The following is a 110,787-nucleotide window of genomic DNA, read 5'->3' as shown; positions in this document are numbered from 1 at the left end:
CGGGGCGACGTACACGGCGCGCGGCAGCGGCGGCGCGAGATACAGGACCTTCGGCGGCGGCGGGGCAACGTAGACGATGCGCGGTGCAGGGGCGACCACGACGGCCTTCGGCGGCGCAACATGCACGACTTTCGGCGGCGGGGGCGTGACGACGACGGCAGCCGGCGCGGGCGGCGGTGCCGCGACGACGACAGCGGCCGGCGCAGGTGCGGGTGCGGCAACGGCGACCGTGGCGTTGGCCGCTGGAGCCGTCACGACCACGGCGGCCGGCGGGGGTGGCACGACCGGCACCACCGGCACGGGTACAGGCACGGGAACCGGCACCGTCCCGCCGGCCACGACCACCGCGCCGCCTGCCGCCGTGCTGCCGTGAATCACCGTCGAGCCGCCGGTCGAGACCGTGCCGCCGTGTACGACCGTCGAGCCGCCCGACGTCGTCACGACGCCCGGCGCCACGCGCGTCGCGCTGCCGGAATGCGTGACGCTGCCGCCATCCGTGCCGGTCACGGTGCCCGAGCGCGAGCAGGTCGAGCCCGCGCAATTCGTCGATGCGGTGTGGCTGGCCGTGTTGCCGCCCGAGCCGGTGATCGTGCCGCTCGACGAGTATTGCCCCGGGCCGTTGCGCGTCACGCTGCCCGACGTCGACGCGCTGCGGCCGTCCGAGCCCGTCAGCGAACCGGTATGCGAGCAGGTGCCGCCCGCGCAGCTCGTGTCGCCGCTGTGCTCGACCGAGCGCCCGTTCGGGCCGACGGCCGTGCCGCTGTTCGAGAACTGGCCCGGCGCGGTGCGCGTGACGGTGCCGGTATTGGTTGCGATGCCGCCGCCGGGGCCGATCACGCCGCCCGCATGCGAGCAGCTGCCGCCGCCGCACGAGCCGGCGTGCGCGCCGCTGAAGGTGCCGTGCGGCGTGTAGGCGGTGCCGTGGCCGGACCAGCCGGCGAAGGCCGGTGCGGTGGCGAGCGTGGCGAGTGCGGCGGCGGTGACGAGGAAGCGGGTTTTCATCGGGTGTCCTTGCGGTTCGTTGCGGTGCACGCAGTGGCGTGGCGACGGGACGAACTTTAGGACGGCGACGCGTGTTCGTCGCGTCATGAAAGATGTCGCGGTGTTACACGTGACGTGCCGTATTTCGGTACGACGAATGCGGGCGCCGGCCGCGCCGGTCGCGGGCATGCGTTGCCGGGAAAGGCTGAGCGCGACGAGAAGAGGGCGTGAAGCAATCCCGGTCGGCGTATGTCGTGCGTGGCCCGAGCAGGTGTCGCGGTGACATGCGGCGACACATTTGCCGACCGATTCAGGCAGGCGCTGCGTCGTGACACGCTTCGCGACACACCTATTGCTATGGACAGCACGCGATGCCCGGGGCCGGAACCCGCTGCGACAGGGCTGTAGCCGACGCGGCATGCTGTCCGGTGAAGGGCGAATGGACGAACGCCCGATCGTCAACGGCAATATCCCCGGGTCGCTCAGCCGTGCCGTTTCGTCGTTTCGTCGATACCTGTCCCGCACACCACCGACCGGCTTCACCACGACATACGGCGACACAGTTTCCGTCGCCCATGCACGCGCCGGGCAACCCGCGACCCGACCGCCAATCCCCACGCACGCGCGGTCACGGCTCATCGAGCGAGCGCATTGCTGCGCGACATACGGCGACATATTTCCCGCGTGGTCTTTCCGTTCCGCGCCCACTACAGTGCGTTCCATTCGACGCGACGGCAGCACGTGCTGCCCATGACGCGTCCGACTCAACCGAAGGAAAGACCCATCATGCTCACCACCACCGGCAAGCTCGCGTACTACGTCACACTTCTCATCGTCGCCGTCTCGCTCGTCGAGGCGGCCGTGCTCACCTGGCGCCGCAGCCGTCAGCCCGAACCGTTCGACTGGAACGAGGTCTGGCTGTCGCTGGCCGATCTCGCGGGCCGCAAGCTGCTCGCGCTGGTGCCGCTGTCGCTCGCCACACCCCTGTTCGATTTCGCGTGGGCGCATCGGCTCTTCACGATCCCGGTCCACAGCGTCGCGCTCGGGCTGCTCGTGTTCGTCGGCCAGGAGTTCTGCTACTACTGGTATCACCGCGCGTCGCATCGTGTGCGTTTCTTCTGGTCGACGCATGCGGTGCATCATTCGCCGAATCAGTTGACGCTGTCGTCCGCATTTCGCCTCGGCTGGACCGGCAAGATCGCCGGCGCCGCGATGTTCTTCACGCCGCTCGTGTGGCTCGGCGTGCGTCCTGAAGCCGTGCTCGCGATCCTGTCGTTCAACCTGATGTACCAGTTCTGGCTGCACAACACGTGGATGCCGAAGCTCGGCTGGCTCGAATACGTGTTCAATACACCGTCCGCGCATCGCGTGCACCATGCGTCGAATCTCGACTACCTCGATGCGAACTACGGCGGCGTGCTGATCGTGTTCGACCGGCTGTTCGGCACCTATGTCGCCGAGCGTGCCGACGAACCGTGCCGCTACGGCCTCGTCACGCCGACGCGCTCGCGCAATCCGTTCGTCGTCGAACTCGAGCACTGGGCGAGCCTCGCCCGCGACGTCGCGACGGCCCGCGACGTATGGACCGCGATCCGTTTCGTGATGCTGCCGCCGGGCTGGCGGCCGGGCAACCTGGGCGAAACGACGGAGGAACTGCGCCGCCGCAGCCTCGTCGCCGTGCGCACGGATGCGTGAACGGCGCTACGCTGTCGGAACTTCGTCAAACCACTCTCGATCCAGGAGAACTCATCGATGGAACACGACCTGAAAGGCAAGGCAGTCGCGATCACCGGCGGATTCGGCCATCTGGGCGTCGCAACGGCCGCGTGGCTCGGCGAGCGCGGCGCACGCGTCGCGCTGATCGGCCGCGGCGCGGCCCCCGATGCCCAGGCGCTGCCCGGCGTACCGGCCGAAGCATTGCGCATCGGCGGCATCGATCTCGTCGATCCGCACGCTGCGGCGCGGGCGCTCGAATCGGTCAACCGCGAATTCGGCCGGGTCGACGCACTGCTGAACATCGCCGGCGCATTCGTGTGGCAGACGATTGCCGACGGCGATGCCGCCACGTGGGACCGCATGTACGATCTGAACGTGAAGACGGCGCTGAACGCGTCGAAGGCCGCGCTGCCGTATTTGCTGGCGAGCCCGGCCGGCCGCGTCGTCAACATCGGCGCGGGCGCGGCGTTCAAGGCGGGCGCGGGCATGGGTGCCTATGCGGCCGCGAAGGCCGGCGTCGCGCGACTCACCGAGGCGCTGGCAGCCGAACTGCTCGATCGCGGCGTGACCGTGAACGCGGTCCTGCCGAGCATCATCGATACGCCGCCGAACCGCGCGGACATGCCCGACGCGGATTTCACGCGCTGGGTGAGGCCCGAGCAGATCGCCGCGACGATCGGGTTCCTGCTGTCGGCGGATGCGCAGGCGATCACCGGTGCATCGATTCCGGTGAGCGGCCGCGTGGCGTAGCGCGCCGGGAAGGGGTTCGCGCGGCGGCCGTGCGTACAATGTCGCACGCGGATTGCGCGACCCGAACCCGAGAACATGAATCAGCCCACTATCCTGATCGTTGAAGATGAACAGGCGATCGCGGACACGATCGTCTATGCCCTCGGCACCGACGGCATGCAGACCGTCCACTGCACGCTCGGGCAGGCGGCGCTCGACCGCCTGCGCGATACGCGCTTCGATCTGATCGTGCTCGACGTCGGCCTGCCGGACCTCAGCGGTTTCGAAGTGTGCCGGCGGCTACGCACCTTCACCGATATTCCGGTGATCTTCCTGACCGCGCGGCACGACGAGATCGACCGGATCGTCGGGCTCGAGATCGGCGCCGACGATTACGTGGTCAAGCCGTTTTCGCCGCGCGAGCTGGCGGCGCGGGTGCGCGTGATCCTGCGCCGCTTCTACCGGACGGTGGCGCCGGAACCGGCACCCGCACCCGCACCCGCACCCGCACCCGCACCCGCAGCGACGCCGGCCGCCGCGCCGGGTTTCACGCTCGACACCGACGGCGCGCGCGTATCGTGGCTCGGCCACGCGCTGGACCTCACGCGCTACGAATTCGGCCTGCTGGCGCTGCTGGTGCAGCATCCGGGGCGCATCTATTCGCGCGAGCAGTTGATGGACCTCGTCTGGCACGAGGCGCTCGATTCGGCCGACCGCACGGTCGACACGCACATCAAGACGCTGCGCGCCAAGCTGCGCGCGATCGATTCCGAGCGCGACCCGATCCGCACGCATCGCGGGATGGGTTATTCGCTGCAACCGTAACGACCGGCACCGCCCATGCATATCGGCCTGCGCATCTTCTTCGGATTTTTCCTGATCGTCGGCCTGGCCGCGCTGATCACGCTGCGCGTGTTCGTGCAGGAGGTGAAGCCCGGCGTGCGCGAAGCGATGGAGGACACGCTCGTCGACACCGCGCAGGTGCTGGCGACGCTGGCCGCCGACGACATGGCGAACGGGCATATCGCCGACGGTGCGTTCGCGCGGCAGCTCGGGACACTGCACGAGCGCCCGGTCAGCGCGAACGTGTGGGGCATCCAGAAGAACGCGATCGGCTATCGCCTCTACATCACCGACGCGCACGGCATCGTGCGCTACGACTCGTCCGGCAGCGCGCTCGGGCAGGACTATTCGCGCTGGAACGACGTGTACCGCACGCTGCGCGGCGAATACGGCGCGCGCAGCACGCGCAGCGATCCGAACGACGACAGCAGCACCGTGATGCACGTCGCGGCGCCGATCCGGCGCGGCAACGAGATCATCGGCGTGCTGACGATCGCGAAGCCGAACCAGACGGTCGCGCCGTTCATCGCGCGCAGCCAGCGCAAGATCATGCTGTACGGTGCGTTGCTGATGGGCGGCGCGATCCTGATCGGCGTGGCGTGCACGTGGTGGCTGGTGCTCGGGCTGCGGCGCCTGCAGCGCTATGCGCGCGCGATCGCGGCCGGCGAGCGCGCGACGATGCCGCTGCAGGGCGCGAACGAGCTGGCGGAGCTCGGGCGCGCGGTGGAAAGCATGCATCAGCGGCTGGAGGACCGGCAGTACGTCGAAACCTATATCCACACGCTCACGCATGAGATGAAGAGCCCGCTGGCTGCGATCAGCGGCGCGGCCGAACTGCTGCAGGAAGACATGCCGGTTGCGAACCGCCGGCGCTTCACCGAGAACATCCGCCGCCAGGCCGGCCGCCTCGAACAGATGATCCGCAAGCTGCTCGCGCTGGCCGAAGTCGAGCAGAAGCAGCGCCTGTCGGTGCACGAGCCGGTCGCGCTGCGGCGGGTGCTCGAACAGCTGATCGACGATATCGAGCCGCGCGCGCGGCAGCGTGGCGTGAACCTGCGGATCGACGCGAACGATGCGGCGGAACCGGCGGTCGTCGAAGGCGATCCGTTCTTGCTGCGCCAGGCGCTCGGCAACCTGCTCGACAATGCGCTGGATTTCGCGCCGCGGGGCAGCACGATCCGGATCGCGCTCGAACGGCAGCCGGCGGGCAGGGCGCACGTCGCGATCGTGCGCGTCGACGACGACGGCCCCGGCGTGCCCGACTACGCGCTGGCGCGCGTGTTCGAGCGCTTCTATTCGCTGCCGCGCCCGGACGGGCAGGATCGCAGCACGGGCCTCGGGCTGTGTTTCGTCCGCGAAGTCGCGATGCTGCACCGCGGCCAGGTCGCGCTGGCCAACCGCGCCGAAGGCGGCGCGTGCGCGACGCTCACGCTGCCGTCGGCCGGCTGAGCGCGCTTCACGTTCGCCACACATTCGCTTCACACCGGCCTCAATCGCCCTTCACCGGGCCCGCTCATGCTGACCGTATCTTCCACTCCGGTACGTGTCAGCAATGAATCGAGTCCTGTTGTTCAAGTCCGTGATCACCGCGTTTCTCGCGCTGGCGATCCTGATCCCGCTGCAGATGGTCCAGAGCATCGTGCGGGAACGCGCCGACTATCGGCAGAGTGCGCTGCAGAGCATCTGGGCGAGCTACGCGGGGCCGCAGACGGTGACCGGGCCGGTGCTCGTCGTGCATTACACGGAAGTCACGCGCGTGCGCGACGACTCGCCGGCCGGCGGCAAGACGAAGACGAGCCTGCGAAGCGAGACGAAGCGCCTGCTCGTGTTTCCGAAGACACTGAACGTCGACGGCACGTTGTCGGTCAGCGTGCGCTATCGCGGCATCCACAAGGCGCTGGTGTACGGGCTCGACAGCCGGATGACGGGCACGCTGCCGCTGCCCGACCTGAAGAAGCTGCCGCAGGCCGACGGTCACGTGAGCTTCAAGATCGACAGCGCGTACGTCACGCTCGGCATCGGCGATCTTCGCGGGCTGAAGGCGCAACCCGACCTGCGCATCGGCGGCAAGCCGCTCGACGTGGAGCAGGGCACGCGGCTGGACAGCCTGCGCCAGGGCGTGCATGCGAATGTCGATCTCGCGGCATTGATGGACGCAAACGCAGGGGCGGCGGTCGTGCCGTTCAGCGTCGGCCTGCCGCTGGCGGGGGCGGAATCGGTTGCGTTCGCGCCGGTGGGCGACCAGAACGACTTTTCGCTGAAATCGACGTGGCCGCATCCGAGCTTCGGCGGCGAGTTCCTGCCGGCCGAGCGCACGATCGATGCGCGCGGCTTCGTCAGCAACTGGCACGTGACGTCGTTCAACACGAAGGCGCGCGAGCAGGTCGCGGCCGGCAACGGTGAAGGGGCGATCGAGATGGCGTCGGTGTCGGTGATCGAACCCGTGAACGTCTATCTGCAGGCCGAACGCGCGACGAAATACGGTGCGCTGTTCGTGATGCTCACGTTCGCGAGCTTCTTCATGTACGAACTCGTGAAGCGGCTGCGCATTCACCCGATCCAGTACACGCTGGTCGGCCTGTCGCTCGCGCTGTTCTTCCTGCTGCTGCTGAGCCTGTCCGAGCACATCGCGTTCGGCTATGCGTATCTCGCGGCGAGCGGCGCATGCATCGGGCTGCTCGGCTTCTACCTGTCGTTCGTGCTGCACAGCGTGAAGCGCGGCGCGACGTTCACGGTGCTGCTCGCGATGCTGTATGCGGCGCTCTACGGGCTGTTGCTGTCCGAGGACAATGCGCTGATGCTCGGTTCGCTGCTGCTGTTCGCGATCCTCGCCGGCATCATGACGCTGACGCGCCGCGTCGACTGGTATTCGCTCGGCGCCGCGTGGCAGCCGCTGTCTGACAAGCCGGGGGCGGTGAAACCGGGGGCGCCGGCGAAGTAACTGCGCGGGTGGCGAGCAAGCGCGCCGGCCGGGAATGCTTCGGCCGGCGCGCGTTTTTGCGCGGGGCGGCCAGGATTCATGTGCGCGCTGCCGGCCGGCGAAAGCGCGCGAGCGGAATTTCGGCGACGGCCGTGATCTCGATCAGCAGGTCGGGATGGTAGAGACGCTCGACCTGGACGGTCGTCGTCACCGGATAGGGTTCGGCGAAGTAAGCCTTGCGGATGTCGCCGGCCTGCATGAATGCGTCGATGTCGGTGGCGTAGTGGGCGAGCGAGATCACGTCCTGCATCTGCCCGCCCATCGCGGCCAGTACGTCGCGGATATTGTCGAGCGTCTGGCGTACCTGGGTGCGCATGTCGCGCTGGCCGACAACCTGCCCGTCGCGGTCGAGCGCGACTTGCCCCTTCAGATGCACGATCCTTCCGTCGCCCTGGATCACGGCCATCGAGAACGCGCCGAACGGCGCCCAGACTTCCGGTGGATTCACGGCTTCGGCCATCGCGCAGCTCCGGTGGGGCGGGAACGGGGCGGGCGCAACGGAGCGCTGCGTTCGCCATCGCGACATTATGGAGGGTTCATCGTCGACCCGGCCGGCCTGCTGAAAGCGGCGATGGCCCGGATCGCCCTATACTGACCATTCCACATCACCGGACCACGCCGTGCCGAACCAAGTTTCCGGGGATCCGTCCGTCGACGATCCCCGTCCGACCCCACCTGAACAACCCGAACTGGAAGACTGCTGCAACAGCGGCTGTTCGCCGTGCGTTTTCGATCTCTACGACGAAGCACTCGCGCGCTATCGCGTCGAGCTGGCCGAATGGGAGGCGCGGCAAGCAGAGCGCAAGCAGCCCCATTGAACCGGGTGCCGGCGCGTGCCTGCGCCGTTGACGATTCGGCTTCTGCCGACGCTGCCATCCCTGTCCGGCTACGCGCCTGCGTGCAGCCGCCGGTGCAGCGGCCCGAGCGCCGTCGACAGTGCGATGCACGCCACCAACACGACCGTCAGCGTGAACATCGACGTCCTGAACCCCTGCACGTAGTCGAGCGCGGCCGGATGCACGCCGAGCCGCGCGAAGAACACGCCGCCGATCGTCGCGGCGCCGACGGCCGCGCCGATCTGCAGCATCGCGCTGACCATTCCTGACGCGACGCCCGCGCGGGCCGCATCGACTTCCGCGAGCACGATGCGCACGACCGACGGCAATACGAGTCCTTGACCGATCCCGATCGCCGCGATGCCCGCATAAAAACCGGGCCCCGGCGCGCCTGCGCGGGCGAGCGCGGCGGTGGCCGTGACGCCGGCCGCGAGCATCACGAAGCCGAGCGTCAGCACGCGATACCCGCCGAACCGGGCGACCAGGCGCGGCATCAGCAGCGGGCTCGCGAGGAAGCCGAGCCCGAGCGGCAGGATCGCGAACCCGGACGCGAGCGGCGACCAGTTCAGGCAGCCCTGCAGATAGATCCCGTAGCTCAGGAAGAATGCGCTCAGCATGTAGAACAGGAATGCGAGCACGAGCCCGAGCGCGACGACCGGGTTGCGGAACAGGCGCACGTCGAGCAGCGGATCGCGGCCACCGGCGAGCCGGCGCGATTCGACCGCCAGCAGCGCGCCGAGCATCGGCAGCGCGCCGACGAGGCACGCGATCATCCACAGCGGCCAGCCGGCCTCGCGGCCGTGCGTGAGCGGATACACGAGCATCAGCAGGAACAGCGACATCAGCACCGTGCCCGGCACGTCGATGCGCTGGCCGCGCGGCGGCCGGTTTTCCGGGATGAAGCGCCAGCTGCCGATCAGCGCCAGGATGCCGATCGGCAGATTGACGAGGAAGATCGCGCGCCAGCCGAGCCCGAACGGATGCAGGCTGATCAGCGCGCCGCCGCCGAGCTGGCCGATCACGGCCGCGAGGCCGAACGCGAATCCGTAGAAGCCCATCACGCGCACCTGTTCCTGCGGGCTGAACACGCTGCGGATCGTCGCGAGCACCTGCGGCGCGAGGATCGCGGCGAACAGGCCCTGCAGCACCCGGCCGCCGACCAGCACCGTGCCGTTGCCGGCCAGCCCGCACAGCGTCGACGCGAGCACGAAGCCGGCCATGCCGAGCATGAACATGCGCTTGCGGCCGTACAGGTCGCCGAGGCGGCCGCCCGTGATCTGCACGACCGCGCTCGCGCACGCATACGCCGACACGACGAGCTGCAATTCGGCCGGGCGCGCGCCGATGCCGTCGCGGATGGCCGGCAGCGCAAGATTCACGATGAAGTAGTCGAGCGGCGGCAGAATGGCGCCGACCAGCAGGACCACGAGCGCCCAGCCGTGATGGCTGCGCGGCGTCGCCGCGGCAGCCGCGCCGGCCGGCGCGCAGGGGGCAAGAGTGGGGTTCGTCATGGAAGCAGGATCCGAAAAATGAGGGCCGCATGCGCGATCGACGCACGCAGGCCGTTGACTCCGTATTCTGGCGATGGCCCATGATTCGGAAAAGCGGGAAAGAGTGGTAGCATCCATCGGGTTATTCGATGGATGGAGCATGACCATGCGCGGTTTCGACCTGGACCAGTTGCGTACTTTCGCGGCAGTCGCGGACGCCGGCAGCCTGACGGCCGCTGCGCCGCTGCTGCATCTGTCGCAATCGACGGTCAGCGAGCAGGTGCGCAAGCTCGAAGCGCGGGCCGGGGTGCCGCTGTTCGTGCGCAGCAAGCGCGGCGTCGAGCCGACGCCGGCCGGCACGCGGCTGCTGCAGCATGCGCGGCGTATCGTGGCGCTGAACGAGGCCGCGTTCGACGAACTGCGCGGGCAGGCGATCCAGGGCGAACTGCGCGTCGCGATCACCGACTACTTCCGCACGAATGAGGTGGCAGGCATGCTGGCGCGGCTGCGGGAGTGCTACCCCCAGCTGAGCCTGCACGTGAGCGCGATGAAGAGCGTGGAGATCGAGGCGGCGCATGCGCGGGGGCAGATCGATCTCGGCGTCGTGATGAACATGTCGAGCGGGCCGTTCCGGCCGGCGTCAGCCGATACGCGCTGGGTGCTGCGGCGCGAACCGCTGTCGTGGGTCGCGTCGCCCGCGCTCGCCGAGCAGTTGCCCGAGCCGCTGCCGCTCGTGCTGCTGCCGGACGACTGCATGATGCATCAGGTCGCCGTGCGCGCGCTCGACGAGCAGCACACGCCGTACGCGCTCGTGCACAGTGCGTCGGGCGTCGCGGGGCTGCAGTCGATGGTCGCGGCGGGGCTCGGGGTCGGCTGTCTGTGCGCATCGGCGATCGGCGACGGCCTGATGCGGCTCGGCACGAAATACCGGTTGCCGCCGTTGCCCGACGCGGTGTTTTCGCTGACGCCGCCGATGCCGGGCGAACGCGAGACCGTCACCCAGGCGCGCGAGGTGCTGTCGCGCCAATTGCTGATGTAAAACCAGGCCGCGCGACACGCGGCGGCGCGTATCCGAGCGGCGCGCCAGGGGAAGACAGGCATGAACGACGAACTGAAAAACCAGATGGCCGCCAGGCTGCAGGACGCGCTGGAACGCGTGGTCGACGAGCGTTCGCTGATCCAGTTCCTGCGCGTGCTCGGCCACGACTGGCACAAGGAGCGGCAGCTCGAGGCCGATGCGCCGCCGTCGCCGTACGCCCGTGCCGCGCTTGGCTGGGAAAACCGTTCGATCGGCGAGTACCTGGAAGCCATGGTCGAGTGGGCCGAGGCGTCGGAGGAGGGGCTGCGCTTCTACGACGTGCCCGACAATCCCTGGCGACGCATCGCGGACATCCTGTTCTCCGGGAAAATCTACGAATAGCGCGGCGCGCGCTTGCTACTCGATGGCTTCGCCATCGGCATACGCGCGCAACCCGGTCGCCAGTGCGTCGAACACGGCCCGGCAGCGCGGGCTTGCCCGCAGGTCCTCGTGCATCACGACCCAGGTTTCCAGCCGCATCGAAGGCCCGTCCGGCAGCACGCGCACGAGCCGCGTGTCGCGTTTCGCGAGCGCCGACTGGCAGAAGCCGATCCCGTAGCCCGCGCGGATCATTGCGAGCTGCGCGAGGTTGCTGTCGGTGCGAAGCGCGAACGACTCGCGCTTCCAGAGCGGCATCCCGCGCCCCGCCGAGCGGATGAACGGCGTGACCGTATCGAAACCGATCAGCGCATGATGCGCGAGTGCGTCGACCGTCACGGGCGCGCCGTGGTGCGCCAGGTAATCGTCGCGCGCATACAGTCCGACCTCGATTTCGCCGACGCGCCGCGCGACGAGCGCGTCCTGCGCGGGCGGCGCCATCCGGACCGCGATGTCGGCCTCGCGCTTCAGCACGTCCTGGATGCGGTCGGTCGGCACCAGTTCGATGACGAGCCCCGGATGGTCGCGCCGCAATTGCGCGAGCATCGGCGGCAGCACCTCGACGGCAATGACGTCGCTGGCCGAGATCCGCACGATGCCGCGCACGCCCGCGCCGTGGCTCGCCGCCGCGCGCTCGAACGCGGCCGCCGCGCTGCGCAGCGCTTCCGCATGACCGCGCAGCGCAAGCGCGGCCTCGGTCGGCAGCAGGCCCGACGGCGAGCGCGTGAACAGCGTCTGGCCGAACGCGGCTTCGAGCGCGGCGACGTGGCGGCCGGCCGTCGGCTGCGTAATGCCGAGCGCGCGCGCCGCGCCGGACAGCGAGCCTTCCGTCAGCACCGCGAGGAAGGTGCGGTAGCGTTCCCAGTTCAGATCGATGGTCATACATAAATGTATAGCCGATGTGCTGAGCTAGGCAATTCCTTGTTATGAGCCGGCGCGCCAGAATGCGTCTCACGATGGTTCATTCAAGGAGAGCGGCAATGACGACGGACGCAGGCGGGACGCAACGGCAGGCACTCGTGCTCGGCGCGAGCGGCGGAATTGGCGGGGAAGTCGCGCGGCAGTTGCGCGATGCAGGCTGGCAGGTGCGGGCGCTCAAGCGCGGGCTCGATGCCGAGATCGTGGAGCGCGACGGCATTGCGTGGCTCCGCGGCGACGCGCTGGATCGCGATGCGGTGGTCCGCGCCGCGCGCGGCTGCAGCGTGATCGTGCATGCGGTGAACCCGCCCGGATACCGGAACTGGGCCGAGCAGGTGCTGCCGATGGTCGACAACTCGATCGCGGCGGCCCGGGCCGCACAGGCGACCATCGTGCTGCCCGGTACGATCTACAACTTCGGCGCCGACGCGTTTCCGGTGCTGCGGGAAGATGCGCCGCAGCATCCGTCGACCCGCAAGGGCGCGATTCGCGTCGAAATGGAGCGGCGGCTGCAGGACGCCAGCGAGCACGGCGTGCGGGCGATCGTCGTGCGAGCCGGCGATTTCTTCGGGCCGCACCTGGGCAACAGCTGGTTCTCGCAGGGGCTGATCAAGCCCGGGCGGCCCGTCGCGGCGATCAGCGTGCCGAGCCGCGGCATCGGCCATCAATGGTCGTACGTGCCGGACGTGGCCCGCACGATGCTCGAGTTGATCGAGCGGCGCGAGACGCTGGAGCCGTTCGCGCGTTTTCACCTGGGCGGGCACTGGGACGAGGACGGCACGCAGATGGCGCTGGCCGTGCAACGGGTCGCGCAACGGCACGGGATGCGGCCGGCGCTGCGCAATTTCCCGTGGTGGATCGTCTGGGCGGCCGCGCCGTTCGTGACGACGCTGCGCGAGTTGCTCGAGATGCGTTACCTGTGGCGCGAACCGATCCGGATGGACAACGCGCGCGTCACCGCAGTGCTTGGCCGCGAGCCGGTGACGCCGCTCGATACGGCGGTGGAGGCGACGCTGGCCGGGCTCGGGTGTCTCAAGTGAGCCCGTGCCCGTGCCACGGTCATGGCCGGGCACGGGCACGGGCACGGGCAAGCATCCTCGCGCAGTGAAGAACCCGCGGGACAACAATTCTCCACATACCCGGGCGCGTCCGATGAGCATCATGTCGGTCAATACCGACAATGCGAAAACGGGGGCGCGATGTTGTATTTCGGACGGAAAGTGTGGGTTGCAGCGGCCATTATTTCCACATTGAGCGGTTGCACCGACCTGGCCGGCGTTCTGTATTGCGACAACTCACAGTTCAATTTTCCTGACTACCACTGTTTTCAACCCTATCGGTAGGCACAGGCGCGGCGACTGAAACCCTCCGCGCCTGCGTGCCGTGCGGTTTTTCGCTGCCCGTCACGCCACGACTGGCAACACCTCGACCGCATACCGGTGCCGCAGGCTGCGCCCGAGCACCGGATCGTGCAGTTCCATCTCGAACGCATCGCCGTCACCCATGGCCGCGATCGCGCCGTGCACGGCGACCGTACCGCCATACATCGCGCAGCGCGCCGGCATCGTGCGGCGGTCGTCAAAACGCTGCCACAGCACGTCCGGTGCGAGCAGCCCACTCACCGCACCGTGCTGGTACGCGATCCGTTCGCCGTTGCGTGCAATCAGCCACGACCGCATCTCGATCGCGTCCCAGTGATCGGCGACGTCCGCATAACGCCATGCGTCGCGTCCGAGTGGTTTCGCACAGACCTGCTTCGATACCGCGACGCCGTACGCCTCGACTTCGCGATCCGTATGATCGGAGCCGACCGTGACCAGCGTGCCGGCCGGGCTGTCGACCAGCACGCATTCGATCTCGCCGCCCGAGCGCGCACCGAGCGCGCCGATCGACGGCGCCTGCGTGAGCAGGGCGGGCGCCACGCGGTAGAAGCACGGCGTGGTCGACGGCGGCGCGACGCCGAGTGCCGCGAGTTCGTCGATATGCGCCTGGATCGCGGCCGGGTCGCGGCCGGCCCAGCCGGCAATCACGACGCGCTCGATGTCGACGTCGGCGGCGGCCGGCGCGCCTTGCAGGGGAATCACGTTGAACGACAGGGTTGGCATGCGGATATCCGTTTGAAGTGCGAAGGAATGAACCGGCTGGCGGAGACGCTCAATCCTCGAGCGGCCGGTGTGCGGTCTCGCGCGCGGCGAGCAGCGCGATCGACGTGACGACGAGCGCGGCGGTGACGTACAGCGACACCGCCGTCGTCGTGCCCGTCTGCCGGAACAGCGCGGCGATCACGAGCGGCGCGAAGCCGCCGCCGACGATGCCCGCGAGCGTGTACGCGAGCGACGAGCCGGCATAGCGCACGCGGGTCGGGAACTGTTCGGTCACGAACGCGCCCTGCGGGCCGTACATCACCGCGTGGATCACGAGGCCGATCGCCACGGCCGCGACGATCGCGGCGGGGCGCGCCGAATCGAGCATCGCGAAGAACGCGAACGCCCACACGATGCCGGCCATTGCGCCGGCGAGATACACGGGCCGGCGGCCGAAGCGGTCCGACAGCGCGCCGAAGAACGGCACGGCGAGCGCATTGCAGGCCGTGCCGATCATCACGGCCGTCAGTGCGACGGGGCGCGACAGGTGCAGCACGGTCGTCACGTAGGTCAGCGTGAACACGACGATCAGCGCATACAGCACGTCCGAGCCGATCCGCGAGCCGCCCGCGATGAGCAGGCGCTTCCAGTGATACTTCAGCACATCGGCGACGGGTACTTCGGCGGTCGCGTGCGATTCGGCAAGCTGCTCGAACTGCGGCGTTTCGTCGACGCCGCGCCGCAGCCAGAAGCCGAACACGACGAGCAGCGCGCTGGCCGCGAACGGCACGCGCCAGCCCCACGACAGGAAGTTGTCGGACGTGGTCGACAGCGTCACGAGCGCGATGCAGCCGGTGCCGAGCAGCGTGCCGAACGACGGGCCGATCTGCGTCCACGACGCGGACAGCCCGCGCCGCTTCTGGTCGCCGTGTTCGACCGACAGCAGCACCGCGCCGGCCCATTCTCCGCCGAGCGCGACGCCTTGCACGAAACGCAGCGCGACGAGCAGGATCGGGCTCAGGATGCCGGCCTGCGCATAGGTCGGCAGCGCACCCATCAGCGCGGTCGTCACGCCCATCAGCACGAGCGTGAGCATCAGCACCGCGCGGCGGCCGATGCGGTCGCCGAGGTTGCCGAACACGAAACCGCCGAGCGGGCGCGACACGTAGCCGACTGCATAGGTCGAGAACGCGAGGATCGTGCCGGCCAGCGGATCGACCGACGGGAAGAACAGGTGGTTGAAAACGAGCGCGGCGAGTGTGTTGTAGATCGTGAAGTCGTACCACTCGAGCGACGTGCCGATCATGCTCGCGGTCGCGAGTCGGCTAGTGCGGACGCGGCGTGGCGCGTGGGCGGCGGGCTGGGCGAGAGTGCTCATGGTATCGGGCAGGTCGTGACGGATGACGGGGGGAAATCGCGGGGCCGGCGTGTCGGCCGCGTGTGAATGCGGCACGGCGGGCGCCGGCGTTCGGCGCTCGACGTTCAAGCAGGCAATGCGGCAGCGGTAGCCGGGTCGGCCTGGGGGGCGCGGTGCGCAACCTGCAGCGGCGCGGCGGCGCGCCACAGCAGGTCGAACGTGCGGACGTCGTCATGCCCGGCGAGCGCGATGGCCACGCGGCGCGTGGCCGCTGCGTCGCTGCCTTCGATCAGCACGAGCGCATCGGCGGCGGGGCGGGCGGCCGCATCGGCGCCGATCGGCGCGGACAGGTCAGGCGCGGTGCGGAACAGCCGCGCGGCGTGGATGCCCGGTTCGCGCAGGGCGTCGTCGAGGTGCCGGCGCAGGTGCGGCACGTCGATGCGGTCCGGCGGCAGCACGAACAGCGCGAGATGCGCGCCTTCGCCGTCGCCGGCCTCGATCGTCAGCTCGCCGACGCGCCGCTGCGTGCCCGTCATGCGTTCGAAGTTCGCGAGCGACCATGCGGTCTGCTGCGTGAACGCGCGCCGGTACGCATCGCCGTGGAACACGTCGAGCGCATCCGTCACGTACAGCGCGAGGTACTTGCGCGGGCCGCCGTCGGTCGCGCGAAAGCGCCGCGCATGCGTGAAGCCGGGAATCGCGACACGCTCCTGCATGTGTTCGCGGTCGTACCACGCGTTGAAATCGGCTTCGTGCGCGGGGTCGATATCCGTCCAGACGCAAAGCTGGCCGTGCGGAAGGGAAAGGCGGGTCATCGCGGGGTCCTCGTGACGGGGTGTGTCAGGAACCGCAGTGTCCCGAAGACGGGCCGCACCCGTCCAACAAGAAAACAAATTCGCGGTGAACAGGTTTTCTTATGAGCGGCGCGAGCGGCGTTTCGCGGCGGGAGGGGCGGGCGGCGCGGCTTGCTTCGTGCGTGTCGTTTTCGCCGGCGCATTCGTCTTCGTTCTGGCCGCCTTGCGTGTGGGCGTTGTGTCGATGCGTTCGGGCGCAGCCGGCTTCGCATGGCTGGCCGCGGCGGCCATTGCGCGCGCGACTTCGCTCGCGAGTTCGGCGATGCGCGCCGCTACGGGCAGCCCCTGGCTGCGGTACGTTGCGACGAGCGGCAGCGCGGGGAATTCGGGCTCGACGTCGAGCAGTTCGAGCGCGCCTTCGTGCAGCTCGCGCCCGATGATCGCGGGCGGCAGCGCGGCCACGCCGAAGCCGTCGGCGACGAGGCGGATCATCGCGGCGACCGACGTGATGCAGTTGATGCTGGCCGGCCGCTCGACGGCCGCGAACAGGCGTTCGATCGTCGCGTGCGGACCCGAGTGGCGCGAGAAGCTGATGATCGGAAACTCGGCCAGGCGCGCGACGTCGAGCGGCTGGCCGCCGAGCCCGAGGCGCGGGCTCGCGGCCCAGCGCACCGCGAATTCGCACAGCGGCAGGTTCGTGAAGTCGGGGCCCGGCACCGGGTCGGTCTGCATGATCAGGTCGACGCCGTCGGTGCTGAGCAGGCGGATCAGATGCAGCGTCGTGTCGCTCGTGATCTCGACGTCGAGGCGCGGATAGCGCTCGCGCAGTTGCGCCATCAACGCCGGAAACCAGCTGTGCACGATCGATTCGATCACGCCGATCCGGATCAGGCCCGCGTCGCTCGCCGCGTCGATGTCGCGGCGCATTTCGCCGTCGAGCCGCACGATCCGCTCTGCATACGCGAGCATGCGCCGGCCCGCGGGCGTCAGGGTGGCCGAGCGCGTGTTGCGGTCGAACAGGCGTACGTCGAACGCCTCCTCGAGCGACGCGATGCGGCTCGACACGGCGGCCTGTGTCGTGTGCAGCTTTTCGGCCGTGAGCCGGAAGTTTTCCAGCTTCGCGAGCCAGACGAAGGTTTCAAGAAACCGGATGTTCATCGAAGTCCGAACTGTGAGGCGGCGCCGGGAGGGCGGCGGGATCGGTCGATGGTAGCGGATTTCCGGGGCGGCAAACGAGCGGGCGGCGCGGCGCGTGTGTCGTGGCGGGTACGGGTACCTGTACTGGTACCGGCGGCCCGGTGCCGGCACGCTGCCCGCCACGACGTGCCACGCGGGCGGCGTGCCCGCTTGCGTCAAAGCGGGTCGAACGCGAGCGTCGGCACGTCGACGACCATTGCGCCACCGTCGGCGACGAGCGTTGCTCCCGTGACGAACGACGCGTCCGGCGACGCAAGGAACGCGCAGACGGCCGCGATTTCGTCCGGTTCGGCCGCGCGCCGCAGCGGCACGTCGGCGCTGACGCGTGCGTACGCGCCGTCGAGCGAATCGCCGTGCGCGGCCATCAGCGGTTCCATTTCCGCGTCGGCCATCGGTGTGCGGACCCAGCCCGGGCACACGGCGTTCGCGCGCACGCCGTGCGGGCCGTAGTCGCGTGCCAGCGACCGCGCGAGCCCGAGCAGCGCGTGCTTGCCGACCGTGTAGCCGCACACGCCGGGCCCGGCCGCGAGCGCCGCGATCGACGCGACCAGCACGATGTTGCCGCGCTGCGCGATCAGGTCGGGCAGGCACGCACGCGCGCTGACGAACGCCGTGTCGAGGTTCGCGTGCATCGCGTTTCGCCACTGCGTGTCGTCGGTTTCGTCCGCGCGGCCGATGCCGTGGCCGCCCGCACACGCGACGAGCGCGTCGACGCGGCCGAAGCGTTCGGCGATGCGCGGCAGGAAGCCGGCCCAGTCGGCCGTGCTCGCGGCGTCGCCTGCGAGCGCGAGGCCGCCCGTCTCGGCGGCCAGTGCGTCGAGCGGCGCCTGACGGCGCCCGATCAGCACGACGCGGTCGCCCCGGCGGGCGAAGCGGCGCGCGCATGCGGCGCCGATGCCGGTGCCCGCGCCGGTGATCGCGATCGTGCGGGGTTGCGGGTGCGTCATGTCGTTCTCCGGTAAGGGGTGGGTTCCGGTCACTTTAGGCGGCGCCGGCGTACGCCGGTATCCGCCGAAAGGATGAACGAGGGTCGTCCGGACGGCCGTGGCCCATTTTGCAAAGGCTGACGATGTGCGGCGCCGAATCGCTCTATCCTCCACATTTTTGCGATAAGTCGCGAAAGCCCGGCAAAATAGCGCGGGCGTGCGCGCGCATCGACGCACGGCGCGTCGGCCGGCCGATTCCGTCGTGCGAGCGGAGCGGCAGGCCGGCAGGATCGGCGCGAGCATGCGCCCGAGGCGCAGGTATCGCGTCCGCCGATGGAGCGCGCCGCCGCGGCGTATCGCCCGGTTGTGCGCTGGCGCGACCGGACCATCGACAAGAACAGGGAGGGCCCGGCAATGAGGCTGGACGACGAAAGAGAAAGCATGAACGTCGAGGATCGCCGCGGCGCCGGCGGCTTCGGCGGCGGGCGCGGCGCGACGATCGGCATCGGCACGATCGTGGTCGCGCTGGCCGCGTCGTATTTCTTCGGGATCGACCCGCGCGTGGTGCTCGAAGGCGCGTCGGCGCTGCAGGGTCGCCAGCAGCAGGCGCAGCCGGCGCCGGCGCAGCGCCAGGGCGCGCCGGCGAACGATCCGGGCGCGGTGTTCACGCGCAAGGTGCTCGGCAATATCGAGCGCACGTGGACGGGCGTGTTCAATACGCAGCTGCATGCGCAGTACGAGCCGCCGAAGCTCGTGATGTTCACGAACTCGACGCCGACCGCCTGCGGCACGGGCCAGACGGCGATGGGGCCGTTCTACTGTCCGGCCGACCGCAAGGTCTATATCGATCTCGGTTTCTACGACGAATTGCGCAAGCGTTTCGGCGCGGGCGGCGATTTCGCGCAGGCCTACGTGATCGCGCACGAAGTCGGCCATCACGTGCAGAACCTGCTCGGCATTTCCGACAAGGTCGACGCCGCGCGGCGGCGGTCGAGCCAGGCGCGCTCGAACGCGCTGTCGGTGCGGATGGAACTGCAGGCCGACTGTTTCGCGGGCGTGTGGGCAAACAACGCGCAGCACGCGAACCAGCGGCTGATGGAACCGGGCGATTTCGAGCAGGGCTTGAAGGCGGCGGCCGCGATCGGCGACGATCGCCTGCAGCAGCAGGGGCAGGGCTACGTCGTACCGGAGAGCTTCACGCACGGCACCAGCGATCAGCGCGTGTACTGGCTGCGGCGCGGGATGGAGTCGGGCGAGCTGAGCGCCTGCGACACGTTCGCCGCGAACGCACGCTGAAACAGGGCGCGCGCCCCGTCTCGCGCGCCCGCATCGTCCCGGCTGGACCCGTCATCCCGGCCGAACCGGGACGATTTGCCGATTTGTGCTCACCGGCGCGTTTCGGCGCCGGTAGGCTGGCCCGAACCTCGCAAATCGATCCGTTCGCCCGCCAGCCGACTCCATCATGCCGACCCCCTCCGTTCCCGCCGACCAGGACGCCGCCGACTGGCAGCGCGCGCTGCGCGCCTGCGTGGCGGCGTTCGACGCGTTTGCGAGCCCGTCCGCGATCGTGTTCTACCGGCTCGACCAGAGCGGCGAACCGGCCGATTTCGAGCTGTTCGGGATGCCGGAATCGATGCACCGCACCTATGTTGCGCGCTACCGGATGCTCGATCCGCTGCACCCGTCGCGCTGCGCGGCAGGCGAATGCGCGGTCGTCACGCTCGCGTCCCAATTGCCTGACGAAAGACGCGACGCGTCCGCGTACTGGACCCGTTTCCTGCGGCGGCACGACGTGGCCGACGTCGTCGAAATCTGGCTGCGCGACGCGGGCCGCACGATCGGCGCGTTCTCGCTGCTGCGTTTCGGGACGGGGGACGCGGACGGCAACCGCACGGCGGGCCGGTTCGCGCCCGGCGAAATCGATGCACTCGCGCGGCTGCAGCCGGTGGCCGAAGCCGCATTGAGCCCGCTGCTGCGCGCGCGGCGCGGGATCCACCGGATCGGCTGCGAAGAGCGTTTGACCTATCGCGAGGAGCAGATCGCCCGCCTCGTGCGCGACGGCCGCTCGAACAAGGAGATCGCACGCGATCTCGCGCTCGGGCAACCGACGATCAAGACCCACCTGATGCGCATGTACCGCAAGCTCGGCGTGTCGAACCGCACCGAACTGGTCGGGGCGTTGTTCCTTTGATCCGACGGATCGTCGCGACGGTCGGCCGGACCGCCCGATGGAATTCGACCGCGACCTCGGCGCAAGCTGCTGCCGGTTCACCTCGGGAGGCGCCAGGGAAAACGAGCGGGCCGGGAATGCGGGGGCGCATGTCCGTCAGCGGCTGGCCGCGCCGTTCCCGTCGTCGCTCTGCCCGCCGGCCTGCGAGATCGTGAAGTACCATGCGCGATTGTCGTTTCGATAACAATCAAAGGGCCGGGAACATGGACGTCGCGATCATTGCCGTTTCGCTCGTGGTCATCGCGTTGAGCATTGCGCTGCCGATTTTCATCGTCAGAACCGTGCGAAGCGGGACGTACGATTCGCTGTACTTCCTGATCCCGCTGACGCTCGGCATTTACTGGCTGGATTACCAGGCATACGACTTCCTTGCGTCGATGGCGCACGGTTTCAGAAACTAGCCATTTAACGACCGGACTGACAGTCCGGTATCTGAGCAGCGGTTGTCCGTGCCGATATCGGGCCGGTTTCCGGCCGCGTCCCGCGGGGTTCGAACCCGCCACGATCCCTCACGCGCTGCCAATTTGCGCTCACCGGGCGTGATCCCTCGTCGATACAGTGGTCCGACGCCCGCGTGCCTGACCGGCACGCGGTCCAGCCACGACAATCCTCGAGACGCCCATGAGCAACACGAACTTCGTCGCCGTCAGCGACACCGTGCGCACCTTCGTTGCGCGCGATTTCGGCCTCTTTATCGACGGTGACATGCAGCCCGCGCACGCGGCTGCGCGGCTCGACGTGTACGACCCCGCCACGGGCGAGCGGCTTGCAACGGTCGCGGATGCCGACGCACACGACGTCGACCGTGCGGTCGCCAGCGCGAAGCACGCATTCGACACGCGCGTCTGGAGCGGGCTGCGCCCGGCCGACCGCGAACGCATCCTGCTGAAACTCGCCGACCTGATCGAAGGCGACGCCGAAACGCTCGCGCAGCTCGAAACGCTGAACCAGGGCAAGTCGATCCACGTGTCGCGCGCGATCGAAGTCGGCGCGAGCGTCGAATACGTGCGCTACATGGCCGGCTGGGCGACCAAGATCACCGGCCAGACGCTCGACGTGTCGATCCCGTTCCCGCCCGGCGCGCGCTATACGGCCTATACCCGCAAGGAGCCCGTCGGCGTGGTCGCGGCGATCGTGCCGTGGAATTTCCCGCTGATGATCGCGGTGTGGAAGCTGATTCCCGCGCTCGCGGCCGGCTGCACGATCGTGCTGAAGCCGTCGCCGGAAACGCCGCTCACCGCGCTGCGCCTCGCCGAGCTTGCCCGCGAAGCCGGCGTGCCGCCGGGCGTGTTCAACGTCGTCACGGGCGGCCGCGTCTGCGGCTCGGCGCTCGCGAGCCACCCGTCGATCGCGAAGATCTCGTTCACGGGCTCGACCGCGACCGGCAAGCTGGTCGGCGCGGCGGCCGTGCAGAACATGACGCGCTTTTCGCTCGAGCTGGGCGGCAAGAACCCGATCGTGATGCTCGACGACGTCGACGTCGCGCAGGCGCTCGACGGCGTCGCGGCCGGCGCGTTCTTCAACCAGGGGCAGGTGTGCGCGGCCGCGTCGCGCATCTATGTGCACCGCAGCAAGTTCGCGCAGCTCGCCGACGGCCTCGCGGGCGTCGCGCAGTCGATGAAGCTCGGCGCAGGCCTCGACACGACCGCGCAGATCAACCCGCTCGTGTCCGCACACCATCGCGACAAGGTCGTCCAGCACATCGAAGGCGCGCGCCGCGCGGGCCTCACGTTCCTCGCGGGCGGCACGCCGGCCGACGATCTGCCCGGCTACTACGTGAAGCCGGCCGTGATCGCCGATCCGCATCCGGACAGCGCGATCGTGCGCGACGAGGTGTTCGGCCCGGTGATCGTCGTCGTGCCGTTCGACGACGCGGCCGACGCGGTGCGCCTCGCGAACGCGTCGCCGTATGGCCTCGCCGCGAGCATCTGGAGCAACGACCTGAAGCGCGTGATGAACCTCGTGCCGCAGATCGAGGCCGGCACCGTGTGGGTGAACTGCCATATCCCGCTCGATCCGTCGATGCCGTTCGGCGGCTACAAGCAATCGGGCATTGGCCGCGAATTCGGCCAGTACGCGATCGAAGGCTTCACCGAAACCAAATCCGTCTGCATCGCGCACTGACGCGCGGCGCGACCTCGAACCCGAACCCGAACCACCCAGTTCAAACGATCCGACAGTGGAGACTGCAATGAGCTACAACGAAGCGAAATTCTGGCATCCGATGGTGCACCCGAACGAGATGAAGCAGCGCAAGCCGATCCGCATCGTGCGCGGCGACGGCTGCTACGTGTTCGACGAAGAGGGGCGCAAGCTCGTCGACGGCGTCGCGGGCCTGTGGAACGTGAACGTCGGGCACAACCGCCAGGAAGTGAAGGACGCGATCGTGCGCCAGCTCGACGAGCTCGAATACTTCCAGCTGTTCGACGGCATTTCGCATCCGCGCGCGGAAGAACTGTCGAAGAAGGTGATCGACATGCTCGAACCGGAAGGGATGCGCCGCGTGCTGTACAGCTCGGGCGGTTCCGACTCGATCGAGACCGCACTGAAGATCGCGCGCCAGTACTGGAAGGTGCGCGGCCAGGCCGACCGCACGAAGTTCATCTCGCTGAAGCAGGGCTACCACGGCACGCACTTCGGAGGCGCGTCGGTCAACGGCAACACGGTGTTCCGCCGCAACTACGAACCGAACCTGCCGGGCTGCTTCCACGTCGAGACGCCGTGGCTGTACCGCAACCCGTTTACGCAGGATCCCGAAGAGCTCGGCCGGATCTGCGCGGAAATGCTCGAGCGCGAGATCCAGTTCCAAAGCCCCGACACGGTCGCCGCATTCATCGCGGAACCGATCCAGGGCGCGGGCGGCGTGATCGTGCCGCCGGCCAACTACTGGCCGCTCGTGCGCGAGGTGTGCGATCGCTACGGCGTGCTGCTGATCGCCGACGAAGTCGTGACGGGTTTCGGCCGCAGCGGCAGCATGTTCGGCAGCCGCGGCTGGGGCGTGCGCCCGGACATCATGTGTCTCGCGAAGGGCATCTCGTCGGGCTACGTACCGCTCGGCGCGACGGTCGTGAACGCGCGGATCGAGGATGCGTTCGCCGCGAACGCCGATTTCGGCGGTGCGATCATGCACGGCTACACGTACGCGGGCCACCCGGTTGCATGCGCGGCCGCGATCGCGAGCCTCGACATCGTCGTGAAGGAAGACCTGCCCGCGAATGCCGCGAAGCAGGGCGCGTATCTGCTCGAAGCGCTCAAGCCGTTCGCGGAACGCTTCGCGGCGGTCGGCGAAGTGCGCGGCAAGGGGCTGATGCTCGCGCTCGACCTCGTCGCGAACAAGGCTACGCGCGAGCCGATCGACCCGCTGTCCGGCTATGCGAACGCGGTCGCGGAAGTCGCGCGCGAGAACGGCGTGCTGGTGCGCCCGGTCGGCACGAAGATCATCCTGTCGCCGCCGCTCGTGATCCAGCGCGAGCAACTCGACCGGATCGTCGACGCGCTCGCGGCAGGCTTCGAGGCCGTGCCGTTCGCGTAACGGCGGCGCGGTGCAGTCGCATGACGGCAGGCCGGTGGCGGAAGGCGGGAGCGCCGCCGCGGGTTTGCCGATTTGCGCTATGACCGGATTATTTTGCCTGCGTATTTTTTCGACATCGGATCACGATGTGATCGACAGGGGTCCGGGGAACGAAGCGCTGAAGCGCCACCCCGGGCCGACCGCAAGGCAAACGTGGCCCCAGCCGCCGACGAAGCGCGGGTTCAGGCCAGTCACGGAAGGAGACAAAGATGTCGGGATGGTCAGGAGTTACCGGCGCCGCGGGCGACACGTCCGCCGGATCGCCGGCCGAAGCGGGCGGCGGCACGGCGCTGAAGGCGGGTGCGGTCGGCTTTCCGACCGCGCTGGCGAGCGCCGTCGGCCTCATCATGGCAAGCCCGGTGATCCTCACCGCGACGTCGGGCTTCGGGATGGGCGGCTGGGCGTTCGCGGTCGCGATGATCATCGCGTTCGTGATGATGCAGGCGCAGGCCACCACGTTCTCCGAAGCCGCCGCGATGCTGCCGACGGCCGGCTCGGTCTACGATTACCTGTCGTGCGGGCTGGGCCGTTTCTGGGCGATCACCGGCACGATCTCCGCGTATTTCCTCGTGCACGTGTTCGCCGGCACGGCGGAGACGATCCTGAGCGGCATCATGGCGCTCGTCAACTTCGAATCGCTGAACGCCGCGTTCGAGAAGCACAACAGCTCGTGGCTCGTCGGCGTCGGCCTCGTGGTCACGTTCGCGATCACCAACATCATCGGCATCAAGGTGTTCAGCAAGCTGGAGATCGTGCTGACGGCCGGCATGTGGCTGTCGCTGATGATCTTCGGGATCCTCGGGCTCGCGGCCGCGCCGGCCGTGCATCTCGACGGCTGGTTCGGCGGCTCGGAAGTCGGCACGTCGGTGCCGGCCGTGCTGTCGCTCGTCGGGATGGCGATGTTCATGTTCGTCGGCTGCGAGTTCGTCACGCCGCTCGCGCCGGAGATGAAGTCGCCGGGCCGCACGATTCCGCGGGCGATGGCGCTCGGCCTCGTCGGCGTCGCGATCTGCATGTTCCTGTACGGCGCGGCGATCCGCCGCCAGGTCGCGAACGTGCCGGTGAGCCCCGACGGCCTCACGCACCTGCTCGACACGCCGGGCGCGATTCCCGCGTTCGCGCTGCAGGTGCTTGGGCCCTTCGGGCGCATCTGGTTCGGCATCGCGTTCCTGTGCGCGGGCGCCGCGACGATCAACACGCTGATGGCTGGGCTGCCGCGCATCCTGTACGGGATGGCGATCGACGGCGCGCTGCCGCGCTGCTTCGCGTACCTGCATCCGCGCTTCAAGACGCCGGTGGTCGGGATCGTCGCGGCGGCGATCGTGCCGATCTTCCACGCGTGGCTGATCAACGGCAATCTCGACAGCATCCTGCACCTCGTGCTCGCCGCGACCTGCGCGTGGGGCACCGCGTACCTGCTCGTCACCGCGTCGGTCGTGATGCTGCGCATCCGCCGCCCGGATTTGCCGCGTCCGTACCGTTCGCCGCTGTTCCCGCTGCCGCAGATCGTGTCGAGCGTGGGCATCGTGCTCGCGATCTGGTACATCACGCCGCCCGGCATGAACGCGCGCGACATCTACGTGCCGTTCGGCGCGATGCTCGGGCTCACCGCGCTGTACGCGCTGTTCTGGACGCTCGTCGTGCAGCGCCGGCATCCGTTCAAGCCGGTGCCGGTCGAGGAAGTGCTGCGCAACGAGCACGTCGCGTCGTGAAGGCCGCGCTTGCCCGGTGGCGCGCGGCGCCCGATGCGCCGCCGCCCGGCCATCGGCCCGGCGCGATCGCCGCGCGCGTGCTGGCCGACCTGCAGGCCGCGCGCGATGCCGGCGGTGTCGGCGCCACCGCGCGGCTGCCGAACGGCGTGCGCGTGAGCGTCGACGAGCGCGTCGAGCGCCAGTTCCTGATGCATACGGTCAGCGTGCGGGTGGCGGCGACCGCGAACGGCCCGGCCGCGCAGGGCAGCGCCCGCGTGCGGCAGACCGGCTGGCTGCGCCGCACGGGGATCGATGCGGTACGCGCCTCGGGATGCGACCCCGTATTCAATGACACCATGGCCGCGCTGATCGCCGAACCGTCGCTGGTCGACGCGCTGCGGCCGCTGCACCTGACCGACTGCACGATCGACACGCGCGACGGCCGCTGGACGCTTGCGATCGTGCCGTTCGGTGGCAGCGAGGTCGTGAACCGGATGCCGTCGTTTCGCCGCTATGTCCGGCTGACCGGCGAGCAGGCCGCTGCGCTGTCGGCGGCCTTTCTTGCATTCGAAACCGCACTGCGCAGGATTTTGCGAGGGTAAGCTGTGGCGTTGCGTGCCGTGTGAACCCGGCGGCCGCATCCAGGAATCAGGGTTTTACCGGAGATGCCGATGCTGTTCCAGTCACGCTCACACGAAGACGTGCACGATCACGGGCTCGCGATCGCGGGCTGGCATCAGGTCTACCGCCAGATGACGCCGGGCCGCTTCAAGGGCACCGTCACGCAGGTGCTGTACGACGATTTTCACTTCTTCCGCGAAACGACCAACCGGCGCGTCGCGCAAACCGGGCTCGCGCCGGCCGGGCGCACGTCGCTCGCGGTGCCGCTGTCCGTTCCGCTCGCGGGCACGTTCCAGGGGCAGCCGATCGACGGCTATGCGCTGCTCGCGCTGCGCGCCGGCGAGGATTTCGAATTCCACACGCCGGAAGGGATGGGGCTCGTCGGGATCAGCGCGGCGTCCGACATGGTCGACGAGCTGTGCGAGGCCGAATTCGGCGCGTCCGGCGCGCGCAAGCTGCGGCACGTGACGCGGCTGTCCGACGAACAGGGCGTCGCGCTCGGCGTGCGGCTGTCGGCGCTGATCGACGACGCGCAGCGCAACCCGGGCCACCTCGAATACGCGGCGACCCGCAAGATGTTCCGCGACGCAATGCTCGGCATGTTCCTCGACGCGCTCGAACAGGGCATCGGCGTCGAGCGCCGCGACATCACGCACGCTACCTACAGCGATATCGTGAGCCGTTGCGAGAAGCATCTGCGCGACCGGCCCGAGGAGCCCGTCACCGTGCTCGAACTGTGCCGCGCGCTGCGTTGCAGCCGCCGCACGCTGCAAACGAGTTTTCAACGCGTGGCCGACGTCACCCCCGTGGGCTACCTGCGCACGATCCGGCTGAACGCGGTGCGCCGGATGCTGCGCACGACGTCGGTGCAGCAGCTCGGCGTCGGCGAGGCCGCCGCGAGCTGGGGGTTCACGCATCTCGGCTATTTCGCACGCGAGTATCGCGACCTGTTCGGCGAACTGCCTTCCCAGACGACACGTCCCGAATGACGCGCACCACCCGCGACGGCGCCGTCGGGCATCGTCGCGGGCAGCGCAACCCACTGTTTGCCGATTTGCGATAGAGGTCCTGAATTTTCGCTGGATAGAGTCCCGTCACCCATATCGACAACACCATCGGTTTGCACTGCGAATCGATGACAACAGAGGGCGGGACATGAAGATCGGACGACGACTGGCCGCAGCCGCGGCGACGCTGGGTTGCATGCACGCACACGCGCAGACCTCGGGGAGCGTGACGCTGTACGGCACCGTGGACACCGGCATCATCTACTCGACGAACCAGCAGTTCACACGCGCCGACGGCAGCACGGGCGGCGGCCATGCGTGGCAGATGGGCGGCGGCAACCTCGTGCCGTCGCGCTTCGGCTTCCAGGGTGCGGAGCCGCTCGGCGGCGGGCTCGATGCGGTGTTCACGCTCGAGCAGCAGTTCCTGTCTGCGAGCGGGCAGGCGCTGCAGGGCGGCACCGCATTCAGCCGGCAGGCGTGGGTCGGGCTGCGTCGGGACGGGATCGGCACGCTCGGCCTCGGCCGCCAATACGACTCGTACACCGACATGCTCGGCGCATACGTATCGAGCAACAACTGGGCGACGCCGTACGGCTCGCATCTCGGCGACGTCGACAACCTGAACGCCGCATTCAACTTCAACAACGCGGTGAAGTTCACCAGCGCCGATTTCAACGGCCTCACGTTCGGCGGCACCTTCAGCTTCGGCGGGCAGGCCGGCGACTTTTCCGCGAAGCGCGGCTATGCGGTGGCCGCGACGTACACGCGCGCGCCGGTGGCGTTCTCGGTCGGCTACCTCGACCTGCACCAGCCGCTCGACGCGGCGCTCGGCGGCGCGAGCGGCTATATCGGCGACTTCGCGTGCAGCAATCCGGGTGCGATGTACTGCCTGCTGCAGGACGCCGGCTCGATGCGCGCGTTCGGCGCGGGCGGTTCGGTCACGCTCGGCGCGGCGACGGTCGCGCTGACCTACACGCATACGCGCCTCGGCGACAGCCGCTATTTCTCGACCACCGCGCAACCGCGCACGCAGGCGTTCACGTTCGACATCGGCGAGCTGAACGTCACGTACATGTTCACGCCCGCGCTGCAGGGCGGCGTCGCGTACATCTTCAACGCCGCGCATACCGACGGACGCGGCACGACGCGGTTCCACCAGGTCAACGTCGGCACGAACTACAGCCTGTCGAAGCGCACGGCGCTGTATGCGGTCGCGATCGGCCAGATCGCGAGCGGCACGGGGCTCGGCACCGGCGCGGACGGCAACGCGGTGAACTACGCGCAAATTCCGGTGCTCGCGAACAGCAACTCGAGCCGTCAGCTGGCGGTGATGGCCGGGATCCGCGTGAACTTCTGACCGGGCCGGGGGCAGCCGTGGCCAGGCGGGGCGGGGCAGTCGGGCAGTTTGGCTGTCTCTCCCGCCGCGTGCCATAAATTCTTAACGATCGGCGTGAACAATGGCGTACGCTTCAGGCAGCCAGCCGCATCACCTGCGTTGCACACGTGTGCAACGCCTGGCCGTCCCGCCACCACGTCGAACGAGAGAGACCTCATGACCCTGCTGACCCGCCTGCGCGCGCTGTCCGCCGCCTTTGCGCTGTCCTTCGCCGCCATGCACGCCGTTGCCGCGGATCTCGTCATCGCAGGCCGCGACGACATCTACGGCAAGGGGCTGGCCGACGCCGTCGCCGGCTTCAACAAACTGCACCCGGGCACCGAGATCGAGCTGCTCAAGCTACCGAACGCGAACCTGTACCAGAAGCTCAAGCTGTCGATGCGCGAAGGCACCGGGGCATACGACCTCGTGATGATGGACGACACGTGGGCGCCCGAATTCATCGGCAACGGCTGGCTGAAGCCGCTGCCGGCGTCGCTCGCGGACGCCGACCTCGTGCCGTCCGCCGTCGCGCTCGGCCGCAACGCCACCGGTGCGCTGTACGCGCTGCCGATCGTCGGCAACGTCGAGATGTTCGCGTACCGCAAGGACCTGCTTGCGAAGTACAAGCTGCAGCCGCCGCGCAACTGGGACGACGTGCTGAAGATCGCGCAGACCGTCGGCGGCGCGGACAAGAGCGTGTCGGGCGTCGTGTTTCGCGGCACGAAGGGCAACCCGGTCGTGACGGGCTTCCTGCCGATCCTGTGGGCGTATGGCGGCGACGTGTTCGACCATGCCGGCAACGTGACGATCGATTCGCGCGAAGCGCAGGCCGCGCTGAAGACGTTCCTTGCGCTGAAGGCGTTCGCGCCGAAGGACGTCGACGTGTACGGCGCGGCGGAAGTGCGCGATGCGCTGCAGCGCGGCACGGCCGCGCAGTCGATCGAGGTGTGGCCGGCATGGGTGCCGGCGCTCGACGATCCGAAGCAGTCGCGCGTGGTCGGGCAGATTGCGCTGCAGCCGCCGCCCGGGCAGACCGCCGGCCCGGCGCCGATGCTCGGCATCTGGCAGATGGGCATTCCGAAGGATGCGCCGCACGCGAAGCTCGCGCAGGACTTCCTCGCTTACCTGACCGCACGCGATACGCAGACGCGCCTCGCCGGCATCGGCATTCCGCCGACCCGCCGCAGCGTGTTCAACGATCCGGCGCTGGTGCGCCAGTACCGCTGGTATCCCGATCAGCTGAAGGCGCTCGAAGCCGGCCGGGCGCGCCCGCGTGTGAAGGATTGGCAGCAGGTCGAGAGCATTCTCGGCGACCAGCTGCAGCTTGCGCTGACCGGGCAGGCCGCCCCCGACGCCGCGCTGCGCCAGGCGCAGCAGAAGATCGCACAGGCGATGGCCGCGGCCGGCAAGTGACCGCGCGCGTCAACCCGTCGATCGGAGATCGCGCATGAAAGCCTTCGGCCGCAGCCTGCCGTTCGTCGCGCTGCTCGGGCCCGCGCTGCTGGTGCTCGTCGCGCTCGCGCTGTATCCGGTCGCGCAGGTGCTGATCGATTCGTTCTGCCAGGTCGACTACTCGGCCGGCCGCCGCGCGTTCACGGGGCTCGCGAACTATCGCGCGGTACTCGGCGACGACGCGTTCACGGCCGGCTTCGGCAATACGCTGCGGTTCACGATCGTCGCGTCGCTCGCCGAAGTCGCGCTGGGCTTCGGCCTCGCGCTGCTGTTCGTGCGCGCGTTTCCGGGGCGGCGCATCGCGCTGCCGCTCGCGATCCTGCCGATGATGCTGTCGACACTCGTGTGCTCGGCGATCTGGCGCAACTGGCTGAACTTCGACGGTTTCCTGAACACGCTGCTCGCCGTGTTCGGCATCGAAGGCGTGCGCTGGCTGTCCGATCCGCATCTCGCGCTGTGGTCGCTCGCGCTCGTCGACATCTGGCAGTGGACGCCGATGGCGTTCCTGATCGTGCTGGCCGGGCTGCAGTCGATTCCGCAGGAGCTGTACGAAGCCGCGCGCACCGACGGCGCGAGCGAGTGGCAGTGCCTGCGCGACATCACGCTGCCGCTCGCGGCGCCGCAGATCGGCCTCGCGCTGCTGCTGCGTTCGATCGATACGTTCAAGCTGTTCGACAAGGTCTATGCGCTGACGGGCGGTGGCCCCGGCAACGCGACGCAGACGCTGTCGACCTATATCTACGACACGGGCTTCCGCTTCTTCAACGTCGGGCCGGCGAGCGCCGCGTCGGTGCTGATGCTCGCGGCGTCCGCGGTGCTGGTCTCGGGGTACGTATGGCAGACGGTTCGCAAGCGGCGCGCGTGACGGCGCATCCCGCAGGCATCACGGGCGCGCGAATGGGCGCCGCATTCGGTCGCGCGATGCCGTGGGCATTGCGCATCGCCGCGCTCGCGCTGTTGTTGCTGCCATGCCTGTGGATGGCCGGCGCGGCCTTCATGCCGACGCTCGAACGCCTCGATCATCCGTTGCGGATCTGGCCGGCCGCGCCGACGCTCGAGCATTTCGCGTCGGTGTGGTCCAACGGCATCGGCGCGCCGCTGTTCAATTCGCTGCTGGTTGGTTTCGGCACGACGTTGCTCGCGCTGGCGCTCGCGTTTCCGGCCGCGTACGCGCTCGTGCGGCTGCGGTTTCCGGCGCGGCTCGACTTGCTGTTCCTCGTGCTCGTGCTGGCGTTGAAGCTGATGCCGCCGATCACGATCGCGGTGCCGCTGTTCGCGCTCGCGAAGCGGCTGCATCTGCTCGATTCGACGCTTGGCCTGATGCTCGCTTATCAGATCTATGCGCTCCCGATGGCGATCTGGATGCTGCTCGCGTTCGTACGCGACGTGCCGATCGAGTATGAGGAGGCGGCTTGCATCGACGGTGCGGGGCTCGCGCGACGGCTCGTGCAGATCGTGCTGCCGCTGTGCGCGCCGGGGCTGATCGCGACGGCGATCTTCGTGTTCATCGCCGCGTGGAACGAGTTCCTGATCGCGCTGCTGTTCGTGTCGACGCCGAGCCGTTTCACGTTGCCGCTCGCGATTGCCGGCTACGTGACGGAGAACGGCATCGACTGGGGCGACCTGATGAGCGCGGGGCTGATGGCGTCGCTGCCCACGCTGGCCGTGGCCGGCTATGTGCAGCGCTACCTGTTGCGCGGGTTCGCGGGCGGGCTGAAGTGACGCGCGGCCGTGCCGCGCCCGATTTCACGCCGTCACGCGCAGCTGTCCCGCACCACCTGCGCGACCGGCACGACGCGCGTGCGCGACGGGCCGTCGAACGTCTGAATGCGATCGGCGAGCAGGTCGATCGCCGCGTGCGCGAGGCCGCGCGTGTCCTGCCGCAGCGTCGTCAGCCGGTAGGCGTCGTATTCGGCGGCGGGAATGTCGTCGAAGCCGATCACGCGCAGGTCGTCCGGTACGCGCAACCCGAATTCGCGGCGTGCGACGTCGATCACGCCGAGCGCGAGCAGGTCGGACGAGCAGAACACGCCGTCGGGCCGTTCGCCGCCTGCGAACAGTTGCCGCGCCGCGTCGATCCCGCTGGCATGGGTATCGGACGGCGTGTCGAGCACGTGCGCGAGCGTCGCGTCGAACGCATCGCCTTGCCCGATCGCGTGCTCGAACGCCGCGGCGCGCGACTGCGCGCTGTAGCTGGCGCCGCGCGGCCCGACGAACGCGAGCCGGCGCGCGCCGGCCCGCACGAGCCGCTGCGCCGCATGGGCAGCGCCCGCCGCGTTGTCGCTGACGACGACATCCGCGCCCGGCAGGTTCGCCTCGCGGTTGATCATCACGACCGGAATCCGGTGTTCGAGATACTGCTGCGCGACCGACAGCGGCGGCGACGCGGACGTCATCACGAGGCCCGCGATCCGGTAGCTGAGCAGTTGTTCGAGCGATTGCCGGACCTGGCGCGGATCTTCCGCATTGGTCACGAGTGGCGTGAGCGCGCGTTGCCCGAGCGCGGCCATCAGGTCCGACAGCAACCGCGCGCGGAACGGATTCTCGAACCCGGCCGTGACGACGCCGATCATGCTGCTGCGCTGCGTGATCATGTCGCGCGCGATCAGGTTGACCTGGTAGCCGAGCGCACGCGCGGCGACCATCACGCGTTCACGCGTCTGCGGTGCGATGCTCGCCGTCGGCGAAAAGGCGCGCGATACCGCGGAGCGCGAGACACCCGCGCGCGCCGCGACGTCCGATGCCGTCACCCACGGTTTTCTTTCCTTGTCATTCATCGATTCATGATCCCTTCGAGCCACGAAACGTGCATGCCGCTCGCCGACTGGATGTCGGCGCTCGACGATGCACGGCTGCTGCATACGCTGACCCTACCGGGCAGCCATGACACTTGTGCGTATACGGTCGACGACGGGCTCGTGCGTACGCAGCGCGCGCCGCTCGACGCGCAGCTCGCGCACGGCGTGCGGCTGCTCGACATCCGCTGCCGGCACGTGCGCGATGCATTCGACATCCATCACGGCGGCATCGCGCTCGGCATGACGTTCGACGACGTGCTGGCAACCTGTACGCGCTTTCTCGATGCGCATCCGCGCGAATGCATCGTGATGTCGGTGAAGGACGAGTGGCCGGCGCAGGCGTGTACGCGCAGTTTCGATGCGACGTTCGACGCGCATCGTGCGCGGCATCCGCGGTTGCGCTGGCATGCGGGCGGCACGCTGCCCGCGCTCGGCGACGTGCGCGGCGCGATCGTGCTGCTGCGGCGCTTTCGCAGCGGCCGGCCGCTCGGCATCGACCTGACCGCGTGGCCCGACAACGCGACGTTTTCGATCGACCACCCCGACGGCGCGTTCGTGATCCAGGACGAATATCGTGTGCCGGTGGCTGCGTCGATCGCGTGGAAGTGGCGCGCGATCGATACGCTGCTGACGCACCTGCCGTTGCCGGACAGCGGCAGGTGGGCGATCAGTTTTTGCAGCGGGACGGGGATGGGCGCGAATCCGTCGGTGGTTGCGCATGGCGACGGCAAGGTGCAGGGCATTCACGCGCGGCTGACTGAACGACTGCGCGAGCAGCGCGGCCCGCATGGCGCGATGCTGCTCGATTTCTGCGACGACGACGACTGGGCACTGGTGCGTGCGCTGATCGCGTGCAACGACCCGGTGCCGGAACCGGGCGTCTGGCGCAAGGCGTTTCGCTGTTAGTCAGCGCAGGTTCGCGTTGAAGAATGCGAGTGCTTTTGCGTCGAGCGTCCTGTGGAAGGCGACGCGATCGAACGGCTTCGCATCGACGCAGACCCGCGACGCAATGCGTGTCAATGCGTCGGAACACGGCGCGATGAACGCGAAATGCGCGCTGTTCGGGACGGTGTGGAATTCAGGCCGCTGCGGCAACAGGCCGGCCAGCGCGGGGACGGATGCCGGCTCGACGCCGTCGCCGCCGAACTCGGATGCCCAGAGCTGGATCGGCGCATGGACGTCTTTCAGCGTGGCGGCGGTCGGGAATTCATCGAACGGATCGGCGAGCACGTAGGCCTTGATGCGCGGATCGTGCGTCAGCGGCGTCTTCGGCACATCGCCGTCGCGGATCTGCTTGCAGATTGGCCAGGTCGGGTCCGGGCAGGCCACCGACGCGTGCACGAAATCCGGATTGGCGCCGGCCAGCACGAGGCCGGTAAAGCCGCCGCGCGAGAAACCGAAGAAGCCGATGCGTGCCGGATCGATTCGGGCGGCATCCGGCGCGTTGCCGAGCATGTAGTCGACCAGGCGCTTGATGTCGGCCGGGCGTTCGACGAATTCCTGCAGGTCGGCGGCGCGGCTCATGTCGGAGAACGTGTCGCCGGGATGGTTGATCGCCGCGACGACATAGCCTGCGTCGGCGAGCGCTTCGGCGAGGTCGTGATGGCCGAGGAGCGAGCCGCCGTGGCCGTGGGAGATCACGACGAGCGGCAGCTTGTCGCCGACGGTCGGGCAGTCGCGTGACCCGTTCAGCACGAACGGGCCGATCGAGAGGGGTTGTGGCGCCGCAGCACAGGGCGTCCACACGCCCACGCGCATCTCCGGGCCGGCCGCGTCGGCCGGGATGGTGACGAACTTGACGCCGGCCGCATGCGCGATCGTTGCGGACAGGCAGAGCAGGACAGCCGACAGCCAGGTTTTCATGTCGATCCCCGGGGCAAGGGCACGGCGGACTGCCGTCGCAATTCGCCGTATCGTGACGAAAATCGGTGGCTGTGTACAGTGTTGCTGAGCGACTAGCAGATCCGTTCGCAACGCTTCGAAACGAATCGCCACGCATGCTGGCGTGCTTGCGTCGGGGCGGCGAACGGTTGTGGTGGCAGGGGGGCGAAGCTCTGAAGGGAGGTCTTGCCCCGGCTGGATGAATCCGCCGGGATCGTCCGCGTGTCGCGTCATGACTAGAATCACCACGCTTTCGGGGGGATTTTGAATGACGCAATGCAAGAATTTCTATCGGGCATTCCGTGACAACATGGATGCACTCGGTTTGCCTGCGCCGGCAAGCCTGTTCGCTGTGCAGCAAACGGCAGTTGGCACGCTCGCGACCATTCTTGGCGCACTCAAGACGCTGGGTCCGACTGCCACGGTCGGCGAGCTGATCGGCGCAACCACCGGGCTGGAACTGCTGGCAGCCGTGTCCGCGCTCGGGGCGAGTTTTTACGTCGGTGCGGTCATCGGTAGTCTGATCGTTGCGGCAGATGCATCGCTGGTGTGTGATAAGCACGGCATGGCTGCTGTCGATGGCATTCGCATCTGGGCGGGCCGTCGCGGCCTTGCGGTTCCGCAAGATGTCTATCGCATGATCGAACGGTATCCGGAGGTGCTTCGACCCATGCCAAACAGTGTGACGTACGTGATCCGCGCACGTGCGATCGGGAGGGGGGCAGCGTGAGCAGATTGCGAGACAGAACCGGTCTGATCGCCGCGGCTGTTGTCGTTGCGGCTATGGCGTGGGCATTGCTGCACTACTCAGGAGACTGGTTTTTCCCCGTTGCGACGCTTGTCGCACTGGTCGCATTGCTCGCAGACAATCAACGGTTGAAGAAGCGCCTGCGTGACTTGGGGGAAGACCCACGCTCGCGAGAGTGACGTTTCTCTCACGCCAGCCATTGCCGGATTCCACGGCTATGCCGCGATAACGCATCAGCGCGTCGCGATCGCTACTGCCGCGCCGGCCATCGCTGCCGCGCTCGTACGATTCGCAATCCGTTTCGCGCGTGCCGACGTCAGGAACGCACGGGCACGCGACGCAAGCAGCGACCAGAAGCAGTCGCACAGGATCAACACCGCAAGCATCGTGCCGACCAGTTCCGCCCACGCCACGATACCGACGTGCGTGAGGTCGACGATGGTCGGCAGCAGCGCGAGATAGAACACCATGATCTTCGGATTGCCGAGCGTAACCAGCATGCCCGCGACGAACATGCGCCACGGCGACTGGCCGCGCGGCAGGTTGTCCGCGCCCGTATCGGTCGGCGCGGCCCACATCTTCCACGCAAGGAACAGCAGATAGGCGACGCCGAGCAGCTTCAGCACGATCAGGCCCGCCGCGAACGTGCGCGCGAACGCGGACAACCCCGCGACCGCCAGCGTGAGCCACATCGCTTCGCCGAGCCACATCGCCGCGAGGAACGGCAGGACGTCGCGCACGCCGTTCGTCAGCACGCGTGCGACGAGCGCGGCGACGCTCGGGCCTGGCGTGCCGGCGGTGACGAGCAGGGCGAAGGCGAAGACGGCGAGTGCGGACAACGTCATGGCGAGCCTCGGGGACGGGACGTCCGAAACGTATGAAGTCTGGATTATAGTGACGGCCGTTCCAGACTGCCTGCCTGAATTGCCGTCATGACTGCATCGATCCTGATTCGCCCTGCCACGCAGGAAGACGCGGCCGCGATGGCCGCTGTGGAAGTTGCCGCCGCGCAGCGGTTTCGCGCGATCGGCATGACCGACATCGCCGACGGCGAGCCGACCGATGCGGCTGCGGTGCTCGTGCGCATCGACGATGGCCGCGCGTATGTCGCGGTCGATCCGCAGGGCACGTGCGTCGGGTTCGCGTTCTACCGGCTGCTCGATGCCCAGCGGTTGTATCTGGAGGAGCTGGATGTCGCGCCGTCGCATGCCGGACAGCGGATCGGCGCGCGCCTGATCGAGCAGGTGATGGCGCGCGCGGCGCAGGAGCACGTCGGGCAGGTCGTGCTGTCGACGTTCCGAGACGCGCCGTGGAATGCGCCGTACTACGCGCGCCTTGGTTTCAGCATCGTCGACGACGCGTCGCTCGACGACACACTGCGCGCGATCCGCGCGCACCACGTCGCACTCGGCCTCGACGAAACGCAGCGCGTGTTCATGCGCGCGGACGTGCGCGCCTGAACACGTGCTGCCCGGTCGTCAGGCCGCGTCGCTCAGCGCCGGATAGTCGGTGTAACCCGTTTCGCCTTCCGCATAGAACGTCTCCGGCACCGGCTGGTTGAGCGGTGCGCCGATTTCGAGGCGGCGCGGCAGGTCCGGGTTCGCGATGAACAGCTTGCCCCACGCGATCGCGTCGGCGCTGCCGTTCTCGAGCGCGGCCTGCGCGGTGTCGAGCGTGAACTGTTCGTTCGCGATCAGCGGGCCGCCGAACGCTTCTTTCAGGCGCGGGCTCAACTGGTCGCCCGAATACGATTCGCGCGTGAAGATGAACGCGATCTTGCGGCGGCCGAGTTCGCGTGCGACATAGCCGAACGTCGCTGCCGGATCGGAATCGCCCATCGTGTGTGCGTCGCCGCGCGGCGCGAGATGCACGCCGACACGGCCGGCGCCCCACACGTCGATCGCTGCGTCGACGACTTCGAGCAGCAGGCGTGCGCGGTTCTCGATCGGGCCGCCGTACGCATCGGTGCGGCGGTTGGTGCTGTCCTGCAGGAACTGGTCGAGCAGGTAGCCGTTCGCGCCGTGAATTTCGACGCCGTCGAAGCCCGCTGCCTTCGCGTTTTCCGCACCCTTGCGGTAGGCGGCGACGATGCCCGGAATTTCGTCGAGTTCGAGTGCACGCGGCGTCACGTACGGGCGCTGCGGACGCACGAGGCTCACATGGCCGCCCGGGGCGATCGCGCTCGGCGCGACCGGCAGGTCGCCGTTCAGGAAGACGGGATCGGAGACCCGGCCGACGTGCCAGAGCTGCAGCACGATGCGGCCGCCGGCTGCATGCACGGCCTGCGTTACTTGCTTCCAGCCTTCGACCTGCTCGTCGGACCAGATGCCCGGCGTGTCGGCATAGCCGACGCCTTGCGGGGTGACCGACGTCGCTTCGGTAATGATCAGGCCGGCCGATGCACGCTCGGTGTAGTAGCGCGCCATCAGCGCGTTCGGCACGCGCGCCGTGCCCGCACGGGAGCGGGTGAGCGGCGCCATCACGATGCGGTTCGGCAGGGTCAGGTCGCCGAGGGTAACGGGATCGAACAGCGTGGGCATGGCAGATAACCTCTTCACGAAAGGTGGGGAAGCCGTCGCGTCATGTGCGATGGCGCCCCGCATGGCCGGTTCGGCCGTTGGCTAGAGTTCGCGGCGCAGGGCGTCGTGAAATGCGTCGATGACGGCCTCGTTGCGCTGAAAAAACGCCCATTGGCCGATCCGCGTCGACGTCACGAGCCCCGCGCGCTGCAACGTGGCGAGGTGCGCGGAGACGGTCGACTGCGACAACCCGCAGCGCGCGTCGATCTGGCCCGCGCAGACGCCGTGTTCGTACGGCAGCGTCTGTTGCGGGAAGTGCTCGCCGGGCGTTTTCAGCCAGACGAGGATTTCCCGGCGCACGGGGTTCGAGAGCGCTTTCAGGATTGCATCGATGTCGAGTTCGGTCGGCATGGAAGAGCTTGGCGTTTCGGTCGGGCAAACAGGTATCGTCGATGGGCGAATCTTATATCGTAATTTGACGATATGCGCGAAGGCACTGTTGGCTATGGGGTTGATAGGGTGTCGATAGGGACGACGGGCCGCACTTTCGCGCTTGAGCGATGCGTGGGTGCGCGAAGGGCCGTTGACGGGTGGATGCCCGGCCAGCGGGCGCCGCGGGCGCGCGTCACCGCGTGAATCGGCAAGTCGGCCGCGTCGGGTTTGCGCACTGGCGTGGCGTTGGACTTGCAACCAGGTTTCAAAGGGCTGCATCGGGATACGCGGGAGAACGCCCCGTATCCGGCCCGGATTGCGCACCGATCGATCGGCGGTTGTCGGTATTCCGGACGGTATCCGGATCGGCGCGAGGCGCGTGGTACGGCACGTGTCGGCTGCCGTGGAGCCATGAGGAAAATTGATCGAATCAAGCAAAAAACATCAATTTTCACCAGGAATTGTTCTACCCACAATGGCTCACTCGTCGGCAAGGCGAGTGCAAGCGATACCTGACGGGCAACGGCATTCATTCAATACCGTCGCCATTCGTATCGTCCGATTATATCGGAGTAGAAAGCAAATTGTCATCGGATTGCGATGCAGGAGAAAGAATTCACGGAGCCCGTATGCCGCGGCGCAGTGCTTTCGTCGGCACGGATTCGCGACTGCGTGAGCAGCGACGAATCGTACGGAGCGCGCCGATCGCCGACCGGCTTCTTTCAATTTGCCGTCAACGTTCACGCCGATCCATTACCTTCAAGGAAAACAGCAATGCGCTTCTGTCCTCTTCGCCCAAAGGTCGCGGGCGTTGCTCTGGTTGCAATTGCGGGGCTTCTTCCGTGCTGCTCGCTGCCGGCGATCGCGGCGGCTCCCGAACTCAATGTCTATAACTGGTCGGACTACATCGCCAGGGACACGATCCCGAACTTCGAAAAGGCGTCCGGCATTCACGTGCGGTACGACAACTACGACAGTGACGACACGCTTCAGGCAAAGCTCCTGGCCGGGAGTTCCGGCTATGACATCGTGGTGCCGTCGTCGTTGTACATGGCGAGGCAAATCCAGGCCGGCATGCTTCAGAAGCTCGACAAGTCGAAGATTCCGAACCTGAAGCATCTCGACCCGGTGCTGATGAAGATGATCGCGGATGTCGATCCGGGCGCGCAATACGGCGTGCCCTGGGCGTTCGGCACGGACGGCATCGGCTACAACGTCCAGGAAGTGAAGAAAGCGCTGGGGGACAACGCGCCGGTCGACAGCTGGGCACTGGTGTACGACGTGGAGAACGTGTCGAAGCTGAAGCAGTGCGGCGTCTCGTTCCTGGATCAGGCCGCCGATGCGTTCGCGACCGCGTTGCAGTACCTGCACAAGGACCCGAACAGTTCGAATCCCGCGGACTATCAGGCCGCGTTCGATTTGATGAAGAAGGTGCGTCCGTACATCACGCAGTTCAACTCGTCGGGCTACATCAACGATCTCGCCAACAACGATGTCTGCGTCGCAATTGGCTGGTCGGGCGACGTCGGCATTGCGCGGCGGCGCGCCGCAGACGCGAAACGATCCTACGAGATCCGCTTTTCGAACGTCAAGGAAGGCGGCCTGCTGTGGTTCGACATGATGGCGATTCCGAAGGACGCGCAGCATCCCGAGGCGGCCATGAAGTGGATCGACTATATCGAGGACCCGAAGGTCAATGCGGCGATTACCAACGAAGTGTTCTATCCGACCGCGAACCGTGCCGCTCGACCACTCGTCAACCCCGTCGTATCGCAGGATCCGAGCGTTTATCCCCCCGATGACGTGCTGCGGAAAATGACGCTGATGAAACCGCTGCCGATCGAGATCGTCCGTCTCGAGAACCGCCTCTGGGCACAGCTGAAGGCAGGGCGCTGATGGCGTCGAACAGCGCAGCGCCGGCAAGCGCCGCGTGCCGCGCGGACTGAAACCGCCGTCATGCCAGGTTGCCTGCACCGATAGCGAGCAGGCGCATTCCCCCGAACACCGTACTCCTTGTGAGCTGCCTCGTGCGCCTCGCACGGGAGCGTTCGTGCGTGCGCCTGCCGCCCGCCGGTGTGCGACAGCCCGGCCAAGGCGGCAATCGCTGCAATAGAAAAACATGGAGACTTCGTATGAGAAGAAAGCTGATTGGTTTGCTGGTGGCGGGCTGTCTGCCCGGTGTTGCCGTGGCCGACACCATGGCCGACCGGATCCGGGTATTGCAGGCGCAACTCGACGTACTGAAGAAGGAGATGGCCGGATTGCAGGCGCGTCCGTCGGACCGGCCGGCAATCGCCGCACCTGTACCGGTCGATCCGTCGTCGCCTGACTATGGCAGCGCGCAGGCGTCGCTCACCAACGACGACGTCACGGCCATGAAGCAACAGCTTGCCACTCAGCAACTCAAGGTGAACTCGCTCGAGGACGCAGCGAACACCGGCCCGATTGCCGGTCTCTCCGTGACGGGCTACATCGACCCGACTTATGTGTACAACCGCGCGCAGGGCGGTTCGTCGTTCCTGTTCGCGAATCACGAAAATACCGGCGGTTACTTCAACAGCACGTTCGGCGACCTGTACCTGGACATCAAGAAAACCTTCGGTGTCGGGCCGATGGCGCCGTCGGCCGAAATCACGCTGATGCCCAACCGGGGCAACGGCATCACGCTGATGCAGAACGAGCGTGGCCAGATCGGCAACAACATCCTGAATACGGCGGTCGTCACCGTTCCGCTCACGGGTACGACGACATTCGTTGCAGGCCTGATGTCCAGCTTCGGCGGCTACGAGGTCCAGCAGTCGAATCAGATGCTTACGCTGACTCACAACCTGCTGTACGACTTTTCCGACCCGGGCAGCTATGTCGGCCTCGGGGCGAACTATACGAAGGGCAAGTGGACGTGGAAGTTCCTGCTCGGTAACGAACAGTACCGGACCAATGGCGCCATTACGCAGACGGGAACCAACGCGCTGGGCGATCCGGTCACGATCAGCAACAAGGTGCCGACTTTCACGGCACGCGCGGACTATGCGTGGTCCAGTGCGCTCGATATCGGGGCGTCGTTCAACATCGGGCGGCAGACGTTGCCGAGCGCAGTCAATCCCGCGACCGGTGCAATGAGCTATGGCATCGGCGGTCAGGCGCCCAATGGCTTCGGCGCATTCTTCTTCTCGGAAGCCGACCTGACTTATCAGCTCGCAGACGTTCAGTACAACGCAGAAATCGACTACGGTCAGCAGCAGAACGCGGCGTTCAACGGCGGCCAGGCGCAATGGTATGGCATTTCGCTGCTCGCGCACCGGAAGTTCAGCTTGCCGGGCGTCGGCAGGATGGGCGTGACGCTCCGCTACGACTTCCTCGCCGACAGCAAGAACGGCGGCGGTGGCGGCGGCATCGCGCTGAATGGTCAGGGGCGCGACCCGTACAACGGCTTCGGCATCGGCGCGGACTGCTTCGCCAATTCGCAGGCAAGTGGTGGCACGGGTCTTCAGTGCAAGGGTTCGAACCGTCAGGACGTCGCGCTCGACCTGCTGTTTTTCCCGACCGCCCAGATCACGGTGAAGGTCGAGTACCGGCACGACTGGGCCAACAACAAGGTGTTCCTGAGAAACGACGGCTCGTACGGCAAAAGCAACGACTTGCTTGCGACGCAGTTCATCTACTCGTTCTAGCGCCGGACAGCGCGCTGTCGTACCGGTCGGCAACGGTGCGTTGTCGTCCGGCCCCATCCAGTTGGCTCATTGGCTCATGGAGATGCAATGAAAGACAAATTCACCCGACCGTCATGCCCGGAAACCGATCGCTCGGCACTCACGCGTCGCGACTTCATCAGGGGATCGGCGGCCCTCCTCGGTGCATCCTGGATCGGCGCGTTGGCGGGGTGTAGCGGCGACGATGCGTCGGCAGGTCCCGCGGCCATTCGCGCGTCGTCGCGTCAGGCGGCAAACCCGGCGGCATACCTGATGCCGGGCGAGGATGCGCCGCACGCGGCGACGTACATGGCGTTCGCGTCGGGTTCGGAAGGCATCTGGACGCCGCTGACCGCGCAGAGCACGGATGCGGGTATCGACCGGGTTCGTGCCGACCTGATGGATGTCGCGAAGGCGATCGGCACCTACGAACCGGTCAACATGCTGGTGTTGCCGGTCGACCTGAGCGCCGCGCAGGCGTTGCTGGCGACGGCAAGCGACGCGAACCCCGCGATCCACGCGAATTACCTGGCACGCGGCGCAGGCGCGGGCGGCGTCAACCTGATCGCGCGGGCCGACGGCTTCGACGATCTGTGGACGCGCGACACCGGCTGTGTCTTCGTAAAGGATACGGCCAATGGCAATGCGCTGTGCGCGGTGAACTTCAACTTCAACGGCTGGGGTAATGCGAACACGGACGGCTTGAACCTCAATGCGGGCATGACGGTGCCGCCTGCCGTTGCGGCGGGCAGCAACAAGTCCAAGGCGGGCAAATTCTTCCAGCCGTTCGCCAACGATCGTGCGCTGGCGGGATGGATGGCGCAGGCGAACAACGCGACGCTGATACAAAGTACGTTGACGCTCGAAGGCGGGGCGATCGAATTCGACGGGGAGGCGACGGCGATCCTGACGGAATCGGCGGTGCTGCACGTCAGCCGCAATCCGCAACTGTTCAATATTCCGGGGGGTGTCGTTGCCAACGCGACACTGCTGCCGACGGCCAAGGACACGGTGCTGGCGGAACTGCAGCGTACGCTCGGCGTACAGAAGATCATCTGGATTCCGGGAACGGCGATCTTTCCGCAAGGTTGCGGCGCCGGTGGGCAAGGTGGCGCCGCGACGCCGGCGAGCGAGACCGACATCACGAACGGGCACGTCGATTTCTACGCCAAGTTTCTATCGCCCGGTGTCGTCGCATACTGCTACGACGCGTCGAATTCGATGGGAGAACGGGCGCTGAGCGAGGCCAACTGGCGGCGCCTGAACAATCAGACCGACGCAAGCGGAAGGACGCTGCAGTTGATCGAGCTGACGACGCCGGCAAACTATGGAACGTCGAATGGCATGACGCTGACCAATCGCCAGATGACCAATTTCGCGGCCGGCTACATCAATTTCTATACATGCAATGGCGCGATCATCATGCCGAAATTCAACGATGCTTCTGCCGACTCCGCTGCGCTGACGGCGATCCAGCCGTATGCGGGTTCGCGGGATATCGTTCAGGTGGATATTCTGGGCATTGCGTCGGGGGGAGGCGGCGTGCATTGCGCGACGCGTGAACTTCCTGCGTAGATCGGGCGTCCTGCAACCGCACAAGGCCGCCCGGAACGGTCCGTGCCGGGCGGCCGAACACGTCAGCCAGGCAGTGCCTTCCCCACGATCTCGTATCGCCCTTGCGTCGCATCGACATGCGCGAGCGTATCGAGCACGCGTATCACGGGCGGGTGACCGTACACCCGCTCGACCATCGCCTTGTATTCGTCGCCGTGCCAGTGCGCGGCGGCTTCGCGCGTGCGCCACACGTACACACCACCGCCTTCGTGCGTGGCCGCGTCGTAGAAGTACCACTTGTGCAGCAGGTCCGGGTTCTGCGCCCACTTTGCCGCGGTACTTTCATAGCGCGCTTCCAGCGTCGTGACATCGACATCGGGTTGCAGCTTGAAGAAGACGATTTCGGTTATCACGGTCAATCCTCCACGAGAAAATCGCGGAAACGCAACACACGCGCCGTCGCTCAAGAGGGGATCGGTGCCGCATGCGCTTCAAGCGCCTGTGTGACAGCGTAGGCGCCGTGCTTTAAAAAGTAAAGCAAAGGCGACGCACCATTCAGGCAATTGACTCTGCCCGTCGATTGCTTTAAAAAGTAAAGCATGACCACACCCAAAATCGGACAACGCGTTCGCGGATCGACGACAGGGCGGCCCATCATGGTCGTGCTGGATCTGCTCGGGCGCCGTACCGCGCTGCGCATCCTGTGGGAACTGCGGGGCGCGCCGCTCACGTTTCGCGCGTTGCAGGAAGCCTGCGAAACGAACGCACGCCTGCTCAACACGCGGCTGGCCGAGCTCAAGGCGTCCGGCCTCGTCGAGCATGGGGAGGGCGGCTATTGCATGACCGCCGAAGGCCGGCGGCTCGAAGCGGCGTTGCAGCCGTTGCTGGGGTGGGCAAGACAGTGGGCGAAGCGCGACCCGGAAGGGCTCGACGCGGCCGATCGCGAGCAATCCGGTCAAGCGCGCTGATCGATCCGCGCCGGGGTACGCGTCGCAACATCGTTTCGGGTCAAGCGTCAAGCGTCGGGCGCGATCCATTTTCTGTTTGCGGAGTCATTTCATGTCTGTTCGGGCCGTGATCTTCGATTTCGATCTGACGCTGGCGGATTCGTCCGCCGCGATCATCGAATGCACGGAATACGCATTGCATCGGCTGGGCGCCGCCGGCGCGACGCCCGCGCAGATCGGCGCCGTGATCGGGCTGACCCTGCCGCAGATGTTCCATTCGTTGACGGGCGAAGCCGAGCCGGCGCGGGCCGACGCATTCGCGCGGCACTTCGTCGCGCGCGCCGACGAGATCATGGTGGCCGGCACGCGCATCTATCCCGAGGTGCCGCCGCTGCTCGCGCAGTTGCGTGAGCAGGGGCTCGCGGTCGCGATCGTGTCGTCCAAGTTTCGTTACCGGATCGAGGCGATTCTCGAACGCAACGGCCTGCAATCGCTGGTCGACGTGCTGATCGGCGGCGAAGACGTGCAGCGTCACAAGCCTGATCCCGAAGGGCTCGTGCAGGCACTCGCGCGGCTTGACCTGCCGGCCCGCGCGGCGATCTACGTCGGCGACCACGCCGTGGACGCGCAGGCGGCCGAGCGCGCCGGCGTGCCGTTCGTCGGCGCGGTGAGCGGCATGACGACGTTCGATGCATGGGCGCGCGCGGGCAAGCAGGCCGTGCGCACGCATATCGGCGAGCTGGCCGCGCTCGTGCAGCGGATGCAGCGCGAGCCGGGCCGGGCGTCGGGCCCGCACGACGCCTGACGCCGGATTCGGGAGCCGCACGATGCCGCGCCACGTGAACCATCTGCGCTGGAAGATCGTCGCGTTTCTGGTCGCGCCGCTGACCTTCGTGATGACGCTCGATCGCGCGGCGATGGCCGTGGCCGCGCCGACGATCCAGGGAGAGCTCGGCCTGTCGATCGTCGAGATGTCGATGATCCTGACGATCTACTTCTGGGCCTATGCGATCGGCCAGCTTCCGGCCGGACGCGCGGCCGAACGCTTCGGGTCGCGCCGCGTGCTGTTCGGCACGAGCACGCTGTGGTCGCTGATGATGATCGTCACGCCGTTCGGCGGTTCGTTCACCTGGCTGTTCGGTTGCCGGCTGGTGCTCGGCGGCGCGCAGTCGGCCGACTGGTCGAGCAGCGTCGTCGCGCTCAAGCGCTGGTTTCCGGCCGGCGAGCGCGCGAAAGGCAACGCGGTGCTGCTCGCGGGCCTGTATCTGGGCCCGATCGTGTCGGCGCCGCTCACGGCCTGGACGATCGTCCATTTCGGCTGGCATGCCGTCTTCCACGGATTCGGCGCGCTCGGCCTGCTGCTCGGCGCAATCTGGTGGTTCGGCTACCGCGATGCGCCGGCGTCGCATCCGCTCATCACGCAGGCCGAAGCCGACTACATCGCGGCCGGCCAGCCGCCCGGCCACACGGTCGTGTCGGGTTCGCTGATGCGTTGCCTGCGGTTGGGGCGCTTCTGGATCTTCGGCATTCAGTATTTCCTGCTCGTGCTGATCCAGAGCTTCTACACGACATGGCTGCCGACCTACCTGATGCGCGCGCGCGGACTGTCGCTGAAGGCGATGGGGCTGTACGCGTCGCTGCCGTGGGTTGCCGTGTTCGCGGCGGTGTTCGTCGCGGGCGCCGTCAGCGACCGGCTGCTGAGGAAAACGGGCTCGATCTACTGGGCGCGCACGCCGGTCGCGATCGCGGGATTCGTCGTGAGCGCGCTGGCGCTGGTCGCCGCGTCGCGCGCGGAGGCGATGGCCGCGGTCATCGCGCTGCTGTGCGTGTCGTTTGCGGCCGTCGGGTTCGTGCAGGTCGTCGTATGGTCGGCCGCGCAGGATCTCGGGCGGCCGTTCGCCGGCGTGATGTCGGGCTGGACCAACGTGTGGGGCGCACTGTCGAACGTCGCGGGCCCGATGACGCTCGCGCTCGTCGTCAAGGTCACCGGCAGCTGGGGCAGCGGAATGTTCGTGATCGGTGCGGCGGCGGCTTGCGGCGCGGTGCTGTGGCTGTTCGTGCATCCCGAGCGCCCGTTGCTTGCCGTGGCGGCGGGCGGCTTGCCGCCGGCGGCAGAGGGCCGGAACACGCCGCGCGGCGGCGCGCGCGAAGTTCGGGCCGACGCCGGCCGGGTTTCCGAGCCGGCCGACTGAGCCGTATTGCGCAACGGGCCGGCAGCGCGCGACGGATTCTGCGACCATCGCCGTTAAAGTCATATCCGAAACCCGATCCGCCGCCATGTCCCTCATTTCCGTTGCCTTTGCAAGCATCCGGCCCGCGCGTGCGCAGTCGGCCGCCCGGACGCTGTCATTCGCGTTTCCGCTCTCGGTAGCCTGTGCCGTCATCGGCCTGTCGGGCAGTGTGAGTCCGGCCGAAGCCGCTACGCCCACGCAGCGCGAACGTCTCGAAGCACCGGTCAAGGCCGTCGCCGACCAGCGCGTGGCCGTCGAGACGCCGCAGGGCAGCGCGGCGCTGCCGGTCTACGCCGACCATCCACTCGACCACGCCGCGCCCGACGTCACGCGCGTGTTCATCGTGATTCACGGCACGCTCCGCAACGCCGACGCTTACTATGCGTCGGGGCGCAAGGTCGTCGAGCAGGCCGGTGCGTCCGGCAACGGCACGATGGTCGTCGCGCCGCAGTTCCTGACGCGCGCCGATACGCGCGCGTTCTCGTTGCCCGCATCGACGCTGGCGTGGACGCAGGAAGGATGGAAGGGCGGCGAACCCGCGCGCCAGCCCGGCCCGATCAGCTCGTTCGCGGCGCTCGACGCGTTGCTCGCGCATTTCGCCGACCGCAGCCTGTACCCGTCCCTGACAACGGTCGTCGTGATCGGCCACTCCGCCGGCGCGCAGTTGCTGCAGCGTTATGCCGTGGCCGGGCGCGAAGGGGACGCGCTGGCGCATACCGGCATCGCCGTGCGCTACGTGGTCGCGAACCCGTCGAGCTATCTGTATTTCGACGATGAACGGCCGAATGCCGACGCGATCGCGGGCGGCACCTGCCCGCGCGCGACGCAATGGAAATACGGGCTGAAGTCGGCGCCGCCTTACGTTGCGTCACAGGACGCGCGCGAGCTCGAAACGCGTTACGTTGCGCGCCGTGTCGTGTACCTGCTCGGGCAGGTCGATACGAATCCGTATACGCATTTCATCGACCGTTCGTGCGCGGCGATGGCGCAGGGCCCGTACCGGCTCGCGCGCGGGCTCGCGTATTTCGATTACCTGAAGAAGCGTCACCCGGACGATCTCGCGCAGCAGGTCGTCGAAGTGCCGGGCGTCGGGCACGACGGTCTCGGCATGTTCACGTCCGCTTGCGGGCTGGCCGTGCTGTTCGGGCAGGCATTGCCGCAATCGTGCCCGGTCGTCGCCGGTACGGCGCCGGACATGCGTGCGGCAGGACAATGAGCGTGCATGCGCGGTCCGCGCACGGCCAAAGGCGATCGATCAGAAAAATGCAGGAATCGGCAAGATAAATTCATTTCCCTGCGCGGCGTTCGCGGTTCAGGATGACGGCATCCCCGGGAGCGCCCCCATGAACATCACGATCCTCGACGATTATTTCGACACGCTGCGTACGCTGCCGAGCTTCAGCAAGCTGGACGGGCAGGCGGTCACGATCTGGAACGACCATGTGCAGGACGTCGACGCCCTGGCCGAACGCCTGCGCGATACCGAGGTGCTGGTGCTGATTCGCGAGCGCACGCAGATTCGCGCGCCGCTCATCGCCCGGCTGCCGAAGCTGCGGCTGATCAGCCAGCGCAGCGTCTATCCGCATATCGACATCGATGCGTGCACCGCGCAGGGCGTGATCGTGTCGTCGAACCAGCACGCGGGCACGCCGTCCTATGCGGCCGCCGAACTCACATGGGGCCTCGTGCTGGCCGCGATGCGGCAGATTCCGCAGCAGATGCGCGCGTTGCAGGCCGGCAACTGGCAGACCGGCGTCGGACGGACGCTGCGCGGGCGCACGCTGGGCATATACGGCTACGGCCGGATCGGCGCGGAGGTCGCGCGATACGGCGCCGCGTTCGGGATGAACGTGCTGGTCTGGGCGCGCGAAGCGTCGCTGCAGCGTGCGCGCGACGACGGCTGGCACACGGCGCCGGACAAGCACACCTTCTTCGAAACCTGCGACGTGCTTTCGCTGCACATGCGGCTCGTGCCGGCCACGCGCGGCATCGTGACGGCCGGGGATCTGGCGCGGATGAAACCCGGTGCGCTGCTGGTGAACACGAGCCGGGCGGGCCTCGTCGTACCGGGTGCGCTCGAAGCGGCGTTGCAGGCCGGCCGGCCCGGAATGGCGGCGGTAGATGTGTACGAGACGGAACCGCTGCGCGATCCACGGCATCCGTTGCTGCGTTTGCCCAATGTGGTGTGCACGCCGCATATCGGCTACGTGACCGAAGACGAATTCGAAACGCAGTTCTCGGATGTGTTCGACCAGATCGTGTCCTATGCGGCCGGACAGCCGATTCACGTGGTCAACCCGGACGTGCTCGCGCGTGAAGCGGGATCGATCGAGCCGTTGATTGTCGACCTGCTCGAATGGATTGGGCCCGGCGCGCGGCCGTACAACGAGGTGATCGATGCGTGGCGCACGTCGTGCCCACGCCTGCCGGTGTGGGAAGAGGCCTGCGCGCGCGGTTACGTGGTGCGCCACCACGCGCCAGGCGGCGTGGCCGAGGTCGAAGTGAGCGAAGCCGGCCGCGCGCATCTCCGGGCCGCGCGCGCCTGACCGTGCGGGGCAGTCGGCGCGCGGCCGCGCCACCCGCGCGTCATGCCGTTTTTTCAGCGACCGGTGCGGCGTCCGGATCGAACACCGTCAAGCCTTCCGTCGGGTCCATCGGCAAGTCCCACGGATGCGCGGCGATCGCCCGTTTCGTCGCGTCATAGCCGGCCTGCCGGCGGGCCGCGATGCCGGCCGGCGTGAAATCGATGTCCTTCAGCTGATTGTCGCCGTCGAGCCGCGGCGCGGCGAGCTTGACCAGGTGCATCGTCGTCTCGCATCCCCACGCGGCGAGCCGGCGTACGGCCGGCGACGCGCGGTCGGCTTCCGGCACGTGCCGCGCCAGTTCGCGGATCACGTGGCGCAGCCGGTGAATCTGCTGCTGGCGCGCGATGTGGCTGTCGGTGCGGCTCGCGTACTGGATGTCCTTCTGCCGTTCCGACACTTGCCAGATGCTCTCGGGCTCCGGGCCGGCCGGATTCCACATCTGCACCGAAAAGATGATCGAGCTGCGGCGCGGGTTGTCGTCGAGCACGACCTCGACCGGCGTATTCGAATACACGCCGCCGTCCCAGTACGGCGCGCCGTCGATCCGTATCGCCGGGAATGCGGGCGGCAGCGCGCCCGAGCTCATGACGTGCTCGATCCCGAGCCGCGTGTCGCGCGAATCGAAATAGCGCATGGTGCCCGTGCATGCATTGACCGCGCTGACGGTCAGGCGCGGATGGCCCGCGTTCAGCAGCTCGGGATCGATCAGCGACGCGAGCGTGTCGCGCAGCGGCGCGATCCGGTAATACGACGCGCGATCGACGCCGAGGCGCGCCATCGGCCCGAGCCACGACGCCGGATTGGGCTGGAAGAAGCCCGCGATGCCGCCGCCGATGATCATCAGCTCGGCCAGCGTCCGGTCCCAGCCCGGCAGCAGCGGCGGGACGTCGAAGCGGGTCCGTTCGGTCACGCGATGCCAGAACGCCGACAGTTTCTCGTAGCGCCGTTCCGGCGGATTCCCGGCGATCAGCGCCGCGTTGATCGCGCCGATCGACGTGCCGACCACCCAGTCGGGCCGGATCCCGGCTTCGTCCATCGCCTGGAAGACGCCGAGCTGGAACGCGCCCAGTGCGCCGCCGCCCTGGAGCACGAGCACGACTTGCCCGGGGAGGTCCATTCGTGCCGGCTGGCTCGCGGTCATGGCTTGCCTCGCTGCGTGTGACGGTGGGTCGGATCCGAACAGTTCGATTCAGTTTAGGCGATCGACGGCGCGGGGCGGCCTGCTGCGCAACAGTGGCTTGCGTTTGCTTTGCCGTTCGCTTCCGACCCTTTGACACGGCCGGCGTCACGCATCTGGATAAGGCGTGCCGTCCTTGTGCAGGAACCGGCCGTCGCGGCTCGGGCTCATCATGTCGATGTCCGGGCAGGTGATCACGTCGTCCGGTGAACGCGAACCCACTTCGAGATAGACGGCGACGGCGTCCGACCGGTTGACCAGGTGATGGCCGTTGCCCGAGTTTTTCGGAAACGCCGCGCAGTCGCCTGCGCGCAGCACGGTCTCGCCGCCGTCCTCGATCATCACGAGCTCGCCTTCGAGCACGTAGACGAATTCGTCTTCGTCGGCATGCCAGTGGCGCTGGGCCGACCAGCCGCCGGGCGGCACGCGCATCAGGTTGACGCCGAAATCGCGCAGCCCGCCGGCGTCGCCGAGACGCTGGCGGATGCGCTGCGCGCACGGCGCGTCGAACGGCCGCGGATAGCCGCTGCCGCGGCGTTCGGGCACGGTGCTGAGGTCGATCCTGGGCATGGGCGGCTCCGTCTGCCACGCGGGCGAATGGGACGGCGGTCATTGTAGGCGGATGCCGCCCGCCGTTCGCCCACGCGTTACGTGGCGGGCCGCGTCATTCGACGGTGATCGTCTCCTTCATGTACGGGTGAATTCCGCAGAACACCTTGTAGACACCCGGCTTGTCGAAGCGGAACGAGTACGTCTCATCCTGGTCGAGTGCCTTCGAGTGAAAGATGCCGGCATCGTTGACGACGGTGTGCGGTTCCGCGTCGAGGTTCTTCCACGTGATCGTCGTGCCGGCCTTGATGGTGGTCGACATCGGCGAAAACATGAAATTGCGGATCGTCACTTGCGCGCCGTCCGGGCCCTGTGCGAACGCGGCGAGCGGCGTGGCGGCGGCAGCCGCGCACAGGATCAGCGCCGCGACGATTCCGGGTTGCTTGAAGCGGATCATGTCGGTCTCCTCATGTTTGTCAGGCGAGCGTCGCGTCGTGCAGCGACGACGCGACCGGACGGCCCGCGAATTCGACGGTCGTCACGCCGAGCATCGCGGGCAGCCGGTCGTGCGGCACCGTGAGCGGCACGGGGCCCGGGCCGTTGCCGGCCGTCGGCTGCGGGAACGCGGTGGAGCGCGCGGTGTGGAACGTCACGTTGCCCTCGACCTTCGACACGATCTGGTGGATGTGCCCGTTCAGCACGGTGACCGAGCCGAAGCGGCGCAGCAGCGCCATGGTCTGCGGCGCGTCGCCGGTGCCCCAGCCCCACGGTTCGTAGATGGTCCACATCGGCATGTGCGAGAACACGACGATCGGCGTGCTCGACGAGCGGCCCTTCAGATCCTGTTCGAGCCACGCGAGCTGTTCGTCGCCGAAGCTGCCGAGCCCGTTCGGCTTGAAATGCATCACGTTGACGAGCGCGATGAAATGCACGCCCGCGTGATCGAAGCTGTAATAGCCGCGGTTGTCCGAGGCCTTGCCGAACCGGCCAAAATATTCGGCGCCCGAACCGTCGGTGACGTCGTGCTCGCCGGGCACCGTGTGCAGTTCCGGCACGCGCAGCGCGGATAGCAATTGCGACGCGTGGTCGAATTCCTCGGGCTTGGACAGGTGCGTGATGTCGCCCGTATGGATGGCCAGCGCGGGCAGCGCGGGCATCCCGTTGACGAGGTCGATCGTCTGCTTCAGCGTGGCCGATACGTCGGGATTCGCGTCCTTGTTGAAGCCGATGTGCGTGTCGCTGATCTGCACGAACAGCGGCTTGCCCGCGGGGGGCGCGTCGCCGGTCTGCGCGAGCGCGAGGTCGAACGGCGTCAGGATGCCGCCCGACAGCGTGAACAGCGTGCCGAGCCCGCCGAAGGCCAGGCATTGCAAGGCCTTGCGGCGCGACGGGCGGGTAGGGGTCGATGAAGACATGGGAGCCTCGCATTCGTATGACGAAACCGGACGGCCGGATCGTCCTGGAATAAGCCGGCGCCTTCGCATGCCATACCGCCGAAGCGGCGGATTTATTCCCGCGCGTTACGCGTTACGCGGTCGAACACCCGTGTCGGCGGCTTCCGGGGCAATGCGGGATGCGAGCGGGATGCGCTGTCAATGTCCTGTAAGTGACACGTCACATTTGCGTCACGACCGCCCGATAGCCTGCCACTCCGAATCACCTCTCCGGAGCCCCTTCATGCCGAATCCCGCGGCAACGGAAACCAGCGGTGCGGCCAGTCATCGCACGCGCACCGTCAGCCTCGCGCTGTTCTTTCTGATCATTGCCTGCGGCATCGTCTATGTCGGCATTCATCTCGGTGCCGATCTCGGCCCCGTCAAGGAAAGCTCGGCCCTCCCGTTTCTGCTGCTGATCGTCGCGCTGCTGATCGCGCTCGGCTTCGAATTCGTGAACGGCTTTCACGACACCGCGAACGCGGTCGCGACCGTCATCTATACGCATTCGCTCGACCCGCACCTCGCGGTCGTCTGGTCGGGCCTCTGGAACCTGTTCGGCGTACTCGTGTCGAGCGGCGCCGTCGCGTTCGGCATCCTGCAGTTGCTGCCGGTCGAGCTGATCCTGCAGGTCGGCAGCGGCTCGGGCTTCGCGATGGTGTTCGCGCTGCTGATCGCGGCCGTCACGTGGAACCTCGCGACCTGGTATTTCGGCCTGCCGTCGTCGAGCTCGCACACGCTCGTCGGCTCGATCATCGGCGTCGGCCTGATGAACCAGATCGTCAGCGGCCCGTCGGGCACGAGCGGCGTCGACTGGAACCAGGCGCTCGGCGTCGGCAAGGCGCTGCTGTTCTCGCCGCTGATCGGCTTCGTGCTGTCCGCGCTCGTCTTGCTGTTGCTGAAGGCGCTCGTGCGCGTGCCGGCGCTGTACCAGGAGCCGAAGGGCAACCAGCCGCCGCCGTTCTGGATTCGCCTGCTGCTGATCCTGACCTGCACGGGCGTGTCGTTCGCGCACGGCTCGAACGACGGTCAGAAGGGCATGGGCCTGATCATGCTGATCCTGATCGGCGTGATGCCGACCGCCTACGCGCTGAACAAGGCCGTGACGCCGGACCAGACGAGCACGTTCGTCGCGGTTGCGCGCCACGCATCGACGACGCTGGTCAAGTACGCGGACCCAGCCGTGCAGTCCGCCCACCCGCGTGCCGATGTCGAGGCGTACGTGCGCACGCACAAGCTGACGCCCGCGACGATTCCCGCGCTCGGCAAGCTCACCGACACGATCGCCGACCAGGTCGCGCAAGCAGGCGGCATTTCGAGCGTGCCGCAGAACCTCGTCGACAACGTGCGCAACAACATGTACGTCGCGTCCGAGGCGATCCGCCTGATGGAGAAAGCGAAGGCGCCGGCGTTCCCGGTCGAGGACGCGAGCGCGCTCGAAGCGTTCCGGCAGCAGATGGACCGCGCAACGAAATTCATCCCGACGTGGGTGAAGGTCGCGGTCGCGATTGCGCTCGGCCTCGGCACGATGGTCGGCTGGAAGCGGATCGTCGTGACGGTCGGCGAGAAGATCGGCAAGTCGCATCTCACGTACGGGCAGGGCGCATCGGCCGAAGCCGTCGCGATGCTGACGATCGGGATGGCCGACGCGTACGGGCTGCCGGTATCGACGACGCACGTGCTCGCATCGGGCGTGGCCGGCACGATGACGGCGAGCGGCGCGGGCCTGCGCTGGGATACGGTACGCAACCTCGTGCTCGCGTGGGTGCTCACGCTGCCCGCATCGATCGCGCTGTCGGCTACGTTGTACTGGGTGCTGCACAGGCTGTTCTGATTCGCGCCGGGGTGCGACGCCCGGCCGCGAGACAAGCGGTCGGCCCCATCGATTTTCAATTCAACACAAGACGCTACCGATGGATATCAGTTTCGATCCGAACCGCACCGCGAACGCCTCGGCGTGGCGCGTGCTGCCCAACCGCTGGGATGCCGTCGCGTTTCCGCTGATCATCTGCCTGCTTGCAATGGCGATCGTCGGCTTTCACCAGACGATGGCGCCGATCGGCGTGCTGCAGACGCAGAAGATCTCGCTCGATCCGTCGAACCTGCCCGAATACGCGTTGCGCACCACGCTGCGGATGCTCGCCGCGATGGTCGCGTCGCTCGCGTTCACGCTCGTCTACGGCACGCTCGCGGCCAAGAGCCGCCGCGCGGGCATGGTGCTGATCCCGATCCTCGACATCCTGCAGTCGGTGCCGGTGCTCGGCTACATCTCGTTTACCGTCACGTTCTTTCTCGCGCTGTTCCCGGGCCGCGTGCTCGGTGCGGAGCTGGCGGCGATCTTCGCGATCTTCACGAGCCAGGCGTGGAACATGACGTTCAGCTTCTACCAGTCGCTGCGCACGGTGCCGCGCGACCTGAGCGAAGTGTCGCGTGGCTTTCACCTGACGCCGTGGCAGCGCTTCTGGAAGCTCGAAGTGCCGTTTTCGATGCCGGGCCTGATCTGGAACATGATGATGTCGATGTCGGGCGGCTGGTTCTTCGTCGTCGCGTCGGAGGCGATCACCGTCGGCAACCAGACCATCACGCTGCCGGGCATCGGCGCGTATCTCGCGCAGGCGATCTCGGACAAGAACCTCGGCGCGGTCGGCTGGGTGATCGTCGCGATGTCGGTCGTGATCCTGGCGTACGACCAGTTCCTGTTCCGCCCGCTCGTCGCATGGGCCGACAAGTTCCGGATGGAAAACACCGCGTCGGGCGATGCGCCGCAATCCTGGCTGCTCGACATGATGCGCCGCACGCACCTGATTCATCAGCTGCTCGTGCCGGCGGGCTGGCTGCTGTCGCAGGCCGCGCGGATTCCGCTGCGCCTGCCGGCGCTGAAGGGCACGCGCTCGCGCGGCGCGACGTCACGCCGTTCGTCGCGCGTCGGCGACATCGTGTGGGGCGCATTCGTGATCCTGCTGACGGTGTACGTCGTGTGGCGCGTCGTCAGCTTCGTCGCGACCGGCGTGACGATGGGCGAGGTCGGCCACGTGCTCGTGCTCGGGCTCATCACGCTGCTGCGCGTGCTGGTGCTGATCGCGATCGCGTCCGTGATCTGGGTGCCGCTCGGCGTGCTGATCGGGTTGCGCCCGAAGCTGGCCGAGAAGGTCCAGCCGCTCGCGCAGTTCCTCGCCGCGTTCCCCGCGAACCTGCTGTTCCCGGTGTTCGTGATCGTGATCGTCCACTTCCACCTGAACGCCGACATCTGGCTGTCGCCGCTGATCGTGCTCGGCACGCAGTGGTACATCCTGTTCAACGTGATCGCGGGTGCGATGTCCTATCCGAACGACTACAAGGAAGCCACGAAGAATTTCCGGATTCGCGGCTGGCAGTGGTGGCGGCAGGCGATCCTGCCCGGCATCTTCCCGTACTACGTGACGGGCGCCATTACCGCATCGGGCGGCGCGTGGAACGCGAGCATCGTGTCCGAGTTCGTGCAGTGGGGCGACACGAAGGTCGTCGCGCACGGCCTCGGCGCGTACATCGCACAGACGACCGCCGCCGGCGATTTCCCGAAGATCATCCTGGGCATCGCCGTGATGTCCCTGTTCGTCACCCTGTTCAACCGTCTGCTGTGGCGTCCGATGTACGCCTATGCGGAATCCCGGCTCCGGCTCGATTGAGAGTAAGCGCGATGCAAAATTCGACCGTTATCAACGCCCCCGTCAAGACGTCCCAGCCGCTGCAGCCGCCGCGCCTCGGCGAAGAAATCCTGCGCGTCGAGCACGTGAACCGCGGCTTCAACAAGTCGCAGGGCGAACTGCTCGTGCTCGACGACGCGAACCTGTCGCTGCGCGAGGGCGAAATCGTCGGGCTGCTCGGCCGTTCCGGCTCGGGCAAGTCGACGCTGCTGCGAATCATCGCCGGGCTGATCGAACCGACCGGCGGCGAAGTGACCTACCTCGGCAAGCCGCTGAACGGCCCGGCCGACGGCGTCGCGATGGTGTTCCAGACCTTCGCGCTGTTCCCGTGGCTCACGGTGCTGCAGAACGTGGAAGCCGGCCTCGAAGCGCTCGGCGTCGGCGCGCGCGAGCGGCGCGAACGCGCGCTGGCCGCGATCGACCTGATCGGTCTCGACGGCTTCGAGAACGCGTACCCGCGCGAGCTGTCGGGCGGCATGCGCCAGCGCGTGGGCTTTGCGCGTGCGCTCGTCGTCGATCCGACGATCCTGCTGATGGACGAGCCGTTCTCGGCGCTCGACGTGCTGACGGCCGAGACGCTGCGTACCGACCTGCTCGACCTGTGGACACAGGGCCGCATGCCGATCAAGTCGGTGCTGATCGTCACGCACAACATCGAGGAAGCCGTGTTCATGTGCGACCGGATCCTCGTGCTGTCGTCGAACCCGGGCCGCGTGATCGCCGAGATCAAGGTGCCGTTCAAGCATCCGCGCAACCGGCTCGACACCGATTTCCGCAAGCTCGTCGACGACATCTACGCGAAGATGACGGCCCGCCAGACCAACGAGGCGACGAAGAAGGGGCTCGAACTCGGCAGCTGGATGCCGCGCGTGTCGACCAACCTGATGGCGGGCCTGATCGAGACGCTCGCGATGGCGCCGTATCACGGCCGCGCGGACATGCCGGAAATCGCGCGCACGCTGCATCTGGAGGTCGACGAACTGTTCCCGATCGCCGAAGTGCTGCAGTACCTCGGCTTCGCGGACGTGCGCGAAGGCGACGTGTTCCTGACGCCGCCGGCCCGCGTGTTCGCGGAATTCGGCACGCAGGAGCGCAAGCTGATGTTCGCCGATCATCTGCTGAAGCACGTGCCGCTCGCTGCGCGGATCCGGAAGGTGCTCAACGAGCGCCCGGGCCACCGCGCGCCGCGCGTGCGCTTCGAGCAGGAGCTGGAGGATTTCCTGTCGGACGAAGCGGCCGAGGAAACGCTCGACGCGGTGATCGACTGGGGCCGTTACGGCGAAGTCTTCTCGTACAACGACAAGACGGAAGTGTTCAGTCTCGAGGATGTCGAGAGCTGACGCCTGCGCCTGGATGGCGAGCGATCGTCATTCGGGCAAGTCCCGCTGATTCGTGTCCTGCTCGATCCCGCCCGTATTGAGCTGCTCGATCTTCTCCATCCGCTGCCGCGCGAGTTCCGGCAGCCGGTTCGTCACGCCGATCACCAGCGCTTCGGCAAGCGCCAGCGCCGGCACGTTGGTCTGCAGCATCGCGAACGGGCGCCCCTGGATCCGCAGCACGATTTCCGCAAACGCGCCGATCGGCGATCGCCATTCGTCGGTGATCAGCAGGATCCGCGTGCCGAGCCGGTGCGCGGCCTGCGCGAAGCGGATGCTGTCCTTCTGGTAGCGGCGAAAGTCGAAGATCACCAGCACGTCGCCGCGCCCCATGTCGGCCAGTGCGACCGACGCGAGATTCACGTTCGGCTCGACGGAGTGGACATGCGGCCGCGCATAGGCCAGCGTGAAAGAAAACAGCGACGCGAGCGGCGCGGTGTAGCGTCCGCCGCCGCAGAAGACGCGCACGTCCGGATCGGCCAGCAGCGCCACCGCCGCGTCGAACGCGGCCGCGTCGAGCCCTTCGATCGTGGTCGCGAGCGACTCGGACAGCCGCTGGAAAATCGCCGCATGGCTGTCGCGCATGCCCGTTTCCGAGTGGAACGCATCCATCCGCGCGAGCGGCGAATTCATCGCCGTGTCGATCTCGTCGTGCAGCGCCTGCTGGAACGACGAGTAGTTCGGAAAACCGATCCGGACGACGAAGCGGAACACGGTCGGGTCGCTGACTTCCGCCTGCTTCGCAAACTGCGCGATGGGCCCCAGCCCGAGACTGGGATAGCGATCCAGCAACGCCTGCGCAACCTTCTGTTCCGACGGCGTGAAGCTATCCATCTGGGATAACAGCAACGCCCTGATGCTCGTCCCCATCGGGCACTCCAGCTCTCTTATCTGTATGACAAACGGCAGACCCAGGTCTGCCTGCGACTCCACGCATGTTAGCCGATCGACGGGCGGCGGGCCGCGTACGTCCCGATATTAGAGGGCCGCATCGCACGGCCAATCGGCTCACTCATGAATGTAATGAAACAAACATTCGAGCAGAACCGCTTTTACGTGCATTCGTTTTATGTTCAGTAATAACCCTAGGTTTTGATGCAAAAAAGCGAGTGCTATGATCGCGGCCTCGTCGAGATGTATTGTTTATTACATTTCTGGTTGGTGGCGCCGCCATGCCGTCGTGCAGCGGCGCATCCCGGCACGGCCCGGTTTATTTGTCTGGAGGATTCCGTCATGAGGCGGCTCGTAGTACTCACCCTGTTGTCGGCCATGAGCGTGTGCGCGTTCGCCGCATCGGACCCGGCGGTCGAGGCGAAGAACGGCATGGTCGTGTCGTCGCAGCACTTCGCGTCGCAGATCGGCGTCGACATCCTGAAGGAAGGCGGCAACGCAGTGGACGCGGCGGTGGCGGTCGGCTATGCGCAGGCCGTGACCAATTCGTGCTGCGGCAACATCGGCGGCGGCGGGTTCATGACCCTCCACCTGGCCGACGGCCGCGACCGCTTCATCAATTTCCGCGAGACTGCGCCGGCCGCGGCTTCCGCGAACATGTACCTCGATGCGGCAGGCAACGTCATCCCGGACCAGAGCCTGTACGGTTATCGCGCGGTCGGCGTGCCGGGCACGGTGGCCGGCCTCGATCTCGCGCAACGCAAGTACGGGAAGCTGACCCGCAAGCAGGTGATGGCGCCGGCGATCCGGCTCGCGCGCGACGGCTTCGTGCTGACGCGCGGCGATACGGACATCCTCGACACCACGGTCGAACGCTTCAAGAAGGATCCGGAAGCCGCGCGCATCTTCCTGCGCCCGGACGGCACGGCGTTGCAGCCGGGCGACCGCCTGGTGCAGAAGGACCTGGCGCGCACGCTCGAGCGCATCGCGGAGCAGGGGCCCGACGCGTTCTATCACGGCGAGATCCCGAAGATCGTCGAAGCAGCGGCCAAGCGCGGCGGCGGCGTGATCACGGCGGCCGATTTCGCGTCCTACCGCGCGCAGGACATGGCACCGCTGACGTGCACGTATCGCGGCTACGAGTTCGTGTCGGCGCCGCCGCCGAGCTCGGGCGGCGTGACGATGTGCGAGACGCTGAACATCCTCGAAGGGTATGACCTGCGCAAGCTCGGCTACCACTCGGCCGCTTCGGTTCACTACATGACCGAAGCGATGCGTCACGCGTATGAAGACCGCAACACGCTGCTGGGCGATCCGAACTTCATCGACAACCCGGTCGCGAAGCTGACGAGCAAGGAATACGCGGCGCAGATCCGCAAGAGCATCCATGCCGATACGGCGACGCCGTCGGTCGACGTGCAGCCCGGTGTCGGCGTGCACGAGAAACCGGAAACGACGCATTACTCGATCATCGACCACGACGGCAACGCGGTGTCGACGACCTATACGGTCAACGGCCGCTTCGGCGCCGTGGTCATCGCGCCGGGCACGGGCTTCTTCCTGAACGACGAGATGGACGACTTCACCGTGAAGGTCGGCGCGCAGAACATGTTCGGCCTCGTGCAGGGCACGCGCAACTCGATCGCGCCGGGCAAGCGTCCGCTGTCGTCGATGGCACCGACCATCGTGAAGAAGGACGGCAAGGTGTTCATGGTGGTCGGTTCGCCGGGCGGCTCGCGCATCATCACGATCACGCTGCAGACCGTGCTGAACGTGATCGACTACGGGATGACGCCGCAGGACGCGGTCGCCGCGCCGCGTATCCATCACCAGTGGCTGCCTGACGAGGTCTATTACGAAACCTACGGCCTGTCGCCCGACACGCTCGCGATCCTGCGCAACATGGGCTACAAGATGGTCGAGCAGACGCCGTGGGGCGCCGCCGAGCTGATCATGGTCGGCCTGCCGGGCACCGAAGCGGCGAGCCGCCAGAGTTCCGGCAACGATTCGTCGGTGTCCGGCAACGTGCGTGCCGGCTTCATCTACGGCTACAACGACCCGCGCCGTCCGGCCGGCTCGGCGATCGGCTACTGACCGGATCGTTTCATGCCGAACCGCTGCCGCCGGCGTTCGCCTTCCCGCGAATGCCGCTGCGGCGGCAGCGCGTCCGTTCGCGGACATCCGCAAGCCTGACCGGCTTGCCACGCGCGTGCCGCGGCACGGCACGGGGCGCGCGCCTCTCACCCGTCAACCCCTTCACCGTGCGGCGAATCCCGTTATGAACAAACGAATGTCTGCGGCAGGCTGGATCCTGCTCGCGATGGCGGCCGGCATCCTCATCGGCTACCTGATCTTCACGCAGTTCCCGGACAAGCAGTCGGCCGCGGAAATCGCCGGCTACATCTCGCTCGTGTCCGACGTGTTCCTGCGGCTGATCAAGATGGTGATCGGCCCGCTGGTGTTCTCGACACTCGTCGTCGGCATTGCGCACATGGGTGATGCGTCGTCGGTCGGGCGCGTGTTCGTGAAGGCGCTCGGCTGGTTCGTTACCGCATCGCTGATCTCGCTGCTGCTCGGGCTGCTGATGGCGAATGTGCTGCGACCGGGCGAGAATCTCGGCCTGCCGTTGCCGGACATCGGCGCGTCCGCGCATCTCGCGACATCCAAGTTCACGCTGAAGGATTTCGTCGGCCACATGGTGCCGAAATCGTTCGCCGAGGCGATGACGAACAACGAGATCCTGCAGATCGTCGTGTTCTCGATGTTCTTCGGCGTCGCGCTGTCGGCGCTCGGCGAGCGCGGCAAGATCCTCGTGGCCGCGATCGACCAGCTCGCGCACGTGATGCTGAAGATCACCGGTTACGTGATGAAGCTCGCACCGCTCGCGGTGATGGCTGCGATGGCGTCGACCGTCGCGATCAACGGGTTGTCGATCCTGCTGAAGTTCGCGGTGTTCATGGGCGACTTCTACGTGAGCCTCGTGCTGCTGTGGGCCACGCTCGTCGCCGCCGGGTTGCTGTTCCTCGGCCGCCGCGTGTTCAAGCTGCTGGTGCTGATCAAGGAAGCGTTCATGCTGTCGTTCGCGACCGCGAGCTCGGAAGCCGCGTACCCGAAGATCCTCGATGCACTCGACCGTTTCGGCGTGCGCCGCAAGATTTCGAGCTTCGTGATGCCGATGGGTTATTCGTTCAACCTCGACGGCTCGATGATGTACTGCACGTTCGCGTCGCTGTTCATCGCGCAGGCCTACAACATCCACCTGTCGCTCGGCACGCAGGTCACGATGCTGCTGATCCTGATGCTGACGTCGAAGGGGATGGCCGGCGTGCCGCGCGCATCGCTCGTCGTGATCGCCGCGACGCTGCACCAGTTCAACATCCCGGAGGCCGGGCTGCTGCTGATCCTCGGTGTCGACACGTTCCTCGACATGGGCCGCTCGGCCACGAACGCGGTCGGCAATTCGATTGCCAGCGCGGTGGTCGCGAAGTGGGAAGGCGAGCTGATGTCGGAGTCCGAAGCGCAGGCGCATGCCGCGCATCTCGACGCCGAACTCGAACGGCAGAACAGCGATCCGGCCTATGGCGCCGGTCAGGCAACGTCGACCTGACGTCAGGCCGCCAGGGCCTCGTCGATGCACGCCGCGAGCACCATCGCGGCGGCGTTGCCCGGTGTCGAGCCGAGCAGCTGCGGCGCATAGACGCTGTCGCCGGCCTCGATCGATCGCCCCGACAGCGCGCACACGCCGCGTTTGCGCGTCGTGAACAGCCGCCACTTCTGGTAGCCGTAATGCCCGGTGCACGCGTCGCGCCACGAAATCATCACGGTGTCGGCCGTGGGCCGCTCGAGCACGCTGATGGTCGGCTTGCTCGTCGGGTCCCACGACGGCAGCCGGTCGCGGGTGATGGTGCGCCGCCGCGGGAGGCCCCACGAGACGGACGGCATGTCGAAACTGCCGATCGCGGCGACGGTCATGAGCCAGGGCGCTGCAGGGTTGTTCATGTTTCTTTTCCTCGAAACGTAACGCGGTGCCGCCACGCGCGGCATCACGACAGGCGGATGCGCGGCTGCACCCAGCCGTTGATCCGCTCGGCGATCCACAGCAGGGTCGCCTTGGAAAAACCGTGCAGCGCCTGCTGGTGCCGCCGGTAGAGCATCAGGTGGCTGAACTGCGCGAAACGCCCCTGGATGAAGCCACCGCGGAAGAACCCGAACTGCCCGAGCGTGCCGAACGCGTCGTAATCGCTGATCGACACGAGCGCGCCGAAATCGTGGAACGCGAACGGCGGGATCGGCGTACCGTCGAGCCACGCGGGCAGGTGCTTCGCGAGATGCTCGGCCTGCTGCGTCGCGACCTGCGCGGTGGGCGGCAACGGCCGTTCCTGGCCGTCGGGCAGCAGGCTCGCGCAATCGCCGATCGCGAATATGTGTTCGTCGCCCGTTGCCTGCAGCGTGGGCCCGACGACGACCTGGTTCGCGCGGTTCGTGTCGAGCCCGCCAAGCGCCTGCATGAAATCGGGCGCCTTCACGCCGGCCGCCCAGACCATCAGGTCCGCTGCGGCGAACGAACCGTCGCCATAGTGGAAGCCGTTCGCATCGGCCGACGTCACGCGCGTCGACGTCAGCACGTGAAAACCGATCTGTTCGAGCCGCCGCTGCGCGGATGCCGAAATTCTTGGCGGAAACGCGGCGAGGATGCGCGGGCCGCTTTCGAGCAGCGTGAGCTGCAGCCGCTCGCGCACCGTCTCGTCGCCATAGGCCTGCGCGACTTCCAGCAGGCGGCTCAGCTCCGCCGCAAGCTCCACGCCCGTCGCGCCCGCACCGACGATTGCGACGCGGAACGGCTCGTCGCGCGCGATGCTGCGGAACACGCGCATCCGCAACGCTTCGTTGAAGGTCTCGGCTTGCTGCTGGCTGTCGATGAAGTAGCAGTGCTCCCGCACGCCCGGCACGCCGAAATCGTTGGCCTGGCTGCCGAGCGCGAGGATCAGCACGTCGTATTCGAGTTCACGCGCGTCGATCACCACGTCGCCGGCCTGCGAGCGGATCTCGCCGAGCTGCACGCGGCGGCGCGCGCGATCGAGCCCCTTCAGTTCGCCCGGCTGGTACGTGTAGCCGTGGTCGCGGGCATGGGCGAGGAAGATCACCTGCTGCTGCTGGACGTCGCGCGTACCGGCCGCGATCGTGTGCAGCATCGGCTTCCAGATATGGGTCGGACTGCGGTCGACGATGGTGACCTGCGCACGCCCGGACCGGCCGAGACGCTCGCCCAGGCGGGTCGCGAGCTGCAACCCGGCGATCCCGCCGCCGACGATGACGATGCGTGTAGGGGTAGTCATGGATAAATCATCACGTGATGAATAAGGTATGATCGTAGCGCTTCCCGGCTCCGCGTGTCAACGGAGTAGGGCAGGCCATCCAATTCCGGGGAAATGAAACCGGGGCCCGAACACGGGCAATCGAACCATTCAAGGGGAGCAGGAAAACGTGGCTGAAGTCACTGAGCGCGTGCCGTCGAAGCGGCGTACGCGCGGGCGGCCGCTGGCGGAGGCGTCCGTCGGTCCGGACGTGATATTGCGGGCCGCGCGCCGAACCTTTGCGAAGCGTGGCTACGATGCGACGAGCGTGCGCGAAGTCGCGCGCGAACTGGGCATCGACGCGGCATTGATCGCCCATCATTTCGGTACGAAGGAAACGTTGTGGCTGGCTGTCGTCGAGCAGATCGTCGAGCTGGCCGAACCGTTGTTCGATGCGCTGCGTGCACTGCGCACGTCATCGCTGCTGCATCGCGACCGCGTGCGGCGCGCGCTCGAGCTGTGCGTCGATCACGAGTTTGCGGAGCCGGACATCGGCATGTTCTTCTCGACGGCGGCGACCGAGGAGGGCGGCCGGCTCGACCGGCTGCAGGAGCGGATCGTGCGCCCGTATCACGATGCGATGTTTCCGCTGCTGGCGGACGCGGTCGAGGCCGGCGCGATCCGCCCGGTCGATCCGAACGTGCTGTTCTTCATGATCGCGAGCGCGGTCGGCACGACGGTGTCGTACAGCCACATGATGCTGGAGTTCACGTCGCTGCCGACGCGGCCGGATGCATTCCGGGAAGCCGTGCTCGCGGTCGCGTTCAACCTCATCGGCGACTGAGCGCCGCGCGCGCGATGCGCGCGGTCACGTCGCCGCAACCAGCCCCAGTTCGCGCACCGCGTTTCGCGCGGTCTCGCGCAGCGCATCGACGAGCGGCGACGGCGTGCGATACGCGATCGCCAGCTCGTACGCAAGCGGGCTGCCCGCATCCTTCAGTTCGCAGAACGTAATGCCTTGCGGCTGCATCGGCACGAACAGGCGCGGCATCAGCGCGACGCCGATGCCGCCTGCGACGAGCCCGGCCGTCGTTTGCATCTGGCGCGGCTGCTGCACCACCCGCGGCGCGAACCCGGCCTGTGCGCAGGCCGTCGCGATCAGCGCATGCATGCCGGGTCCGTGGTGCGCGGCAAACATGACCCACGGCTCGTCCGCCAGCTCGGCGAGCGCGATGCGCTTGCGGCGCGCGAGCCGGTGGCCGGCGGGCAGCGCGGCCACCATCCGGTCGCGCAGCAGCGGCTCGACGCGCACGTCGCCGGCATCGGCCACCGGCAGGACGACGAGGCCGACGTCCGTGCGGTCCTGACGCAGCGCGAGCACCTGTTCGGCGGTCGTGCCTTCTTCCAGCTGGAAATCGACGCCCGGATGCCGTTCCTGGAAGGCGCGCAGGATCAGCGGCAGCAGCGCGTTGACCGTACTGTCGACGAAGCGCAGCCGCAGCGTGCCGCCGAGACCGGCGCCCGCGCGGCGGGCCACCGCCACCGCGCGTTCGGCCTGTTCGAGTGCGCGCCGCGCTTCGAGCAGGAACGCTTCGCCGGCCGGCGTGAGCCGCGAGCCGCGGTTGTCGCGTTCGAGCAGCGCGACGCCCAGTGCGTCTTCGAGCTTGCGGATCGCGGCGCTCAACGGCGGCTGTGCCATGTGCAGCCGCTCGGCCGCACGCCGGAAGCTGAGCGTCTCGGCAACGGCGATGAATTGCCTGAACTGGCGCAGATCGATCATGCGATACCTTCCATGTATCAGTGGATCACTGAATTCGTATTTTACCTATCACCCGGCGCTGCCCAGAATGTCCTTGTCATCCATCGTCGATAGTCAGGAGGGCAGGTCATGACGGGCAGCGAACAGCAACGTACGGCGATCGTCACGGGCGGGTCGGGCGGGATCGGCTTCGCGATCGCGAGCAGGCTGGTGCAGGACGGGTATCGGGTCGCGATCGTCGGGCGCGACGTGGCGCGGCTGGAGGCGGCCGTCGCGCGGCTCGGCCGTGCGGCAATCGGGCAGGCCGGTGATTTGAGCGTGAGGCGCGACGCGCAAGCGGCGGTGGCCGCCATCGTCGCGCGCTGGCCGCGCATCGACGTGCTCGTCAACAACGCGGGGCTGACCGGCCGCGTCGGCGCGGATACGGAGGCGGGCGAAGCGGAGGCCGTGTGGGACGCGGTGCTCGACGCGAACCTGAAAAGCCTGTTCCTGACGACGATGGCCGTCCTGCCGCACCTGGCCGACCACGCCGCGCGGATCGTCAACATCGGTTCGATCGCGGCGCGCGCGGGCAGCCTGTTGCCGGGCGGCCTCGCGTATGCGGCCGCGAAGGCCGGCGTCGAAGGGTTCACCGCTGCGCTCGCGCGCGAGCTCGGGCCGCGCGGCGCGACGGTCAATACGGTCGCGCCCGGCTATATCGCCGATACGCGTTTCTTCGGCGACGGTGGCGTTGCACCGGCCATCGCGGCGACGATCCGCGAGCAGACGCCGGTTGGCCGCGCCGGGCAGCCGGACGACATCGCCGATGCGGTCGCGTGGCTCGCCGGGCCGCGCGCGTCGTTCGTCACGGGCGCGACGATCGCGGCAAACGGCGGCTGGCGCGTCGGGTAACGTACCGCGCGCGAGCGGCGGGCGCGGGTGCGTCCGTCATTCGGGATCCGCCGGCGGTTTGTCGCCGAGCCAGCGCCGCGCGCCGGGCCCGTTGCGGCCCGCGCGGTCTTCCGGATTGGTCAGCTTGCAGCGCTTCAGCGACAGGCAGCCGCAGCCGATGCATTCGTCGAGGTTGATGTAGAGCCGCTGCAGTTCCTCGATCCGGTTCGCGACGCGCTGCTTCCAGCCGCGCGACAGCCGCTGCCAGTCCTTGTTGCTCGGCGCGGTGTCCTCGGGGAGGCTGACGAGCTGTTCGGCGATTTCGTCGAGCGAATAGCCGATCTTCTGCGCGAACACGATGAACGCGATCAGCCGCAGCACCGCACGCGAATAGTGACGATGGCTCGAGCCGTTCCGGTGCGACTTGATGAGCCCGCGCGTCTCGTAGAACCGCAGCGTCGACGCCGGCACGCCGCTGCGCGCGGCCACTTCGCGGATCGACATCAGCGGCCATTTCGGTTCTTCCGGGGTACCCATGACGTTCTCCGGGAAAAGCTTGACTTGAAGTTAACTTCAACTTTTATGCTACGCGGCAGTTTAACCCGTCGCGAGGCATCATGCTCTCCTTATCCCTACGCAGGACGTCGCCTTTGGGCGCCGCCTGCGCACTGTTGCTGGCGTTGTCGGGCTGTCACGACGGCAAAGACACGTCGTCGGCCCATCCCCTTCCCGAAGTCGGTGTCGCGACTGTCGCGCCGCGCACGGTCCGCCTCGCGGACGCGTTCAACGGGCGTGTCGAAGCGGTCGACGCGGTCGAATTGCGGCCGCGCGTCAGCGGCTATCTGCAGCGTGTCGCCTACAAGGAGGGGGATCTCGTCGCGCAGGGCGCGCTGCTGTTCGAGATCGACCCGCGTCCATACCGGATCGCGCTCGACCGCGCCAACGCGCAGCAGCAGCGCGCCCGCGCGGCCGCGAGCCTTGCCCAGGTGCAGCTCAAGCGCGTGCAGACGCTGATCGATGCGCATGCGACGTCGCAGGAAGAACTCGACAATGCGCGCGCGACCGCCGAACAGGCGCGTGCGGATCTGCAGGCGGCCGATGCGGCCGTCGCCGATGCGAAGCTCAATCTCGGCTTCACCGAAGTGCGCGCGCCGATCGCGGGCCGCGTCGGCCGCGCGGTCGCGACCGTCGGCAACCTCGCGCGCGCGGACGACACGCTGCTGACGACCGTCGTGTCGCAGGATCCGGTCTACGTGTACTTCGACTGCGACGAACAGAGCTACCTGCGCTACAACGCGCGCCGTGCCGATCCGAAGCATCGCGCGATCGGCGCCGATCCGGTGCGTGTGGGCCTCGCGAACGAAACGGGCTTCCCGCATGCGGGCACCGTCGATTTCCTCGACAACCGGCTCGACCCGCAAACCGGGACGATCCGCGCGCGCGTGCGGCTGCCCAATGCGGACCATACGTTCACGCCGGGCCTGTATGCACGCGTGCAACTCGTCAGCGGCCGCGACCAGGACGCGCTGCTCGTCGACGACAAGGCCGTGCTCACCGACCAGGACCGCAAGTACGTGTACGTGATCGGCCCCGGCGACAAGGCATTGCGCCGCGACGTGACGATCGGCCGCGAGCTGGAGGGCGAGCGGATCGTCGAGAAGGGGCTGCAGGCGGGCGATCGCGTGGTCGTCGACGGCGTGCAGCGGATCTACTATCCGGGTGCGCAGGTGAAGCCGAAGGCGCTGCCCGCGCGCGCCGATGCGGGCGGCGGCAACGGCACGCAGGCCGTGGCCGATGCCGGCGCGCCTGCCGCGCAATGACGGGAGAACGGTAATGGATTTCTCCCGATTCTTCATCGACCGGCCGATCTTTGCGGTCGTGCTGTCGATCGTCATCTTCGCGATCGGCCTGATCTCGATTCCGATGCTGCCGGCCGGCGAATACCCGGAAGTCGTGCCGCCGAGCGTGGTCGTGCGGGCGACGTACCCAGGCGCGAACCCGAAGGAAATCGCCGAATCGGTCGCCGAACCGCTGGAAGAGGCGATCAACGGCGTCGAAGGCATCATGTACATGAAGTCGGTCGCCGGGTCGGACGGCAGCCTGCAGGTCGTCGTCACGTTCCTGCAGGGTGTCGATCCCGACACGGCCGCCGTGCGCGTGCAGAACCGCGTGAGCCAGGCGCTGTCGCGCCTGCCCGACGAGGTGCGCCAGTACGGCGTGACCACGCAGAAGCAGTCGCCGACGCCGCTGATGTACGTGAGCCTCTATTCGCCGGACAACAGCCGCGATTCGCTGTACCTGCGCAACTACCTGACGCTGCACGTGAAGGACGAGCTGTCGCGGCTCACCGGCATCGGCGACGTCGGCGTGTACGGCTCCGGCGACTATGCGATGCGGCTGTGGCTCGACCCGAACCGGCTGGCGTCGCGCGGGCTGACCGCGAGCGACGTGATCGCGGCCGTGCGCGAGCAGAACGTGCAGGTGTCGGCGGGCCAGCTTGGTGCGGAACCGTCGCCGAAGAAAAACGACTTCCTCGTGTCGATCAACGTGCGCGGCCGCCTGCGCACGGTGCAGGAGTTCAGCGACATCGTGTTGCGCAACGGCGACGACGGCCAGGTCGTGAAGCTGTCCGACGTCGCGCGCATCGAGCTCGGCGCGGGCGACTACACGCTGCGCTCGTACTTCAACGACAAGCATTCGGCCGTGGTCGGCATCTTCCTGTCGCCGGGTGCGAACGCGCTCGATGTCGCGAAGGCCGTGTATGCGAAGCTCGACGAGCTGTCGAAGCGGTTCCCGCCCGGCGTCGCGTACCGCCCCGTGTGGGACCCGACGGTGTTCGTGCGCGAGTCGATCCGCGCGGTGCAGCACACGCTGATCGAGGCCGTCGTGCTGGTCGTGCTCGTCGTGATCCTGTTCCTGCAGACGTGGCGCGCATCGATCATTCCGCTGGTCGCCGTGCCGGTGTCGGTCGTCGGTACGTTCGCGTGGCTCTACCTGCTCGGCTATTCGATCAACACGCTGACGCTGTTCGGGCTCGTGCTCGCGATCGGGATCGTCGTCGACGATGCGATCGTCGTCGTCGAGAACGTCGAGCGCAACATCGCGCAGGGGCTGAGCCCACGCGATGCCGCGCACCAGGCGATGCGCGAGGTGTCGGGGCCGATCGTCGCGATCGCGCTCGTGCTGTGTGCGGTGTTCGTGCCGATGGCGTTCATGTCGGGCGTCACGGGCCAGTTCTACAAGCAGTTCGCGGTGACGATCGCGATCTCGACGGTGATTTCCGCGATCAATTCGCTGACGTTGTCGCCGGCGCTCGCCGCGAAGCTGCTGCGTCCGCACGGCGCCCCGAAGGATGCGTTGACGCGCGGGCTCGACCGCGCATTCGGCTGGCTGTTTCATCCGTTCAACCGCTTCTTCGAGCGTAGCTCCGACCGCTATCACGGCGTCGTGGGTCGCACGCTGAAGCGGCGCGGCGTGGTGTTCGCGGTCTATGCGACGCTGCTCGCGGCGACCGCGCTGCTGTTGAACGCGGTGCCGGGCGGCTTCATCCCCGTGCAGGACAAGCTGTACCTGTTCGCGGGCGCGAAGCTGCCGGAAGGCGCGTCGCTCGCGCGCACCAGCGCGGTGACCGAGCAGATGACGAAGATCGCGCTCGGCACCGACGGGGTCGAGATGGTGCCGGCATTCGCGGGGCTGAATGCGCTGCAGGGCGTGAATACGCCGAACATCACGAACTCGTACGTGATCCTGAAGCCGTTCGACCAGCGCCACCGCAGCGCCGCGCAGATCAACGCGGACCTGAACGCACGCTTCGCGGCGATCAATGGCGGCATTACCTATGCGCTGATGCCGCCGCCGATCCAGGGCCTCGGCAACGGTTCCGGTTACTCGCTGTACCTGGAGGATCGCGGCGGGCTCGGCTACGGCGAACTGCAAAAGGCGCTCACGACATTCCAGGCCGCCGTCGCGAAGACGCCGGGGATGAGCTATCCGGTCAGCTCGTACCAGGCGAACATCCCGCAACTCGAGGTGAAGGTCGACCGGCTGAAGGCGAAGGCGCAGGGCGTCGCGTTGACCGACCTGTTCAATACGCTGCAGGTGTATCTCGGCTCGATGTACGTGAACGACTTCAACGTGTTCGGCCGCGTGTATCGCGTGATGGCGCAGGCCGATGCCGGCCACCGGCAGACGGCCGCCGACATCGCGAACCTGCGCACGCGTAATGCCAGGGGCGAGATGGTGCCGATCGGCTCGATGGTGACGGTGGGGCCCGCGTACGGTCCCGATCCGGTCGTGCGCTACAACGGCTATCCGGCCGCCGACCTGATCGGTGACGCCGATCCGAAGGTGATGTCGTCGTCGCAGGCGATCGCGAAGCTCCAGCAGATCGCGAAGGAGGTGCTGCCCCCGGGCATCACGCTCGAATGGACCGACCTCAGCTACCAGCAGGTCACGCAGAGCAACGCGGCGATCGTGGTATTCCCGCTCGCCGTGATGCTCGTGTTCCTCGTGCTCGCATCGCTGTACGAGAGCTGGACGCTGCCGCTCGCGGTGATCCTGATCGTGCCCGTGTGCATGTGCGCGGCGCTATTCGGCGTATGGCTGTCCGGCGGTGACAACAACGTGTTCGTGCAGGTCGGCCTGGTCGTGTTGATGGGGCTCGCGTGCAAGAACGCGATCCTGATCGTCGAGTTCGCGCGCGAGCTCGAAATCCAGGGCAAGGGCGTGATCGAGGCGGCACTCGAAGCGTGCAAGCTGCGGCTGCGCCCGATCGTGATGACGTCGGTCGCGTTCATCGCGGGCTCGGTGCCGCTCCTGATCGGCAGCGGCGCGGGCAGCGAAGTGCGTGCGGCCACCGGCATCACCGTGTTCGCGGGGATGCTGGGCGTCACGGTGTTCGGGCTGTTCCTGACGCCCGTGTTCTACGTGGCGATCCGCAAGCTCGCGGGCGGCACGCCGGCCGTCTGGAGCGAACAGCACGGCACCCTCGAAGGAGAAAACCGATGAGCGCCGCTTTCCGTCTTTCCGCGCTCGCGATGTCGGTGACGCTCGCCGCGTGCGCGGTCGGCCCCGATTTCAAGCGGCCCGATACGGCCACGGCCGCGCGGTTCGCGCGTGACGGCCATCCGGCGCCGCAGCGCGACGCGTCGCCGGCCGAGATGCCGCCCGATGCGTCGGCCGCCGCCGATGCCACGTTCTGGCGCGGCTTCGGCGATCCGGCGCTGACGCAGCTGATCGACGCGGCGCTGGCGGCCAACCAGGACCTGCAGGTCGCGGTATCGCGTTACGACGCGTCGAACGCGTTGCTGTCGCAGGCAACCTTCGACCGCTATCCGACCATCACCGCGAGCGGCCAGATCGGCCATCAGCTGATGAGCAAGGACCAGGCGTTCGGCGCGCCGCGCAGCCAGCGCAATACGCCGACGTCGAACGTCGGGATCAATGCCGCCTGGGAACTCGACCTGTTCGGCCGCGTGCGGCGCTCGATCGAGTCGCAGCGTGCGGAAACAGCGGCCAGCGCGGCCGACGTGCGCGCGGTGCGCGTTGCGATCGCGGGCGAGGTGGCGAGCACGTACGTCGATCTGCGCGGCTCGCAGGAACGGCTGCGGATCGCGCGCGAGAACGCCGACAACCAGAAGCAGACACTCGCGCTGATCAATGCACGCGTCGGCGCGGGAAGAGGGTCCGAACTCGACGCGGCGCGTGCGCGTGCGCAGTACGAATCGACGACGTCGCGGATCGCCGTGTACGAAGCCGCGATCGGCGTCGACGAGCATCGGCTCGCGGTGCTGACCGGCCAGACGCCGGATGCGCTGATTGGCCGCTTCGATCTGCCGAAAGCCGGCGCGTCGCCCGGCACATCGGCGCCGCTGCCGGCGCTGGACGCCGACATCGATCCCGGCACGCCGGGCGACCTGCTGCGCCGGCGTCCCGATGTCGCGGCGGCCGAGGCGCGGCTGCACGCGGCGACCGCGCGCGTCGGCGTCGCGACGGCCGACCTGTTCCCGCGCTTCACGCTGTCGGGGCTGCTCGGCAGTGCGACGAGCAGTTACGGGTTCTTCCGCGCGGGCAGCGATACGAACCTGATCGCGCTCGGCATCGACTGGTCGTTCCTCGACGTCGGCCGCGTGCGTGCGCGGATCGCCGCGAGCGACGCGGAAGCGGCCGGCCAGCTCGCGCAGTACCGGCAGACCGTGCTCGGCGCGCTGGAGGAAACCGAGAACGCGCTGCTGCGTGCCGCCCGCACGCGTGACGAGACCGCGCACCTCGTGCGGGCGGCGGACGACAGCGCGCGCGCCGCACAGCTCGCGCAGACACGCTTCTCGGCCGGTGCGATCGACTACTACGAAGTGCTCGATGCGCAACGGACGCTGCTGCAGGCGCAGGATGCGGCGGCCGACGGGCGGATGCGCAGCGCGGCCTCGACGGTCGCGCTGTACAAGGCGCTCGCAGGCGGCTGGCCGTCGGGTACCGGGCAAGGCGCACAAGCCCCGCTTGCGCAGTCGAAGCCGTAGCGCGAGCAGCGGCGCGCGGCAGGCCGGCAGGACGGTGTCTGTCGCGCGCTGCAGGGTCACACGATCGCCGGGTCGACCTTGTCTACGTCGATGCCGTAGCGCCGGATGGCCTCGCCGACGCGTGCGCGCTCGATCACGCCATCGTCGGCGAGCGCTTTCAACGCCGCGATCGCGATGAAGTGGCGGTCGACCTCGAAGAACGTGCGTAGCGCCTCGCGCGTATCCGAGCGGCCGAAGCCGTCGGTGCCGAGCGACACGAAGCGCCGGCCGTCGACGAACGCGCGGATCTGGTCGCCGACGATCTTCATGTAGTCGGTCGCGACGACGACAGGCCCCGTGCGGCCATCGACGCATTGCTGCACATACGGCACACGCGGCGCCTGATCGGGATGCAGCAGGTTCCAGCGCTCCGCGGCCAGCCCGTCGCGGCGCAGCTCGGTCAAGCTCGTCGCGCTCCAGACGTCGCTCGACACGCCGAAGTCCTGCGCGAGCAGGTCGCTGGCGGCGATCACTTCGCGCAGGATCGCGCCGCTGCCCATCAGCTGCACGTGCGGTGCATCGGCGGTGCGCGGTGCGCTTTCGCGCAACAGGTAGAGCCCCTTCAGGATGCCGGCCTCCGCGTGATCGGGCAGCGCCGGATGCGGGTAGTTCTCGTTGAGCAGCGTGATGTAGTAGTAGACGTCCTCCTGTTCCGCGAACATCCGCCGCAGCCCGTCGCGCACGATCACCGCGAGTTCGTATGCATAGGTCGGGTCGTACGACACGCAGTTCGGAATCACCGACGACAGCACCTGGCTATGCCCGTCGTTGTGCTGCAGCCCTTCGCCCATCAGCGTCGTGCGGCCCGACGTCGCGCCGAGCAGGAAGCCGCGCGTGCGGGCGTCGCCGGCCGCCCAGGCAAGATCGCCGACGCGCTGCAGCCCGAACATCGAATAGAAGATGTAGAACGGGATCGCCGGCAGCCCGTGGTTGCTGTACGCGGTGCCGGCCGCGATCCACGACGCGATCGCGCCCGACTCGTTGATCCCTTCCTGGAGGATCTGCCCGTCCTTCGCTTCCTTGTAGTAGCTGAGCTGGCCTGCGTCCTGCGGCGTATAGAGCTGGCCGAGATGCGAGTGGATGCCGATCTGGCGGAACAGGCCCTCCATCCCGAACGTACGCGATTCGTCCGGCACGATCGGCACGACGAGCTTGCCGAGCTGCGGATCCTTCAGCAGCGTGCCGAGGATGCGCACGAACGCCATCGTCGTCGACAGCCCGCGCTCGCCGGTGTCCTTCAATTGCGCGTCGAACGCGGCGAGCGGTGGCACCGGCAGCGGCTGCACGGCGCTGAAGCGGGCCGGCACGTGGCCGCCGAGCGCCGCGCGGCGCGCCGCGAAATAGCGTGCTTCCGCGCTGCCCGGTTCCGGCTTCAGGTAGGGCAGTTCGTCAAGCTGCGCGTCGCTGACCGGCAGCGCGAAGCGATCGCGGAACGCGCGCACCGCATCGGCGCTCATCTTCTTCAACTGGTGGTTCACGTTCTGGCCTTCGCCGGCTTCGCCCATCCCGAAGCCCTTGACGGTCTTTGCGAGCACGACGGTCGGCCGGCCGTCCGCGCGCATCGCCTGCGCATAGGCCGCGTGGACCTTCTCCGGATCGTGACCGCCGCGCGCCAGTTTCCAGATGTCGTTGTCGGACAGGTCGGCGACGAGCTCGAGCAGTTCCGGATACTTGCCGAAGAAGTGCTCGCGCACGTACGCGCCGCTTTGCGACTTGAAGGTCTGGTAGTCGCCGTCGACGCACTCCATCATGCGCTGGCGCAGCAGGCCGGTCGTGTCGCGTTCGAGCAGGCGATCCCAGCCGCCGCCCCAGATCACCTTGACGACGTTCCAGCCGGCCGCGCGGAACGTGCCTTCGAGTTCCTGGATGACCTTGCCGTTGCCGCGCACGGGGCCGTCGAGACGCTGCAGGTTGCAGTTGACGACGAAGATCAGGTTGTCGAGCCGTTCGCGCCCGGCGAGCGAGATGGCCGCGAGCGATTCGGGCTGGTCCATTTCGCCGTCGCCGAGAAACGCCCACACCTTGCGGCCCTGATGCGCTTTCAGCCCGCGGTACTCGAGGTAGCGCATGAAGCGCGCCTGATACGCGGCCGTGAGCGGGCCGAGCCCCATCGACACGGTCGGGAATTGCCAGAACTCCGGCATCAGGCGCGGATGCGGATACGACGACAGCCCGTCGCGCCCTGCTTCACGGCCGGTTTCCCGGCGGAAATTGTCGAGCTGCGCATCCGTGATGCGGCCTTCCAGATACGCGCGGCCGTAGATGCCGGGCGCCGAATGCCCCTGGATGTAGACCATGTCGCCGTCGAACGTATCGGTGCGGCCGCGAAAGAAGTGGTCGAAGCCGACGTCGTACAGCACCGCGGCCGACTGGTAGGTCGCGATGTGGCCGCCGACGTTCGAATGCCGGCCGGCGCGCAGCACCATCACCATCGCGTTCCAGCGGATCATCGCGTTCAGGCGGCGCTCGAGCGCGAGATCGCCCGGGTAGGCCGGCTGCCGTTCACGCGGCACGGAGTTCACGTAGGCGGTCGTCACGCGGCCATGCAGGTCGCCGTGGCGGGCTGCGTCAAGATCGGCGAGCTGGTCGAGCAGGTAGTGCGCGCGCGGGCGGCCTTCGAGTGCGATCACGGATTCGAGCGCATCGAGCCATTCGCGGGTTTCCTGCGGATCGATGTCGGGTAACGCGAGAGGTGCGGTCATGCAGTGTCTCCAGAAGCATCAGGCTGCGCGGGGCGACGGTCGTGGCGCCGCGTCGCGCGACGGAACGCCCGCCGATCGGCGGGCGAAAATGATTGCAATTGCAATCGTATGGAGGCCATTGTTATCGAGGTAAAATTTAATTGCAACTGCAATTCAACGAAAGGAACGACCTGACATGAGCGCACCCGAACCCGATTTGTGGTTCTCGTTCGTCCGCGCGCACCGGACGATGATTCGCGAGATCGAGCGCCGCCTCGCGGCGGCCGGTTTGCCCGCGTACGCGTGGTACGACGCGCTGTGGGGGCTCGAAAGCGGGCCCGACGGCACGCGCCGCATGCACGAACTGGCCGATGTGCTCGCGATCGAGCGCTACAACCTGACGCGGCTCGTCGACCGGCTCGAACAGGAAGGGCTCGTGACGCGCGCGCGGTCCGCCGACGACGGCCGCGCGGCGTTTGCGAGCATCACCGACAAGGGGCGGACGCTGCGCAAGAAGATGTGGAAGGTGTACCAGTCGACGGTCGCCGAGCTCTTTCTCGACCAGTTCGCCGGCAAGGAGCAGGCGGCGATGGCCGCCGCGCTCGACCGCGCGACCGCCGCGGCGCGCGACGCGTCCGCTGACGCGAAGTAACGGCAGCCGGCGCGCCTCAGCCGCGCGCATAGCGGTGCATCGCCTGCGCGGCCCAGTCGGCCGGCACGCGACCGTCGTCGGCCAGCAGGCGGAGCGCGACCGCGGCGATCCACCGCGCATTCGGTGCCCGTGTGCCGGGGCCGGCCGTATCCGCGCCGAGCGCCGTAAAGCGGGCCGGGATGAACGCGCCGATCTGCGCGGCGACGTGCCGCGCATAGCCCGTCACCGCGAGCACCGGCGTGCCGCTTTCGCCGAGGCTTGCCCGCACGTGCGCGACGCGCGGTTCGTCGTGCGGATGCAGCAGGTTCCAGCGGTCGGTTGCGCGCCCGTCGCGCGCGAGCTGCGTGTAGCTCGGGCAACTCCAGATCGTCGAGTCGATCCGCCATTCGTCGTGCAGCAGGTCGGCGGCTTCCATCACGTGCGTGAGCGTGCTGCCCGCGCCGCATAGCCGGATGTGCGCGGCCGCGCCGGCTGCCGCGCGCCGGCCGGCCCGCACCATGCCGTTGAACGCGTCGCGGGCTGCAGTCGCCGACAGCGGCTTTGCATCGGGCACACAGTCGTCATGGCCCGCGAGGTAGAAAAACCCCGGCTGGCCGGCGACATAGAGCGTGCGCAGCGCGTGGCGCAGGATCGCGATCGCTTCGTGTCCCGACGCCGGGTCGTACGGCGTGCAGGCGGGGTTCGCGGCCAGCCAGTGCGGAACGTCGGGCGTCACGCCCTTCGGCCAGGACGACGCGGCCGTTTCGGCATCGTTCACGAAGATCCCGCGATCGACGGTTTCGATCGAGGCCAGCCGCAGCTGGTCGATCGCACGCGCGTGCAGCAGGTACAGCAGCGGCCGCTCGAAACGCTTGCCCGGATCGAGAAACCGCAGCGGCCACGCGCTGATGTGGCGATGCGCGCGCGTATCGGCGAACGACTCGCGTGCATCGGCGCGGACGATCCACACGCGCTTCGACGTCGCCGTATCGCGTTCGAGGCAATCCGCGGCCGCGCGCATGGCGCCGAGCGGGGACACCGCATGGCCTGGCGGCGCGAGCCGCCGTGCCGTGAGCCGTTCGAGGCAGGCCGCCGCGGCGCGGCGGGTGTCGGGCGTCCGCACGGGCGGACCGGGTCGCGCAGTTTGCATGTCCCTCCTTCGAGTACTGGCATGTCGCCGGCGCCATCGGTTCCGGCATAGGATTGCAATTGCAACGATTGTAGTTGCAATGATAATTCGATGACAAGGACCGACATGACCTCGAATCACTCCCTCACGTTCCATACGGCCGATACGCCGAACGGGCACAAGATCGCGATCTATCTGGAAGAGGCCGGGATCGCGCACGACCTCGTGCACGTGAACCTGTCCGCCGGCGAGCAGCGCAGCCCGGCGTTCCTCGCGATCAACCCGAACGGCAAGATCCCGGCCATCGTCGACCACGATACCGGGCTGGCCGTATTCGAATCCGGCGCGATCCTCGGCTATCTCGCCGAGAAGACCGGCTGTCTGCATCCGGAAACGCTGGCCGAGCGCACGGCGGTCCAGCAATGGCTGCATGTCCAGATCGGCGGAATCGGGCCGATGTTCGGCCAGCTGTGGTGGTTCCTGCATGCATCGAAGACGGTCAATGCGGAAGCGATCGACCGCTACCGCAAGGAGGCCGCGCGCCTCTACGGGGTCGTGAACCGCCGGTTGGCGGAATCGGCGTATCTCGCGTCGTCGCGGTATTCGATCGCCGACATCGCCGCGTTTCCGTGGCTACGCACGGCGGCCGAGCTCGATCTCGAGGTTGCCGGTTTTCCGCATGTCGAGCGCTGGCTGGCCGACATCGCCGCACGGCCGGCGGTCCAGCGGGGCCTGATCGCATGCCGCGCGCCGTCGGCCGAGGCGGCGCACTGACATCGCATCGCCCGCGCTGCATGGGCGGCGCGGGGCCCGGCCGCCTCGCTGCCGGGAAACATTGCTCTCCTTCGTCGTAAACGTCTCGAATGCGTGATATTTGCGCCGCGCGATCCGGTTTAGAGTGGCCGCGAATCGATGACGATGTGTCGTATGGCTGCAGCCCCGGGCCGTACAGGCGCACCAGAGGAGTTGGAGACAAATGGGTGAAGGCAGGATTACGCAGGTCGAGTCGTTCGGTTTCGAGCGCATTCCCGATGCATCGCGCTACGCGCGGCCGATCGATCTGTTCCGGTTGCTGTTCGGCGGCTGCAATACGTTTTCCACATCGGTGCTCGGCAGCTTTCCCGTGCTGGTCGGGCTGTCGTTCAAGGCGGGCGTCTGCGCGATCGTGCTCGGCGTGCTCGCCGGCACCTGCATCCTCGCGCCGATGAGCCTGTTCGGCCCGCGCAACGGCACGAGCGACCCGGTGTCGTCAGGCGCGCATTTCGGCATCCACGGCCGGATCGTCGGCTCGTTCCTCGCGCTGCTCACGTCGATCGCGTTCTTCTCGCTCGCGGTGTGGAGTTCCGGCGACGCGCTCGTCGGCGGCGCGCACAACATGGTCGGCGTGCCCGTCAACGGCTTCACGCTCGGCGCGGCCTACATGGTGTTCGCGGTGCTCGTGCTGATCGTCTGCATCTACGGCTTCCGCTTCATGCTGTGGGTCAACAAGATCGCCGTGTGGGCCGCGAGCGTGCTGTTCGTCGCGGGCCTGTTCGCGTTCGCCGGCCTGTTCGACATGAACTATGCTGGCACGCTGCAACTCGGCAGTGCGGGATTCTGGGCCGCGTTCGTCGGCGCGGTACTGGTCGCGCTGAGCAACCCCGTATCGTTCGCGTCGACGCTCGGCGACTGGGCGCGCTACATTCCGCAGCACACGCCGAAGCATCGCGTGATGGGCGCCGTATTCGCCGCGCAGGTCGCGACGTTCGTGCCGTTCTTCTTCGGCCTTGCGACCGCGACGATCATCGCGGCGAAGGCGCCCGCGTTCATCGCGTCGAACGACTACGTCGGCGGGCTGCTTGCGATCTCGCCGCGCTGGTTCCTGCTGCCGATGTGCCTGATCGCGATCATCGGCGGGATGTCGACCGGCACGACCGCGCTGTACGGCACCGGCCTCGACGTGTCGAGCATGTTCCCGCGCGTCCTGAACCGCGTGCGTGCGACGCTGCTGATCGGCACGATCGCGATCGCGTTCATCTTCGTCGGCCGCTTCTGGTTCAACCTCGTCGAAAGCGTCGCGACGTTCTCGACGCTGATCGACACGTTCAGCTGCCCGTGGATGGCGATCATGGTGATCGGCTACGTGACGCGCCGCGGCTACTATCTCGCCGACGACCTGCAGGTGTTCAACCGCGGGCTGCACGGCGGGCACTACTGGTTCACGCACGGCTGGAACGTGCGCGCGATGGGGGCATGGCTGCCGGCTGCGTTCATCGGGCTCGCGTTCGTGAACCTGCCGGGCCAGTTCGTCGGGCCGCTCGGCCACCTCGCGGACGGGCTCGACCTGAGCGTGCCGGTGTCGCTGGCGGTGGGCGGGATCCTGTACTTCGTGCTGCTGACGTTGTATCCGGAGCCGGATGGCGTGTACGGCCCGCACGGGCGCCGCTTCGTGCGCGGCGGCAAGCCGGGCGCACGCGGTGCCGGTGCGCCGGCGATTCAGCCGAAGGGATATTGAGCGGCGCGTGGCGGGTTGTCTCTCGCTACGCTTGCCGAAACGACAACGCCGCCATGCGGGTCAAGCCGCCGGCGGCGTTGTCGTTTCCGTTTCCGGCGTGCGCGGTGGATCAGTGAAACGTGCTGCCCGCGAGCATCCCGCCGTCGACGATGAATTCCGACCCCGTGCAATACGCGGATTCGTCGGACGCGAGGAACAGCACGAGGCTGGCCACTTCGTCGGGCTTGCCGATGCGCGCGATCGGCAGGCCGCTGTAGATCGACGACGGATCGAAATCCGCGAACTCGGGCGGGCGTGCCATCACCGTATCGATGCCGCCCGGATGCACCGAGTTCACGCGAATGCCATAGCGGCCGAATTCGAGCGCGGCAGCCTTGGTCATCCCGCGCACCGCGAACTTGCTCGACACGTATGCGCTGCCGCCCGCGACACCTTCCATCCCGGCCGTCGACGACACGTTGACGATCGAGCCGCCGCCTGCTTCCTTCAGCGCGGCCACGGCCGACTTCATGCCGAGCCAGCAGCCGATCTGGTTCACGTCGATCACCTTGCGATAGTCGTCGAGCGAACACGATTCGATCGGCACGAGCTTCAGGATCGCCGCGTTGTTCACGAGAATGTCCAGCCGGCCGAACTGCGCGAGCGTGGCCTGAATGGCTGCCTGCCAGTCGGCTTCGCGGGTGACGTCGAGATGCTGGAATCGCGCGGCGTCGCCCAGTTCGGCCGCGACGCGCCGGCCGGCGTCGTCCAGCACGTCGGCGATCACCACGCGTGCGCCTTCGGCGGCGAACCGGCGCGCTTCCGCTTCGCCCTGGCCGCGGGCGCCGCCGGTGATCAGCGCGACCTTGCCTTCGAGTCGTTTCATCCTGTTTGCTCCTGTGAGTGAGAGGGGACGCGCGGGCTCGCTTACGCGGAGGCGGCCGCCGCGTCGATGATGCGAACCGGATCGGTACCGTCCCAGGTGTGTGCTTCGGCGATGCCGTGCACGATCATGTCGCGCATGCCCGCGCCTTCGATCACTTCGACGCGCACGCCGGGATCGTCGGCGTCGTCGAGATACGCGACGCGCGTGGCCGGGTTGTGTGCTTCGAACACGACGCGCAGGCCGCGCGCCGTGAGCTGCGAGACTGCCGCATCGAGATCGTCGACGACCCACGCGACGTGATGCGGGCCGACGAGCGGCTGCCCGTGCGCATCGCGGTACGGCGACCGCGTGTCGTTCGTGACGTGGATCAGCTCGATCTGCAGATCGCCGCGATACGCGAGGCCGACGTCCATCGTGACCGTCACCGGTTCGCCGAGATACCGGCCGTCGAGGCGCACGTTGCGGAACACGGTCCACGGGCCGACATCGTGGCGGGCGCGCCAGCGTGCGATGCTGCGGTCGAGGTCGGCGACCACGTAGCCGATCTGGTCGATGGGGCCGGGGAGTGGATCGTTCATGTCGTCTCCGTGGCGGACGCACGTATGCGTGCCGCGCGATGAATGACGGCCATGATCGCAACAAAGCGTGTGCTTCGTGCCATCCAAACGGACGAGAACTCGGGGGGACGGCTTGCGCAGCCGTATGGCGCAGCGATGCGATCGGTACGCGCGCTGCAAGGACGGAGAAACGGCCGACGCGTCAACGCGCGGTCGGCGCCTTGACCGTCAGCCGGCAGACCGTCGCGAGCGCGAGCAGGTTCGGATCCCGTTCGCGGCGGTGCAGGAAGCTCAGGCCGATCGTCTGGCGGATCGTCGGTCCGGCGAGCGGCACGAGCGCGATCTTGTGCGCGAACAGGTCGCGCACGCGGCCGGGTAGCAGCGAGCAGCCGACGCCGCCCGACACGAGGTTGATCAGCGAAAAGATGTCGCCTACCCGCATCACGACGTTCGGTGTGACGCCTGCCGTGCGGAATGCCTCCGTGAAGCCGTGATGCGTCGCGAAACCTTCGCCGAGCGACACGAACGGCTCGTCGCCGCACGCGTGGAGATCGATCGCGTCGCGTTGCGCATACGGCGAATCGACCGGCGCGGCGAAGAACATCTCGTCCTCGAACAGCGCGATCGATTCGATCTCGGCGTCCGGTTCGGGCAGCGCCATCAGCGTCGCGTCGATCGCACCCTGCCTGAGCTTGTCGAGCAGGTCGGCGTTCGAGCCGAGCACGAGTTCGGCCTGCAGCTCGGGGCGACGCTCCTTCAGCGCGATCACGACCTCGGGCACGGTGCGGATCGTCAGCGAATACAGCGAACCGATCTTCAACTGGCCCGCGCCATAGCCGGCCGCCTCGCGCGTCGAACGAATGCCGTTCGTCATCGTCTTGAGCACTTCGCCGGCGACTTCGGCGAGCACCTGCGCGGCATCGGTCGGCATCAGGTTCCGCCCCTCGTGGCGGAACAGTGCGCAATGCATGCCTTCCTCGAGCGTATGCAGCGCGCGGTGCACGCTGACGGTGCTCACGCCCAGCGCCTCGGCCGCCTTCGCGAGGCTGCCGGCTTCCATGAACGCGAGCAGAACTTCGAGCTTGCGGAACGTGATCTCTTCGTTGATGCGGTTGCGCATGATGCGGGCGACGGGAAGGGCGGCCGACGATTCTGCCGCAGAACCCGGGCCGCAACAATGCGCGAAAAACCGGGTTTTTCGCGCGGCGGAGGGCGGACGGGGAACATTTAATCTCCGGCTAATCATCTGGCGCGGGCATTAATTGATGCGGATTTTCGGCATCCCTATGATCGATTCACGCCGGTCATGCGCGCGGGCCGGGAAGGTCCGCCGTGCGTGCCCGCATCGACCGGCGATGCGAACGGCCGGTTCGCCCATGCCCGCCACGGAACGCGGCAGGCATGCGGCGCGGCACCACGAGACTGCAGGAGAAAAGCATGCGCGACTCACGTCGGAACTCGCGGCAGCGGCAGGTGATCGCCGCAGTCGTCGGCAATACCCTCGAGTGGTACGACTTCATCGTTTACGGTTTCTTCTCGGGCATCATCGCGCGGCTGTTCTTTCCCGCCGAGAGCCAGTACGCATCGCTGCTGATGTCGCTTGCGACGTTCGGCGTCGGTTTCTTCATGCGCCCGGTGGGCGGCATCCTGCTCGGCCTCTATGCGGACCGCAAGGGCCGCAAGGCCGCGATGCAGCTCATCATCCTCCTGATGACGCTGTCGATCGCGCTGATCACGTTCGCGCCATCGTATGCCGCGATCGGCCCGGCGGCGCCGATCCTGATCGTCGTCGCGCGGCTGCTGCAGGGTTTCGCCACCGGCGGCGAATATGCGAGCGCGACCGCGTTCCTCGTCGAAAGCGCCCCCGCGAACCGGCGCGGGCTGTACGGATCGTGGCAGCTGATCGGCCAGTGCCTCGCGGTGTTTTCCGGTGCGGCGATGGGCGCATGGGCCACGCAGTCGCTGTCGGATGCGGCGCTGCACAGCTGGGGCTGGCGCGTGCCGTTCGCGCTCGGGCTGCTGATCGGGCCGGTCGGGTTGTGGATTCGCCGGCACATGGAGGAGACCGAGGCGTTCCTCGATGCGAGCAAGTCGACCGTCGAGCCGCCGGCGAGCGTGTCGCGCGTGCTGCGCGAGAACCTGCGCGGCGTGCTGGTGTCGATGGGGCAGACGATCACCGGGACCGCCGTGTTCTACGTGATGCTCGTGAACATGCCGACGTTCGTGCACAAGACCTTCGGGCTGCCGCTCGACCAGGTGTTCAAGGTGCAGATGGTGGCGGTCGCGCTGCTGACGGTGACGATTCCGGTCGCGGCGATCGTATCCGACCGCATCGGCCGGCGGCCCGTGCTGATCGCCGGCACGTTCGCGCTGCTGACGGTCACGTATCCGCTGTTCTCGTGGCTGGCCGCCGCGCCGGGCATCGGGCGCCTGCTCGTGATGCAGCTCGTGATCTGCACGATCATCGGCATCTGCTACGGCCCCGCGCCGACGACGCTCGCCGAGCAGTTCGCGACCCGTTCGCGGTCGACCGGCGTCGCGCTCGCCTACAACGTCGCGGTGATGGTGTTCGGCGGCTTCGCGCCGTTCATCGTCACATGGCTGACGCGCGCGAGCGGATCGCCCGTCGCCCCCGCGTGGTACGTGCTGTTCGCCGCGTCGTTCGGGCTGCTCGCGAGCGTGTTCATGCATGACGGTGCGCCGTGCGTGGTCGCACGCCGGCAATTCGAGGGCGAGCCGCTGAGCGCGAAGTAGCCGGCCGGGCGGCTGCGCCGGCGACCCATCGGCACAGGCGGCACGCCGGGTATCGGCACAGCCGATGATGAGCATCGCGGGCGGCGGCCTACCGCGGCCGCCGCCCGGTCGTTACGCTTGGGCGATCATCCACGCTGTCCGGAAGGCCCCCATGTCTCGACTCGACTACACGCTGCTCGGCCCCTGCCTGCTCGCCATCGCGCTCGACGCGATGGGGTTCGGGCTCGTCTATCCGATGATGTCCGCGATCTTCAGCGATCCGCACGCGGGCATCCTGCCGGCCGACGCCGGCGCGCACGCGCGCAATTTCTACCTCGGTCTCGGTTACGGGATCTACCCGCTGTGCATGTTCTTCGGCTCGTCGCTGATGGGCGAGCTGTCCGACCGCTACGGCCGCCGCCGGATGCTGCTGCTGTGCGTGCTCGGCCTGGCGGTCGGCTACGCGATGATGGCGGCCGGCGCGTGGCACGCAAGCATCGCGATGCTGCTGGCCGGCCGCGGGCTCACGGGCCTGATGGCCGGTTGCCAGGGCATCGCGCAGGCGGCGATCACCGATCTCAGCACGCCGGAGACCAAGGCGTACAACATGAGCATCATGTCGCTTGCGTTCAGCGCGGGCGTGATCGTCGGCCCGGTGCTCGGCGGCGTGACGTCCGACCGGACGATCTCGCCGCTGTTCGGCTACGGCACGCCGTTCGTGCTGGTCGCCGCGCTGTCGCTGATCTGCGCGTTCTGGACCTGGGCGTCGTATCGCGATTCGGCCGCGCCGCGCGGCGACACGCGCATCGATCCGCTGCTGCCGCTGCGGATCATCCGGGAGGCCGCGCGCCAGCGCAACGTCGCGTTCCTGTCGGTGGTGTTCTTCCTGATGCAGGTCGGCTACGGGCTCTACCTGCAGACCATCATGCTGCTGCTGCAGGCGAAATTCGGTTACACGAGCGCGCGGCTCGGGCTGTTCAGCGGCGTGATCGGCGTCTGCTTCGTGTTCGGCCTGCTGTTCGTCGTACGGCTGATGCTGCGCGTGTGGCGCGTGATCGATATCGCGAAGACGGGCCTGCTCGTCGCCGGGCTGGGCCAGGTCCTGTCCGCGCTGTTTCCGCACGAGCCGGTGCTGTGGGGACTCGCGATGGTCGTCGGCTGCTTCGACATGGTGGCGTACACGACGATGTATACGGCGTTTTCCGATGCCGTCAGCGAGGACCGGCAGGGCTGGGCGCTCGGTGTCGCGGGTTCGGTCATGGCCGTCGCGTGGGTCGTCACGGGCGCGCTGACGAACCTGCTGACCGTGTTCGGCGAGACCGGCCTGCTGTTGATCGGCGGCGCGGGGTTCCTGCTCAGCTTCGCGATGATGGTGGCATATGGCCGCACGCGGCCGGGCGTCCGTACGGCCGCGCTGTCCTAGGCGGTTGCGCACGTTGGCCCGATCCTGTCGGACGTTGTCCTGCGCGCCGCTGTCGCGCAACGCCGCGCGGCCCGACACTGGCGCCTCGCGGCCGGGGAAGTAGCGGGCCGTGTCCGGCGGCGCCGGCAGGCCCGGCGCGCCGTTCCATTCAATGTGCCAACCGAAAGAGAGCGACCCATGCAACATCCGACCATCCGTACCCTGGCCGGCGCGTCCGCGCCGACGTCGATCGATGCCGCCCGTACCGCGCTGCTGGTGATCGATTTCCAGAACGAATACTTCAGCGGCCGGCTGCCGATTCCGGAAGGGCCGCGTGCGCTGGGCAATGCGCAGCGGGTGATCGCGTTCGCCGACCGAGCGGGCATTCCGGTATTCCACGTCCAGCACGTCGATACGGCCGACAGCCCGGTCTTCGCCGACGGCAGCGACGGTTCCGGCTTCCACGCGGACCTGCAGCCGGCCCCGCATCACGCGGTGGTGAGGAAGACGTCGGTGAGCGTGTTCCCGACGACGGACCTCGATGCGCGGCTGAAGGCGGCCGGCATCGACACGCTGATCGTCACGGGCCTGATGACGCATGCATGCGTGGCCGGCGCGGCACGCGACGCGGTGCCGCTCGGCTACGGGGTGATCGTCGTCGACGATGCCTGTGCGACGCGCGACATCGACGTCGCAGACGGCGGCACCGTGCCGCACCGCGACCTGCATCGCGCGACGCTGGCCGCACTGTCGGACACGTTCGGCGACGTGCTGACGACCGAGCAGGTGCTGGCGCTCGGCGTGGCCTGACGGTTCGCCGGTTCGCGCGTCAGTCCGCCCAGCCCGGCGCGGCGTACACGATTTCGCCGCGGAAGCGCGTCTCGATCACGCGGGTGTGCGCGAACGTCTCGACCGGGTGTGCGAACGGATTGCGGTCGAGGATCGCGAAGCTCGCGTCCTTGCCCGCTTCGAGCGAACCCGTGCAATCGTCGAAGCGCAGCGCATACGCGGTGTTCACCGTATAGGCCTCGAGCATCGTGAGCAGGTCGAGCCGCTCGTGCGGATTCCACGGCGGGCTCTCGGGCTGGTCGATCAGCAGGTGCGTGACGCCTGTCTGGATGATCTGCATCGGGTCCATCGTGCTGACCGACCAGTCGGAGCCGGCCGCGAGCATCGCGCCCGCGTTGCGCAGGCTGCGGAACGGATAGTTGCGTGCAGTGCGCTCGGCGCCGAGCAGGTCGCGGTAAAGCTGTTGCTGTTCCTCGCGGGCGGCCGTCCACAGCGTCTGCACGCTGGCGATGGCGCCGAGCCGGTTGAAGCGGCTCATGTCGGCCGGATCGACGAGCTGCAGGTGCGCGAGCTGCGCGCGCCGGTCGCGCATCCCGTTGCAGCGCTGCACGTATTCAAGCGCGTCGAGCGTCATGCGTACCGCGCGGTCGGCCAGCGTATGGAAGTGCAGGTCGAAGCCGGCCGTATCGGCGAGCAGGCAGATTTCGTTCAGCGCGTCCTGGCTCCACAGCGCGAGGCCGCAGTCGTCGGTGCCCGCGTACGGCTCGAGCAGTGCAGCGGTTTTCGACTCGGGGACGCCGTCGACGAAGATCTTCACCGTATGCAGGCGCAGGTTGTCGCACGCGTATTCGCGGCGCCATCCGACGAAGCGTTCGATCTGCTCGCGCGGGTCGCGGCGCGGGTTCGCGTAGAGGCCTGCGCTCATGTACACCTTCAGCGTGCCGGCGCGCTGCGCGGCGGCGTAGGCCTTGAGTTCGGCCTCCTCGACGCGCGCATCGAACCAGCCCGTGATGCCGTAGCCGTGCGCCATCGCGTGCGCTTTCGCAAGCGACTTCGGGTAGCCGGCCGGGCTCAGTTGCGGAATGATCGGGCACACGCGGTAGAACGCGGCTTCGTGCACGACACCGTTCGGCGCACCCGATGCGTCGCGCTCGATCACCCCGCCGGACGGATCGGGCGTGTCGGCCCGGATCCCGGCCGCTTCGAGCCCCTTCGTGTTGAGGCAGCCGCTGTGCACGTCGAAGCCGACCACGAGCAGCGGCCGGTCGGGCACGATCCGGTCGAGCAGCTCGCGGGTCGGATACGCGCCGAACGCGGCGAGGTTCGCGCCGCCGAGATAGACCCACGGCTCGTTCGGCGTCGCGTCGGCGCACGCGCGGATGCGTTGCACGATCGCGTCGGGATCGTTGATGCCGGACAGGTCGAAATCACCGAGGATCTGATGGCCTTCGAGCGGGTGCACGTGACCGTCAATGAGGCCCGGCAGCATCAGCCGGCCGGCGAGATCGACCCTCCGTGTGGCGGGGCCGGCCAGCGGGCGGATGTCGTCGTCGCGGCCGACCGCGACGATCTTGCCGTCCTTCGTGGCGAGCGCCTGCGCGAAGCGGCGCTGCGCGTCGCCCGTGTAAAGCAGGCCGTTCAGATAGACGGTATCGGCGTGTTGCATGTGTCTCCTCCGGATGGGGGATCGACGGGCGCACGTGTCCGGCGGGCGAGCCGTGTGGCTCGTCCGTCCGCGTGAACCCGGTCGGGTTGGAATGGGGGCGGGGTGTTACGTGCCGGCGCTGCGCGGCAGGAGCGGCGATGTGCGGTGGCGAAGACCGGCAACGGCTGCCAGGGCGTCATGCCGGTTTCGCCGATGCAGCCGTCTCGGCGTGGCGATGGGCGACGCGCTCGCGGCCGCGCGGGCCGGCGTCCATCCGGTATTCGGCATTCCGTGTCTCCGTGGCATCCGACGCGTTTCTGTCGTCGGTTGAGTCAGATACTAGGAGCGGGAGAGCGGGCTGTCTGTCATTGTTTTGAGGACAACGCGCGACAAAAGGGCGGTGGTTGCAGGAATGTCGCCGCGGCGCCGTCTAGCGGCCGCGGTCTTCCGGCGCCGCTTCTTCTGTCACGCACCACGCAAAGAGTCCGGCCCGGTTCGCGACGCCGAGCTTTGCGAGCGCGCGTCCGAGATAGGTGCGCACGCTGCTCTGCTTGAGCGCGAGCGTGTCGGCGATCTGCGGGACGGGCTGCCCCTGCAGTACCGCGCGGCAGACGAGCCGCTCGCGCTGCGACAGCGCCGCACCGCTGGCCGACAGCCGCTGTTCGAAACGCTGCAGCAGCGCGCCGTCGTCCGAGCGCGGCGTCAGGCGTGCGAGCCGTGCGTGCTGGATCAGCAGCGGCAGCACGAAATCGCCGAGCTGACGCAGCAGCGCCAGTTCGGCCAGCGTATAGGACGGCTGGCCGCGCCGGCGGAACAGCGAGAACGCATAGACGTAGTCGCGCTCGCTGCCGAGCAGCGTGCAGTCTTCGCCGAGCTCGCCGAGCGCGAACTGGCGGCCGTACTCGGTCGCCGTATCGATGTCCTCGTTGCACGAGAACACCAGCTGCGAATCGGTGACGCGCTCGATATGCGGAAGCAGGGTGTCGGATCGCCAGTCGCCCTGTGTATACAGATCGAGCGCGTGGCGCGTGCCGTCGGGATCGTCGCCACCGGCGAAGAACAGCACGTCGACACTGTCGACCGATTGCGATGGCGCGTCGCGACGGTAACGCGTCGCGACGCTGTAATGGGATTGCGGATCGACGGTTTCGCGCAGCCACGCCCAAAGCCGGGCGGGAAACTGCGGACTGCCGAGGCTGGCGACCAGGTCGCCGGCGTTGCTCAGGGAAATATGGGCGGGGCTCATCGTTGACACCGTCTTCGCGAACGGCCGTCCGCGCGGGCCGTGCTTCGCGTGCGGCGGCACGGCGGGCGGCGGTGCGGTCATGCGAGACGGAGGCCGGCGCGGCGGCGAAGCCCGATTGTAGGGGACTTCGTTGCCGCCGGGCATTCGCGCTTGCCCGGCGGGCGGCCGATGTTGCATCGACACTTGCCGGGCGCGCGCGTCAGAACATCGTGTTCCGGTTCGCGGACGTTTCGGGTACCGTCTGAATGACATCCCAGTGCTCAACGATCTTCCCGTCCTTCACGCGGAAGATGTCGACCACCGCTTCGCCGCGATCGCCCGGACGCTCGGTCGCATGCACGTGCAGGTAGACGAGATCGCCGTCGGTCGCACTGCGGACGATGCGCGCGCGCGATGCCGGATTCTTCTGGAACGCGCCGACGAAGTACGACACGAACGGCTTCTTGCCGTCCGGCACGTGCGGGTTGTGCTGTTTATAGTCGTCCGCGACGACAGCCGCGGCCTCGACCGCTTCGTGCTTGTTGAAGAAGCGGTCGTAGAACGTCAGCACGAGCTGGCGGTTGGCTTCCTCGGCAGCCAGGTCGCGCGTGGCCGGGCCGGCAGCCAGGACGGCTGTCGATGCGGCCAGCAGAACGCATGCGGCAACGGCGCGAACGGGGGAGCGGAACGATGACATGTAGCGGTTTCCTTGTCTGACGATTCGTGGATGGGCGCGCGATGCGCGACTGCGGATTGCGCCGCTCGCGACGACCGGCGGGAGTCGCTGCGGCACACATGCCGTCTCGGCGCGAAGGCGTCGCCGAACAGTCCGTGCCGGTGTCGCGGCTGATCCTGTGCGGCATCGTCATGCTTCGTTGAACTGGCGAATCCGGGCGGCTGTCGGGCCGGTCGAATGGTACAGTTGCCGCGAACCCGTCACAAGAAGTCACCGCGGTGTGAACAGGTCACACCGCGATGACCGTGCGTTGCCCGTGAAAGAGAATTCCGTCATGCCGCTCCCGTCCGCCGACGATACCGTCGAACTTGATCAGCCGTGCCCGATCCGCGATGTGCTGGACCGCATCGGCGACCAGTGGAGCCTGCTCGTGCTCGAAGCGCTGGCGGGCGGCACGATGCGCTTCAACGAACTCGGCCGGGCGATCGGCGATGTGTCGAACCAGATGCTGTCGCGTACGCTGAAGCGGCTCGAGCAGGATGGCTTCGTGAGTCGCGCGTTGTTCGCCGAGGTGCCGCCGCGCGTCGAATATGCGTTGACCGACCTCGGGCGTTCGTTCCTGACGCCGATGCAGGCGATGATCCGATGGGCCGACGAACATCATCGCGCGATCTGCGCGGCGCGCCGCCGTGCGCGCGAGCAGGAGGGAGGCGGGCGCTGAGCGCGCACCGGCCCATCCATTGGCGGTGGGCTGCAGATGCGCACCGCCGGGTGACGCATGAACGGATGCGTGCGCATCGCCATGCGTGATTTCGTTATCCGAATGACATCGGCAGGATAAGCGCCGCCGGCGGCGTGCCGACCGGGCGCACTGGCCGCACATCGAGATTCCGCCGTGCGCACGATGCGGGTTCGCGCCCGCCGGACTCCGGACTGTCATCGACCGGAGCCGTGCGGGCATTTACCGCCACGAACCGTCGACGTAGACCCACACCCGCCCCTGGCGGCGCCAGTAGCCGGGCACCCAGCGGCGCCCGGGGCGCCGTGCGACCCAGCGGCCGGACACCCATATATAGCGGCCACGCTGCCAGCGCCAGTAGCCATCCACCCATATATAGCCGTGCTGTCGCGGCGGCGGCGGGCGGCGGTCGTGCCGCGCCGCCGGCGGCGCGAAGCCCGGGCGATCGTCGTAGGGCGGGCCGCCGGGCACGCGGTTCGGGCCGGATGGCCGGTACACGGGCGGTGCGGGCTGGGCCGAGGCGGCGCGCAGCCAGCCGGTGCCGGCGAAGGCGGCGGTCAATCCGATGGCGCGCAGCAACGAGCGTCGGTTCATGGCGTGTCCTGTTGTGTATTCGAGGCTGCCTTACATTAGCCTGCCGGTGTGCTTGCCGGGTTACGCGGGCCGTTAAGGCTGTTACCGCGTGTCACGGCGGGCGCAAGCCGCCTTTCCCTTTCCGTCGGCTGACGGGGAGATCGCCGGCGGCCCGGATGCCACGCCATGTTTACGGGGCGGCAGGTGCGTTTTAGGCGCGAGGCGCCTAATATTTGAGACAGGAGTGGGTAAAAGTTGCCGATTTGGGGTGCCGGATCGAATCCGTTTGTTGTTTCTATGCAACCGTCAAGACGATGACATGAAAGAATGATGCGATGAATGCCTCCAAAAAGCCCTCGTCAAGAAGTCAAAAATAATCGTTAAAACAAATACTTATGACGCGGCCCCACTTTCATTATTTCTAGTTCTGGAAAAGCTTATTTCTTTATTTGCGGATCGCTCCCCTAGGGTACACCCCTAAACTCACGGTTCCCAAACGGGCAACTATCCGGGCGTAGCCAGCAGGACCGATGGCACTCCCGGGCGGTTGAAGACCGTTTATGAACAAGGTCGCGAGACCTGCCTCTTTTTAGAAGGGAGCTCCACGAATGAACAAGACTCTGATCGTTGCAGCAGCTGCAGCATCGTTCGCAACCGTCGCTCACGCGCAAAGCAGCGTCACGCTGTACGGCGTGCTGGACGCAGGCATCACCTACCAAAGCAACGTCGGCGGCAAGTCGCTGTGGTCGATGGGCTCGGGTATCGACCAAAGCCGCTTCGGTCTGCGCGGTTCGGAAGACCTCGGTGGCGGCCTGAAGGCAATCTTCACGTTGGAAAGCGGTTTCAACATCGGTAACGGCAAGTTCGCAAACGGCAACGGCGGCATGTTCAACCGCCAGGCTTTCGTTGGCCTGTCGAGCCAGTACGGCACGGTCACGCTGGGTAAGCAGTACGACGCAACGCAAGACTACCTGGCACCGCTGACGGCAACGGGTTCGTGGGGCGGCACGTACTTCGCGCACCCGATCAACAACGATCGTCTGAGCACGAACGGCGACGTCGCACTGAACAACTCGATCAAGTACACGAGCGCTAACTACGCTGGTCTGCAGTTCGGTGGTACGTACTCGTTCTCGAACAACACGAACTTCGGCAACAACCGCGCATACAGCGCTGGTGCGTCGTACCAGTTCCAAGGCCTGAAGCTGGGTGCAGCGTACTCGCAAGCAAACCTGGGTGACGGTACGAACGCCAACGGCGCATCGACGATCGGCGGCCAAGGTCGTGTCCGTACGTACGGCGCTGCTGCTGGTTACGCATTCGGCCCGGCACAAGTCGGCGCTGCATGGACGCAATCGCGTATCGACAACCAAGCTAACGGTGCTGGCACGCTGCGCGCTGACAACTACGAAGTCAACGCAAAGTACAACCTGACGCCGGCTCTCGGCCTGGGTGCTGCTTACACGTACACGAACGCGAAGGTCAACAACGGCAGCTCGCACTGGAACCAGTTCGGCGTGCAAGCTGACTACGCTCTGTCGAAGCGCACCGACGTCTACGCACAAGCTGTGTACCAGCGTGGCGCGAAGGGCAACAACATCGTCGGCACGGGCATCTACAACGGCGACAACACGACGGCATCGAGCTCGTCGATCAACCAAACCGCAGCAACGGTTGGTCTGCGTCACCGCTTCTAAGCGTGACGGGCGGGGCAACCCGCTTCGCAGCATCGAAAAAGGCGCCTTCGGGCGCCTTTTTTTCGTCTACGAAATGCGATGGCGGTCATCCGGATCGTCCGGACGCAAAAAAGCGAGGCCCGTGCCTCGCTTTTTTGCGTGTGGTGCGCGTCTGGCGCGGCGCTGGCCGGCCGGCGGCTCAGCGCGTGTATTCGCCGTTGGCTTCCGGCTGGAACACGATGGCAGCGACCTTCATCTGCTTTTCGGCGCCGCTCGGCTGCGTCACCTTGACCATCTGGCCGCGTTGCGTGCCCAGCAGCGCCATGCCGACGGGCGAGAAGACGTTCAGGCGGCCGAGTTCGAGATTGGCAGCGTCCGGATAAACAATCGTCCAGGTGGCTTGTTCCTGGGTGGCTTCGTCGAGCAGCGTGATCTGCGAGTTCATCGTGACGACGTTGGCCTTGATGGCGTCGGGCTGGACGATATCGGCGCGTTCGAGCAGCGTGTCGAGCATCGTCTGGAAGCGCGGGTTGTGCTCGGCGTGCTTTTCGAGGCGAGCGACGTCGAGTTCGGTCAGCTGGTAAAGGCGTTGTTTCATGGCAGTTCTCCAAATGATCGGCAGGGGCAGGCGTGGCGTGCCTATGAGGATCGCCCGGAGCCTGTCTGACCTGGCTCCGGGTGGAGACCGAACGATCAGATCAGGCGCCGGGCAGGGGCGAGCGGCGCCTGGGCCGTGCGTCGAGCGAGGGGGTGCGCCGGATGGCCGGCGTGCGCGCGCACGCCGGCGGGGCCGGACGGCGAAACCGAAAGGGGCGTGAGCGCGTACATGGTGGATGGAATATCGGCTGGCGAATAAAACCTTACGATTCTACAACACAACTTTCGGGATATGTGATCCGGCTGTTGGCGTTTCGTCAGCGATTGTTGTGCAGATGACGTAAGTAGTGGCGGCCCGGTTCGGAAACCGTGGGCGATATTTGCCAATATTGCAACGCTGTATGTTCAAACTAAGGGTTTCCCCTTGGAATGGCGGGCACTACACTGGACTCAATCGCTTCAGACAGTCACTGCCGGGGCGACGTCAAAAGAGAACATATTCCGGAGGTAAATCATGAAGTCGATCATCTACGCAGCAATCGCCGCATCCGTCCTTGCCACCCCGATCGCATCGTTTGCGCAGTCCGAGCAGGGGCTGACCCGCGACCAGGTCAAGGCCGAACTCGTGCAACTCGAGCAGAACGGCTACAAGCCGCTGGCAAGCGATTCGCAGTACCCGAACAACATCCAGGCAGCCGAACAACGCATTCAGCCGAACCAGCCGATGCTCGCGCAAGCCGACACGAGCGGCTACGGTGCCGTGGCAACGGGTGCCGGGCAAGCTGGCCGCCGCATGACGCGGGAAACGCCGAACCCCGTGAACTCGGTTTACTTCGGTAACTGATCGAACGTCCCCCGGTCTGCCCGAGCGCACCACTGAATCGACGAGACGCGCGCCAGTTGCGCGCGTCGTTCGCCCGCAGGAGCAGAACCTCCGTCGCCGCATGTCGGCGGCTTTCAGCCCAGACGCTTATGCGTTTGGGCCTTTTTTGCTGGGGCGAATCAGGCGGACGTGACCGCCGGCGTGCCGTGGATATAGTGTTCGAGCTGGCTGATCGTGAACTGCTGATCGGCAATCACGCTCTTCACGAGGTCGCCGATCGAGATGAGGCCGACCAGCTTGCCGCCGTCGAGGACGGGCAGGTGGCGCATCCGGTGCTCGGTCATCAGCGCCATGCACTCGTCGGTGGATTGCGACGGTTCGACGTAGCGCACTTTCGCCGTCATGATTTCCTCGACGCGCGTGGCTTTCGACGAGCGGTCCTGCAGGACGACCTTGCGCGCGTAGTCGCGCTCGGTGACGATGCCCGCGATGTCGTCGCCGTCCACGACCAGCAGCGCACCGATGCCTTTTTCCGCCATCAGCTTGATGGCGTCGTAAACGAGATCGGTCTTCGTGACGGTGTAGATGGTGCGGCCCGAATCCGGCTTGGCCTTGAGAATCTGCGCGACAGTCGTGCTCATTCGCTTTCTCCGTGTGGTCGATACAGGGAAGGCTGGGCGTTGGTGCGCGACACCCGATGAGCCCAGTATAGCCGGGCAGGCAGTGGCAGTCGCGTGACGTTTCCAGATTAGCGGTAAACTCCCGTCACGCACTATCCACACAACTCCTACATTCCTGAACGTTTCGATTGAATTCATGATGTCTTCGCGTCCCCAATCGCCCACGCCGGGCAATGGCCAGGCCGACGAGTGCGTGACGCTCGTCGCTACCGCGTCGCTGCCTACGCGCTACGGTACGTTCACGTCATACGCGTTCCGCGTATCGGGCAGCGATGCCGAACATCTCGCGCTCGTAATGGGCGACGTGACCGGCGAGCAGTCCGTGCTGACGCGGCTGCATTCCGAATGCCTGACCGGCGACGTGTTCGGCTCGTACCGCTGCGATTGCGGCGAGCAGCTCGATCTCGCATTGCGCTACATCGCGGCCGAAGACCGCGGCGTGCTGCTGTATCTGCGCGGCCATGAAGGCCGCGGGATCGGCCTGAGCAACAAGATCCGCGCCTATGCGCTGCAGGAGCAGGGGCGCGACACCGTCGAAGCGAACCTCGATCTCGGCCTGCCCGACGACGCCCGCGAATACGACTCGGCCGCTGCGATTCTGCGCATGCTCGGCGTGACGTCGGTGCGGCTGATGAGCAACAACCCGAAGAAGTTCGACACGCTCGTGAAGCACGGCATTCCCGTTTGTGAGCGCGTGGCGCTCGCGGTGCCCGTGCGCGAGGAAAACGAGCGTTATATCCGCACGAAGCAGACGAAGTTCGGGCATTACTTCGAGGAAAACGAGTAACGAAATCAAGGGGCTCTGCGGAGCCCCTTGTTTCATCCGGGTTTCGGGTCTTAGAGCCTTTCCAGTAAAGCGTTTGAGCCGAAAGTTGCGTTTTGCAGGTGACTTGTTTGCACTTGACGAAACAGGCGTAAACTTGGCACTCTGGCGTAGCATTTTGATGTGCCGGACCAAAAACCTACGCTACGGTCCCGGCCTCCGATAATAACCTACGCCGACCGCTGATGAGATTCGACGCACGCACCGCGAGCAAGCTGCCTGCGGGCCAACACATGACCTTTGACGGATTCCCCGGCCTCCGCTTCCAGGCCAGCGAGAGCCGTCGTTCCTGGATCTACCGATACAAGTCCCCCATTGACGACCGAATGCGCCAGGTGAAGCTTGGCGAATGGCCGGCCATGGGCTTCCCCGCGGCCATTTCTGAATGGGAGCAAAAGCGCGCCGAGCGCGATGCCGGTGCGGATCCGGCTGCCGCAAAGCGCGAGAAGCGTACCGCAGTCGCTATCTCGCGCGCGGTCGACGCCTACACGGTCAAGCAGGTTTGCTTCGACTACATGGGCGGGTATCTCGAGCCGAACCGGAAGGGCAACGGTGTCATTGAGGTGCGACGGATGTTCAAGGCGATGCTTGGGCCTATCGAGAGCGTTCCGGCCGCGTCGATAACTCGTGCTCAGGCTTTCGAATTTCTCGATTCCTATCGTGCGACGCCGGCACTCGCTGCTCGGCTTCGTATGGAGCTCGGCGGGGCGTGGGATTACGCAATGGATGCGGGGCGGCTACCCGACGGAACGCCGAATTGGTGGCGGATGATCTTGCGCGGCAAACTGCGCAGCAAGGGACGTACGATCGACGGCGTCGCCATGGGCACGAAAAAGCGTGTGTTGAGCGAGGATGAAATCGGCACGCTGCTCCGCTGGCTCCCGAATTTGAGCCTAACGGTTTCGGATGCAGTCACGCTATATCTGTGGACCGGAGCTCGAGGTGGCGAAATCGTTTCGATGGAGGTGCATGAAATCGCGGACGAGGCGGACGGCCTCTGGTGGACAGTGCCTAAGGAGAAAACGAAGAACTCGTGGCGATCGAAGGCGGGAGATCTGCGCGTGCCGCTCGTCGGCCGCGCGGAGGCTATCGTACGGCGCCGCAAGGAACAGGCCACGAATGGCTTTCTGTTTCCGACATCGACAGGCGAAATGATGAAGCAGACCGTCATTTCGCACGGCGTCTACTACCATCAGCCATACTGCAAGCAGGCACCGAATCACAATCGCCCCAGACTGCCGGTGACGCACTGGGCACCGCATGACCTACGTCGTACTGCTCGTACGATGCTAGCGGTGCTTGGGTGCCCTCATGACGTGGCGGAGGCTGTTCTCGGCCATGTGCAACCCGGCGTCGCTGGCGTATATAACCGGCACCACTATGACCGCGAGCGTCACCAATGGCTCACGCGATTGGGGCAGTTTCTTGACGAACTTGCGTTGAAGTATCCGAAGAAGTAGTGCGCCGACGTCGGTTGCTGTGGCCGGTATTTGGCGGAGGCGCGAGATCCGATTGGGGGCATGCTTCTGCCCAGGCTTCGACCTCACGCGTCAGCCACGCAACACGCCGATCTGAGATAAGCCGCGGCTTCGGGAATTTGCTCTCACGCACCAGTTTTTGAACGGTCGCTTCCGATAACGAGAGAGCGGTCGCGACAGCGGGCAGGTCGAGGTAGAGCGGCTTAATGGTGGTCGATGCGGACATGCTACGATCCCTCTGTCTCAAAAAGGTAGTGAACTGATGCAGAAGAAATTTGTGATGCGCGGGTACGAGATGAACTGCGAGCCGCGCGTGACGGCGGACGGTAGGTTTGCCGCTCAAGTCGAGGTAACGAAGTTGGGGTATAGCCGGGAAGCAGCGTTTCGGAATCTTGGCGAGTTCGGCACGGAAGCCGAGGCCGTCGCTTACGCGAAGAATTTTTCGGAAGAATGGCTTAGTCGATACGCCTGAAATCGATAACCCACACCCAGGGGTTCGCTTCCCAGCCGTGGCCACGAGCAGCGTTCAGGCCGTCCCACAACTCGCGGAACGCTCGGATGCTTGGCGGCAGATGTTCGCCGGCGCAGTACCCGACCGTGTGCCGGTCCTCGATCGTGACGCCTTCCGCGCGCGCGTCTGCTTCGCTGATGCCATGCAGGCGCTCCGCGCGCACGCCAGTGATCTCGAGCGTGATGCGCGACGCCCAGCGCGGCATGTGGATCGACGGTTTCCACCGGACTGGCGCATCCGGGCAGTCGACGTGGTACCAGGCACGGCCGCGGCCGTCTGTCGCGTCTTTGGGGCTGATTCGGACAGAGTGCGTCTCGCGCACCCATAGCCGGTCGCCGGGCTCACCGAATGGCGATTTGCATCCCCAATCGCCGTCGTCGCTGAACGCGCCGAAGATCTCGGGGCCAGGTGCTTGGTCGCCATGTCGGTCGACAATGGTCGGGTGATAGCGCGCAATGGTGATCGGTGCGACGTCGTCGGGCGGCTGGTGCTTCATCACACGTCGCGTCTGCGTCTTCCGGCCTTCTAGGAGGGCGCGCACCATCGGGCCGCTGAAAAGGATCGGGCGTTCAGTCATGCTAGGATTCCTTCCATTCACGGGAGGTCATATGGAAAATCAATGGCATTGGGATGCGGTCGGCGACGTAGACATCGGTGTCGTTGTTGGGTGGGCGGTAAGCGAAGGCGCCCGTCCATCAGGACGATTTGACTTCAACCTGAAGTTCCGTGATCGCAAAACGCAAAACGTCGTAGGGCCGATTTATGTTCGAAATCTCTCGACGGCAAAGGATTACTCGACGGCGGCGGAGGCTCTCGAAGCCGGGCGTTCAGCGGGTGCCAGTCTCGCTCCTGAGATCGCGAATCAGTATTTCAATCGGCCGTAAAATCACGTCCGGCAACGGATGCAGTACTGTCATCGGTGATCTTCATGCGCGCACCCATCCTTTCGACGTTGACCGGATCTTCCCGGCCTTGCGCACCGCCTGCAGACGACGATCGACAATTCGCCAACCCACGACGTCGCCGAATGCTGTCGGCGGCGTTTCTTCGCGGCCGATACGATCGCTTTCCAAGCGCACCGCACCGGTATTGATCTCCGCGAATTTCTTGGGTGTTTCGTCGATCGCCGCGAGGATCAGTGCGTCGAGTTTCTGGTACTTGCTCACGATGCGTCTCCTGCGCGGGCGGCGTCGATGGCGAACTGGAGCGCCGGCCGCATGTTGTGCACACCCAGGCTCTCGAAGTACGTGCCGACCTCGCGCACAATCTCGGGCGTGACAGGTGTGCAGCCGAACTCCATCGCGGACAGCGACGCGGGCGACATACGCATGTGCTTCGCCATGTCGTACAGCAGCGTGCCGGTGACGATCCGGAGCGCCCGGCAGAGCATGCCGTACGGCGTGAGCGGATTCGTGAGGCTCGGCTCGTCCGTTACCTCGGCGCGCGACTCCTTGCAGGATGAACAGTGGTACGGCTTGTACCACTTCCGAACTTCGGGCGAAAACTTTTGATAACGCTCGTCCGTGATGTATTTCGTATATGCGACCGTTGTCGATTCCCATGCGATCGGCTCCGGCTGGCCCGGATGGGCGGCGAGAATCTCACGAAGTACCGCATCCTCATCGACGGACAGCACGTCGCTTTCGAGTAGAGACGCGATAACGGAACGTTGATCGTCCGTCAGCCCCTCCAGAGCGTCGGCCTGCGCGGGCGGCGGGGCGCGATATACGATGCGGCGATGGGCCTCCGTGGTGACGGCATACGCGGACTCGGTAGCATCTCGCCACGTCGATTCGCTATCCCCCGGCAGCTTTACCTGATAGACCTCGCCCGCAGCGGGCGATGCCACCGCTTCCGCCGCCATAGCGGGCGAGTGGGCCGTGATCAGTTTCTCGTAGACGAATTCGGCGCACTTGCGGTCGTGAACGTCGAGCGTGCCCTCGTCGAGCCGAGCACTGAACCACACTCCGAACGGCGGCGCCGCCCCTTCCGCCCCCGTCTCGTTGGCAGATGCGGCGCGGGCTGCCGCGAGAACATCATCGAGCCAGCAGCTTCCTACAATGCACAGTCGCGGATCGACGGAATCGACAGGCTCGACGTCGACGCCACGTGCGCGCAGCTCTTTCACGAACGCCGCCCGCTCGTCCACCGGCGCAGGGGCGGTATCGACCTGCGGCGCGATGATCGCTTTGCAGCTCTCCAGCGCGCCAGCGACCGCCTCCCGGATGCCGGGCGCGTCGTTCGCGAGCCGCGCTACTTCATCCGTGAATTCCTCGGTCAGACCGTCGTATGGGATCTGCGCCGCTGCGGGCCGCTCGTCCGCCGGCGCGGGGGCGGGCCGTTCAGCGCGCACCTTCAGTTCGTTGATCGCGTCGATGATCGGTGCCGCACCGCCGTCGTCAGGATCGAGGCCGAGCGCTTCGTTGATGAGGCCGAGATCGTGACACGCCGCGTGAAACATGCGCGTCATGCTCGCGAGTTCGGCGTTCTCGAGCGGCGCTGCTGCGGGCTGCTCGACAGGGGATGCGGCGAGAGCGCGCTCCAGCGCAGAAATCATCGATTCATCGCCGCACCAATCTTCGAGATCCAGTGAATCGATTACCTTCTGGATGTCTCGTTCCCATGCCGGTGCATCTTCGTTGATCTGCCCGTGCGGGCCGCAGAGCGCGTATGCGGCATTCAGTACCAGTGCGTCGGGATCAAAATCGGATTCTTTGCCACACATCGTCGCGCCGCGTACGGCGTAGCGGATGGCAGCGACAACAGCGTCGCGATGCCGATGCGTGAGGATCGGCATCGGAAGCTCGTCCGGCTCAATCTGATCCGGCTTGCTGTAGGTGCGATCGGCATACAGCCAATGATCTTTCGGAAGGGGCATGCTTGCGATGGCGAATCCACTCCCATCCGGCAACTTCGCTTCCGTCAGCGCATCAGCGCGGCTATTTTCGGTGGTCATCATGCGTCTCCAGATTCCAGGGCGCCCGTGTCGCGCCACGCATACGGCGTACGCGGTTCCGACGCGCCGGGCAGGGGCGAGTGCTTCGGCTTCGATGCTTGCTTCGCGCGGATCTTCGCGATCGTCTCGGGCACGGTGATGCGCGCCAGTTCTGTCTCGCCGGCGGTATGCATCTCCAGTCCGTTTGCGAGGCACAGCGCGGCCAGCGTGACCATGACGCCGCCGACCTCCTGACCAGATTCGCCGGCCGGCCGACCGAACGTGTAGTCGACGAGCTGATGCGCTTCGCTTGCCGTGCAGCCGCACGCTTGAACCAGCTCGAGCGCTTCTTCGAGGAATCGGTGATTGCGCTCGGCGCGGTCGGCCGAGATTTCGGCGCCAAAGCATTCGAGCATCCACAGGCGCACGCGCGACTGGAACAGGGCGCATTGCTCCGCGTCTTCCCGCTTCCAGCGATCGCGCATCGACTCGCGCTTTTTCTCGCGCACGTACAGCGCAACCGGCCCATCCTCGGTGTCGTAAATCTCGAGCAGCAGCCACCCATCACCGGCCGGCGCGCTCGGCGTCCAGAAGCTGCAGTTCGCGCTGTTGGACGCGAAGTACTGGTCGTACGTGTCGCCGTCGACGTCGTTCTCCATGTGGATGAATGCGGCATCGATACCGAACGCTGCGAAGAACGTCTCGTAATTCACGTCCTCGTCGAGGTACGGGACGGCGGGGTGCGACAGCGTGCCGTCCTCGTAGCGCATGATTTCGCGCGGCGTGAGGATCGCACGGCGCATCCCTTGGAGGTCTGCCGGCTCGGTATAGAGCAGGGTTTCGGTGGTCGTCATGGTGGTATGGTCCTCAGGTGGTCTTGGTATCAACCGCGGATTCGATGAACAAAGCCAGTCGGCGTCCGTTCGATTTCACCTTTGGTGCTATTGAGCAAGCGCTCGGGATCGCTGTTGAGCGGAGAGATGAACAACGAGTCGCCGGTCGCGCCTGTCGCCTTGATGTAGTCAACCTCTACCTTCGCGCTATCGACTAGGACGCCGGCAACTTGCGCGACTGCGCGCGCACGATCAACGTCCATCGGGTTTTCGCGGTCGCGCAATGCCGCAAGCGTTTGCATCAGGTGTTCGCGTATATCGGTAATCGTGCTCATGACTGTTCCTCCTGCGCCTCGCGGGCGATTCGATTGACTTGTCGGGTGATCGCTCCTTTCAACTGAACCAGCTTCGCTAGTTCAGGATCACGCGATCGTGGATGGTTTCGCCGTGCAAGGTCGGCTCGGCTTACGAGCTCGAGTGCATCGAGCGTGATCTTTTCAAGTTCGGGGCTACGGCGCCCAGGAAGGAAACAGACAACGTGGCCGTCCGGCACTGGACCATTCGCCGCCTCCCACGCGAGACGATGAACACCGACCCATCGTCGCGCTGGCACTGGATGGTCGTCGGTTACCTTCTGCTCGAGATAGCCGTCCTTGCTCAGGCGCAATGAGCCAATCGGGAGATAGTTGTGTTGGGCGGCGCCGTGCATTTGTCCTTTCTTGAACTGCGTGCGCCGGCAATTCGGATGTGTTCCAGTGACGCCTTTCTTGCCCGTGTTCCATGTCACGTGACCTTGTTTGAATTGTGTCGCCACCATGCGCGGATCATTGCGTCCGCGCCGAATTCGCCCAGAGCGATCGGATTCCATGAACGCATCCGATTTATGGAGTCCAAGCTCTGCGGCTTTCGCGTAGACGCGCGCTTCAGAAGATCCGAACTCGACGGCAAGATCAGCGGTCGGCCGCTCGGGATACTCGAGAATCAGCTTTTCGACTTCGGCCGGTGTCCAGAAACGGCGCACCGGTGAGTCAGAACCGGATTTTCGCTTCGTCATGGCATTCTCAAATCAGAAAATCTTGGTCAGATCGCGATCGACGGCTTTGCCGAGCGATCGAAGAAGATTCGCCAACTGTGCGCGGTCCTGATGACTCGCGGTTGCCTGGCGCAGCAGCCCGAAATACGAATTCGCGACTTCCATCAGATCGCGGGTGGGCGTCTCGGCGACGCGCCGGAGTGCCTCGTTACGCGTACGCTTCCTCGTCTCGCGGCGCCAGGGCTTGATGACCTGGCCGACGAAATCGATACCCCTGTCTATCGGCTGCAGAATGGTCTTGCGTGGGTTGATCCGCGCACCGAGCTGCGCCGGTAGGAACGCCGTAACGTCGGCGAGGATCTTGTTCAGGTATACCGGCGACTCATCCAGGAACACGAAATCGTCGACGTACCGGATGTAGTGCCGCGCGCCGAGCACGTGCTTCGCGCGCTGATCGAGCACGTCGAGATACACGTTGGCGAAGAACTGGCTCGACAGGTTGCCGATCGGCAGGCCGAGGTGATCGGCTTGTTCCATCAGGCGCTTGTGCGGCGGCACGAGCTGCATCATTTCCGGGGCGCCGTGGTATTCGAAGTCGGCCCGTGGATCGTGCATCAGCACGCGCTCGGTCAGCGATCGCCAGAATGGCTCGGAGATCTTCGCGAGCAGCAGGTCGAGCAGGATGCGTTTGTCGATGCTGACGAAGAAGTTCGCGAGATCGCACTTCAGATAGAACGCGCGCTTCGACCAGTTCTGCGTGATCGAACGCACCTTCGATTCCAGGCGCTCGACGGCGTACAGCGTGCCGCGGCCCTTGATGCAGGCGCACGAGTCGGCGATGAACGACCGTTCGAAGCGTGGGCCGATCCGGTTGTAAAGCAGGTGGTGCACGATGCGATCGCGAAACGCTGCCGCCCAAACTTCGCGCGGTTTCGGTCTCGTGATGACGAAGCACTTCGAGCGGCCGGGCGTATAGCTGCCATCGACCAGCTCGTCGTACAGTCGGCGCAGGTTGCGTTCGAGCCGCATTTCGAACGCAAGCGCTGCATCGCTGTTTCGCTTCGTTCGCCGGCAGTCGAGATACGCTTCGACCAGCTCGGCGAACGAAAATGGCCCTCGATCTGCGGACGGCGCGGGCGCGCAACTCGTTGTTCTGGTGGTTGTTGTTCTGGTTGCCATTGTTGAAGTTCTGGTACCACGCCCAGCCGGAGGTATCGTGCGATCTACGTCGCCCGGCCGATTTCTCAGCCGGGAAACTGCGCTGGACCTTTCCGCACGCCGGCGGCCGGTTTCCTCATTGCGCATGGCGGTGGCCTTGTGGGCCAGCGGCACGACCAGATTGATATATCGCTCAGCCGCGAAGGCCTTGACCTTAGCGGAGCGGGCGACGGTTTGCGGCGTTCTTCCAGCCGTTGGCCTGCTTCCCGATACTCGTCGTTTTCTCGACGGCACCTGCATACCCGTCACGCGCGATCAGACGCTTGTCCATGCTGAGACGAAGCAGCAGTTCGATCACCTGCAGGCGCTCGAGCAATTCGACGAGGTGAGGCGCTTTGTCGGCCGCGACGTTCGCGCGGAACACCAGGACCATGATCTCGATGCACTCCGCACTGATCTTCTCGCCGATGCTGCGCTTGAAATCGCGGGGCATGTTCTTGACCAGGGTGGTGACGTCATCGAGCAACCCGTAGGCCGTTCGATATATCGGGAGTTGGTTATGCAGGGCCACGGTGGATTAAATGGTCAAAAAACTGAAGGGATAAATCTGCGGACGGCGCGGGCGCGCAACTCGTGGTACTGGTGGTTGCTGCTCTGGCCGCCACCGTCGAAGTGCTGGCACCACGCCCAGCCGGAATTGGATTCGTGGCGCTCGCCGGACCAGTGCCAGGTCGACTCGAATTCACCCTTCAGGTTGGCGAACAGGAGCGACTGTTCGCGGCGCGTCGGCAGTTCGCCGCCGCGCTCGGCCGCCCATGCCTTCGCCGCTTCCCAGTCCAGACCCTCGGCGTCGCCCGGCAACAGGATCAGGTAGTGGCTCAGCGAGCCGTCTTCGAGGAGGATCTGGCCGGCGATGCGCTCGCCTGCGGCCAGGTGGATGGTCACCGCATCGACGTCGTACTCGGTCGCCTGCGGCTGCTTCTTGTATTCGTCGATCATCGCGCCGATGCGCGCGTGATCTGCCTCGATCTGTTCAAGCGTGATCGTCATTGCTCGCTCCGTTGGGAAATAGATGAAGGGTTAAATCGACAATCTGCGGACGGCGCGGGCGCGCAACTCGAGGCCCTGGTGGCTGAAGTCCTGGTTGCCATCGTAGAAGTACTGGCACCACGCCCAGCCGGAATAGCCCGGGTCGGTGTCAGGCTGGTTCGACCAGTAGGCCGCCTGCTCGAACAGATCGCGATGTCGCTCGTAGGCCATCAGGAGCTCGGCGCGAGTCGGTAAGTCGGCGCCGACACTCTTAGCCCAGTCCATCTGCTCCCGCCACGAAGCGCGATCGTTTTCGCCGGGCAGCAGATAGGTGTGCGTGACGTCACCGTTCCTGTCGATGAAACTGCCGAGATACACTTCGCCGTCAGCGGCCGAGGGGATTTGGATCTGCATGGAATCTCCAAAAAAGGAGCGGGCGCCACAAAGGACGCCCGCGAAGTGCTGCTGCCAAGAAAAGGAAAATCGAAAATCGAAAGTTGCCTAGGTTCGGCGCGTCACCGACGTTTGTCGGGGTTGCTCGATGCGCTCGGAATGCTCTTGCAGGAACGCCTGCAGGCATAGCAGCGCGGCCAGCGCAACGAAGGCGCTGAGCCAGATTTTCAGAATGACCACGGAAGTACCCCGGCGCGGAACGCAACGCAGAGAAACCAGACGCAACCGGCCGCGATTCCGCTTCCGGTGGCCCACAGGGTGGCCTTGACGGTGTAGCCGTGGACGCGGTGACATGAGCCAAGGAGTGCGTTGTCGATGGGCGCTTGATAGATTTGAACCGAGCGCATCACAGGTTCTCCCCGCAGATCCGGTAGTGGGTGGGCGGCTCGTGCTTTGGTACGGGAACCAGGTAGCCGGCTTTCATGAGCGCCATCTCCATGACCGCGCGCGTACTGGATTTGATTGCTTCCGCCCGAATGGTCCGGAGGGCGAGGTCGAGCGCGCCGGCGGTGTCATGGGCGGCACTTGCGAGCCGGCAGTCGTCCCGGCTGATGAAGCGGGCAGCTCCGGCTGCATCGACCGTCAGGAGGGAGAGTGTAGGCGCTTGCACGGAAACGAGAATCTCTGGGTAAAGCGCATGCGGGAGCCACGGCCCTGGTGTGTGCTTGATCGTGTGCATGGTCGACTCACATGCAGCGCGACACAGCGCATTGAACTTCGAACTTCGCGGCCTGATGCTGATATTGCAGGTAGCCGAGGACGATCAGGTACGCGAAGAACACGCCGAGCACCGCGAACAGGTTGCGACCGATGCGGAACGTCACGCTCGCGAGTCGCTGGAGGCGCCGCGGCGACTGCGCGCGCTTCCATGTGATCAGGGACTGTGCTGCCGGATGATTCACCGAATTCATGGTCGTTCCTCGATGTGGTTGTGGTCAGATGCCGCCGAGAAGGCTCGCGACGCCTGGCGCTATGAGATTCAGCGCCAGGCGCGTGAGCTCCGGCGAATTGGGGCTGTCCCGGCGCAACTCGAGCAGGTCGCGTGCGATTTGGCTCACGATTCCCTCGGTGTGGTGTGATTGCCCGCAGGGCGGGCGCGGTTGGTCAGGCGACTACGCCAGTCCACCCGTTAATGCGCAATTGGCGTTCGATGATGCTGATTGCCTTGGCGCGCGACGTTGCGAACAGGCGCGGCTTGTTGGTCGAGCCGTTCGAATAGGTAACGATCAGCGCGAAGTCGTGCATGCCACGCGCGGTAAGGCGCTGGACAACACCAAGACCTTTGCAGTCAAAGCAGGTGCCGCGATCGTGTTTGCCGGAACCATCGCAGCGCGTGCATTGGCAGGAAAACAGCTTTTTCGCTTGGCTCATCGTCGTTCTCCTGTAGCGGGAGGGGTTGTTAGGCGGCGTGCGCGCAAGCCGCGCCGATCAAGAACCCGAGAGCGCTGCCGATGACGAAGGCAAAACCGACAGCGGCTCCGGGGTATCGGTCGAAAAAGTTATTGCGCTTCATATTTCGCGATCAGCGCCATTGCTTGCTTTGCCACGGCGTCACGGCCCGCCAGCTTGGCGACAAGAAGAACCGTGCGGGCCTGCTCTGCGTTCGTGACCGTGTAGCCCATCAGCGTGTATGCGTTTTGCATCGTCGTTCCCCTTCGTGTTGCGTTGATCAGTGGCGCTGCCGGCGAGTCGGCGCCTTCCTGAGATCGAAGGCGGCGACAAGCAGGAGAGCGGCGGCGAATATTCCAAGCGCAAATCCGATTACAAGCGTCGTCATCATCAGGACTCCATATCGAATTGGTGGCGGATCAACTCCGACCGCCTGACTGCGCTCAAGGAATGGCACTGTGGTCAATGCCATTCGATCAGAACAGTCGAAACTCTCAAGGGCGCGCACGCGGCTGGGGTACTTCAGTGGATTGATGGAGCGGACGAGGCCGCCGCCGGATGCGCGCTCTTCAGAGCTTTGCTTTACGTCCCCGTCCGGCAACACCTGGCTTGGCCAGCTCCGGATCGGGGACGGCGCGACGGGTTACCACGCCACTCGTCGCTGGGCGCCGCAATGCGGTAGCAGCTCATCAGGCCGCCATTTCTCGCGCTTTTAGTTTCAGCCGCACGAGGCCAAGGGCTGGGTGCCGAGCACCGATTCATCTGCCGTCAGGGTTAGAGAGCGGTCCGCCGGGGCGGTGGGCGTTCGTCTGGAGCGCTTGAGACGGATCATATGCCAGTAAAACTAGCATTGCAAGAAAAACTAGTGGCGCGAGCAAAAAAAGAGCGCGCTCGTGGGCGCGCTCTCGCTACGTCAAATAGTCGCTCCGTTTATGGAGCATCGATGACGGTGAATTGATCCTTGGGGAAAAAGACCGGCTTCCCATAGCCGGCAAACCTTAGCCGTACGCCATCAGCCGAGTAGTGAACATTGCAAGTCTGGTCGACCTTGCGGCCGCTTGCGTCGAGCACTATCCCGGTCGGACCCCCATCGCACGTTACTGATTCTTCAATGAGCATGAGAGACATTCCCTTCGGCATGTGCGCGACCGCGGCAAGAGTGCCGGCCAACGCCGGGACCGCCCATATAGTAATTGCCAATACGGCCAAAGCCTTTCTGACGCCGCTGAGATCGAATGTGCTCAAAGCTTCCTCCTGACGAGCGTTCCTTAGAGGGCTCTCGATTCGGATTTGTTGGGTATGCCTACCCAAGGATGAGGCCTCACTACCGGTTCTATAGGCGCAAGGTTCACCTAAAGAGGGAGCGCAGTCACATGCGCGTTTTGATCTTTCGTGCCGGCACCGGATGTGCGATGTAGTACATCCAAGTTATCTCCTCCAGCTTGTAGAGCATTGATCCCGGCTCGTTGTAAGAGGCAAGTTGGATGCCCCCTCGCCGCGAGACAAGCTTCTTAATCATGGTCTCGCCGGTTGCGAGGCGGACGAGCACGTCATCCTCTAGTTCAGGCTCAGTGCCTGGCTCCACAAATGCGAATTCGCCAGGGTTGAAGCGGGGGACCATGGAGGTGCCGATTACTGGCACAAGAAAGGCGTGAGGATCGCTTGTCGCGATTTCTGCATATTCGTCTGTTGCGCCCACAGGATAGTCCCCGTCCGTCCAAATTCTCTCAGGCAATCCACCTTGTGCGCGCCCAACGACAACGACTCGCCTGAAGTTTGAGGCGCGTACTGAATACTGCAGCGGAACAGGCTGATTGGGAAGGGGCGGCTCTCTCGTATCTACCGCCGACGGAGAAGTATCTCCGTGCCTATCTCCCTGTGAAGTGCCGAATAAGAGGTATTCCGGGGTTGTTTTTAAGGCATCAGCGACAGCTTTTAAACGCTCGCGCTTAGGAGCTGTCCCCCCCTCATCTTTTTCCCATTGTTGAACGGTCTGCCACGCCTTCACCCCCACAAGGGCAGCAAGTGCCTCCATGGAAAGTCCTAGAGCCTCCCGTCGCTCCTTTATTCGTCGATGGATGTTCATGCGCGGGATCGTATCCGCAAGTTTTTCTTGCGTCATTGCAGGATTTTCTTGTATCACTGGTTTTTCTAGCATAGAATCAGTGCTCATGAATACCACCAAACATACCCCCAGAAACGCAGCCCTGGAGCGCGCCATAGCGCATTTCGGCTCGCTTTCAGCGATGTCTCGGGCGCTTGGGCTTTCTGGCTACCAAGTCATCCAGCAGTGGAGGACGGCCGGGCGGGTACCTGCCCCTCATGTCCCGAAGTTGGCGGAACTCACCGGGGAAAGTCGTGAGGATCTGGTGGGTTGGACCCAAGAGGACGTAGCCGATCGCGTGAGGGCAACCGACGATGCTCAGCCCCCGGCAGGCGTACGAGACGGGGAGTCGGGTAGTGGAGGGCATTGATCTGCGTATGCATGGTATCGGATGGAGGTGGGGTTGAAAAAATTTTCGCTTTGTTCCGAGTCGTAATTCCAGTGGTAATCCAGTTGTTTTTTTCAATGGAGTCTGAATGCTCTTACAGCCTCACCACCAGCCTGCAAGCGGCGCCCGTGCGGAGCAGGCTGAGTTTGTGCCGCATGAATCGATCGCGGAATGCCGTTCCTTCCGTGATGCCGTGTTCCTCGCATGGGATCAGCGAGTCGAGCGCGGCATGACGCAAAGAACGCTGGCCGAGCGCCTCGAGGTACCTGCATCGCACCTCTCCAACATGCTCAACCGCGAGCCGGTTGATCGTCACGGGAAGGCTCGACAGGATCTCCCGGCTCGGCTGATCGCGGACTTTGAGCGGGTCGTCGGCAATCGTGCTGTTTCGCAGTACCTCGCGCGCATGGCGATGCTGACGTTGATGGAGGAGGTAATTCAGCAGAGGGCCACTATGAAATGACCGAGGATCAGGCGCTTCGGATTGGCCGGAAGGCCGTAGAGGACGCTCGGCGACGAGTGGGTGATGACCGAAACGCACTGCTACAGGAGTTGGAGAAAGGCACACAAAAAAGTATGGAGACAATGCAGGCGTTTGCGATTGCCGGACGTCTGTTTCTTTTGGCAAGCCAGGCAACGAAGCAGTAAGGCACGCCGGCTTCGGCCGGCGTACTGAATCCGATCACAAGCGTTCGCGCACGAGCTCTTCTGATTCGATTTAGTAGTCCTACGCGGTTGACGCCGCAAGGAGATGCCAGTGGATGACTTTTTCAGCGCCCGCACGGGCCATCGCGTGTCCGAGACGCAGCAAGACAGCTTCCACGCCATGCCTGTGTCCGAGCTCTCGGCCAAGCAGAAGATGGTGATGGACTGCTTCGATTCGCCCGAGACCTTGCTCACCCGCGAGGAGATCTCGGCGCGCACCAATCTCAAGCTCTCCAGCGTTTGCGGTCGCTCGCGCGAGCTGCTCGACGCGAAGCGGCTGGCAAAGCGCGGTTCGCGCAAGTGCATCGCGACTGGCAAATCGCAAGAACTCCTCGGTCTGCCGGTCGCCTGACATGGCCCGGTTCCATTGCCGGTGTCGCAAGTGCGACCGCCGCATGGTGCTCCAGGACAAGCCGGGCGTCTTGGAGGACGCGGCCTATCCGAAATGCCTCTGCGGCGAGCGCGACTGGCGCATCGACAAATGGATGATGGAGCGCAACACCGGCACGACGCGCTGTGACTGTGCCGGCTACTGGTTCCCACACCGAATGGGCAGTTTCTTCTGCCAGCGCCGGAAGGACGGCAGTGACCGTCTGCCGGGCCATCCCGATTTCTGGGATCGCGACATGACCCAAGACCAACACGACGCCCTGGTGGCGCAATACAGCGCGGAATCGCGCGAAAACCGATTGCCGCTCGAAGCGGCAGCATAGGAGAAAAACGTGGGCAGAAGCTCGAAAGAAGTCTACGGGGCATCGGGGCAGGGGAACGTGCTCGGCATGGACCCTGACGCATTCACGCTCGTG

113 protein-coding genes and 1 pseudogene (2 of these 114 running past the window's edge) are annotated in these 110,787 nt (G+C 66.6%); 61 read left to right on the top strand and 53 right to left on the bottom strand.

Translation table 11 applies throughout. From position 1 onward, the window contains the following. Positions 1–1,002, bottom strand: the 5' portion of a protein-coding gene (locus tag OHZ10_RS29925) for a hypothetical protein (RefSeq protein WP_059240950.1). It extends 93 nt beyond the left edge of the window; only the first 1,002 of its 1,095 coding nucleotides appear in the window; its start codon is at positions 1,000–1,002; the stop codon falls past the left edge of the window. 765 nt (positions 1,003–1,767) lie between these two features. Here OHZ10_RS29925 and OHZ10_RS29920 point away from each other — a divergent pair. The 5 genes from OHZ10_RS29920 (at position 1,768) to creD (ending at position 7,210) form a co-directional block, all read left to right on the top strand. Continuing rightward, positions 1,768–2,676, top strand: a complete 909-nt coding sequence (locus OHZ10_RS29920; RefSeq protein WP_059240951.1) for a sterol desaturase family protein — start codon at positions 1,768–1,770, stop codon at positions 2,674–2,676. A 57-nt stretch (positions 2,677–2,733) separates the two neighbouring features. After that, a complete protein-coding gene (locus OHZ10_RS29915; RefSeq protein WP_342705231.1) occupies positions 2,734–3,447 on the top strand; it encodes an SDR family NAD(P)-dependent oxidoreductase in 714 nt (237 codons plus the stop codon). A 75-nt stretch (positions 3,448–3,522) separates the two neighbouring features. Next, entirely contained in the window at positions 3,523–4,251 is a 729-nt protein-coding gene (gene creB, locus OHZ10_RS29910; protein ID WP_256086138.1) for a two-component system response regulator CreB, read from the top strand. Between the two features lie 15 nt (positions 4,252–4,266). Next, entirely contained in the window at positions 4,267–5,718 is a 1,452-nt protein-coding gene (gene creC, locus OHZ10_RS29905) for a two-component system sensor histidine kinase CreC (RefSeq protein WP_340624758.1), read from the top strand. A 103-nt stretch (positions 5,719–5,821) separates the two neighbouring features. Then, positions 5,822–7,210 (top strand): cell envelope integrity protein CreD, encoded by a 1,389-nt coding sequence (gene creD / locus OHZ10_RS29900; protein ID WP_059239845.1) that lies wholly within the window; start codon positions 5,822–5,824, stop codon positions 7,208–7,210. Positions 7,211–7,286: 76 nt separating this feature from the next. Here the strand turns inward: creD and OHZ10_RS29895 are convergent, their stop codons facing one another. Next, positions 7,287–7,709 carry a RidA family protein gene (locus OHZ10_RS29895; protein WP_342705230.1) on the bottom strand — a complete coding sequence of 141 codons (423 nt, stop codon included), beginning with the start codon at positions 7,707–7,709 and terminating at the stop codon, positions 7,287–7,289. A gap of 160 nt (positions 7,710–7,869) precedes the next feature. On the opposite strand from OHZ10_RS29895, the gene OHZ10_RS29890 reads away from it, so the two are divergent. After that, a complete protein-coding gene (locus tag OHZ10_RS29890) occupies positions 7,870–8,067 on the top strand; it encodes an oxidoreductase-like domain-containing protein (RefSeq protein WP_081052008.1) in 198 nt (65 codons plus the stop codon). Positions 8,068–8,135: 68 nt separating this feature from the next. Here OHZ10_RS29890 and OHZ10_RS29885 read toward each other — a convergent pair whose 3' ends face one another. Further along, a complete protein-coding gene (locus OHZ10_RS29885; protein ID WP_342705229.1) occupies positions 8,136–9,596 on the bottom strand; it encodes an MFS transporter in 1,461 nt (486 codons plus the stop codon). A gap of 145 nt (positions 9,597–9,741) precedes the next feature. Here OHZ10_RS29885 and OHZ10_RS29880 point away from each other — a divergent pair, with 145 nt between their 5' ends. Beyond that, positions 9,742–10,614 carry a LysR family transcriptional regulator gene (locus OHZ10_RS29880; RefSeq protein WP_256086142.1) on the top strand — a complete coding sequence of 291 codons (873 nt, stop codon included), beginning with the start codon at positions 9,742–9,744 and terminating at the stop codon, positions 10,612–10,614. Positions 10,615–10,674: 60 nt separating this feature from the next. After that, complete coding sequence (locus OHZ10_RS29875) at positions 10,675–10,995, top strand: DUF7660 family protein (protein ID WP_059239852.1); 321 nt, start codon at positions 10,675–10,677, stop codon at positions 10,993–10,995. Between the two features lie 15 nt (positions 10,996–11,010). Here the strand turns inward: OHZ10_RS29875 and OHZ10_RS29870 are convergent, their stop codons facing one another. Next, the gene (locus OHZ10_RS29870) at positions 11,011–11,913 is read right to left on the bottom strand and encodes a LysR family transcriptional regulator (protein WP_342705228.1); all 903 of its coding nucleotides are present in this window, start codon (positions 11,911–11,913) and stop codon (positions 11,011–11,013) included. Positions 11,914–12,011: 98 nt separating this feature from the next. Here OHZ10_RS29870 and OHZ10_RS29865 point away from each other — a divergent pair, with 98 nt between their 5' ends. Then, on the top strand, positions 12,012–12,989 hold the full coding sequence (locus OHZ10_RS29865) for an NAD-dependent epimerase/dehydratase family protein (RefSeq protein WP_342705227.1): 978 nt from the start codon (positions 12,012–12,014) through the stop codon (positions 12,987–12,989). A gap of 363 nt (positions 12,990–13,352) precedes the next feature. Here OHZ10_RS29865 and OHZ10_RS29860 read toward each other — a convergent pair whose 3' ends face one another. From OHZ10_RS29860 to OHZ10_RS29840, 5 genes are all read right to left on the bottom strand, one after another. After that, positions 13,353–14,054 carry a DUF2848 domain-containing protein gene (locus tag OHZ10_RS29860; RefSeq protein ID WP_059239858.1) on the bottom strand — a complete coding sequence of 234 codons (702 nt, stop codon included), beginning with the start codon at positions 14,052–14,054 and terminating at the stop codon, positions 13,353–13,355. A gap of 49 nt (positions 14,055–14,103) precedes the next feature. Continuing rightward, on the bottom strand, positions 14,104–15,423 hold the full coding sequence (locus OHZ10_RS29855) for an MFS transporter (protein ID WP_256087294.1): 1,320 nt from the start codon (positions 15,421–15,423) through the stop codon (positions 14,104–14,106). A 92-nt stretch (positions 15,424–15,515) separates the two neighbouring features. Further along, positions 15,516–16,205 (bottom strand): DUF4286 family protein, encoded by a 690-nt coding sequence (locus OHZ10_RS29850; protein WP_059239860.1) that lies wholly within the window; start codon positions 16,203–16,205, stop codon positions 15,516–15,518. Positions 16,206–16,304: 99 nt separating this feature from the next. Beyond that, positions 16,305–17,342, bottom strand: coding sequence for a LysR family transcriptional regulator (locus OHZ10_RS29845; RefSeq protein ID WP_342705226.1), 1,038 nt, complete (start codon positions 17,340–17,342; stop codon positions 16,305–16,307). A gap of 194 nt (positions 17,343–17,536) precedes the next feature. After that, the gene (locus OHZ10_RS29840) at positions 17,537–18,328 is read right to left on the bottom strand and encodes an SDR family NAD(P)-dependent oxidoreductase (protein ID WP_059239864.1); all 792 of its coding nucleotides are present in this window, start codon (positions 18,326–18,328) and stop codon (positions 17,537–17,539) included. A gap of 393 nt (positions 18,329–18,721) precedes the next feature. Between OHZ10_RS29840 and ypfJ the strand changes: the two genes are divergently transcribed. From ypfJ to OHZ10_RS29775, 13 genes are all read left to right on the top strand, one after another. Beyond that, complete coding sequence (gene ypfJ, locus OHZ10_RS29835) at positions 18,722–19,603, top strand: KPN_02809 family neutral zinc metallopeptidase (protein ID WP_342705225.1); 882 nt, start codon at positions 18,722–18,724, stop codon at positions 19,601–19,603. 166 nt (positions 19,604–19,769) lie between these two features. Next, a complete protein-coding gene (locus tag OHZ10_RS29830; RefSeq protein ID WP_342705224.1) occupies positions 19,770–20,498 on the top strand; it encodes a helix-turn-helix transcriptional regulator in 729 nt (242 codons plus the stop codon). 37 nt (positions 20,499–20,535) lie between these two features. Beyond that, positions 20,536–20,721: a hypothetical protein gene (locus tag OHZ10_RS29825; protein ID WP_342705223.1), complete on the top strand. Its 186-nt coding sequence runs from the start codon at positions 20,536–20,538 to the stop codon at positions 20,719–20,721. Positions 20,722–20,740: 19 nt separating this feature from the next. Further along, positions 20,741–20,938 (top strand): hypothetical protein, encoded by a 198-nt coding sequence (locus tag OHZ10_RS29820; protein ID WP_256086147.1) that lies wholly within the window; start codon positions 20,741–20,743, stop codon positions 20,936–20,938. 220 nt (positions 20,939–21,158) lie between these two features. Continuing rightward, positions 21,159–22,661: an aldehyde dehydrogenase family protein gene (locus OHZ10_RS29815; RefSeq protein WP_059239870.1), complete on the top strand. Its 1,503-nt coding sequence runs from the start codon at positions 21,159–21,161 to the stop codon at positions 22,659–22,661. 67 nt (positions 22,662–22,728) lie between these two features. Then, positions 22,729–24,069 (top strand): aspartate aminotransferase family protein, encoded by a 1,341-nt coding sequence (locus OHZ10_RS29810; protein WP_059239872.1) that lies wholly within the window; start codon positions 22,729–22,731, stop codon positions 24,067–24,069. A gap of 248 nt (positions 24,070–24,317) precedes the next feature. After that, positions 24,318–25,820 (top strand): APC family permease, encoded by a 1,503-nt coding sequence (locus tag OHZ10_RS29805; protein WP_342705222.1) that lies wholly within the window; start codon positions 24,318–24,320, stop codon positions 25,818–25,820. After that, positions 25,817–26,401 carry a DUF3156 family protein gene (locus OHZ10_RS29800; protein WP_342705221.1) on the top strand — a complete coding sequence of 195 codons (585 nt, stop codon included), beginning with the start codon at positions 25,817–25,819 and terminating at the stop codon, positions 26,399–26,401. The genes OHZ10_RS29805 and OHZ10_RS29800 overlap by 4 nt, the downstream gene beginning before the upstream one ends. A gap of 69 nt (positions 26,402–26,470) precedes the next feature. Beyond that, positions 26,471–27,409 (top strand): helix-turn-helix domain-containing protein, encoded by a 939-nt coding sequence (locus OHZ10_RS29795; RefSeq protein WP_043181328.1) that lies wholly within the window; start codon positions 26,471–26,473, stop codon positions 27,407–27,409. A 166-nt stretch (positions 27,410–27,575) separates the two neighbouring features. Beyond that, a complete protein-coding gene (locus OHZ10_RS29790) occupies positions 27,576–28,784 on the top strand; it encodes a porin (protein WP_256086150.1) in 1,209 nt (402 codons plus the stop codon). Positions 28,785–28,979: 195 nt separating this feature from the next. Further along, positions 28,980–30,218: an ABC transporter substrate-binding protein gene (locus OHZ10_RS29785; RefSeq protein WP_059239880.1), complete on the top strand. Its 1,239-nt coding sequence runs from the start codon at positions 28,980–28,982 to the stop codon at positions 30,216–30,218. Between the two features lie 34 nt (positions 30,219–30,252). Further along, positions 30,253–31,122 (top strand): carbohydrate ABC transporter permease, encoded by an 870-nt coding sequence (locus OHZ10_RS29780; RefSeq protein WP_059239882.1) that lies wholly within the window; start codon positions 30,253–30,255, stop codon positions 31,120–31,122. Further along, positions 31,092–31,979, top strand: a complete 888-nt coding sequence (locus OHZ10_RS29775) for a carbohydrate ABC transporter permease (protein WP_174991339.1) — start codon at positions 31,092–31,094, stop codon at positions 31,977–31,979. The genes OHZ10_RS29780 and OHZ10_RS29775 overlap by 31 nt, the downstream gene beginning before the upstream one ends. A gap of 32 nt (positions 31,980–32,011) precedes the next feature. Here OHZ10_RS29775 and OHZ10_RS29770 read toward each other — a convergent pair whose 3' ends face one another. Continuing rightward, positions 32,012–33,034, bottom strand: coding sequence for a LacI family DNA-binding transcriptional regulator (locus OHZ10_RS29770; RefSeq protein ID WP_342705220.1), 1,023 nt, complete (start codon positions 33,032–33,034; stop codon positions 32,012–32,014). 6 nt (positions 33,035–33,040) lie between these two features. On the opposite strand from OHZ10_RS29770, the gene OHZ10_RS29765 reads away from it, so the two are divergent. Continuing rightward, positions 33,041–33,961 (top strand): phosphatidylinositol-specific phospholipase C, encoded by a 921-nt coding sequence (locus tag OHZ10_RS29765; RefSeq protein ID WP_155627272.1) that lies wholly within the window; start codon positions 33,041–33,043, stop codon positions 33,959–33,961. Here OHZ10_RS29765 and OHZ10_RS29760 read toward each other — a convergent pair whose 3' ends face one another. Continuing rightward, the gene (locus tag OHZ10_RS29760; protein WP_342706002.1) at positions 33,962–34,918 is read right to left on the bottom strand and encodes an alpha/beta hydrolase family protein; all 957 of its coding nucleotides are present in this window, start codon (positions 34,916–34,918) and stop codon (positions 33,962–33,964) included. 286 nt (positions 34,919–35,204) lie between these two features. Here OHZ10_RS29760 and OHZ10_RS29755 point away from each other — a divergent pair, with 286 nt between their 5' ends. Continuing rightward, positions 35,205–35,666 (top strand): hypothetical protein, encoded by a 462-nt coding sequence (locus OHZ10_RS29755; RefSeq protein ID WP_342705219.1) that lies wholly within the window; start codon positions 35,205–35,207, stop codon positions 35,664–35,666. Between the two features lie 251 nt (positions 35,667–35,917). Here OHZ10_RS29755 and OHZ10_RS29750 read toward each other — a convergent pair whose 3' ends face one another. Beyond that, positions 35,918–36,529: a LysE family translocator gene (locus OHZ10_RS29750; protein WP_059239893.1), complete on the bottom strand. Its 612-nt coding sequence runs from the start codon at positions 36,527–36,529 to the stop codon at positions 35,918–35,920. A gap of 87 nt (positions 36,530–36,616) precedes the next feature. Between OHZ10_RS29750 and OHZ10_RS29745 the strand changes: the two genes are divergently transcribed. Further along, the gene (locus OHZ10_RS29745) at positions 36,617–37,144 is read left to right on the top strand and encodes a GNAT family N-acetyltransferase (RefSeq protein WP_059239894.1); all 528 of its coding nucleotides are present in this window, start codon (positions 36,617–36,619) and stop codon (positions 37,142–37,144) included. 18 nt (positions 37,145–37,162) lie between these two features. On the opposite strand, the gene OHZ10_RS29740 is transcribed toward OHZ10_RS29745, so the two are convergent. Together OHZ10_RS29740 and OHZ10_RS29735 are read right to left on the bottom strand one after the other, a co-directional pair. Next, a complete protein-coding gene (locus tag OHZ10_RS29740) occupies positions 37,163–38,224 on the bottom strand; it encodes an alkene reductase (RefSeq protein ID WP_059239896.1) in 1,062 nt (353 codons plus the stop codon). 81 nt (positions 38,225–38,305) lie between these two features. Further along, on the bottom strand, positions 38,306–38,614 hold the full coding sequence (locus OHZ10_RS29735; RefSeq protein ID WP_006496873.1) for an ArsR/SmtB family transcription factor: 309 nt from the start codon (positions 38,612–38,614) through the stop codon (positions 38,306–38,308). Positions 38,615–39,409: 795 nt separating this feature from the next. Here OHZ10_RS29735 and OHZ10_RS29730 point away from each other — a divergent pair. From OHZ10_RS29730 to OHZ10_RS29720, 3 genes are all read left to right on the top strand, one after another. Next, positions 39,410–40,531, top strand: a complete 1,122-nt coding sequence (locus OHZ10_RS29730; RefSeq protein ID WP_174991395.1) for a polyamine ABC transporter substrate-binding protein — start codon at positions 39,410–39,412, stop codon at positions 40,529–40,531. Positions 40,532–40,767: 236 nt separating this feature from the next. Continuing rightward, positions 40,768–42,306: a DUF3138 family protein gene (locus tag OHZ10_RS29725; protein WP_342706001.1), complete on the top strand. Its 1,539-nt coding sequence runs from the start codon at positions 40,768–40,770 to the stop codon at positions 42,304–42,306. 87 nt (positions 42,307–42,393) lie between these two features. Beyond that, on the top strand, positions 42,394–43,899 hold the full coding sequence (locus OHZ10_RS29720; RefSeq protein WP_342705218.1) for an agmatine deiminase family protein: 1,506 nt from the start codon (positions 42,394–42,396) through the stop codon (positions 43,897–43,899). A gap of 62 nt (positions 43,900–43,961) precedes the next feature. On the opposite strand, the gene OHZ10_RS29715 is transcribed toward OHZ10_RS29720, so the two are convergent. Continuing rightward, positions 43,962–44,291, bottom strand: a complete 330-nt coding sequence (locus OHZ10_RS29715; RefSeq protein WP_155627273.1) for a YdhR family protein — start codon at positions 44,289–44,291, stop codon at positions 43,962–43,964. Between the two features lie 243 nt (positions 44,292–44,534). Between OHZ10_RS29715 and OHZ10_RS29710 the strand changes: the two genes are divergently transcribed. From OHZ10_RS29710 to OHZ10_RS29690, 5 genes and pseudogenes are all read left to right on the top strand, one after another. Then, the gene (locus OHZ10_RS29710) at positions 44,535–44,846 is read left to right on the top strand and encodes a winged helix-turn-helix transcriptional regulator (protein ID WP_226196263.1); all 312 of its coding nucleotides are present in this window, start codon (positions 44,535–44,537) and stop codon (positions 44,844–44,846) included. 91 nt (positions 44,847–44,937) lie between these two features. Then, positions 44,938–45,630 (top strand): HAD family hydrolase, encoded by a 693-nt coding sequence (locus OHZ10_RS29705; RefSeq protein ID WP_059239909.1) that lies wholly within the window; start codon positions 44,938–44,940, stop codon positions 45,628–45,630. A gap of 22 nt (positions 45,631–45,652) precedes the next feature. Then, positions 45,653–47,017, top strand: a complete 1,365-nt coding sequence (locus OHZ10_RS29700; protein WP_342705217.1) for an MFS transporter — start codon at positions 45,653–45,655, stop codon at positions 47,015–47,017. An 85-nt stretch (positions 47,018–47,102) separates the two neighbouring features. Beyond that, the gene (locus tag OHZ10_RS29695; protein ID WP_342705216.1) at positions 47,103–48,272 is read left to right on the top strand and encodes an alpha/beta fold hydrolase; all 1,170 of its coding nucleotides are present in this window, start codon (positions 47,103–47,105) and stop codon (positions 48,270–48,272) included. 127 nt (positions 48,273–48,399) lie between these two features. Continuing rightward, positions 48,400–49,368: pseudogene (locus tag OHZ10_RS29690) on the top strand (D-2-hydroxyacid dehydrogenase family protein); the annotation flags it as partial. Between the two features lie 274 nt (positions 49,369–49,642). Here OHZ10_RS29690 and OHZ10_RS29685 read toward each other — a convergent pair. The 4 genes from OHZ10_RS29685 to OHZ10_RS29670 form a co-directional block, all read right to left on the bottom strand. Continuing rightward, entirely contained in the window at positions 49,643–50,782 is a 1,140-nt protein-coding gene (locus OHZ10_RS29685) for a patatin-like phospholipase family protein (RefSeq protein ID WP_342705215.1), read from the bottom strand. A 144-nt stretch (positions 50,783–50,926) separates the two neighbouring features. Further along, a complete protein-coding gene (locus OHZ10_RS29680) occupies positions 50,927–51,388 on the bottom strand; it encodes a cupin domain-containing protein (RefSeq protein ID WP_059239918.1) in 462 nt (153 codons plus the stop codon). Between the two features lie 94 nt (positions 51,389–51,482). Continuing rightward, complete coding sequence (locus tag OHZ10_RS29675; protein ID WP_059239920.1) at positions 51,483–51,824, bottom strand: cupredoxin domain-containing protein; 342 nt, start codon at positions 51,822–51,824, stop codon at positions 51,483–51,485. 19 nt (positions 51,825–51,843) lie between these two features. Beyond that, complete coding sequence (locus OHZ10_RS29670; protein WP_342705214.1) at positions 51,844–52,782, bottom strand: metallophosphoesterase family protein; 939 nt, start codon at positions 52,780–52,782, stop codon at positions 51,844–51,846. Positions 52,783–53,044: 262 nt separating this feature from the next. Here OHZ10_RS29670 and OHZ10_RS29665 point away from each other — a divergent pair, with 262 nt between their 5' ends. From OHZ10_RS29665 to OHZ10_RS29655, 3 genes are all read left to right on the top strand, one after another. Next, positions 53,045–54,634, top strand: a complete 1,590-nt coding sequence (locus OHZ10_RS29665; RefSeq protein WP_059239923.1) for an inorganic phosphate transporter — start codon at positions 53,045–53,047, stop codon at positions 54,632–54,634. Between the two features lie 79 nt (positions 54,635–54,713). Then, complete coding sequence (locus OHZ10_RS29660) at positions 54,714–56,465, top strand: ABC transporter permease (protein WP_059239926.1); 1,752 nt, start codon at positions 54,714–54,716, stop codon at positions 56,463–56,465. An 11-nt stretch (positions 56,466–56,476) separates the two neighbouring features. Beyond that, positions 56,477–57,823 (top strand): AAA-associated domain-containing protein, encoded by a 1,347-nt coding sequence (locus tag OHZ10_RS29655; protein ID WP_256086159.1) that lies wholly within the window; start codon positions 56,477–56,479, stop codon positions 57,821–57,823. Between the two features lie 27 nt (positions 57,824–57,850). On the opposite strand, the gene OHZ10_RS29650 is transcribed toward OHZ10_RS29655, so the two are convergent. Next, on the bottom strand, positions 57,851–58,729 hold the full coding sequence (locus OHZ10_RS29650; protein ID WP_174991329.1) for a MurR/RpiR family transcriptional regulator: 879 nt from the start codon (positions 58,727–58,729) through the stop codon (positions 57,851–57,853). Positions 58,730–59,092: 363 nt separating this feature from the next. On the opposite strand from OHZ10_RS29650, the gene ggt reads away from it, so the two are divergent. Both ggt and OHZ10_RS29640 read left to right on the top strand, forming a co-directional pair. After that, complete coding sequence (ggt, locus tag OHZ10_RS29645) at positions 59,093–60,844, top strand: gamma-glutamyltransferase (protein WP_342705213.1); 1,752 nt, start codon at positions 59,093–59,095, stop codon at positions 60,842–60,844. Positions 60,845–61,028: 184 nt separating this feature from the next. Next, a complete protein-coding gene (locus OHZ10_RS29640; protein WP_059239945.1) occupies positions 61,029–62,357 on the top strand; it encodes a dicarboxylate/amino acid:cation symporter in 1,329 nt (442 codons plus the stop codon). Between the two features lie 2 nt (positions 62,358–62,359). Here OHZ10_RS29640 and OHZ10_RS29635 read toward each other — a convergent pair whose 3' ends face one another. Together OHZ10_RS29635 and OHZ10_RS29630 are read right to left on the bottom strand one after the other, a co-directional pair. Beyond that, positions 62,360–62,749: a DUF3331 domain-containing protein gene (locus OHZ10_RS29635; protein WP_059239947.1), complete on the bottom strand. Its 390-nt coding sequence runs from the start codon at positions 62,747–62,749 to the stop codon at positions 62,360–62,362. Positions 62,750–62,793: 44 nt separating this feature from the next. Beyond that, positions 62,794–64,086, bottom strand: coding sequence for an NAD(P)/FAD-dependent oxidoreductase (locus tag OHZ10_RS29630; RefSeq protein WP_059239949.1), 1,293 nt, complete (start codon positions 64,084–64,086; stop codon positions 62,794–62,796). A 148-nt stretch (positions 64,087–64,234) separates the two neighbouring features. On the opposite strand from OHZ10_RS29630, the gene OHZ10_RS29625 reads away from it, so the two are divergent. Then, positions 64,235–64,888: a TetR/AcrR family transcriptional regulator gene (locus OHZ10_RS29625; protein ID WP_059239951.1), complete on the top strand. Its 654-nt coding sequence runs from the start codon at positions 64,235–64,237 to the stop codon at positions 64,886–64,888. A 24-nt stretch (positions 64,889–64,912) separates the two neighbouring features. Here OHZ10_RS29625 and OHZ10_RS29620 read toward each other — a convergent pair whose 3' ends face one another. Beyond that, positions 64,913–65,824: a LysR family transcriptional regulator gene (locus tag OHZ10_RS29620; protein WP_174991326.1), complete on the bottom strand. Its 912-nt coding sequence runs from the start codon at positions 65,822–65,824 to the stop codon at positions 64,913–64,915. Between the two features lie 108 nt (positions 65,825–65,932). Between OHZ10_RS29620 and OHZ10_RS29615 the strand changes: the two genes are divergently transcribed. Continuing rightward, positions 65,933–66,694 carry an SDR family NAD(P)-dependent oxidoreductase gene (locus OHZ10_RS29615; RefSeq protein ID WP_342705212.1) on the top strand — a complete coding sequence of 254 codons (762 nt, stop codon included), beginning with the start codon at positions 65,933–65,935 and terminating at the stop codon, positions 66,692–66,694. Positions 66,695–66,730: 36 nt separating this feature from the next. Here OHZ10_RS29615 and soxR read toward each other — a convergent pair whose 3' ends face one another. Next, the gene (soxR, locus tag OHZ10_RS29610; RefSeq protein ID WP_059239957.1) at positions 66,731–67,210 is read right to left on the bottom strand and encodes a redox-sensitive transcriptional activator SoxR; all 480 of its coding nucleotides are present in this window, start codon (positions 67,208–67,210) and stop codon (positions 66,731–66,733) included. Positions 67,211–67,290: 80 nt separating this feature from the next. Here soxR and OHZ10_RS29605 point away from each other — a divergent pair, with 80 nt between their 5' ends. From OHZ10_RS29605 to OHZ10_RS29595, 3 genes are read left to right on the top strand one after another with little or no spacing between them, the layout of a single operon-like run. Continuing rightward, positions 67,291–68,493 (top strand): efflux RND transporter periplasmic adaptor subunit, encoded by a 1,203-nt coding sequence (locus OHZ10_RS29605; protein WP_059239959.1) that lies wholly within the window; start codon positions 67,291–67,293, stop codon positions 68,491–68,493. 13 nt (positions 68,494–68,506) lie between these two features. Then, positions 68,507–71,680: a multidrug efflux RND transporter permease subunit gene (locus OHZ10_RS29600; RefSeq protein ID WP_342705211.1), complete on the top strand. Its 3,174-nt coding sequence runs from the start codon at positions 68,507–68,509 to the stop codon at positions 71,678–71,680. Then, positions 71,677–73,188 (top strand): efflux transporter outer membrane subunit, encoded by a 1,512-nt coding sequence (locus tag OHZ10_RS29595; protein WP_342705210.1) that lies wholly within the window; start codon positions 71,677–71,679, stop codon positions 73,186–73,188. Before OHZ10_RS29600 ends, OHZ10_RS29595 begins: the two co-directional genes overlap by 4 nt. A gap of 56 nt (positions 73,189–73,244) precedes the next feature. On the opposite strand, the gene aceE is transcribed toward OHZ10_RS29595, so the two are convergent. Next, positions 73,245–75,929 carry a pyruvate dehydrogenase (acetyl-transferring), homodimeric type gene (gene aceE, locus OHZ10_RS29590; protein WP_342705209.1) on the bottom strand — a complete coding sequence of 895 codons (2,685 nt, stop codon included), beginning with the start codon at positions 75,927–75,929 and terminating at the stop codon, positions 73,245–73,247. A 175-nt stretch (positions 75,930–76,104) separates the two neighbouring features. Here aceE and OHZ10_RS29585 point away from each other — a divergent pair, with 175 nt between their 5' ends. Then, the gene (locus OHZ10_RS29585) at positions 76,105–76,560 is read left to right on the top strand and encodes a MarR family winged helix-turn-helix transcriptional regulator (RefSeq protein WP_059239968.1); all 456 of its coding nucleotides are present in this window, start codon (positions 76,105–76,107) and stop codon (positions 76,558–76,560) included. Positions 76,561–76,576: 16 nt separating this feature from the next. Here OHZ10_RS29585 and OHZ10_RS29580 read toward each other — a convergent pair whose 3' ends face one another. Next, the gene (locus OHZ10_RS29580; RefSeq protein WP_226196342.1) at positions 76,577–77,689 is read right to left on the bottom strand and encodes a transketolase-like TK C-terminal-containing protein; all 1,113 of its coding nucleotides are present in this window, start codon (positions 77,687–77,689) and stop codon (positions 76,577–76,579) included. 105 nt (positions 77,690–77,794) lie between these two features. Between OHZ10_RS29580 and OHZ10_RS29575 the strand changes: the two genes are divergently transcribed. After that, the gene (locus OHZ10_RS29575) at positions 77,795–78,442 is read left to right on the top strand and encodes a glutathione S-transferase family protein (protein WP_342705208.1); all 648 of its coding nucleotides are present in this window, start codon (positions 77,795–77,797) and stop codon (positions 78,440–78,442) included. Positions 78,443–78,644: 202 nt separating this feature from the next. Then, positions 78,645–80,162 (top strand): purine-cytosine permease family protein, encoded by a 1,518-nt coding sequence (locus OHZ10_RS29570; protein WP_174991320.1) that lies wholly within the window; start codon positions 78,645–78,647, stop codon positions 80,160–80,162. Positions 80,163–80,271: 109 nt separating this feature from the next. On the opposite strand, the gene OHZ10_RS29565 is transcribed toward OHZ10_RS29570, so the two are convergent. The 3 genes from OHZ10_RS29565 to OHZ10_RS29555 all read right to left on the bottom strand — a co-directional run bounded on the left by OHZ10_RS29565 (position 80,272) and on the right by OHZ10_RS29555 (position 82,704). Further along, positions 80,272–81,027 carry a glucose 1-dehydrogenase gene (locus OHZ10_RS29565; protein WP_059239975.1) on the bottom strand — a complete coding sequence of 252 codons (756 nt, stop codon included), beginning with the start codon at positions 81,025–81,027 and terminating at the stop codon, positions 80,272–80,274. A 41-nt stretch (positions 81,028–81,068) separates the two neighbouring features. After that, positions 81,069–81,605, bottom strand: coding sequence for a VOC family protein (locus OHZ10_RS29560; protein ID WP_059239977.1), 537 nt, complete (start codon positions 81,603–81,605; stop codon positions 81,069–81,071). 181 nt (positions 81,606–81,786) lie between these two features. Next, a complete protein-coding gene (locus OHZ10_RS29555) occupies positions 81,787–82,704 on the bottom strand; it encodes a LysR family transcriptional regulator (protein ID WP_174991319.1) in 918 nt (305 codons plus the stop codon). Positions 82,705–83,021: 317 nt separating this feature from the next. Between OHZ10_RS29555 and OHZ10_RS29550 the strand changes: the two genes are divergently transcribed. The 3 genes from OHZ10_RS29550 (at position 83,022) to OHZ10_RS29540 (ending at position 86,529) form a co-directional block, all read left to right on the top strand. After that, positions 83,022–84,338: an MFS transporter gene (locus OHZ10_RS29550; RefSeq protein WP_059240956.1), complete on the top strand. Its 1,317-nt coding sequence runs from the start codon at positions 83,022–83,024 to the stop codon at positions 84,336–84,338. Between the two features lie 151 nt (positions 84,339–84,489). Next, entirely contained in the window at positions 84,490–85,740 is a 1,251-nt protein-coding gene (locus tag OHZ10_RS29545) for an MFS transporter (RefSeq protein ID WP_340624783.1), read from the top strand. Between the two features lie 177 nt (positions 85,741–85,917). Then, positions 85,918–86,529 (top strand): cysteine hydrolase family protein, encoded by a 612-nt coding sequence (locus OHZ10_RS29540; protein ID WP_174991316.1) that lies wholly within the window; start codon positions 85,918–85,920, stop codon positions 86,527–86,529. A gap of 19 nt (positions 86,530–86,548) precedes the next feature. Here the strand turns inward: OHZ10_RS29540 and OHZ10_RS29535 are convergent, their stop codons facing one another. The 3 genes from OHZ10_RS29535 to OHZ10_RS29525 all read right to left on the bottom strand — a co-directional run bounded on the left by OHZ10_RS29535 (position 86,549) and on the right by OHZ10_RS29525 (position 90,075). Beyond that, the gene (locus OHZ10_RS29535; RefSeq protein WP_342705207.1) at positions 86,549–88,174 is read right to left on the bottom strand and encodes an amidohydrolase; all 1,626 of its coding nucleotides are present in this window, start codon (positions 88,172–88,174) and stop codon (positions 86,549–86,551) included. Between the two features lie 409 nt (positions 88,175–88,583). Next, positions 88,584–89,399, bottom strand: a complete 816-nt coding sequence (locus tag OHZ10_RS29530) for a helix-turn-helix transcriptional regulator (RefSeq protein WP_226196344.1) — start codon at positions 89,397–89,399, stop codon at positions 88,584–88,586. Between the two features lie 199 nt (positions 89,400–89,598). Continuing rightward, positions 89,599–90,075, bottom strand: a complete 477-nt coding sequence (locus OHZ10_RS29525) for a nuclear transport factor 2 family protein (protein ID WP_342705206.1) — start codon at positions 90,073–90,075, stop codon at positions 89,599–89,601. Between the two features lie 313 nt (positions 90,076–90,388). Between OHZ10_RS29525 and OHZ10_RS29520 the strand changes: the two genes are divergently transcribed. After that, positions 90,389–90,775, top strand: coding sequence for a winged helix-turn-helix transcriptional regulator (locus OHZ10_RS29520; RefSeq protein WP_059239994.1), 387 nt, complete (start codon positions 90,389–90,391; stop codon positions 90,773–90,775). 240 nt (positions 90,776–91,015) lie between these two features. Here OHZ10_RS29520 and OHZ10_RS29515 read toward each other — a convergent pair whose 3' ends face one another. Beyond that, positions 91,016–91,387, bottom strand: coding sequence for a YXWGXW repeat-containing protein (locus OHZ10_RS29515; RefSeq protein ID WP_059239996.1), 372 nt, complete (start codon positions 91,385–91,387; stop codon positions 91,016–91,018). Positions 91,388–91,974: 587 nt separating this feature from the next. Here OHZ10_RS29515 and OHZ10_RS29510 point away from each other — a divergent pair. After that, a complete protein-coding gene (locus OHZ10_RS29510; RefSeq protein ID WP_059239997.1) occupies positions 91,975–93,063 on the top strand; it encodes a porin in 1,089 nt (362 codons plus the stop codon). 178 nt (positions 93,064–93,241) lie between these two features. Here the strand turns inward: OHZ10_RS29510 and OHZ10_RS29505 are convergent, their stop codons facing one another. Beyond that, complete coding sequence (locus tag OHZ10_RS29505) at positions 93,242–93,640, bottom strand: GreA/GreB family elongation factor (RefSeq protein ID WP_059239999.1); 399 nt, start codon at positions 93,638–93,640, stop codon at positions 93,242–93,244. Between the two features lie 513 nt (positions 93,641–94,153). On the opposite strand from OHZ10_RS29505, the gene OHZ10_RS29500 reads away from it, so the two are divergent. After that, a complete protein-coding gene (locus OHZ10_RS29500) occupies positions 94,154–94,483 on the top strand; it encodes a DUF4148 domain-containing protein (RefSeq protein WP_059240001.1) in 330 nt (109 codons plus the stop codon). A gap of 158 nt (positions 94,484–94,641) precedes the next feature. On the opposite strand, the gene OHZ10_RS29495 is transcribed toward OHZ10_RS29500, so the two are convergent. Then, positions 94,642–95,103: a CBS domain-containing protein gene (locus tag OHZ10_RS29495; RefSeq protein WP_021162297.1), complete on the bottom strand. Its 462-nt coding sequence runs from the start codon at positions 95,101–95,103 to the stop codon at positions 94,642–94,644. 175 nt (positions 95,104–95,278) lie between these two features. Here OHZ10_RS29495 and ribA point away from each other — a divergent pair, with 175 nt between their 5' ends. Together ribA and OHZ10_RS29485 are read left to right on the top strand one after the other, a co-directional pair. Beyond that, positions 95,279–95,929, top strand: a complete 651-nt coding sequence (gene ribA / locus OHZ10_RS29490) for a GTP cyclohydrolase II (RefSeq protein ID WP_059240003.1) — start codon at positions 95,279–95,281, stop codon at positions 95,927–95,929. 221 nt (positions 95,930–96,150) lie between these two features. Further along, positions 96,151–97,425: a tyrosine-type recombinase/integrase gene (locus tag OHZ10_RS29485; protein ID WP_342705205.1), complete on the top strand. Its 1,275-nt coding sequence runs from the start codon at positions 96,151–96,153 to the stop codon at positions 97,423–97,425. Here OHZ10_RS29485 and OHZ10_RS29480 read toward each other — a convergent pair. Further along, positions 97,370–97,669, bottom strand: coding sequence for a helix-turn-helix transcriptional regulator (locus tag OHZ10_RS29480; RefSeq protein WP_342705204.1), 300 nt, complete (start codon positions 97,667–97,669; stop codon positions 97,370–97,372). The genes OHZ10_RS29485 and OHZ10_RS29480 overlap by 56 nt on opposite strands. Positions 97,670–97,705: 36 nt before the next feature. On the opposite strand from OHZ10_RS29480, the gene OHZ10_RS29475 reads away from it, so the two are divergent. Continuing rightward, complete coding sequence (locus OHZ10_RS29475) at positions 97,706–97,915, top strand: hypothetical protein (protein ID WP_342705203.1); 210 nt, start codon at positions 97,706–97,708, stop codon at positions 97,913–97,915. On the opposite strand, the gene OHZ10_RS29470 is transcribed toward OHZ10_RS29475, so the two are convergent. Then, positions 97,899–98,531 (bottom strand): hypothetical protein, encoded by a 633-nt coding sequence (locus OHZ10_RS29470; protein ID WP_342705202.1) that lies wholly within the window; start codon positions 98,529–98,531, stop codon positions 97,899–97,901. The genes OHZ10_RS29475 and OHZ10_RS29470 overlap by 17 nt on opposite strands. A gap of 31 nt (positions 98,532–98,562) precedes the next feature. On the opposite strand from OHZ10_RS29470, the gene OHZ10_RS29465 reads away from it, so the two are divergent. Beyond that, entirely contained in the window at positions 98,563–98,838 is a 276-nt protein-coding gene (locus OHZ10_RS29465; RefSeq protein WP_342705201.1) for a hypothetical protein, read from the top strand. Positions 98,839–98,880: 42 nt separating this feature from the next. On the opposite strand, the gene OHZ10_RS29460 is transcribed toward OHZ10_RS29465, so the two are convergent. The 16 genes from OHZ10_RS29460 to OHZ10_RS29385 all read right to left on the bottom strand — a co-directional run bounded on the left by OHZ10_RS29460 (position 98,881) and on the right by OHZ10_RS29385 (position 108,957). After that, positions 98,881–99,120, bottom strand: coding sequence for a hypothetical protein (locus OHZ10_RS29460; protein ID WP_342705200.1), 240 nt, complete (start codon positions 99,118–99,120; stop codon positions 98,881–98,883). Then, complete coding sequence (locus OHZ10_RS29455) at positions 99,117–100,913, bottom strand: hypothetical protein (RefSeq protein ID WP_342705199.1); 1,797 nt, start codon at positions 100,911–100,913, stop codon at positions 99,117–99,119. Before OHZ10_RS29455 ends, OHZ10_RS29460 begins: the two co-directional genes overlap by 4 nt. Further along, on the bottom strand, positions 100,910–101,743 hold the full coding sequence (locus tag OHZ10_RS29450) for a hypothetical protein (protein ID WP_342705198.1): 834 nt from the start codon (positions 101,741–101,743) through the stop codon (positions 100,910–100,912). Before OHZ10_RS29450 ends, OHZ10_RS29455 begins: the two co-directional genes overlap by 4 nt. A gap of 29 nt (positions 101,744–101,772) precedes the next feature. Continuing rightward, positions 101,773–102,057, bottom strand: a complete 285-nt coding sequence (locus OHZ10_RS29445) for a hypothetical protein (RefSeq protein ID WP_342705197.1) — start codon at positions 102,055–102,057, stop codon at positions 101,773–101,775. Continuing rightward, entirely contained in the window at positions 102,054–102,776 is a 723-nt protein-coding gene (locus OHZ10_RS29440; protein ID WP_342705196.1) for an HNH endonuclease signature motif containing protein, read from the bottom strand. The genes OHZ10_RS29445 and OHZ10_RS29440 overlap by 4 nt, the downstream gene beginning before the upstream one ends. A 12-nt stretch (positions 102,777–102,788) precedes the next feature. Next, positions 102,789–103,784, bottom strand: a complete 996-nt coding sequence (locus OHZ10_RS29435) for an RNA-directed DNA polymerase (protein ID WP_342706000.1) — start codon at positions 103,782–103,784, stop codon at positions 102,789–102,791. A gap of 343 nt (positions 103,785–104,127) precedes the next feature. Then, a complete protein-coding gene (locus tag OHZ10_RS29430; protein ID WP_342705195.1) occupies positions 104,128–104,484 on the bottom strand; it encodes a four helix bundle protein in 357 nt (118 codons plus the stop codon). A 14-nt stretch (positions 104,485–104,498) separates the two neighbouring features. Continuing rightward, positions 104,499–104,963 carry a DUF1566 domain-containing protein gene (locus OHZ10_RS29425; RefSeq protein ID WP_342705194.1) on the bottom strand — a complete coding sequence of 155 codons (465 nt, stop codon included), beginning with the start codon at positions 104,961–104,963 and terminating at the stop codon, positions 104,499–104,501. A 30-nt stretch (positions 104,964–104,993) separates the two neighbouring features. Continuing rightward, a complete protein-coding gene (locus OHZ10_RS29420; protein WP_342705193.1) occupies positions 104,994–105,356 on the bottom strand; it encodes a DUF1566 domain-containing protein in 363 nt (120 codons plus the stop codon). Between the two features lie 385 nt (positions 105,357–105,741). Beyond that, positions 105,742–106,074, bottom strand: coding sequence for an acetyl-CoA carboxylase (locus OHZ10_RS29415; protein WP_342705192.1), 333 nt, complete (start codon positions 106,072–106,074; stop codon positions 105,742–105,744). A gap of 7 nt (positions 106,075–106,081) precedes the next feature. Next, positions 106,082–106,306 (bottom strand): hypothetical protein, encoded by a 225-nt coding sequence (locus OHZ10_RS29410; protein ID WP_342705191.1) that lies wholly within the window; start codon positions 106,304–106,306, stop codon positions 106,082–106,084. A 24-nt stretch (positions 106,307–106,330) separates the two neighbouring features. Further along, positions 106,331–106,453 carry a hypothetical protein gene (locus OHZ10_RS29405; protein WP_342705190.1) on the bottom strand — a complete coding sequence of 41 codons (123 nt, stop codon included), beginning with the start codon at positions 106,451–106,453 and terminating at the stop codon, positions 106,331–106,333. Positions 106,454–106,499: 46 nt separating this feature from the next. Next, complete coding sequence (locus tag OHZ10_RS29400) at positions 106,500–106,766, bottom strand: hypothetical protein (RefSeq protein WP_342705189.1); 267 nt, start codon at positions 106,764–106,766, stop codon at positions 106,500–106,502. Positions 106,767–106,894: 128 nt separating this feature from the next. Further along, positions 106,895–107,038, bottom strand: a complete 144-nt coding sequence (locus tag OHZ10_RS29395; RefSeq protein ID WP_233343673.1) for a hypothetical protein — start codon at positions 107,036–107,038, stop codon at positions 106,895–106,897. A gap of 676 nt (positions 107,039–107,714) precedes the next feature. Next, on the bottom strand, positions 107,715–108,029 hold the full coding sequence (locus OHZ10_RS29390; RefSeq protein ID WP_342705188.1) for a hypothetical protein: 315 nt from the start codon (positions 108,027–108,029) through the stop codon (positions 107,715–107,717). Positions 108,030–108,153: 124 nt separating this feature from the next. Then, positions 108,154–108,957, bottom strand: a complete 804-nt coding sequence (locus OHZ10_RS29385; RefSeq protein WP_342705187.1) for an XRE family transcriptional regulator — start codon at positions 108,955–108,957, stop codon at positions 108,154–108,156. On the opposite strand from OHZ10_RS29385, the gene OHZ10_RS38650 reads away from it, so the two are divergent. The 5 genes from OHZ10_RS38650 to OHZ10_RS29365 all read left to right on the top strand — a co-directional run. Continuing rightward, positions 108,863–109,258: a carph-isopro domain-containing protein gene (locus OHZ10_RS38650; protein WP_425394787.1), complete on the top strand. Its 396-nt coding sequence runs from the start codon at positions 108,863–108,865 to the stop codon at positions 109,256–109,258. The genes OHZ10_RS29385 and OHZ10_RS38650 overlap by 95 nt on opposite strands. A 106-nt stretch (positions 109,259–109,364) precedes the next feature. Then, complete coding sequence (locus OHZ10_RS29380; RefSeq protein ID WP_342705186.1) at positions 109,365–109,739, top strand: helix-turn-helix transcriptional regulator; 375 nt, start codon at positions 109,365–109,367, stop codon at positions 109,737–109,739. A gap of 294 nt (positions 109,740–110,033) precedes the next feature. Next, positions 110,034–110,333 (top strand): hypothetical protein, encoded by a 300-nt coding sequence (locus tag OHZ10_RS29375; RefSeq protein ID WP_342705185.1) that lies wholly within the window; start codon positions 110,034–110,036, stop codon positions 110,331–110,333. A 43-nt stretch (positions 110,334–110,376) separates the two neighbouring features. Further along, positions 110,377–110,694, top strand: coding sequence for a hypothetical protein (locus OHZ10_RS29370; protein ID WP_342705184.1), 318 nt, complete (start codon positions 110,377–110,379; stop codon positions 110,692–110,694). Between the two features lie 66 nt (positions 110,695–110,760). Continuing rightward, positions 110,761–110,787: the start of a hypothetical protein gene (locus tag OHZ10_RS29365; RefSeq protein WP_425394798.1), read on the top strand. It continues 798 nt past the right edge of the window; only the first 27 of its 825 coding nucleotides appear in the window; the start codon lies at positions 110,761–110,763; its stop codon lies off the right edge, out of view.

The sequence above is a fragment of the Burkholderia arboris genome (genome assembly GCF_038723655.1).
Taxonomy (GTDB): Bacteria; Pseudomonadota; Gammaproteobacteria; order Burkholderiales; family Burkholderiaceae; genus Burkholderia; species Burkholderia arboris.
Note: the sequence above shows the minus strand (reverse complement) of the source record. Positions and strands in the feature narration are given on the sequence as shown.

Bases quoted from the DNA above. Each gene is read 5' to 3' on its own strand.
- OHZ10_RS29480 (WP_342705204.1), bottom strand. From the start codon at position 97,669: ATGTCCGCATCGACCACCATTAAGCCGCTCTACCTCGACCTGCCCGCT.
- OHZ10_RS29770 (WP_342705220.1), bottom strand. From the start codon at position 33,034: ATGAATGACAAGGAAAGAAAACCGTGGGTGACGGCATCGGACGTCGCG.
- OHZ10_RS29535 (WP_342705207.1), bottom strand. From the start codon at position 88,174: ATGCAACACGCCGATACCGTCTATCTGAACGGCCTGCTTTACACGGGC.
- OHZ10_RS29830 (WP_342705224.1), top strand. From the start codon at position 19,770: ATGCCGACCCCCTCCGTTCCCGCCGACCAGGACGCCGCCGACTGGCAG.
- ggt (WP_342705213.1), top strand. From the start codon at position 59,093: ATGAGGCGGCTCGTAGTACTCACCCTGTTGTCGGCCATGAGCGTGTGC.
- OHZ10_RS29545 (WP_340624783.1), top strand. From the start codon at position 84,490: ATGTCTCGACTCGACTACACGCTGCTCGGCCCCTGCCTGCTCGCCATC.
- OHZ10_RS38650 (WP_425394787.1), top strand. From the start codon at position 108,863: ATGTTCATGCGCGGGATCGTATCCGCAAGTTTTTCTTGCGTCATTGCA.
- creC (WP_340624758.1), top strand. From the start codon at position 4,267: ATGCATATCGGCCTGCGCATCTTCTTCGGATTTTTCCTGATCGTCGGC.
- OHZ10_RS29660 (WP_059239926.1), top strand. From the start codon at position 54,714: ATGGATATCAGTTTCGATCCGAACCGCACCGCGAACGCCTCGGCGTGG.
- OHZ10_RS29485 (WP_342705205.1), top strand. From the start codon at position 96,151: ATGAGATTCGACGCACGCACCGCGAGCAAGCTGCCTGCGGGCCAACAC.
- OHZ10_RS29720 (WP_342705218.1), top strand. From the start codon at position 42,394: ATGAAAGACAAATTCACCCGACCGTCATGCCCGGAAACCGATCGCTCG.
- OHZ10_RS29380 (WP_342705186.1), top strand. From the start codon at position 109,365: ATGCTCTTACAGCCTCACCACCAGCCTGCAAGCGGCGCCCGTGCGGAG.
- OHZ10_RS29810 (WP_059239872.1), top strand. From the start codon at position 22,729: ATGAGCTACAACGAAGCGAAATTCTGGCATCCGATGGTGCACCCGAAC.
- aceE (WP_342705209.1), bottom strand. From the start codon at position 75,929: ATGACCGCACCTCTCGCGTTACCCGACATCGATCCGCAGGAAACCCGC.
- OHZ10_RS29780 (WP_059239882.1), top strand. From the start codon at position 30,253: ATGAAAGCCTTCGGCCGCAGCCTGCCGTTCGTCGCGCTGCTCGGGCCC.
- OHZ10_RS29785 (WP_059239880.1), top strand. From the start codon at position 28,980: ATGACCCTGCTGACCCGCCTGCGCGCGCTGTCCGCCGCCTTTGCGCTG.
- OHZ10_RS29470 (WP_342705202.1), bottom strand. From the start codon at position 98,531: ATGACTGAACGCCCGATCCTTTTCAGCGGCCCGATGGTGCGCGCCCTC.
- OHZ10_RS29520 (WP_059239994.1), top strand. From the start codon at position 90,389: ATGCCGCTCCCGTCCGCCGACGATACCGTCGAACTTGATCAGCCGTGC.
- OHZ10_RS29860 (WP_059239858.1), bottom strand. From the start codon at position 14,054: ATGCCAACCCTGTCGTTCAACGTGATTCCCCTGCAAGGCGCGCCGGCC.
- OHZ10_RS29705 (WP_059239909.1), top strand. From the start codon at position 44,938: ATGTCTGTTCGGGCCGTGATCTTCGATTTCGATCTGACGCTGGCGGAT.
- OHZ10_RS29815 (WP_059239870.1), top strand. From the start codon at position 21,159: ATGAGCAACACGAACTTCGTCGCCGTCAGCGACACCGTGCGCACCTTC.
- OHZ10_RS29680 (WP_059239918.1), bottom strand. From the start codon at position 51,388: ATGCCCAGGATCGACCTCAGCACCGTGCCCGAACGCCGCGGCAGCGGC.
- OHZ10_RS29895 (WP_342705230.1), bottom strand. From the start codon at position 7,709: ATGGCCGAAGCCGTGAATCCACCGGAAGTCTGGGCGCCGTTCGGCGCG.
- OHZ10_RS29525 (WP_342705206.1), bottom strand. From the start codon at position 90,075: ATGTCATCGTTCCGCTCCCCCGTTCGCGCCGTTGCCGCATGCGTTCTG.
- OHZ10_RS29885 (WP_342705229.1), bottom strand. From the start codon at position 9,596: ATGACGAACCCCACTCTTGCCCCCTGCGCGCCGGCCGGCGCGGCTGCC.
- OHZ10_RS29875 (WP_059239852.1), top strand. From the start codon at position 10,675: ATGAACGACGAACTGAAAAACCAGATGGCCGCCAGGCTGCAGGACGCG.
- OHZ10_RS29880 (WP_256086142.1), top strand. From the start codon at position 9,742: ATGCGCGGTTTCGACCTGGACCAGTTGCGTACTTTCGCGGCAGTCGCG.
- OHZ10_RS29695 (WP_342705216.1), top strand. From the start codon at position 47,103: ATGTCCCTCATTTCCGTTGCCTTTGCAAGCATCCGGCCCGCGCGTGCG.
- OHZ10_RS29665 (WP_059239923.1), top strand. From the start codon at position 53,045: ATGCCGAATCCCGCGGCAACGGAAACCAGCGGTGCGGCCAGTCATCGC.
- OHZ10_RS29825 (WP_342705223.1), top strand. From the start codon at position 20,536: ATGGAATTCGACCGCGACCTCGGCGCAAGCTGCTGCCGGTTCACCTCG.
- OHZ10_RS29605 (WP_059239959.1), top strand. From the start codon at position 67,291: ATGCTCTCCTTATCCCTACGCAGGACGTCGCCTTTGGGCGCCGCCTGC.
- OHZ10_RS29555 (WP_174991319.1), bottom strand. From the start codon at position 82,704: ATGCGCAACCGCATCAACGAAGAGATCACGTTCCGCAAGCTCGAAGTT.
- OHZ10_RS29790 (WP_256086150.1), top strand. From the start codon at position 27,576: ATGAAGATCGGACGACGACTGGCCGCAGCCGCGGCGACGCTGGGTTGC.
- OHZ10_RS29820 (WP_256086147.1), top strand. From the start codon at position 20,741: ATGGACGTCGCGATCATTGCCGTTTCGCTCGTGGTCATCGCGTTGAGC.
- OHZ10_RS29500 (WP_059240001.1), top strand. From the start codon at position 94,154: ATGAAGTCGATCATCTACGCAGCAATCGCCGCATCCGTCCTTGCCACC.
- OHZ10_RS29865 (WP_342705227.1), top strand. From the start codon at position 12,012: ATGACGACGGACGCAGGCGGGACGCAACGGCAGGCACTCGTGCTCGGC.
- OHZ10_RS29580 (WP_226196342.1), bottom strand. From the start codon at position 77,689: ATGCAAACTGCGCGACCCGGTCCGCCCGTGCGGACGCCCGACACCCGC.
- OHZ10_RS29655 (WP_256086159.1), top strand. From the start codon at position 56,477: ATGCAAAATTCGACCGTTATCAACGCCCCCGTCAAGACGTCCCAGCCG.
- OHZ10_RS29735 (WP_006496873.1), bottom strand. From the start codon at position 38,614: ATGCCGACCGAACTCGACATCGATGCAATCCTGAAAGCGCTCTCGAAC.
- OHZ10_RS29440 (WP_342705196.1), bottom strand. From the start codon at position 102,776: ATGACGAAGCGAAAATCCGGTTCTGACTCACCGGTGCGCCGTTTCTGG.
- OHZ10_RS29670 (WP_342705214.1), bottom strand. From the start codon at position 52,782: ATGTCTTCATCGACCCCTACCCGCCCGTCGCGCCGCAAGGCCTTGCAA.
- OHZ10_RS29915 (WP_342705231.1), top strand. From the start codon at position 2,734: ATGGAACACGACCTGAAAGGCAAGGCAGTCGCGATCACCGGCGGATTC.
- OHZ10_RS29675 (WP_059239920.1), bottom strand. From the start codon at position 51,824: ATGATCCGCTTCAAGCAACCCGGAATCGTCGCGGCGCTGATCCTGTGC.
- OHZ10_RS29515 (WP_059239996.1), bottom strand. From the start codon at position 91,387: ATGAACCGACGCTCGTTGCTGCGCGCCATCGGATTGACCGCCGCCTTC.
- OHZ10_RS29845 (WP_342705226.1), bottom strand. From the start codon at position 17,342: ATGAACATCCGGTTTCTTGAAACCTTCGTCTGGCTCGCGAAGCTGGAA.
- OHZ10_RS29550 (WP_059240956.1), top strand. From the start codon at position 83,022: ATGCGCGACTCACGTCGGAACTCGCGGCAGCGGCAGGTGATCGCCGCA.
- soxR (WP_059239957.1), bottom strand. From the start codon at position 67,210: ATGGGTACCCCGGAAGAACCGAAATGGCCGCTGATGTCGATCCGCGAA.
- OHZ10_RS29700 (WP_342705217.1), top strand. From the start codon at position 45,653: ATGCCGCGCCACGTGAACCATCTGCGCTGGAAGATCGTCGCGTTTCTG.
- OHZ10_RS29445 (WP_342705197.1), bottom strand. From the start codon at position 102,057: ATGAGCACGATTACCGATATACGCGAACACCTGATGCAAACGCTTGCG.
- OHZ10_RS29575 (WP_342705208.1), top strand. From the start codon at position 77,795: ATGACCTCGAATCACTCCCTCACGTTCCATACGGCCGATACGCCGAAC.
- OHZ10_RS29765 (WP_155627272.1), top strand. From the start codon at position 33,041: ATGATCCCTTCGAGCCACGAAACGTGCATGCCGCTCGCCGACTGGATG.
- ypfJ (WP_342705225.1), top strand. From the start codon at position 18,722: ATGAGGCTGGACGACGAAAGAGAAAGCATGAACGTCGAGGATCGCCGC.
- creB (WP_256086138.1), top strand. From the start codon at position 3,523: ATGAATCAGCCCACTATCCTGATCGTTGAAGATGAACAGGCGATCGCG.
- OHZ10_RS29395 (WP_233343673.1), bottom strand. From the start codon at position 107,038: ATGCAAAACGCATACACGCTGATGGGCTACACGGTCACGAACGCAGAG.
- OHZ10_RS29450 (WP_342705198.1), bottom strand. From the start codon at position 101,743: ATGACGACCACCGAAACCCTGCTCTATACCGAGCCGGCAGACCTCCAA.
- creD (WP_059239845.1), top strand. From the start codon at position 5,822: ATGAATCGAGTCCTGTTGTTCAAGTCCGTGATCACCGCGTTTCTCGCG.
- OHZ10_RS29730 (WP_174991395.1), top strand. From the start codon at position 39,410: ATGCGCTTCTGTCCTCTTCGCCCAAAGGTCGCGGGCGTTGCTCTGGTT.
- OHZ10_RS29565 (WP_059239975.1), bottom strand. From the start codon at position 81,027: ATGAAACGACTCGAAGGCAAGGTCGCGCTGATCACCGGCGGCGCCCGC.
- OHZ10_RS29415 (WP_342705192.1), bottom strand. From the start codon at position 106,074: ATGCACACGATCAAGCACACACCAGGGCCGTGGCTCCCGCATGCGCTT.
- OHZ10_RS29750 (WP_059239893.1), bottom strand. From the start codon at position 36,529: ATGACGTTGTCCGCACTCGCCGTCTTCGCCTTCGCCCTGCTCGTCACC.
- OHZ10_RS29620 (WP_174991326.1), bottom strand. From the start codon at position 65,824: ATGATCGATCTGCGCCAGTTCAGGCAATTCATCGCCGTTGCCGAGACG.
- OHZ10_RS29540 (WP_174991316.1), top strand. From the start codon at position 85,918: ATGCAACATCCGACCATCCGTACCCTGGCCGGCGCGTCCGCGCCGACG.
- OHZ10_RS29840 (WP_059239864.1), bottom strand. From the start codon at position 18,328: ATGACGCACCCGCAACCCCGCACGATCGCGATCACCGGCGCGGGCACC.
- OHZ10_RS29755 (WP_342705219.1), top strand. From the start codon at position 35,205: ATGACGCAATGCAAGAATTTCTATCGGGCATTCCGTGACAACATGGAT.
- OHZ10_RS29425 (WP_342705194.1), bottom strand. From the start codon at position 104,963: ATGACGATCACGCTTGAACAGATCGAGGCAGATCACGCGCGCATCGGC.
- OHZ10_RS29510 (WP_059239997.1), top strand. From the start codon at position 91,975: ATGAACAAGACTCTGATCGTTGCAGCAGCTGCAGCATCGTTCGCAACC.
- OHZ10_RS29600 (WP_342705211.1), top strand. From the start codon at position 68,507: ATGGATTTCTCCCGATTCTTCATCGACCGGCCGATCTTTGCGGTCGTG.
- OHZ10_RS29615 (WP_342705212.1), top strand. From the start codon at position 65,933: ATGACGGGCAGCGAACAGCAACGTACGGCGATCGTCACGGGCGGGTCG.
- OHZ10_RS29630 (WP_059239949.1), bottom strand. From the start codon at position 64,086: ATGACTACCCCTACACGCATCGTCATCGTCGGCGGCGGGATCGCCGGG.
- OHZ10_RS29435 (WP_342706000.1), bottom strand. From the start codon at position 103,784: ATGCGGCTCGAACGCAACCTGCGCCGACTGTACGACGAGCTGGTCGAT.
- OHZ10_RS29570 (WP_174991320.1), top strand. From the start codon at position 78,645: ATGGGTGAAGGCAGGATTACGCAGGTCGAGTCGTTCGGTTTCGAGCGC.
- OHZ10_RS29595 (WP_342705210.1), top strand. From the start codon at position 71,677: ATGAGCGCCGCTTTCCGTCTTTCCGCGCTCGCGATGTCGGTGACGCTC.
- OHZ10_RS29650 (WP_174991329.1), bottom strand. From the start codon at position 58,729: ATGGGGACGAGCATCAGGGCGTTGCTGTTATCCCAGATGGATAGCTTC.
- OHZ10_RS29920 (WP_059240951.1), top strand. From the start codon at position 1,768: ATGCTCACCACCACCGGCAAGCTCGCGTACTACGTCACACTTCTCATC.
- OHZ10_RS29465 (WP_342705201.1), top strand. From the start codon at position 98,563: ATGGAAAATCAATGGCATTGGGATGCGGTCGGCGACGTAGACATCGGT.
- OHZ10_RS29560 (WP_059239977.1), bottom strand. From the start codon at position 81,605: ATGAACGATCCACTCCCCGGCCCCATCGACCAGATCGGCTACGTGGTC.
- OHZ10_RS29775 (WP_174991339.1), top strand. From the start codon at position 31,092: ATGGCAGACGGTTCGCAAGCGGCGCGCGTGACGGCGCATCCCGCAGGC.
- OHZ10_RS29740 (WP_059239896.1), bottom strand. From the start codon at position 38,224: ATGCCCACGCTGTTCGATCCCGTTACCCTCGGCGACCTGACCCTGCCG.
- OHZ10_RS29635 (WP_059239947.1), bottom strand. From the start codon at position 62,749: ATGAACAACCCTGCAGCGCCCTGGCTCATGACCGTCGCCGCGATCGGC.
- OHZ10_RS29795 (WP_043181328.1), top strand. From the start codon at position 26,471: ATGCTGTTCCAGTCACGCTCACACGAAGACGTGCACGATCACGGGCTC.
- OHZ10_RS29420 (WP_342705193.1), bottom strand. From the start codon at position 105,356: ATGCAGATCCAAATCCCCTCGGCCGCTGACGGCGAAGTGTATCTCGGC.
- OHZ10_RS29710 (WP_226196263.1), top strand. From the start codon at position 44,535: ATGGTCGTGCTGGATCTGCTCGGGCGCCGTACCGCGCTGCGCATCCTG.
- OHZ10_RS29410 (WP_342705191.1), bottom strand. From the start codon at position 106,306: ATGAATTCGGTGAATCATCCGGCAGCACAGTCCCTGATCACATGGAAG.
- OHZ10_RS29685 (WP_342705215.1), bottom strand. From the start codon at position 50,782: ATGACCGCGAGCCAGCCGGCACGAATGGACCTCCCCGGGCAAGTCGTG.
- OHZ10_RS29495 (WP_021162297.1), bottom strand. From the start codon at position 95,103: ATGAGCACGACTGTCGCGCAGATTCTCAAGGCCAAGCCGGATTCGGGC.
- OHZ10_RS29760 (WP_342706002.1), bottom strand. From the start codon at position 34,918: ATGAAAACCTGGCTGTCGGCTGTCCTGCTCTGCCTGTCCGCAACGATC.
- OHZ10_RS29725 (WP_342706001.1), top strand. From the start codon at position 40,768: ATGAGAAGAAAGCTGATTGGTTTGCTGGTGGCGGGCTGTCTGCCCGGT.
- OHZ10_RS29640 (WP_059239945.1), top strand. From the start codon at position 61,029: ATGAACAAACGAATGTCTGCGGCAGGCTGGATCCTGCTCGCGATGGCG.
- OHZ10_RS29745 (WP_059239894.1), top strand. From the start codon at position 36,617: ATGACTGCATCGATCCTGATTCGCCCTGCCACGCAGGAAGACGCGGCC.
- ribA (WP_059240003.1), top strand. From the start codon at position 95,279: ATGATGTCTTCGCGTCCCCAATCGCCCACGCCGGGCAATGGCCAGGCC.
- OHZ10_RS29870 (WP_342705228.1), bottom strand. From the start codon at position 11,913: ATGACCATCGATCTGAACTGGGAACGCTACCGCACCTTCCTCGCGGTG.
- OHZ10_RS29370 (WP_342705184.1), top strand. From the start codon at position 110,377: ATGGTGCTCCAGGACAAGCCGGGCGTCTTGGAGGACGCGGCCTATCCG.
- OHZ10_RS29455 (WP_342705199.1), bottom strand. From the start codon at position 100,913: ATGATGACCACCGAAAATAGCCGCGCTGATGCGCTGACGGAAGCGAAG.
- OHZ10_RS29400 (WP_342705189.1), bottom strand. From the start codon at position 106,766: ATGAGCCAAGCGAAAAAGCTGTTTTCCTGCCAATGCACGCGCTGCGAT.
- OHZ10_RS29850 (WP_059239860.1), bottom strand. From the start codon at position 16,205: ATGACCCGCCTTTCCCTTCCGCACGGCCAGCTTTGCGTCTGGACGGAT.
- OHZ10_RS29585 (WP_059239968.1), top strand. From the start codon at position 76,105: ATGAGCGCACCCGAACCCGATTTGTGGTTCTCGTTCGTCCGCGCGCAC.
- OHZ10_RS29505 (WP_059239999.1), bottom strand. From the start codon at position 93,640: ATGAAACAACGCCTTTACCAGCTGACCGAACTCGACGTCGCTCGCCTC.
- OHZ10_RS29530 (WP_226196344.1), bottom strand. From the start codon at position 89,399: ATGAGCCCCGCCCATATTTCCCTGAGCAACGCCGGCGACCTGGTCGCC.
- OHZ10_RS29475 (WP_342705203.1), top strand. From the start codon at position 97,706: ATGCAGAAGAAATTTGTGATGCGCGGGTACGAGATGAACTGCGAGCCG.
- OHZ10_RS29805 (WP_342705222.1), top strand. From the start codon at position 24,318: ATGTCGGGATGGTCAGGAGTTACCGGCGCCGCGGGCGACACGTCCGCC.
- OHZ10_RS29385 (WP_342705187.1), bottom strand. From the start codon at position 108,957: ATGAGCACTGATTCTATGCTAGAAAAACCAGTGATACAAGAAAATCCT.